Origin of the sequence: Sphingomonas astragali, assembly GCF_051400615.1 — a bacterium.
GTDB lineage: Bacteria > Pseudomonadota > Alphaproteobacteria > Sphingomonadales > Sphingomonadaceae > Sphingomonas.
The window spans coordinates 226981-334957 of record NZ_JBLFFH010000003.1 but is presented as its reverse complement, the minus strand read 5'-3'; the positions used below and the strand labels follow the sequence as shown (position 1 = coordinate 334957).

Genomic DNA, 107977 nt, shown 5'->3' with positions numbered 1-107977 from the left:
GAAGCCCCGCTGCTCGGTGAGCGAGATCACTCGGCAGAGCTTCTCGAACTGGCTATCGTCGGCGATGATCGCCTGGGTGTCGAGCTCGTCGATCGCGCGGCGGAACATGATCTCGACGAAGCGGTCGATATGGCCGCAGGTGCGGTCGACCATCAGCGGCATCCTGCCCTGAAGCTCGAACCAGCGCTTGAACATCACATAATGCTTGCGCTCGTCGGCGCGGTGCTTCTCGATCGCGGCGATCAGAGCGTGATCGTCAGGGGCGCGAGCGCGAACGGCTTCGAGCACGCGATCGATGCTCGTGTACCCGCGGTGCTCGTTGTAGATGTAGATCGAGCCCAGCAGGTCGAGGTAGCGGCGGCGGAACCAGCCGAACATGGACGGACGCTACGCCTCGGCGGACGCAGCGTCAACGCGACGCCGTATCGGTCGGAGCGAGCGACTCGATGATCCGGCAGTCGGCGATCGTGCCGCGGCGGCAGCGGCCGATCACCTCGGCAAGCTCGCTCCGCAACGCCGTCAGGTCGGCGATCTTCCGATCGACCTCGGCGAGATGCTGGCGGGCGATCGCGTCGACCGCCTCGCATGAGCGGTCGCGCTCGTCGGCCAGCCCCAGCAGATCGCGTACCTGGTCGAGCGGGAAACCGAGATCGCGCGCTCGCCGGACGAAGCTCAACCGCCCGAGGTGCTCCCGACCGTAAGAACGGTAGTTGCCCTCGGTACGCGCAGGCGCCGGCAGGAGGCCGATCCGCTCGTAATAGCGGATCGTCTCCACCTTGGTGCCCGTCGCCCTTGCCAGATCGCCGATCGACAGCCGTGCCATGCCCTTGACCCTGTAGTGACTACAGGGTGCACATAGGGTGCCGCATCGGATTCGACGAGGTGACGACATGGCCGGCTGCTGCCAGCACGATCGCTGCGCCGTCACGACGGCGCTCGACAGCCCCAGGTGGCGGCGGGCGCTGTGGATTGCGCTCGCGGTCAATGCTGCGATGTTCGTGGCGGAGATCGTCGCGGGCGTCGCGGCCGGTTCCGCCTCGCTGCAGGCGGACGCGATCGATTTCCTGGGCGATGCCGCCAACTATGCGATCAGCCTCGGCGTTGCCGGCATGGCGCTGACGTGGCGGGCGCGGGCGGCGCTGGTCAAGGGCTGGTCGCTCGGGTTGCTCGGCGCCGCGGTGCTGCTCTCGACCGCATGGCACGCCTATGCGGGGACCCTGCCGGAGGCCGAGACGATGGGCGTCGTCGGCATCCTGGCGCTCCTCGCCAATGCCGGCGTTGCGCTGTTGCTCTATCGCTTCCGCGCCGGTGATGCGAACATGCGATCGGTGTGGATCTGCTCGCGCAACGACGTGATCGGCAATCTGGCCGTGCTCGTGGCGGCCGCCGGAGTGTTCGGCACCGGAACCGCCTGGCCGGACCTGATCGTCGCTGCGATCATGGCGGCGCTCGGCGTCAGCGGGGGATGGCAAATCGTCCGGCAGGCCCATGCCGAACTGCGCCGACCGGGACTGAAGGCGATCGACGCGGCGGGCTGAGCCGCCCGCCTCACGCAGTCGCGAGCGCCACCTCGTGCTTCGCGGTGGTCTTCGCCGCGACCTCCTCCTCGGTCACGCCGGGCGCCAGCTCGATCAGGCGGAACGGCGACTGGTGGTCCGCCCGCTGGAATACGGCGAGGTCGGTGATGATCATGTCGACGACGTTCCTGCCGGTGAGCGGCAACGTGCATTCGGGGATGAACTTGGGATCGCCGTTCTTGGAGACATGCTCCATCACCACGATGATCTTCTTGACGCCCGCGACCAGATCCATCGCGCCGCCCATGCCCTTGATCATCTTGCCGGGGATCATCCAGTTGGCGATGTCGCCGTCCTCGCTCACCTCCATCGCGCCGAGCACGGTGAGGTCGATATGCCCGCCGCGGATCATCGCGAAGCTGTCCGCTGAGCTGAAATAGACCGATTGCGGCAGCTCGCTGATCGTCTGTTTGCCGGCATTGATCAGGTCGGGGTCGACCTCGTCCGGATAGGGGAACGGGCCGATGCCGAGCATCCCGTTCTCCGACTGGAGCGTCACCTCGACGCCCTCGGGAATATGGTTCGCGACCAGCGTCGGGATACCGATGCCGAGGTTGACATAGAAGCCGTCGCGAAGCTCCTTCGCGGCACGGGCGGCCATTTCGTCGCGGGTCCAGGGCATCACTTCACTCCTTCGGCCGGATCGCTCCAGCGCGTGTCGGTCGGGAAAACATCGTCGAAGCCGCCCTTGAGGCCGGTGCCATAGACCGGATTGGGCAGCAGGAACCAGCCGTTGCCCCACAGCTCCGCGACCGGCGACGCGGTGGTGAAGGTACGGCGGACGGCAGGAGCCAGGCGGGGATCGTTGAACAGGTCGCTGAAGTCGCCGAGCTGGTCGCCGACCATCGCGACGACGCAATAGCCGCTGGCGATCGCCCAGCGGCGGTCGTCCTTGCCGGAACCGCCGCCGTCGTCCCCCTTCAGCCACAGCGTCTCGCCGTGTTTGGCGGGGCCGAGCCCGGCGTGGTTCAGCGCCGCCTCGGTCGCGGCGGCGTTGGCGTTGCTGCGGTTGGAATTGAAGATCACGGCGATGCCGGCCTTGCGCGCCGCGTCGAGCGCCGTCTTGGCGCCTGGGACGGCGACCACCTTATCGGCGCCACTCGCTTCCCAACGCTGCCAGCGGGCATCGTCGTACCCTCCGCCGCGCCGAGCCGCGTCACCCTCATAGCCGAGGTTGAGCACCGCGGTCTCGTCGATGTCGAGCACCACCGCGAGCGGCTTCTGCCCGCACGGTTCGAACAGCGGAGCGTTGAGCGAGGAGCCGTCGCTCATCACCACCTGGCGCAGCGTCTCCTTGCGGCGATAGGCGATGTTGTTGGTCAGATACTCGGCCAGCGCGCGATAGGCCTGGATGCTGAGGCCCGCGCTCTCGCCCGAGCCGTAGAGATACTGCATCGTCTCGGGCACAGCGCCGCCCGTCGCCGGCGCAGCGGCCGGCCCCGCGGCGGGATTGCCGGAGGGGGGCGGCAGCGCGGTCATGCCCTTGAGGATGGTCAGGCGCCCTTCCGGCGTCTCGACCGTCTGCGCAGGGGCGGACTGTCGCGTCTCCTCGGCCCGCTGCGCGCGCTTGCGATCGAGCTGCGTCTTGACGATCGCCGAGCCGGCCAGCGCCGGAATCGCGGCCGCCGCCACGCAACCGCCGGCGAGCGGCGCCAGCATCAGGATCGCCGCCAGACGGATCACGCCGCCTCGCGCTCCCGGGTGGTCGCGAACTCGATCTTCTTGTCATAGGGGCTGCCGACGATCAGCCGCTTCACATAGATGCCGGGCAGGTGGATGCCATCGGGATCGAGGCTGCCGACCGGCACCACCTCCTCGACTTCGGCCACGCAGATCCGGCCGGCGGTCGCCATCGGCTGGTTGAAGTTGCGCGCGGTCTTGCGGAAGACGAGGTTGCCCGCCTCGTCCGCCTTGTAGCCCTTGATGATCGACAAGTCCGCGCGGATGCCGCGCTCCAGGATATATTCCTCGCCGTCGAACACCTTCACCTCCTTGCCCTCGGCGACCGCGGTGCCGACGCCGGTCCTGGTATAGAAGCCAGGAATGCCCGCTCCCCCTGCGCGGCAGCGCTCGGCGAGCGTGCCCTGGGGGCAGAACTCGACCTCGAGCTCCCCGGCGAGATACTGGCGCTCGAACTCCTTGTTCTCGCCGACGTAAGACGAGATCATCTTCCTGACCTGACGGCTGCGGAGAAGCTTACCGAGCCCCTCGTTGTCGATGCCGGCGTTGTTGGAGGCGATGGTAAGGTCCTTGACTCCCGACACCTGGATCGCATCGATCAGCCGCTCCGGAATGCCGCACAGGCCGAAGCCGCCTGCGCAGATCGTCATGCCGTCGAACAAAAGGCCATCGAGCGCGGCGACGGCATCGGGATAGAGCTTGTTCATGGGCCCGAGTCTCTCCTTCGACGCGGCGATAGGCGGGCGCCGCGGGGGCGGTCAAGCGGACCTGAATCGGCTTTCAACTTGGGCGAGCCATCCACCCCTCCCTTTTTCCGCCGACGCGACTACACCGGCCGCATGACGACGCAACATCTCGGGCAACGCACCGGCGGCCGCATCCTCGTCGACAACCTGGTGGCGCAGGGGTGCGATCGCATCTTCCATGTGCCGGGCGAAAGCTTCCTCGCGGTGCTGGACGCGCTGCACGACACGGATTCCGTCGATGTCGTGACCTGCCGGCAGGAAGGCGGCGTGACCTTCATGGCGGGCGCGGACGGCGCGATGACCGGACGGCCGGGCGTCGCCTTCGTGACGCGAGGTCCCGGCGCGACCAATGCCTCGATCGGCGTTCATGTCGCGATGCAGGACTCCGTGCCGATGATCCTGTTCGTCGGCGATATCGACCGCGGCACGCGCGACCGCGAAGCCTTCCAGGAGATCGACCTGCCGGCGATGTTCGCCCCGATCGCCAAATGGGCGAGCCGGATCGAGGATCCGCGCCGCATTCCCGAATATGTCGCCCGTGCCTATGCCACCGCGATCAACGGGCGGCCGGGCCCGGTGGTGCTGGCGATTCCCGAGGACATGTTGGTCGAGACGGCCGAAGCCGCCGATCGGCCGCGCGTGGAGAAGGTGGCGCAGGGCTGCGATCCCGACACGATCGACCGCCTCGCCGACCTGCTCGCCACCGCCGAGCGCCCGATCGCGATCGTCGGCGGCGCGGACTGGAGCAACGTCGCCGGGCAGGATTTCGCCGTCTGGGCCGACCGCACCGGCATCCCCGTCGCCGCCGCTTTCCGCCGGCAGGACGCGATCCCCAACGACTGCCCGGTCTATGCCGGCAACCTGGGCTACGGACCCAATCCGAAGCTGGTCGAGCGGATCAAGGCGGCCGACCTGCTGCTCGTCGTCGGCGCACGGCTCGGCGAGGCGACCACCGACGGCTATGCGCTGATCACCCCCGAGCATCCCGGCCAACGGCTTGTCCACGTCCATCCCGACCCGGACGAGCTCGGCCGCACCTATCGCACCGACCTCGCGATCTGCGCCGGCATGGCGGAGTTCGCCGAGGCGCTGGCCGCGCTCGACGGCCCGCCGCATCCGGCAGGCGCGGACGCCAATGCCGAGTGGCGGGACTGGTCGACGCCGCGCCCGCGCGAAGGCATCGCGCTCGACCTCGGCCAATGCGTCGCGGCGATGCGCGAGCGGCTGCCGGCCGACACGATCATCTGCAACGGCGCCGGCAATTTCTCGGGCTGGTGGCACCGCTATTGGCCCTACGCCGCCAAACCGTCGCAGCTCGCGCCGACCTCCGGCGCGATGGGCTATGGCGTGCCCGCCGCGGTGGCGGCAGCGCTGCGCTTTCCCGAACGGCAGGTCGTCGCGGTAGCCGGCGACGGCGACTTCCTGATGAACGGGCAGGAACTGGCGACCGCGGTCCAGCACGGGGCCAATCTGATCGTGATCCTCGTCGACAACGGCGCCTATGGTACGATCCGGATGCACCAGGAGCGCGAGTATCCGGCGCGGGTGAGCGGCACCGCCTTACGCAACCCCGACTTCGCCGCGCTGGCGCGCGCCTATGGCGGTTGGGCGGAGACGGTTGAACGGACCGAGGAGTTCGCTCCGGCGCTGAAGCGAGCCAAGGTGCGACGCGGCGTCCGCCTGCTCCACCTCAAGACCGATGTCGAGGTGGTCACCCCCGCGACGACGATCTCGGCGATCCGGGCGCGGTGGAGCCTGTCCGGATGAAATGGACTCGTGCTCCTGCGAAGGCAGGAGTGCTGGATCACCGGGAACCGCTCGCGGCCTGAGCTCCTGCCTTCGCAGGAGCACCGACACAGTTTCAATTCGAACGCGAGGGGGAACTCCAACGCGAAAAGGCCGCCCCGGTCTCCCGGAGCGGCCCCTCGTCGCCTGCGTGGGCGAATCTCGGTCAGATATCGTCGCCGAGCGCCCCCTTGAGCTTGCCGCCGAATTGCTGGCCCTTGCCCTTCATTTCCTGCGCGGCGCCTTCGGCGGCGAGTTCGTCATCACGGCGCGTCCGGGCCGGATCATCGGCGTTTCCGGCCATGGCCTGCTTCGCCTTGCCGACCGCCTCGTTGATGTTGCCTTTCACCTTGTCGATCAGTTCGCCCATCGGGCCTCTCCTCGGAAACTCTTGTCGCGACTAGGAAAACGAACCGCCGCACGTCATGTTCCGGGACCGCGGATCGCTCAGGGCGCGACCTTGCCCAGGAAGGCGAGCACGGCCTGCCAGATGTCGGCCGCGCCATCGGGATTCTTCGACTCGATCAGCATCGACGAACCGTGCACCGAGCGCCGCGGCACGATCCGCTCCGACGTGGCGTTCTTCGGCAGCGCGTTGAAGACGAGATCACCGTTCTGGACCTCGTCCTTGTCGGCGGTCGAGGTGACGAACACCGGCACCGTCACCTTGGCGGCCGCCTTTCGGATCAGCGTCTTGTCGTCGAAATATTCGCCTGGCGAGAAGGCGAGCAGCGCCTTGACCGTTCCCGGATGCGCCGCCGCCAGGCGGAAGATCAGCGAGGAGGAATAGCTGCTGCCCCACAGCACGATCGGCAGCTTCCGCTGCTCGGCCCAGGCGAACGCGGCCTCCAGATCCTTCTCGGCGGCGAGATAGCTCGCGCCCTCCGGCAGTTTCATCGCCGCGCCATCGCCCGCAACCGTCTCGTTGGGGCCGTAGAGCCCTCCGCCCGAGCGCTGATCGATCGCCAGCGCCGAATAGCCGGCCTCCACCAGCCGCGGCGCGATCGTCGCATATTCGTCCTTGCTGGAGCCGGCCTGGTGGAACAGCAGGATCAGCGCCTTGGGCGAGTCCGCCTCATAGTAGCGGCCGTGCCCGGTGACGCCGTCGGCCGCCTTGAGCGTCACCTTCTGCGGCTGGGCCTCGATAACGGCGGCGACGTTGGCCGATTGATTGGTCTCGCCCGCCTGCTGGCATCCGGCGAGCGCCACCAGCACCAGTCCGATCACCGTCCGCATATGCCCTCTCCCGTTCAGATCAGCCCCGCCAGCGGGCTCGACGGATCGGCGTAGCGCCGCTTCCCCATGCGTCCGGCGAGATAGGCGAGACGCCCGCTCTCCACCGCCAGCTTCATCGCCCGCGCCATCGCCACCGGTTCCTTGGCCTCGGCGATCGCGGTATTCATCAGCACGCCGTCGCAGCCCAATTCCATCGCCACCGCCGCGTCCGAAGCGGTGCCGACCCCGGCATCGACCAGCACCGGCACCTTGGCGCCCTCGACGATCAGCCGGATGGTGACACGGTTCTGGATGCCGAGCCCCGATCCGATCGGCGCGCCCAGCGGCATGATCGCGACCGCGCCGGCATCCTCCAGCCGCTTGGCTGCGATCGGATCGTCGACGCAATAGACCATCGGTTTGAAGCCTTCCTTGGCCAGGATCTCGGTCGCGCGGATCGTCTCGACCATGTCGGGATAGAGCGTGCGCGCCTCGCCCAATACCTCGAGCTTGACCAGCTCCCAGCCCCCGGCCTCGCGCGCCAGGCGCAGCGTGCGGATCGCCTCCTCCGCGGTGAAGCACCCGGCCGTGTTGGGAAGGTAGGTGATGCGCCCGGGATCGATGAAGTCGGTCAGCATCGGCGCCTTGGGGTCGCTGACGTTGACCCGGCGCACCGCGACGGTGACGATCTCGGCGCCCGAGGCTTCGACCGCGGCGGCGTTCTCGGCGAAGTCCTTGTACTTGCCCGTGCCGACGATCAGGCGCGAGCGGAAGGTCTTGCCGGCGACGGTCCACGAATCGTCGGCGATCGCCGGCGCGTGGTCGCCGCCGCCGACGAAGTGGACGATCTCGATCTCGTCGCCGTCCTCGACGCAAACCTGCGCCAGCGTCGAGCGCGGCACCACCTCCAGGTTGCGCTCGACCGCGACCTTCTCGGGCGCCAGCCCCAGCTCGCCGGCGAGCTCGGCGAGGCTCAGCCCTGCGGCGACGCGGCGGTGCTCGCCGTTGACGATGATCGAGACGGTGCCGTCGGTATGCGCCATTGCTACTCCGGTCAGGTTCGGGGCGAACGGTCGCCGAGCATCCATTTGATCGGCGGACCCGGCTCATATAGGAAGCGCCCAGCACGCGGGGCAATCCGAAAGGCTCATCACTTTGGCCGATACCGTCTACGTCCTCAATGGGCCGAACCTGAACCTGTTGGGGACGCGCGAGCCGGAGATCTACGGATCGGACACGCTCGACGACATCGCCGACAGGATCGAGGACCGAGCGCGCGAGCTCGGGCTAGAGGTGGAGGTACGCCAGTCGAATCATGAGGGGCACCTCATCGACTGGCTGCACGAGGCGCAGTCGACGGGGGCGAAGGCGGTGCTGCTCAACGCCGGCGGCTTCACCCACACCAGCATCGCGATCCACGACGCGATCAAGGCCGTGACGGTGCCGGTGATCGAAGTCCATCTTTCCAATCCGCACACCCGTGAGGATTTCCGCCATCTGAGCTATGTCGGGCGCGCGGCGCGAGGAACCATCGCCGGTTTCGGCGCGCTGTCGTACCTGCTCGCGCTTGAAGCTGCCGCGCGACTCTGACAGAGCGCGCGCTTTCATTTTTCGAGGGCCGAGTCCCCGAGGGAGCGAATGACCGAAACCGTAACGTCCAACGGCGAGATGCATGTCGACATCGCCCTGGTGCGCCAGCTCGCCCAGGTGCTCGACGAGACCCAGCTCACCGAGATCGAGGTGCAGGACGGCGAGCGCAAGGTGCGCGTCGCCCGCACCGTCACCGCCGCGGCGCCGGTCGCCTATGCGCCGGCGCCCGCTCCGCTCCCGGCGGCGATCGCGCCAGCTGCGGAGGGTGGCGCGGCCGCCCTGGCGGCGAGCCACGCCAACGCGGTCAAGTCGCCGATGGTCGGCACGGCCTACCTCTCGCCCAATCCCGACGCGAAGCCTTTCGTGAGCGTCGGCCAGCAGGTGAAGGCGGGCGACACGCTGCTGATCATCGAAGCGATGAAGGTGATGAACCCGATCGTGGCTCCGGCCACGGGCACGGTGAAGGCGATGCTGGTCGAGAACGGTCAGCCGGTCGAGTTCGACCAGCCGCTCGTCGTGGTCGAGTAACGCGGCGCCCATGCCCAGAATCAAGAAGCTGCTGATCGCCAATCGCGGCGAGATCGCGCTGCGCATCCATCGCGCCTGCCACGAGATGGGGATCAAGACGGTCGCCGTGCACTCGACCGCCGACGCCGACGCGATGCACGTCCGCCTCGCCGACGAGGCGATCTGCATCGGTCCGCCGCCTGCGGTCGAGAGCTATCTCAACATCCCCAACATCATCTCGGCGGCCGAGATCAGCGGGGCGGACGCGATCCACCCGGGCTACGGCTTCCTGAGCGAGAACGCGCGCTTCGCCGAGATCGTCGAGCTCCACAACATCATCTTCGTCGGCCCCAAACCCGAGCACATCCGCACGATGGGCGACAAGGTCGAGGCCAAGCGCACCGCCGGCGCGCTCGGCCTGCCGCTGGTGCCGGGCTCCGACGGCGCGATCGAGGACATCGCCGAGGCCAAGCGGCTCGCCAAGAAGATCGGCTATCCCGTGCTGATCAAGGCGGCCTCCGGCGGCGGCGGGCGCGGCATGAAGGTGGTCGAGGCCGAGGACCAGCTCGAGACGCTGATGCAGCAGGCAGGCAGCGAGGCCAAGGCCGCGTTCGGCGACGCGACGGTCTACATGGAGAAGTACCTCGGCAACCCGCGCCACATCGAGTTCCAGGTGTTCGGCGACGGCGAGGGCAACGCCATCCACCTCGGCGAGCGCGACTGCTCGCTCCAGCGCCGCCACCAGAAGGTGCTGGAGGAGGCCCCCTCCCCGATCATCACGCCCGAGGATCGCGCGCGGATGGGCGGCATCGTCGCCAAGGCGATGGCCGACATGGGCTATCGCGGCGCCGGCACGATCGAGTTCCTGTGGGAAGACGGGAAATTCTACTTCATCGAGATGAACACCCGTCTACAGGTCGAGCATCCGGTGACCGAGATGGTCACCGGCATCGACCTGGTCCGCGAGCAGATCCGCGTCGCCGAGGGCGAGGGCCTGTCGTGCCGCCAGGAGGACATCGAGTTCCGCGGCCACGCGATCGAATGCCGCATCAACGCCGAGGATCCGCGCAGCTTCGCGCCCTCACCGGGGACGGTCACCCAGTTCCATGCGCCGGGCGGGATGCACGTGCGCGTCGATAGCGGGCTCTACACCGGTTACCGCGTGCCGCCTTATTACGACTCGATGGTCGCCAAGCTGATCGTCTACGGCAGCACCCGCGAACGCTGCCTGATGCGGCTCCGGCGCGCGCTGGAGGAGTTCGTGATCGAGGGGATGAAGACCACCATCCCCCTGCACCAGCATCTGCTCGACGATCCCGAGTTCCAGCAGGGCGCCTATACGATCAAGTGGCTGGAAGAGTGGCTGGCCAGGCAGGGCGCATGAAGGCAACGATCTGGCACAGTCCGCGCTGCTCCCAGAGCCTCCCCAGATGAGGTGAAATCGTGCTCCTGCGAAAGCAGGAGCCCTGGGTCACCGGGGTGTCGCTCGGACTCTAGGATCGATCGGTATTCAAACCTGTCGCGCGAGCTTACAAAAGCCCCTCCCCTCCAGGGGAGGGGCTGATTGCTGAATGTCGATCCGTCTAGGCTTCCGCCGCCTCGGGCTCGGACATCGACTTCATTCGCCGCTCCATTTCCTCGGGCGACACGTCCTCGATGTGCGTGGCGACCGTCCAGCGGTGCCCGAACGGATCGACCAGCGTCCCCGAGCGGTCGCCGTAGAACTGATCCTGCACCGCGCGCTCTTCGGTCGCGCCTGCTGCGATCGCGCGCGCGAACACCTGGTCGACCTCGCGCAGGTAAAGCATGACCGATACCGGCGTGCCGCCGATCGCCTTGGGCCCGCGATAGCTCATCTCAGGCGACTCGTCGGCGAGCATGATGTGCGAGTCGCCGATCTTGATCTCGGCGTGGCCGATCTTGTCGCCCATCGCGTAGCGCATGACTTCCTCGCCGCCGAACACGCGGACGTAGAAGTCGATCGCCGCCGCCGCATCATCGACGATCAGATAGGGAATGACGCTGCGATAGCCTTCGGGAACGGGATTCATGTCACGACTCCTCTTCCTGCGAATCCCCGCACGCTTCGATTATCCGCCCGAATCGCGAAAGGTTCAACCGAAACAGGTCCGATTCGGCCCGCGCCGACACCGCCGCGCGATTCGAGGACGGAGAGCGGGTGACGCGGCCGGAGAGCCTCGCTAAAGGCTCGCGCATGACTGAGATCACACCCGAGATCGTTGCCGAGCACGGCCTCTCCCCCGAAGAATATGACCGCGTCCTCCACGCGATGGGCCGCGAGCCCAACCTGACCGAGCTCGGCATCTTCTCGGTGATGTGGTCGGAGCATTGCTCGTACAAGTCGAGCCGCATCCACCTCAGCAAGCTGCCGACCGAGGGCCCTCAGGTGATCTGCGGCCCCGGCGAGAATGCGGGCGTGGTCGACATCGGCGACGGCCAAGCGGCGATCTTCAAGATGGAGAGCCACAACCACCCCTCGTACATCGAGCCATATCAGGGCGCGGCGACGGGCGTGGGCGGCATCCTGCGCGACGTGTTCACCATGGGCGCGCGCCCGGTCGCCAACATGAACGCGCTGCGCTTCGGCCGGCCCGACCATCCCAAGATGCGCCACCTGATCGCTGGCGTGGTCCACGGCATCGGCGGCTACGGCAATTGCGTCGGCGTGCCGACCGTGGGCGGCGAGACCAACTTTCACGCCGCCTACGACGGCAACATCCTGGTCAATGCGATGACAGTCGGCGTCGCCCAGACCGACAAGATCTTCTACTCGGCCGCCTCGGGCGTCGGCAATCCGATCGTCTACGTCGGCTCCAAGACCGGCCGCGACGGCATCCACGGCGCCACCATGGCCTCGGCCGACTTCAGCGAGGATTCGGAGGAGAAGCGCCCGACCGTGCAGGTCGGCGATCCCTTCACCGAGAAATTGCTGATCGAGGCGTGCCTCGAGCTGATGGCATCCGACGCAATCGTCGCGATCCAGGACATGGGCGCCGCCGGCCTCACCTCCTCCTCGGTCGAGATGGCGTCGAAGGGCGGCGTCGGCATCGAGCTGGTCATGGACGACGTGCCGCAGCGCGAGACCGGCATGACGCCCTATGAGATGATGCTCTCCGAGAGCCAGGAGCGGATGCTGATGGTGCTGAAGCCCGGCCGCGAGGCCGAGGCCGAGGCGATCTTCCGCAAATGGGAGCTCGATTTCGCGGTGATCGGCCGCGTCACCGATACCGGACGCATGGTGCTGAAGTGGAAGGGGGAGACCGTCGCCGACATCCCGCTCGGCCCGCTCGCCGAAGAGGCGCCGAAATACGACCGGCCGTGGGTGCGCACCCCCGCCCCCGCCCCGCTCGCCGACGCGCCGGAGACGACCGACGTCGCCGGCGACCTGCTCAAGCTGATGGGCTCGCCCGACCTCGCCTCGCGCCGCTGGATCTGGGAGCAGTACGACCACATGGTCGGCGCCGACACCGTCCAGCGTCCCGGCGGCGACGCCGCGGTGGTGCGCGTCCACGGCACGCGCAAGGGGTTGGCGATCGCGACCGACTGCACCCCGCGCTACTGCTTCGCCGACCCGGTCGAGGGCGGCAAGCAGGCGATCGCCGAGACCTGGCGCAACCTCTCGGCGGTCGGCGCCAGGCCGCTCGCCGCGACCGACTGCATGAACTTCGGCAACCCGCAGCGGCCCGAGATCATGGGCCAGTTCGTCGGCTGCATCGAGGGCATGGCGGCCGCCTGCAGCGCGCTCGACTTCCCGATCGTGTCGGGCAACGTCAGCCTCTACAACGAGAGCAAGAAGGACGACGGCACCGGCACCGCTATCCTGCCGACGCCCGCGATCGGCGGCGTCGGCCTGCTCCCCGACTGGTCCAGGTCCGCGACGATCGCGTTCAAGGAGACCGGCGACGTCATCGTGCTGATCGGCGAGCGCAGGGGCCATCTCGGCCAGTCGCTGTGGCTGCGCGAGGTGCACGGCCGCGAGGAGGGTCCGCCGCCGCCGGTCGATCTGGAGGCGGAGCGCCGCAACGGCGCCTTCGTCCGCCGCTGGATCGCCAATGGGGCGCTCACCGCGGTGCACGACGTCTCCGACGGCGGCCTGGCGGTGGCGATCGCGGAGATGGCGCTGGCGAGCAGCATCGGCGCCCATATCCACGCACCGCACCCGCTGGGGCTCGCCGGCAGCTATTTCGCCGAGGACCAGGGCCTCTACGTCGCCACGGTCGACGACCTCAAGCTCAACGACTTCCTGCTTGCGTCGGTGCGTGCGGGCGTGCCGGTCGAGCCGCTCGGCAAGACCATCGCCCACCGCCTGATCTTCGAATGCGCCGAGGGCGACCATGTCGTCACCCTCGACGCGTTGCGCGCCGCGCATGAGGATTTCTTCCCGAGCCTGATGGGGGACACACTCGTGGCATGACCGCGGGCTATTCGGCCCCCGCTGGCGCAGAAGCTGGGTTATAAGCGCGGGTATGCGGGCGTGGGGGAAGAAGCATGGGAAACGTCATCGGTACAAGCGCGGCGAAGCGGATCGCCGCCGCAACCGCGCTCGCGGGAACGCTCGACATGGCGGCGGCGATCGGCCTGACGCTGTTCTACGGCGGCGAGGTCGCCAAGATGCTGCGCTATGTCGCCTCGGGTCCTTTCCCGGGTGCAAAGGACTGGGGCGCGGGCGGCGCGATGCTGGGCCTCGTCGTCCATTTCGCCCTGATGGCGATCATGGCGGCCGGGTTCGTCTTCGCCGCCGACCGCATCGCGGCGTTCAAGGCCAGGCCGCTGCTGTGGGGTGCCGTCTACGGCCTCGTCACCTGGGCGGTGATGAACCTCGTGGTGGTGCCGCTCCGCTTCGGAACGATGCCGAGCGTTACGGGAATTGCGACTCAGCTCTTCTGCCACGTCGTTTTGGTCGGCGTGCCGATCGCTTATCTTGCCCGCCGCTGATCGGCTTGTGCCTGCTTTTGCAAATCGCAAGCAATAGAGTTGCGAATCAGTCGCAGTATCGCTAGATCGGGAGCTCCACAGTGCGGGGTTCCGATGGTCGTCTGCGTCTGCAATGCAATTCGCGAGCGTGAGGTGAGGCAGGCGGCGCGGGAGGGTGCGGTGAGCGCCTGCCAGGCCTATCGGGCGCTCGGGTGCCAGGCTAAGTGCGGCCAGTGCGTGCCGTTCGCGCGAGCCATTATCGACCAGGAGCGCGCTGCTGCGTAGCATTCGCAGCTGCTGAAACCCGCAGAAATCCGCCATTTTTTGGATGTTCGGCACGTCCGAACAGGTGTAGAATCATGCCCGTTCACAAAACGAAGGACGCGGCATGAAGGGCGACCCCAAGGTCATCGAATTCCTCAACGAAGCGCTCAGGAACGAGCTGACCGCGATCAACCAATATTGGCTGCACTATCGCCTGCTCGACCATTGGGGCGTCAAGAAGCTCGCCGAATTCGAGCGCCACGAATCGATCGACGAGATGAAGCACGCCGACGAGCTGGCGGAGCGCATCCTGTTTCTCGACGGCCTACCCAACTTCCAGCTGCTCGGCCGGCTGCGCATCGGCGAAACGGTGGAGGAAGTGCTGCGCGGCGACCTCGAGCTCGAACTGGAGGCGGTGGCGCAGCTCAAGGGCGCGATCGAATATTGCGAGGGCGTGCGCGATTTCGTGAGCCGCGATCTGTTCTCGCGCATCCTCGGCAACGAGGAGGAGCATGTCGACACGCTCGAGACCCAGTTCGAGATGATCGAACGGATGGGACTGCAGAACTATATTCAGCTCAACGCCAAGAGCGAGGGCGATTAGGCTGCCGACGGCCGCCCCGGAAACCCGCGGAAATCCGTCGAAGGTCACGAAAGTCATAGGTAGATCGGGCCCAGCCGGACGAGGCTTCCGATGCCGGGCTCCCCTAAAATGTTGACCAAATTGACTCAGGTCACGTGTTTGCGAGGCGATACGCTGGGAACGCTGCGCGGACGCGGCGGCGACGCGCCAGGGACGCTACAGCGACGCGACATGGACGCGGCAGTCGCACGACATGGATGAGATCGACAGGATCAAAGAGCGGACCACCGGCGCTCGCGCGGCTCGGACCGGGCGAGCCAAGCAGGCGAAGTCCTACATTGCAAGCGCGGTTGCAGGAGCGCGCAGCCTCGCCGAAACAATGAACGTCGACGCCTAAAGTCTGTTGAGATTGAAGCAGTGTCGTGCTCCTGCGAAGGCAGGAGCTCTGGCCGCAAGCGACACGCCCGCAATCCAGGACTCCTGCCTTCGCAGGAGCACGATTCCATTTCATCCGGACAGAGCCGGAACCTCGATGGCTGTCTTAAGGAAACGTGGATGCCGGAACGAGTCCGGCATGACGATGCTCCTGCCCTATTCCCGCTCGAACCCGCCACCGGCCAGGATCGGCTTGCGGCCGAACGTCGGGCGGCGCTCGACCAGCGGGTTGGTCTCGCGTTCGAGCAGCCCGAGCGTCTGCTGGAAGACGGGGCGCAGGCGGACGACATGCTCCAGCGCCTGCTGGGGCGCGTCGCGGCGCTCGACGCAGCCGCGGGCGATCACCTCGATCGTCTCCGAGAGCGTCGCCAGCACCTCGGCGCCGAACTGGTGCGATTCGCCCTTGAGGGTATGGGCGGGAAGCACCATCGCCGCGGCGTTGCCGGCGCGCATCGCCTCCTCGATCTGCGCGACCGACTTGGCGCCGTCCTCGCGGAAATAGCCGAGGATCCGCACGAAATTGGCGCCGAGCTCGGCGCGCGCCGCGGCGAAAACGGTCCAGTCAATCAGCGCCTCGCCCGGGTCAGCGAACGTCATCCCTGTGCCTCCGAAGCTCCCTTCGGCCGAATGGAGCCACCGGGCATCTTAGCCGGACGCGGTAAACAGGGTATTGATTCAGCCGCTTGCCTCGACGCGGAAACGCATGTCGCCGTCGGCCGCCAAAGTCCGCCCGGCCGCGGCGGCGGCGGCGGCGAGCTCGCGCGGCGCGGCGGGATCGTCGGCGAGGATCACCACCGCCGCCGTCCCGTGCTCGCGCAGCGCCCTGGCGAGCCGGATCGCCGGCCACGGGCAGCGCATCCCGCGCGCGTCGAGCTCGATCACTCGCGGTCCCGGTCGAACGGGTTCTTCGGCGCGCGCATCGTCAGCCGCACCGGCACCGCCCCGAAATCGAACTCGCGGCGCAGGCCGTTGACCAGATAGCGCCGGTAGCTTTCGGGCAGGAGATCGACGCGGGTGCCGAACAGCACGAAGCTGGGGGGACGCGTCTTGACCTGCGTCACGTAGCGCGGCTTGATCCGCTTGCCGCCGGGCGCGGGCGGCGGGTAGGCCTCGATCGCACGCTCGAACCAGCGGTTGAGCTGGCCGGTCGAGACGCGCCGCGACCAGGCGTCGCGCGTCTCGAACGCGACCTTGAGCAGCGTGTCGATCCCCTTCCCCGTCGCGCCGGACACGGTGAGCAGCGGCACGCCCTTCACCTGCGCCAGCCCCTCGTCGAGCGCCGCCTTGACGCCGTTGAACAGCTTGGAGGCGTCCTCGGCGACGTCCCACTTGTTGAGCGCGATGACCAGCGCACGGCCTTCCTGCAGCACGCGGTCGGCGATCTTGAGGTCCTGGACCTCCAGTCCCTTGGTCGCGTCGAGCAACAGCACCACCACCTCGGCGAAGTCGACCGCGCGCAGCGCGTCCATCACCGACAGCTTCTCGAGCTTTTCCTGCACGCGCGCCTTCTTGCGCATCCCGGCGGTGTCGATCAGGCGGACCGCGCGCCCTTCCCAGGCCCAATCGACCGCGATCGAATCCCGCGTGATTCCGGCTTCGGGACCGGTGATCAGCCGGTCCTGCCCGAGCATCCGGTTGATGAGCGTCGACTTGCCGGCGTTGGGACGGCCGACGATCGCGAGCTTGAGCGGCGCGTCGGGGCTCTCCTCGTCCTCGGCGGTATCCTCCTCATCCTCGCGATCGACATAGGGGCGAAGCGCCTCGAACAGATCGGCCACCCCCTCGCCATGCTCGGCCGAGAATGGGATCGGATCGCCGAAGCCGAGCGCCATCGCCTCGATCACGCCGCTTTCGCCGGCGCGACCCTCGGCCTTGTTGGCGACGAGCACCACCGGGGTGTCCGAGCTGCGCAGCCAGCGGGCGATCTCTTCATCCAAGGGGACAATGCCGGCGCGCGCATCCACCATGAACAGCGCAACATCGGCGTCCGCGACGGCGGCCTCGGTCTGGAGGCGCATCCGGCCCGGCAGCGTCGCCGCCTCCTTATCCTCGAAGCCGGCGGTGTCGACCACGCGGAAGTCGAGCCCGAGCAGGCTCGCATCGCCCTCGCGGCGATCGCGGGTCACGCCCGGCTGGTCATCGACCAGCGCCAGGCGCTTGCCGACCAGCCGGTTGAACAGCGTCGACTTGCCGACGTTGGGTCGGCCAATGATGGCGACGGTGGGGAGTGGCATCGGGCCTCCCTACCCGTTCAGGCAGAGCTTGTCGAAGCGCTCGTCAGGGCGCGCACGAGTCTGGGGTGGATCGGCATCGGAACTGTCGCGCGGCCGGCGTTAAAGTGAAGGGAGTTGCGCTTCATTCGTTCACTTTGTTCCACTTATCCCCGCGGCCACGCCGCGGCAGCCGCCGGCGGACACAAGCAAGGCAAATCCTATTAGGAAAGCGATTTCTTCGCGTTGGAGCTTGCCGATGCAGCTCTAAGCCCCTCCCCTGAAGGGGAGGGGCTCGAACAGAGTTAGCGATACGCCGTCAGCCCGCCCTTGTCGTTCAGCGCATAGAGCGTCGAGTTCGCCACCGTCAGCGGCAGGCCGAAGCGACCCTTGGTCTCGATCGTGTAGCCGACGGTGCCATCGGCGGGCGAGGCCGAGGTGATCTGGCCTTCGGAGTTCACCAGCCACAGCTTGCCGCCGGCGAGCACCGGGCCGATCCAGGAGATCGGATCCTTCTGCTTCTTTTCCTTGCGGTATTTGCGCAGCTGGCTGATCCAGCGGATCTTGCCGCTGGCGCGCGCGAGGCAGATCAGGCGGGCATCGTCGGTGACGACGAAGATCCACTCGCCCGCCACCCACGGCGTCGAGATGCCGGCGAGGTTCTGCTCCCACAGGCGCTGCCCGGTTACCAGCTCCAGCGCGACCATGCGGCCGCCCTGGCCGACCGCATAGGCGCGGCCCTGGTCGATCACCGGCTCGGCGTCGATGTCCGACAGGCTCGACACCGAGGTCGAGATGCTGCTGCGCGACAGCGTATCGGCCCAGACGCTGCTGCCGTTCTCATAGCGATAGGCGTTGAGCTCGCCCGAGGAGAAGCCGGCGACGACGGTGCCCTGCGCCGCGGCGGGCGCGGCGACGCCGAACACGCCCTGCGATTCGAGGCTGCCCGCCTGGGTCCACACCACGCTGCCGTCGGCCTGGCTGAGCGCGAACAGCTGATTGTCCTGGCTCAGCACATAGATATTGCCGTTGGCGAGCGTCGGCGCGCCGCGCAGCGGGCCGCCGGGCTTGGCGCGCCACAGCACCGCGCCGTTGCCGGCATCGAGCGCCACCACGTCGCCGAGCCCGTTGGTGGCATAGACCTTGCCGCCCTCGGCGCTGGCGCCGCCGCCGAAGCGCGCGCGCGCGTTCTTCTTGGCTTCCTTCTTGTCCTTGCCCGCGTCCGCGGTCTCGACCGTCCACAGCTTCGCGCCGGAATTGGCATCGAAGGCATGGACCGCCCCATCGGTATCCATCACGAACAGCTTGCCACCGTCGATCGTCGGCGCAGCGGCGAGGCGGACGCGGGTGTCACCGCCCGGGATCTGCGCGCGCCAGATCTGGCGCGGCGCATCGGCGAGCGCGAGGTGGCCCATCGACTTGGCGGCATTCCCGCCCGGCTGATTCCAGCTCTCGTTGACGGCCGGCGGCGGCAGCACCACCTCGATCGCGGCGATGGTCTTGTCGGGCGAGATCGAATTCTCGCTCATCAGGATCGGCACGCGTTCGCCGAGCACCGGCGTCTTCTTCTTGCCGCCCTTGAAGATGCCGCAGCCGCCCAGGCCCGCAACCAGTGCGAGCGCGGCGCACGCGGTGACAAACTTCCTCATTGAGCCTTCTTTTCCTCAGGTTGCGCGACCGCGTCGATCCCCAGTACGCCGGCCATCTGAACCGCGCGTTGACGGACCGACGCCGGCACCGTCTCATCCTTGGCGATGTCGCCGAACATGCGGCCGGCCAGGTCCTTGCGGCCGGTGCGCAGATAGGCGACCGCGGTCATTTCCGCGGCGCTCGCGAAATAGGGGTTTCCCTTGATCGCGAGCGGACGCAGGCGGTCGATCACCACCTGCGGCTGGAGCGTGTCATATTCGGCCAGCGTCTGGCGGACGAGCGCGAGGTTGCGCAGCGGCTCGGCGGCCGCGTTGTCGTTCGCGACCTCGGCGAACCTGGCCGCCGCGCCCTTGAGATCGTTCTTCTCGAGCGCCAGGTCGGCGAGCGTGAACTTGGAGAGCGCGGCATAGCCCGGCGTCCCCTCCTTGGCGAGCTGCTCGAGCATCGGGCGCGCGGCTTCGGTCCGCCGGTTGCCGAGCTCGTCGAGCGCCTTGTTGAAGGTAATGCTCTGCTCGCCCGCCTTGGCCTGGCGATGCGACTGCCAATAGAGCCAGCCGCCGAACGCGGCGAGCGCCAGTACCGCCACGACGACGATGGCGATGCCCCAGCGGCGCCATAGCGCGATCGCCTGATCGCGGCGCAGCTGCTCGTCGACCTCGCGGAAGAATGCTTCGTTGGATTGCGGGCTCAGCGCCACGGGCAGGCTACTCCAGGGGATGATCGGCGGCGGACCTTAGCCGCGTGCTGGCCGAAGGGAAAGCGTTCAGGGTTTCGGCGCGTATACCTGTTCGGGACCGGGAAATTCGCGTGCGCGCACCTCGCTCGCATAGGTCTCGACCGCGGCGGAGATGCGGCCGGCGAAATCGTCGTAGCGCTTCACGAAGCGGGCGGTGCGCTCGAACATGCCGAGCATGTCGTCGATCACCAGCACCTGGCCGTCGCATTCGGCCGAGGCGCCGATGCCGATCACCGGGCAGCCGACCGCGGCGACGATCTCCTTCGCCAACGGCTCGACCACCCCCTCCGCCACCAGCGAGAAGGCGCCGGCCTCGGCGATCGCCCGGGCGTCGTCGAGGATCTTGGCATGTTCCGCATTGGACCGCCCGCGCGCGCCATAGCCGCCGAGCGCGTTCACCGCCTGCGGCGTCAGGCCGACATGCCCCATCACCGGAATGCCGCGCCGGGTGAGGAAGGCGACGGTCTCGGCCATCGTCTCGCCCCCCTCCAGCTTCACCCCAGCCGCTCCGGTCTCGGCGAGCACGCGCGAGGCGGTGGCGAAGGCCTGCTCGGGCGAGCCCTCGTAGCTGCCGAACGGCAGGTCGATAATCACCACCGCATGATAGCTGCCGCGCACCACCGCGGCGCCGTGCGCGCACATCATCTCCACCGTCACCGGCAACGTCGAGGGCAGACCGTAGATCACCTGCCCCAGGCTGTCGCCGACCAGCAGCATGTCGCAATGCGAATCGAGCAGTTGCGCCATCCGCGCGGTGTAGGCGGTGAGCATCACCAGCGGCTCCTTGCCCTTGCGCGCGGTGATCGCGGGCACGGTGAGCCGCTTCATCGGCGCGGGCGTGGGGTGCGCGCGGCTGGTCGAGGTGTCGAGGGTGAAGGTGGTCGACATGAGCCCCGCCCTACGGCCTGCCCTCCTCACTGGCAATGGTGGCCATCGGCATCGGCGGCAGGAGATCAGCGCTCCTTCGCGTAGACGTTCATCGCGATCGAGATACGGTCGCGGCTGCCCTCGTTGGGGCGGACGCCGTGGCGGACCCAGGCGGGGAACAGCACCAGGTCGCCCGCCTGCGTCGCCAGCCGCCGCTCGACCGGCTGGGGCGCGCCGTCGAGCCCGACCATCCGGAAACCCGGAAAGGTCATCAGCGTGGTCGGGAAGCGCGGGTCCTCGAAATAGATCTCGCCGCCGATGTCGACGCCCGGATCGCGGCCCATGTCGACGTAATAGGATGCCGCCCACAGCACGCCGGGATGCGCGTGGCTCATGTTGAGCGCGCCCGGCGGCGACACGTTCGCCCACATGCGCACCGACCATTCGACGGTGGCGGGATCGCGCTCCTCGAAATGCGACAGGCGCTTGGCGAGCCTGATCGTGGTGTCGGCGAGCTGCCGCGCCGCGGGTCCGCCCCATTGCAGCATGTCGGTGGCCGAGTGCCAGCCGCCGACGTTGGAACGCTGGATGCCCTTGTCGTCCGCGGCCTTGCGCGCGCGGATCGCCTCGGCGAGCGCGGCGGTGAGCGGCTCATGGTCCGTCACCCGCCCGTGCAGCACCGGCGTCTCGAACAGGCCGAGGAACTCGGCGCGGACCCTGAGCGGATCGGGGAGCGGATCGGGCGCGGCCATGATGCGCGCGCCCTATCCGGCGGCCGTCAGGAAATCCAGCCGCGCCGCCGCGCGAGGCCGGCGAACCAGATCTCGACCAGCGCGATGACGAGGATCAGGATCGGGAACGGCAGCACCGCCTCCGCACCCTTGTGCGCGATGAGGTCGGTGGCGAGGAAGGCATAGCCGAACTGGACCACGATCGCGATCGCCGAGACGATGAACAGCAGCCGCGCCGCCGCCGACCGCGCGAGCAGCGCCAGCGCGCCGAGCAGTCCCGTGCCGACCGCGACCGCATAGACATAATTGTACCAGGCCGGCAGCGAGGCATAGAGCGCGCGGTTGTATTCGGCGTTGGCGGGATCGCCCCAGGCGTCGGCGCCGATCCTGAATTGCTGATAGCAGGCCCAGCAGCCCATCGCTCCCCACAGCAGGAACAGTATCGCGACGATCCAGAACCAGGCCGGAGGCCGCTGCTTGAGATAGGTCGCCATCCGTCATCCCCTCGTTGTCCGGCCGGGAGGGTAACGGATCGGCGGCGGTTCCGCTAGGGAAAGACGGCCTCGTAACGGCCGGGGTCGAAGCCGACGAGCAGCGGCCCCGCCCCTTCGATCACCGGGCGCTTGATGAGCGAGGGATACTCGGCCATCAGCGCCAGCGCCTTGGCCTCGTCGATAGCCTCGCGGTCGGCGTCGGGCAGCTTGCGGAAGGTGGTGCCGGCGCGGTTGAGCAGCTTCTCCCAGCCGATCTCCTTCGCCCAGGCGGCGAGCTTCTCGGGCGGCGCGCCGTCGGTCTTGTAGTTGTGGAAGGCATAGGCCACGCCCGCGGCGTCGAGCCATTTGCGCGCCCTCTTGACGGTGTCGCAGTTGGGGATGCCGTACATCGTCACGGTCATGCGTCAGTCTCCAAGGAAGCGGCCGAGGGTCACCACCGGCTGCGGTTCGAGCCCCAGCGCCGCGTAGAAGGCGAGCGCCGCGTCGTTGCCCTCGCGCACCATGAGCTGGACCTTAGGTGCGCCGCGCTCGCGCAGCCAAGCCTCCGCCGCTGCCATCAGCGCCCGGCCGAGGCCGGCGCGGCGCGCGCCGGGCGCGACGGCGAGGTAATAGACCCAGCCGCGATGGCCGTCGAAGCCGGTCATCACGCTGCCGACGATGCGCCCGTCGCGCTCGGCGACCAGTACGGTCGAGGCGGGCTCCTCCACCGCAAGCGTGAAGTCGCGGTCGGGATCGTTCCACGGGCGCGTCAGCTCGCATTCGCGCCACAGCCCGACCGCCGCCGACCGGTCTTCCGCCGTCGCCGTGCGGATCATGCCGCGCCTGCCGCATGGCGCTCGAGCATCGCCGCCTCGCGCTCGAACACGTCGAAGCCCCAGGCGCGGGTGGCGGCGAACACCTCGACGTGGCGGAGCAGCATCGCGCACTGCCGGAAATGCGCCGCGGTCGCGCCGAGCGCCTGGAGGTAGAGGCCGCGGTAGCTGTTCTCCATCACCGCCGCCATCGCCTCGCTGCCGCGCAGGGGCAGGATGCGGCCCTCCCCGCCCTCGGCGCGCGCCAGCGTATAGAGGCGGCGGAGGGGAGCCGGCCGCGCGTCGGCGGTCCGCCCGATCGGCACATGGAACTTCGCCAGCCCCTCCACCGCCCGATCGAGCGCGGCGGGATCGTGGCCGAAGGCGTGCGCCGCATCCTCCCACAGCTTGAGCCGCGGCAGGCCCGGCCAGGCAAGCGGCACGCCGGCGTCGTCGAAGCCGACCACGCAGACGTCGTCGCACAGCACGGGGTAGCCGGCGCGCTGGAAGTGCGCGGCAAGCGTCGACTTGCCCGCGCCCGACTGGCCGGTGAACGCCACCGCGCCGCCGTCGACCAGGATCGCATTGGCGTGGAGCGGCAGCAGCCCGCGCTGGTAGACGAGGATGCCGAGCGCCGATCCCAGCAGGAACAGCCGCACGTTGCGCTCGGCCGCGCCCGGCAGCGGATCGACCACGATCTCCCGCCCCTCGCGGATCAGGTAGCGCGCATGGCCGGCGACGGTGAGCAGCGCCTCGCCGTTCGCAGCCTGGAGCCCGTGGACCGCCGGCGGTGCTGCGGGCAGCGCCCTGGGTACGCTGCCCAGCCGGACGTCGACGATCGGCCGTGTGTCCCGGAGATCATCGGCGGGCGTGAGCTCGCCAAGTGGGATCTCGGAGCGCAGGCGGAAGTCGAAGCAGGAGAAGAACACGCCTCAGGCCATCCCCTGCCGGATGCGCCACAGCGTGAACAGCCCGATTCCCATCCAGATCACGTTGAGCGTCGCCGAGGGGATCGCGCCGTTCCAGCCGCTGTTGAGCACGAAGGCCGCGGCGCCGGCGACGTTCATCCACTGATAGGACCGCGACTGGCCGGTGAGCCGTCCCGCCGACAGCAGCAGATAGGCGATGAGGATCAGCGCGGCGCCGGTCCAGCCGACGATCTCGATCGCGATGCGCTCGGGGGTCAATCCCATGTGATCCACTCGGGTGAGGTTGAGCCCTCCTATCGCCCAGCCGCACCGGCTCGGCAAGCGAGGCGCCGGGAGGAGGAACCAAAACGGGCCTTCGTCGATAAAGGGCGCAGCGGAGGGTATCGGCGTGACGAAGCGATGGTGGGAGGCCGGATGCGTCTATCAGGTCTATCCGCGCTCGTTCCAGGACAGCGACGGCGACGGCGTCGGCGATCTCAATGGCATCCGGCGGCGGCTCGACCATCTCGCCGACCTCGGCGTCGACGCGATCTGGCTGTCGCCGATGTTTCCATCGCCGATGGCCGACTTCGGCTACGACGTCGCCGATTACTGCGGGGTCGATCCGCTGTTCGGGACGATCGAGGACTTCGACGCGCTCCTCGCCGCGGCGCACGAACGCGGGCTCAGGCTGCTGCTCGACTTCGTGCCCAACCACAGCTCCGACCGGCACCCCTGGTTCGTCGAGAGCCGTTCATCGCGTACCTCGCCCAAGCGCGACTGGTACATCTGGCGCGATCCCGCGCCGGGCGGCGGACCGCCCAACAACTGGACGAGCGACTTCGGCGGCCCGGCCTGGGAACATGACGCGGCGACCGGCCAATATTACTACCACGCCTTCCTGAAGGAGCAGCCCGACCTCAACTGGCGCAACCCTGAGCTGCGCCGGGCGATGTTCGACGCCATGCGCTTCTGGCTCGACCGCGGCGTCGACGGCTTCCGCATCGACGTGCTGTGGCATATCGTCAAGGCGGAGGGCTTTCCCGACAATCCGCCGAACCCCGACTATCATCCGTCGATGGGCGAGAAGTTCATGGTCCTCCAGCTCAACTCGACCGATCAGCCCGAGGTCCACGACGTCATCGCCGAGATGCGCGCGCTCGCCGACAGCTATGGCGGCGGGGACGAGCGGGTGCTGATCGGCGAAATCTGCCTGCCGCTGTCGAAGCTCGTCACCTATTACGGCGCGCAGGCGAAGGGCGTGCACCTCCCCTTCAACTTCGAGCTGATCGAGGCGCCATGGAACGCGCGCGGCATCGCGAGCTTCATCGAAGCCTATGAGGCCGCGCTGCCGCGCGGCGCCTGGCCCAACTGGGTGCTGGGCAGCCACGACGCCCGACGGATCGCCGGCCGGCTGGGCGAGGCGCAGGCGCGGGTCGCGGCGATGCTGCTGCTCACGCTGCGCGGCACGCCCACCATCTACCAGGGCGACGAGATCGGGATCGGCGAGGTGGTGCTGCGCCCCGATCAGGTGCGCGACCCCAAGGAGCTGCGGGAGCCGGGGCTCGGGCTCGGCCGCGATCCGGCGCGGACGCCGATGGCATGGGACGGCTCGGCCAACGCCGGCTTCACCACCGGCACGCCCTGGCTGCCGCTCCATCGCGACTGGCCGACCCGCAACGTCGCGGCGGAGCGGGAGGACCCGGCGTCGATGCTCAACCTCTACCGCCGCCTGCTGCATCTCCGGCGCCGGCATCCGGCGCTGTCGATCGGCAGCTACACGCCCGTCGAAGCCGAGGGGGATGTGCTCGCCTATCTGCGACGCAGCGGCGACGAGGCATTCCTCGTGGTGCTGAACCTCGGCTCCGAATCCCACGCGATGCCGGAGATCGCCAAAGGGTTCGAGCCGATCCTCTCGACGCTCCACGGCGACCTTCCCACGGACCGCACGCGGCTGCGGCCGAACGAAGCCATTCTGTCGATCCGACGTTAGGAGACGCTGCTTGCGCGTTGCGATGCTGAGTTCGATTTCATGGCGCACCCCGCCCCGCGCCTACGGCCCCTGGGAGCTCGCCACCAGCCTGCTCACCGAGGCGCTGGTCGCGCGCGGGGTCGACGTCACGTTGTTCGCGACCGCCGACTCGCTCACCGCCGGCCGGCTCGAAGCGGTCGCGCCGCGCGGCTATTCGGAGGACCCGACGCTCGATGCCAAGGTGCAGGAGATCCTGCACATCGCCAACCTGTTCGAGCGTGCGGGCGAGTTCGACCTCATCCACAATCAGGCCGACTTCATGCCGCTCGCCTTCTCGCGGCTGGTCGCGACGCCGATGGTGACGACGATCCACGGCTTCTCGTCCGAGCGGATCGTGCCGGCCTATCGCCGCTATGACGACCGCGTCGCCTATGTCGCGATCAGCGAGGCCGACCGCCACCCGGACCTCAGCTATGCCGCGACCATCCACCACGGCATCCGGATCGAGGATTTCGCGTTCGATCCGGTGGGCGGCCCCGATCTCGTCTTCTTCGGCCGTATCCATCCCGACAAGGGTGCGGCCGAGGCGATCCGCGCCGCGCGCGCGTCAGGACATCGGCTGAGAATGGCGGGCATCGTCCAGGACCAGGGCTATCACGAGCGCGAAGTCGCCCCCTTCATCGACGGCGACCGGGTGAACCACCTCGGCGTCGTCGGCGGCGCCGATCGGGCGCGGACGCTGGGTCAGGCCAAGGCGCTGCTCCACCTCATCGGCTTCGAGGAACCGTTCGGATTGTCGGTGGTGGAAGCGCTCGCCTGCGGCACGCCGGTGATCGCCTATCCCCGTGGGTCGATGCCCGAGCTGATCGAGGACGGCGTGACCGGCTTCCTCGTCCGCGATCTGGATGAGGCCGTCGCCGCGATCGGGCGGATCGGCGAGATCGACCGCGCCGCCTGCCGCCGCGCGGCGGAGGCGCGCTTTTCGGTGAACCGCATGGCGGATGAGTATCTTGCCCTCTATCGCCGCATCCTCGGCAAGCCGGGCGGCACGGCTTGCGCCGCCTGAGGCGATCGCGTTTCAGGACGAAGGGGGCATGAGCGCTCGGGCATCGCGCCGACGGGTTGCGATCAGCCTCAGCCAGGGGGCCGAGTGGAAGATGCTCATCAGCACGTACATCGGCACCATGCCGCCCAGCGGCGATCCGTCATGCGCAGCCGAGCACAGGATATCCGCCGGCCCGCCGCCATGACGGGTGCCGAGCAGCGCCATCGCCGCGAAGGCGGGCGCTGCCGCGAGGCTCAGCCGGTCGGCGGCACCGAGCGAAGCCACGGCGCCGCGATCACCACCGTCCGCGTTGCGGACACGTTCGCCCGTTCGATCCTGGCTCATGCCTTCCCCCATGGGCTATGCGTCGCGGTTCCGGAACGCCGCCTCTCCGACATCCGACACCTCGACCCATTTCGGGTCGGGCGTTGCCTCGGCGGGGTAATTGTCGTGCCAATTCCACCACTTGTACGTAGGTGTCTGGGGATAGCCTTCGGGCGAGTCCTCCCAGACCTCCTGGCGCCCGAGCGCGGTGATGTCGAGATAGCTCCAGGTGCTCCCCATCGCCTCGTCGCCGCGGTTGTTGACGAAATAGGTGCGGAACACTTGGGCGCCGTCGCGGATGAACGCGTTGGTGCCGTGCCATTCGTCCACGCCGAAATCGGCGTCGAAGCTGTCGATGATGGTGTACCAGGGGATTTCCCAGCCCATCCGCGCCTTCAGACGCGCGATGTCGGCCTGCGGCGCTCGCGAGGCGAACACGAGGGTCGTATCGCGCGCGTTCAGATGGGCGAGGTGCGCGACCTGATCGGCCACCATCGAGCAGCCGCGGCACGCATGGTCGGGCCAGCCGAACACGCCGGGCTCAAAGAAGGCGCGGTAGACGATCAGCTGGCGCCGCCCCTCGAACAGGTCGAGCAGGCTCGCCTTGCCCTGCGGTCCTTCGAAACCATAGTCCCTCTCCACGGCCAGCCACGGCATCCGCCGGCGCTCGGCGGCCAGGGCATCGCGGGCGCGGGTCAGCGCCTTCTCCTTCACGAGCAGCTGCTGGCGCGCCGCCTCCCATTCCTCGGGCGACGCGACCGGTGGCCGGTTCTTCAGCCATCCGATTTCCTGATGCATGACCATCCTCCTGATCCTTCCGACATCCTCGATCACCGGTTCGCTTCTCAAGAGTCCTGCCCGCCGGTGATCGCGCCGATGCGCGAGACGACCTGCGTCCAGCCGCCGCTCATGGTCCGGTAGGCGGAGTCGTTCCTGGGCAGGACGAAGCCCGAATGGACGAGGCGCAGCCGCGTTCCGCCATCGACGCTCTCCAGCGTGAAGGTGACGACGGTATCGAGCCGCGAGCCATAGCCGACGTTGCCCTCGTGCCCGCCTTTCCAGGAATAGGCGAACCGCGTGTCGGGGATGACCTCGAGCACTTCGCACTGGATGGTGCCGTCCCACTCTCCGGCCGGCGTCGTACGATAGGTGAAGCGGTTGCCGACCACGGGCTCGAACCCGGACGGCTCCATACCGAGCCAGCGGCCCATCAGCGCACCGGAGGTCAGCGTCTTCCAGATCGTCTCGGGAGCGTGAGGGAAGATCTCGTCGACGACGATCTCCCCGGCCCCCGTCTGCGAGGCGGCGCTGGTCATGGGTCGATCTCCTTGAGAAGGGTGCGCAGGTCGGCGAACCGCTCGCGCCAGAAGACGTCGTAGTGGCCGAGCCAGTCGAACAGCGGGGCGAGACCCTCCGGCCTGGCGCGGTAGAAGACGTTGCGCCCCTGGGGGCGTTCGGTGACGAGGCCGGCCTGCTTCAGCGTCTTGAGATGCTGCGACACGGCGCCCTGCGTCACGCCGCTGACGCGCGTCAGCTCGGCGACGTTGAGCTCCGCGGATCGGGCGATCCGGTCGAAGACCGCACGCCGGGTCGGATCGGCCAGCGCGCGCATGACGATGTCGACGTTCGGAGCCTCGGTCATGCTAATCAATTAGCAATTGCTAATTGATTAGGCAAGGCTAATGTTTAGACGACCCCTCAGATGTCACGACATTATCGCGAGGAGCGGCCAGATCACCTTGGAGCGGGCGCGACGGCGCTCGTCATGTTCGACAAGCTGGTTCAGCCTGGCAGCTTTCGGGGGCTCGCACGGGAACGGCCGTCACCAACGTCCCGGGAAGCCGATATAATCATCCCTTTCGTCACGAGCGCGTAATATCTCTTCCGCACCGCCCATCGCAAGCCGGATGGGGGGAAAGCGATGGCTTTGGAAATGGCAATACTCCGCGGAAGGATCCTGGTGCGAGGCGGCATTCCACGGCACTCGTGCCGAATTCGCCGGGAATGCCGCCCGTCGGGCCCGGGGAGATAGGCGCGCCGAGGCCCGGAGCCGCCGAACCGCCGACACGCGACGCAAGCTCGCAAGAGACGCCGCATCCCGGGCTCCTCGGAGTCCGGGACACGCAGGCGTTCGCCACCAAACAAACAGCAAGCCGATGTCCGGACAATCTGAAAAGGGAACCAAACATGCACCGCAAGTTCAGCCGTTTTGAGCGCACGACGCATCTTCTCATCGGGGTGGCCGTCGCAGCCCTGACGGTGGCTCCGGCCACGGCGCAGACGACGCCGGCCGCAGACAGCGAAACGGGGGAGGATATCGTGGTTTCCGGTTATCGCCGCAGCCTCGAGGAAGCGATCGACATCAAGCGCGAGACGATCGGCTTTTCCGATTCCATCGTCGCTACCGACATCGCCGATTTTCCCGAGCAGAACCTCTCCGAAGCGCTGCAGCGCGTGCCGGGCGTGACGATCGAGCGCGACAAGGGCCTCGGCACCCGCGTCAACGTCCGCGGGCTGCCGACCGAGTTCACCTTCGTCTCGATCAACAAGCTGGCGACTGCGTCGGGCTCGGGCGGCCGTGACGTCGAGTTCGACATCTTCGCCTCCGAACTGATCCAGTCGGTTACCGTGCAGAAGTCGCCGACCGCGGCGGACGAGGAAGGCGGCATCGCCGGTTCGGTCTCGATCCGCACCGCGCGGCCGTTCGACAATCCCGGCCTGCGTCTCGTCGGCAGCGCGGAAGGCGCGTACAACTCGATTTCCGAGAAGGTCGATCCGAGCTTCTCGTTCCTCGCGAGCAATACGTTCGGCGATTTCGGCGTGCTGGTCTCGGTCGCCAAGCAGCAGCGCACCAATCGCACCGACTCCAACTCGGGCATCAATTTCCGCCCGATCTCGCGCTGGACCGACCGGAACAACGCCAACCGGACCCAAGCGATCGCAGTGCTGGCGCGCGACGCGGGCGTGACCTTCACCGACGCCGACAAGAACAGGATCGTCTTCCTCGACAAGGTCGGCGACCGGGTCTATCTCAACGACCAGGATCGGCTCGGCATCTCGGGCTCGATCCAATACAAGCCCAGCGATACGTTCAGCCTCGCCTTCGACGCATTCGTCGGCTCCTATGACACGGTCGAGGACGAATATGACGCGGCGGGCTATTCGGCGTCGAGCAACTCGACGCTCGATACCATCCACGAATATGACGATACGACGCTGTCCGACGCCGGCATCATCGTGCTGCGCGACGTTTCCTACACCAACACCCAGCATGAATTCCTGAGCAAGGAATATGTCAACGAGACCGACTATCGCCAGTTCGGCGGCGAGCTGAACTGGGAGACCGGCAACTGGCGGATCAATGCGCTGGGCGGCTATTCGGGCGCGAAGAAGACGCTCGACTATGCCAATCTCAAGCACGTCGCCTATGCGCCGTCGCGGACCCGCTATACCGAGACCGGCGGCGAGACGATCCCGAGCGCCGATCCGGACACGATCGACATGTACAATTCGCCCGAATCCTATCTGTTCGAGGCATATGAGACGACGCGCGAGCAGATCAAGGACGACAAGTACGCGGCGCAGCTTGATGTGAGCTACGCGTTCGACTCGTCCGTGCTGCAGCGCTTCAACTTCGGCGGTCGCTACACAAACAAGACCAACGAGCGCGAATATGGCGAGGAGAAGATCCAGGGCCCGACGCGCGGCAGCACCGCCTATGTCAACGTCCGCACGCTCGCGGACAGCCCGCTAGAGAATGTGACCGATATGGTCGGCGGGAAAGCGTACCAGGCGCGCGACCTCAGCTGGGCGCAGATCTCGAACGACTATGCCCGCGACTTCTTCCGGCCCGACGGCTTCGTCACCCCCTTCGACGACGGCCAATATTACAAGGTCAAGGAGGAGACGCTGGCCGGCTACGCCATGGTCGACTTCAAGTTCGACATCGCGGTGCCGGTCTTCGTGAACCTGGGCGGCCGCTATATCCGTACCACCGTCCGGTCGGAGGGCTTCCACCAGGTGCAGAATCCGGACGGTTCGACCGGCTACACCGATGCACCGGTGGCGAGCGAGGGCCGCTACGAAAAGTTCCTGCCGTCGTTCAACGCACATGCCGAGTTGACCGACAGCCTCTACCTGCGCGCCGCCGCCTCGCAGACGCTGATCCGTCCCGCGCTGACCGACCTCGCCTACAAGCGCACGGCGAGCTGGAACGACTTCCGCTTCACCGACGGCAACCCCAATCTCAAACCCACCTATGCCGATCAGTGGGAAGTCGGGGTCGAGAAGTATCTCGGCCGCGGCGGCATCCTCGCGGCTTCCTATTTCTGGAAGAAGATCAAGGGCGTGGTGCAGAACGAGTTGACCGGCGTGGTTCCCGACGTGACCAAGTACAATGCCAACGGCACGATCGACGGTGTCTACGACTTCGACGTCTATCAGCCCGTGAACGCAGAAGGTTCGTACGATGTGAGCGGCATCGAGCTCAACGCGGTGCTGCCGCTGGGCATGTTCGCCGACTGGGCGGACGGCTTCGGCATCAACGCCAACGTCACCTTCCTCGACAGTTCGCTGACCGGCGAGTCCGACCTCGACATCCCGACCTCACCGATCGGGCTGGCCGACAATACCTACAACGCCACCGTCTTCTACGACAAGGGCCCGATCTCGGTGCGCGTGTCGTACAACCGCAAGGGCGCCTATGTGGAGCGGATCGAGCGGAACATGTACCCTGTCTACCGTGACGCCTATGGCCAGTTCGACATCGCGGCGAGCTATCAGGTGACGCGCAACTTCCGCGTCGAGCTGCAGGGCATCAACATCGGCAACGCCAAGACCACGGGTTACACGATGGATCCGTCTTTCCCGACCACTTACGAATTCTCGGGGAACCGCATCAGCCTGGGCGTCCGCGCGCAGTTCTGATCCCTGCCGTGCCCTTCGCCGGGCGGCGGGGGCACGGCATCCACATTGTCACAATCGTCCTCTAGCTACCCGCTCACCGGGTCCGGCGTGCGCGCGCCGGACCAGCTCTTTTTTGGAGTTCGCAATGTTCTGGCTGCCCGCCCTGCTCGCCGCGGCACCTGCCGAGGAGTCGGTCCGCATCAACGACTTGATGATGATCGGCACGCACAACAGCTACAAGCAGGCGATGCCGCCCGAGCGGATGGCCAGGCTGCGCGAGCGCGATCCCAGGAGTGCGGACGCGCTCGACTATGCGCATCGTCCGCTCGTCGAGCAGCTCGACGCGGGCGCCCGGCAGCTCGAGTTCGACATCTGGTACGACCCCCGGGGCGGGCTCTATGCGGACGGGTCAAAGGATCCCGCGATGCTGCGCCCGGGTTTCAAGGTCCAGCACATGGCCGGGTTCGACGATCGCTCGAGCTGCGCGACGCTGGTGCAATGCCTGACGATCATCCGCGACTGGTCGAATGCGCACCCGGGCCATATGCCGATCCTGTTGATGTTCAATACCAAGGACGATGGCGAGTTCATCAAGGGCGAAGCCTTCACCGAGACCGCCTATGACGCGCTCGACGCCGAGGTCCGATCGGTACTCGCGCCGAGCAAGCTGGTCGTGCCCGACGATGTCCAGGGCGAATATCCCACGCTGCGCGACGCCGTGCTCGCCAACAATTGGCCGACGCTCGATGCCGCGCGCGGCAAGTTCCTGTTCGCGCTCGACGAGGTCGAAGCGAAGGTCGCGCTCTACCGCGGCAAGCGCAAGTCGCTCGAAGGACGTGTCTTCTTCGTCAACACCGACGAGAATTCACCCGCCGCCGCTTATCTGACGCTCAACGAGCCGATCGGCGATGCGGACAGGATCGCTCGCGCGGTGAAGGCCAATTTCCTCGTCCGTACCCGTGCCGATGCCAACACCCGCGAAGCCCGGGCAAACGATATTCGCCCGCGCGATGCCGCGTTCCGCAGCGGCGCGCACTATATCTCGACCGATTATCTCTGGCCCGACAAGCGTTTTGTCGGCGGCTATCGCGTGACGATGCCGGGCGGCGCCGTGGCGCTGTGCAACCCCGTCCGCCGGCCGCAGGGGTGCGGCGGCGCCATCACCGAACCGATCGCTCGCTGACCTTCCTCCGGAGTCCTTCCCGCGACATCACCCTCGCTGCCCTGCTAGCGGGGCAGATCCTGACCGCAGCCTTCACCGAAACGACGCCGCGCTCCCGCATCGTCGATAGCCCCATCAAACGAACCCGCGTCCTCTGATCCGGATCACCGGCACGAATGCGCCGTTTTCCGGAGCTGGCAGCGTCAAGCGCAATGCGTCAGCGTCGCGACGGAATTGCAACTCGGGGCCGCCGATCAGGTCGATGCGCTCAATCACCGCGTCCGGCAGCGCTTTCGAGCCGAGCGAGGCGATGGCGCTTTCGGCCTGGGGCCAATCGAGGAAGATCGCGTAAAGCGCGGCGCCCTTCTTCGTGAACCGCACGTCGTGAGCCGTGTACGGCTTCTGCTTCTCCTCGCCGAAGGCACCGGCGGGCGGCGGCTGGGTCGGCCCCTCGCCGAAACTGCTCCAAGGCCGCGTGCCGAAGATCGCCTCACCGTTGCGCGCGTTCCAGGCGGCGATCTGATCGACGATTGCCTCCTCTTTTTCGTCGATCGTTCCGTCGCCGCGCACCGGAATGCTCAGCAGCAGATTGCCGTTTTTCGAGACGATATCGCTCAACATCTGAACGACCAGCTTGGCGGGCTTGTAGGCGTCGTCCCTATATACTCCCCGCGAGTAGTGCCAGCTGCCGATGCAGGTGCATGTCTGCCACGGCTCCGCGCGAATCTCGTTGAGCACGCCGCGCTCGACATCCTCGACGATGGCGCGGCGCTGGAATCCCTCGAGCTTCTTGCCGAATACCACGACATCGAGTTCGCCGCCCTTCGCCAGCGCCTGGTTGTAGTAGTGCGCGACCGCATCGAGACCGGCCTGTTCGAGCGGCAGGCCGGTGTTGTCGAAGTAGATCAGGTCGGGCCGGTAATCGTCGACGATCTGGTTCTGACGCAGCAACCATCTCCGAACGAACTCGGGGTTGGACGGCGGCGAGGTCTCGATCCATTGGCCGTCGCGCTTGTCGTGCCATTCGGTCATCGCTTCGTTGGTGCCGATCCCGGGCGGCGCGACGAAAGAGGGTCCGGTGTAGAGCTCCTGGGGGTCAAGCCCCTCCCAGAACGTGCCCTTGCCGTGGCGCTTCCTCCGCCAATAGGCGTCGTAGCGGCGGCCGCGCATCGGCCCTTCCGGATCGTAGCCATAGGCCGTCTGGTACCAATGCCAGGCATGGGCGGCATGATTGGAGATGCCGAACTTCAATCCGGTCTGCCGAACGACCTTTTCCCATCCGCGCAAGATGTCCTTCCTGGGCCCGACCCTAACGCTGTTCCAGCCGTGGTGCCTGCTGTCGAAGAGATCGAGGTTGTCATGGTGGTTCGCCATCGCGAAGAAGTATCGCGCGCCGGCGTTGACATAGCGGCGGATGAGATATTCGGGATCCCAGTTCTCCGCCTTCCATTGGCCGATGATGTCGAGAAACCCGGTCCGGCTCGGATGGCCGTAACGCTTCAGGTGGTGCTCGTAAGCAGTCTCCCCTTTCATCCACGAAGGTCGGCCCGGCAGGTACATCAGGCGGGCGTACCAATCGCCATGCTCGGGTTGGCATTGGGGGCCCCAATGCGCCCAGATGCCGAATTTGGCGTCGCGGAACCATTCCGGCACGTGAAACACGGAGGCAAGCGACTGCCAGTCCGCCCGAACCGGCCCGCTCGAAGCCGCCTGACGGCCACCGGCCGCGCCGGAAAGAGCGGCTGCCGAGCCGGTCAAGAGAACATCGCGTCTCGTCAGCATAGCCCCTCTGACGAATGGTGCATGGAAATCCCCTCTCCTAGCGTGAAATCGACGATAGGTGCCGAGCCGGACTTTCTTCGTCAGCGCGGCATTGTGCGGGAACAGGTATCAGTTGCCCTTGAACTCGGCAATTCCGGGTGAATCGTGTAGCTGTATTTGCCGGTCCGTCAGGTCGCCGCGATAGGTCCACAGGCCCTTGAGCGAAGGCGCGATGGCATAGGAAACCTTCTCTTCGCCAACCACAAGAGGAGCGGGATCGGCGGTGAACTTGTCGCGGAAGAGAGGTTCACGTCCGGACGTCATGCAGTGCCGCGGTAGCAAAACCAGGCGGTTCAGAACGTCGCGCGCACGCCGAAATTGTACCGCGCGCCGGTGTCCTGAAGCATCAGGAAGCGGTCTTCGATGGCCGACCACTCGTGGACCCGCGAGTTGGTTACGTTGACGCCCTGGACGTAAAGCTGGAAGTTCGGCGTCACGTCATAGGCGAGGTTGAAATCGAGCTGACCATAGGCCGATCGGTTTCGCGGACGTGCCTGATCGGACCGGCAGGCACGAAGATAGTCCGAACGCCAGTTATAGGAAACGCGTGCCGCCAGGCCGAACTTCTCGTAGAACACGCTGCCATTCGCCGAATGGGGCGAAAGCCCGTTGTAACCGCAGTCATAGTCCGACAGCGTCGTGTCGCGATTGGCCTTGCTGTCGACATAGGTGTAGTTGCCGGCCACGCCGAAGCCCGACACGAAACCGCCCAGGAAATCGAGCGAATACTGGCCGCCCACCTCGATCCCGCGGATATAGCCCGTCTGGCCGTTGCGCGTGCGCGTATCCTGGAATACGCGCCCGAACCGCTCGACCGGCAGCGTCTGGAGCTCGAGGAAATCGCTGAGATCCTTGTAGAAGCCGCCGATGCTGACATAGCTCACCGATGACAGATACCATTCCAGCGACAGATCGTAGTTGGTCGACTTGAACGGTTGCAGCGTCGGATTGCCGCCGCTCGACAACGGGACCGACACGCGGCCGCCAAATGAATTGTCCACGCCCAGATCGGTAAGGGTCGGGCGGGTCACGGTCTGGGAAAAAGCCGCACGCGCGATCAATTTGTCGGTCAAGTTCACCTTGAGATTCGCCGACGGCAGCGCATTGACATAGCTGTTGCGGATCGAAATCGGCGTGGCATCGCCATACTGATACTGTAGGGTATCGTCGCCGGGCGTGTTGGTGATGTTCACCACCGGCAGATCAAATCCGCGCGAGATCGTTTGTGTGCGGACCACCCGAACGCCGGCATTCCCCGACCAGTTCGTTCCGCCGAACTGCATGGCGATGTAGCCGGCCACCACCTTTTCCTGGACATCGAGCCGGCTGCCCAGGTTCTCGCGTACGCCATAGGGGCCACCGGGCAACGCCAGCAGGCGTGCCGCTTCGGCGGCCTGCTCCTCCGCGGTTCGGCCTTGGCGGGGACGGGCCAGGTTCGCCGGATCGGAGAGGAAGGCGATCACCGCGCGCGGGTCATAGGTGAAGAATTGCGCGGGCACATTCTCGCTGCCGGACACGCCCGACAGGAAATTGTCGAGCATGAAGGGCTCGAGCAGCGAGGTGTCCATCGGGATCTCGTACCCGCAATAGGCGCAATTCCCGTCCTGGTTGTTCTGCGTACGCCGGAGCTTGCTGCGATCGGAATAGGAGAAGCCGATCCGGACCGCCTGCAATACGCTGCCGTGCACCTTGAATTCGGTGTCGAGGTGATATTCGGACCCCTCGTCTCGCACGCGATTATCGTCGACGGCCGTGAAATGCGCACGCATCAGCGACGGATCAGTGATGTTGCCCGAATTGGACGCGATCGGCAGGTCGTTGCCCTTGTTCAGATCGAAGCGCGGGCTGGTCTGCGCCAGCGAGCCGACCACGACGAACATGCCCGGCGCGCGCTGCTTCGCACGGGTGGTCGAGGCGTCGAACCGCATTTCGACGTCGTCCGCCGGCCGCCATCTAAGATTGCCGCCGATCTGATAGGTAGTGGTCAGCCGATCGCTCGGATTGACGATATTGTCGTTCTGCGAGAGCGACACCACGTCGGCCAAGCCGGGATTGGCGGCGAGGAATTGCTGCCCGGGACGATTGAAACCGGTCACCGTACCATGCTCGTCCGCCTCCATTCCGATATAGGGCGCGGAGTAGAAGTTCGCGAAGATGTTGCGGTCGCTGAACACGTCGAACTTCGAATAGATGCCGTCGACGGTCAGCAGCAGCCTGTCGCTCAACTGCGCCTGGAATGTGCCGGAGACGTTGATGCGCCGCCGGCGATCCAGCTGGCGGGCGAACTGGAGATTCTGCGGCGTATGCACATCGCCGGGCGTGGTGACGATCGCATCGGGCGTCAGCCCGGTCGAATCCGCCGTCCCGTCCACCACCCGCTGCGGTCCGAACAGCCAGCCTTCGGTGCGTACATAGTCGAGCTGGCTGTAGCGATCGGTGTAGGACCCCGCCAGCACGAGGCCGATCGTCTTTCCTTCGTTGGTGAAGGAGGCGACCGCAGACAGATCGGGACTCACCTTGTCGCGCAGCGTGTCATAGATGCCGCCGGCCGACGCGGCGACGTGAAAGCCGCTGCGTCCCTCCAGCGGACGGGCGGTGACGATGTTCACGGTGGCACCGATGCCGCCTTCCTGCAGCTCGGGCACGCTGGATTTGTAGACGTCGGTGCGCTGGATCATGTTCGACGACAGCACGTCGAACGAGAATTCGCGGCCCGGATTATCCGTCGCCATCACGCGACCGTTGACCAGCACCGTGTTGAATTCCGGTCCCAGCCCGCGGACCGTGATGAACTGGCCCTCGCCGCCCGACCGATCGATGGCGACGCCGGTGATGCGCTGGAGCGATTCGGCGATGTTGGCGTCGGGAAATTTGCCGACGTCCTCGGCGGAAATGGTGTCGACGATCTGCTGGGCCTCGCGCTTGACCCGTGCCGAGGAGGCGAGGCTGCCGCGGATGCCGGTCACCACGATGTCCTCGGCTTGCTGGACATCTTCTTCTGTAGCGCGCGCCGGCTCGGCGGGGGCGGGATCCTGCTCCTGAGCGCGCGCATTCGCAGTCGGGAGCAGCGCAATTGTTGATGCTGCGACGAAAAGTGCGATGCGCTGTCGGCTACAGGTATCTTGCATATGCATTCCCTCCTTTGACGAGCACCTGTTGCGGTACTTCGCCATGCGCATCGCGCCGCCTATTTGATTAATACTTCAAATAACAATTTTAATTCGTCAAGTGCAATTTCGCGCCTTCATAGCTCTTTCCCGAACGACGCCGCTTCTAGCGATCGCAGCTCCGCTTCCGACCGGATTGCGGCAAGCGTCGCCGGCGACCTGCGGGGCGTCAGTCGCGCGATATGGACAGCCCCGCGAGAAGCGGAGCGTAGGCGGCGAGCCTGTAGGATACGAACTCCGTGAAGAGCCGCACGCGCTTCGTCTTGCGTGTCTCCCCCTGTGTGAGAAGCCAGAGCGTTCCGTACATATGCAGGTCGGTGCCCGGCACCCTCACCAATAGGGGGTCGGCATCTCCGACGAAGCACGGCAGTGTCGTGATCCCGAGCCCCTGCCGTACCGCAACGATCTGCGCCTCGCCATCCGTGGTCCGGAACGGAACGCCCGTGGTGCGAACCTCACCCTCGCCCAGGCGATATCCTGCGCACGTTGGAGCGGCGTTTCGTCATCGTTGCGGCCGACATCCGCAACGAGCGACTACAGCGTCTGCATATCGGCAATTTTGCCATGCACGCGCCGAGCCTTCTTCGCTTTGACGGCGTTTTTCAATGAGGGCTTCTTTGTCACCGCACAATCCTAATTGTAGTCCGTCACTCCCACTCGATTGTTCGGGTCCATATTAACCATCTGAATTCGTATAGAAAAAATTTTTTCGCTCAAATACTACCGGCCCGGGACCCGTCAGAAAACTACACTGCTGATATTGTTGAGGAATTTCGACCGATCTCCGCGAGCCATCTATCGGCTACTATCGGCTCTTTGCGCGCTGTTCCAGCTCCAACGCCCGAACTCAGATCGCGGCAAAAAGTACCGTCAGCGTTGGCAGTTTCCGGCGCCTACGCGAACGGGCAAGGTCTGGCCTCCATCAGAAATCCTCCACCCATAGGAGGATAGACATGACCAAGAAGCCAAGCCGCGTACGCGTCCTGATGATGTCGTATCAGGATGACGACGATAGAGACCCGGTGGGGTATTCCGGCCCCGCCACCGTGCTGACCGGGCTGCCACGAACCATCCGACGGCATGAACTCCGACTGATCGTGCCGCTCGCCGACAGCACGATCTACGAAATGGAGAAGCGCGGCGACTTTCCTCGCCGCTTCAATCTCACGCCGCGATGCGTCGTGTGGGATCTGGAGGAGGTCGAAACCTGGCTGGAGCAGCGCCGCCAGACCTATCTCGAAGGCCGAGCGAAGATCGCGCCCGGACCTGATGTCCATCAGCGCAAGACCCGGCCGGTAAGGCCGACAGGCGGTTCATCGAGCTGATACAGGGACCACCGCATCTTCGGGGTGCGGTGGTCCCATCCGCCTCCGTTGAAAGGCGGGCTACGGCGTCGTTGATTATCAGAAAAAAGATAGATATTTTCTGACATATGGATCGACCGAGTTCCTCAACTCCCAACAGGATCTTGGCGCGTGCCTCGACCGGCGGGCGAGGAAGCGTGTTTACGCCCAGCGACTTCCTGGACCTCGCCGAGCGCGCCGCTGTCGATCAGGCTCTCTCTCGTCTCGCAAGGAACGGCAAGCTGCGCCGTCTGGCACGAGGCCTCTATGATCTGCCCAAGCTCCATCCCAGGCTCGGGCCGCTTTCCCCCGACCCGAACGATGTCGCAAGCGCTTTGGCGCGGGAGACAGGCTCGCAAGTGCAAATCGCCGGCGCCGGTGCGGCCCATCTGCTCGGGTTGACGACCCAGGTGCCGGCTCAGAGCAACTATCTGACCAACGGCCCGTCTCGGCGGGTTGTCCTAGGGAAGCGTGTAGTCGACCTGCGACATGCCTCGCCCAAGCATCTGATCCTGCCTGGAAGCGCGGCAGGCACCGTCGTGCAGGCCCTTCGCCATCTCGGTCCGACACGAGCCGGTGACGTCATTCGGATCGCTGCCCGATCATTGTCTGCCAGCGACAAGAAGAGGCTGGGCACGTCGATCCGCCAGGCGCCGGCCTGGATGCGGCCGATGTTGCTGACGATCGCGGCAGTTGAGCTCGATGTTCGGTAAAAGAGGCTTGCCTGAGCCGACGCCGTACTATCCTTCCTGGCTGTCGACATCGCCCTCCGGCGCGAAGGCGTCCATTCCCGAAACCTCAGCGGCAATCGTCGCGAGCTGCAACTGGGCGTCCATCTTCTCCAGCCGCTGCCGGGTCCATCCGATGAAAGCATGAATCGCGGACGCTTCTTCGGAGATTTGGTCAGCGGGAAGCGTCGCCAGAAACGTCCGTAGCCGATCTCGCTCCTCCGCCTGCGCGAGCTTGCGATCGAGATATTCCACCCGCTGCTGTTCGAGCTTGGCAAGCCGCGCCTGCTCGGCGCGCCGCTGCCGAGCGATCTCCTCGAGCCGCGCCCGTTCCCGTGCTTCTTCCCGCTCCACCTTCCTGCCGGCCGCGAATGCGGCGAACGAGACCAATATCTCATCGATCCGGCTGTCGATCTTGCGTGCGCGGGTGTCGGCGAACCGCCGCTGGGCGTTTTTATACCGTGACCAGCCGGCGATCTCGATCACCATCTCCCCGGTTGGCGTAAAATCATAATAGGGAATGGAGGGGCGCTTATCCCAGTTGTCCCAATCATTGCGATGGCGGGCATCCCAGCGCTCTCGCTGGCGGGTCTCCTCGTCCGTGGCGATATGAAGCGAACGGCGGATTGTCTGATAGACGTTAAAGCCGATTGCTTCATCGTCGACGACCATCTCGAGACCCTCGCGTCCAGCTTCGAACCGATGGCCACGGGCCAAAGCGTTGTGGACCAGTGCGTTCAAGAAGGCGCCAACACGATCAAGCGTGTCGGGGTGTGCGCGGATCCGAAAGACCTCCCCGCCAAGACCGGTGATCGCGCCGTTGCGATCCGGCTCGGCCTTCCCTGCTGCGGCAAGCGTCTTGGCGACGAGCGGATGCAGCTTCTCCGGTATGGCTACAGCTTCCACCGGCTGTCTGGCGACCGCGATCGCCGCCTCGATCGGCGCGGGCGTCGGCGGCTTGGCGCGTGCATCGATCACGATGCGATCGCTCACGCCTTTTGGCGCAGCGCCCAGCGGCTTACGCTTGACCGGGCGCCCGGCATGCAGCCGTCCCCAATAGGTGGCGTCCGGCAAGGGGATGGCGTGCTTCACGCATTGCTTGCGCAGCGCCACGTCGGAGATGCCGAGCTCAGGCGCCGCCTTGGATACGGCACGTTCCCAGATCATGTCGTAAAGCTGCTGCCGGGTGAGAACATGCCGCTCCTGCTGGAATTCTTAAGCTCAGCGCGCTATATGACTATCTACATGGTCAGGAACGTGACATGAATGCGATCAATCTGGCAGATGCCAAAGCCCATCTGAGCGAGTTGGTCGACCGGGTCGAAGCGGGCGATTCGATCGATATCACCCGTCGCGGCAAGCCGGTTGCGCGGCTCACCGCCGTGGCCAGGCCGCGCAAGCCGATCGACGCCGCGCTGCTCCAGTCGCTGACGTCAGCGATGACGCCCCAGTCCCAGAGTGCCGCCGATCTCGTGCGGTCGATGCGGGATGGCGATCGCTACTGATGCTGTATCTCGACACGTCGCTGATCGTCGCGGCGCTCTCCAACGAAGCGATGACGCCGCGCGTTCAGGCCTGGCTGGCCGAGCAGGATCCGGCGCAACTCCTGATCAGCGACTGGACCGTCACCGAGATGTCGTCAGCCTTGGCGATCAAGCTGCGGACCGGGCAGATCAGCCTGGAGCAGCGTGCTGCGGCCCTCGCCATGTTCAACAAGCTCGTTGCCGAGAGCTTCACGGTGCTGAGCGTGACGGGCGGACAGTTTCGGGCGGCGGCGAGGTTTGCCGACCAGCACACCTTGGGGCTTCGCGCCGGCGATGCGCTGCATCTCGCTGTCGCTTCGGAGCATGGCGTCACGGTGCACACGCTCGACCAGCGGCTCGCCGAGGCCGGGCCGGTGCTCGGCGTGCCGGCGCAGTTGCTGGCATGATCTTGGCCTTCTCCAGCTTGGCCGGCCCGCTCGGGAGCCGCCATGGCCGGTGACTGGTCCGACGAGCAGAACGACGCGGTCGTGGCGGACTATTTCGCGATGCTTGGCGATGACATCGCCGGGCGGCCCTACAGCAAGGCCGAACATAACCGCGCGCTGCAGGCGGTGATAGATCGGCCCCGCGGCTCGATCGAATATAAGCACCAGAACATCAGCGCCGTGCTCAAGGGGCTCGGGGAGGACTGGATCCCAGGCTACAAGCCGGCCTTCAATTTTCAGGCCTCGCTCGTCGATGCGGTGGTGCGCTGGCTCCAGCGTCATCCAGCTTGGCTCGCACCGAACGCGCGGATGGCGATGGGTCCGTCGCAGTCAGTGCTCCGGGAGGAAGCAATGCTGTGGATCGGACCGCCACCGACGCACAGCAATGCGCCGCCGCCCGACGAGCTCGAGCAGATGACCGTTATCGCTCGAAAGTACGATGTGGCGGAGCGTGATACCCGCAACCGGGCTCTGGGTCGCGCTGGCGAGGAGCGCGTCCTCGCCCATGAGCGTGCCACCCTGCTCGTCGCCGGCCGGACCGACCTCGCTGAGCGCATCCGCTGGGTGTCGCATGTCGATGGCGATGGTGCCGGCTATGACATCCTGAGCTTCGACGCCGACGGCCGCGATCGGCTGATCGAGGTGAAGACGACCAATGGCTGGGAGCGCACGCCGTTTCACATCACGCGCAATGAGCTGGCCGTCGCCGAGGAGCGGCGCAGCGATTGGCGGCTAGTGCGGTTGTGGAATTTCGCGCGGGAGCCAAAGGCGTTCGAGCTTCGGCCGCCGCTGGAGGCGCATGTGTCGCTGATGGCGACCAGCTATCAGGCGAACTTCTTATGATGGGCCGATAGCAGCCCTACAGCGTTGACGCTACGAACTGACAGCCTGACCAGTACAACCTTCACTGCGTGGCTCTACGACCAAGCGTAGGTCATGATCTTTTTCCAGCGCAACGATGCAACGCCATGCTTCACGGCATAGGACGCTCCCAACGTGCAGGCATGCAGATGGAATATCCGCGCGTTCCTGACGAGCGCCGTCATTCGCGGTTCGCCACCGGGACGCTCTTCAATCAGGAAAACATGCAATACATCATTGGCTTGATCCTGGCCGATCAGTTCTGTGACCGCGAGGACGTACCGGCTCGGAATCACCTTGGCTTTTTCCAGATCACGCGCACCGTCAATCACTTCACTTATCGCCTGTTGGTAGAGCGTGTTGGCATAGTCGCGCACTGGGTCGAAGCGACGCGAAACTGCGCGGCCGTTGAGGCTCGCGATCCAACCATCGAACGTGACCGCCATGGGGACTAACGGCCTGAGTAGCGTCCCTTGGGAGATCGCCCGCTTGCGCTCGGCTATCCAATCTTCGAAGCGCTCGCCTAGCGACACATCCCCCGGCATTTGTGCGCGAAATTTGCTCCATTCGTTGCGATCGAGTTCAGGAAAGATGAGCCCGACCGTCGGGCTTGTTTCAATTCCGGTGCTGTTCAATCGCGGTCGGCCGTTGACGTAGAAATCGTAGCTGTTGCCGAGCGGCGGCGCAGGTTTGACGAATGTCATGCCGCCGAACTCGAATTCGGTGTCCAGGATCGGGCCCTTGGTCATGTCAGCCGACAGGCCATTAATGATGGCATCGGTCATTGCGCGCTCCGCGTAGCCGTGAAATGCATCGCGAAGAGCGTCGTATTCGGGGAAGGTCCGATCAAGGGAGATCGGCACATAATCGATCGGCCACAACGCGAAGGTATCGAAGCCGTCACTATGGACGTAGGCGCCGGCAACGACGACGCCGTCGATATCGTCAGTGTCGTTCCGGGCACGTCGGCCAACCATTTGAACGATCTCGTCGTGGTCTAGCGCGGTGTTGGCGTTGTTGACGAGCATCATGATCGATCGCTTCGTTTCGGGGAACTCGGAGCGGGTTTGAACGAGCTGGCCTTTCGCGCTTTTGACCGCACCTTTGATCGGGCCTTCCATCGCTCGATCGTAGGCACGCTGTCCAATCAGATCGAGACGTTGGCGATCTAAGACGTGAACGGGCCGATCCGGCTCGAGCGTCGCGAATAGGCCAGCCAGCTTCGCCTGCCGCTCGACTTTGCTCAGACCTTCATCGTCGAGAATCTTCAGTTCGATCACGGCATCGCCGAGAATGTAATCGGCGTTTCGCGCGGCGCGTCGATCATGATCGGGATACGCGCGCCGGCCTCCTGCGAGCTCAAAGATGTCGTTGAAGACACCCTCGGTGAGAGGCCGAATGCGGGTGGTCGCGAAATCTAGCATGCGCCGTCATTCGAGGACGATGCTGCGTCTGGGGCTAGCGGTCGAACCGCAGGCATGAGATCGCGCCAGACCTGAGGCGGAACGGTAGCCGGTGGCAACGACAGGCTGTGAGCACGATGGGCCAATGTCCGAGCCGGACCGCGGACAGCGCATCATAGTGCGTGTTGGCGACAACCTCCTCGAGCACGAATTCAAGCGTATCCTGCGTGCCCGCCGTAACTGGAATGCCGGTCAGCGCGGCACCGTGATTGTCGCGGCCGAGATAGAGATTGTCCTCGCTATCCTCGTCCGGCAGCCAGGTTTGGAAAGTGCAATGTCCGAGCGACTTGGCCTTGAACTTGGCCAACTCATCAAACAGTTCCTGCTTGCTCCGCGCGGCCGCCCACAGGGCGAGCATCGGGTATAGAATACTGCCCTCGGTTGAACTCTGACGATATTCATCGCTGCGCTCGGACGGATGGTCAGCCAGATCCCAATAGGAATGGCTCGTGATCGGGTAGCGGCCATGCACGTTGAACGCGAAGATTGTGCGTTTCGCCAGCTCTTCGGCCCACTCGTCGATTGCGCCATGTGCGCCGGGGCGGCATGCGAGCAGCGTGAAGGCTAAGCCAATGTCGATCGCCTGCCAATCACCGATCGGCGACAGCAGCGCGCGGTTGTTGCTCACCATCTGCATCAGCTGCTGGCAGAGCTGATCGACCCGCTCGACCGTCGTTTTGGTGGCGTCGGCCATCGTCGGCGAAAGGCTCTGTAGATAGTCGTTGCTGAGAACGACCGGCCCGTTCGGCGGCGCAAGCTGCCATACCAGCCACAGCCCGCGTAGCGATAACCGCCCAACCAGCTCGAACAGCTTGAGATTCACGTCCAACGACGCATGCGAATCTACCGCCGAGGAAATCGCGTGCCGGACATCGGCGTTCGGCAGGATTTTCGCCTCGAACAGCTCGTCCCAGATCGTGAAATGCAACTCGACCAGCTCGTTGAGGACCAAGCCTGCAGCCTCGGCCGACTTACCTGAGCGTGGAACATCGCTTTTGAGGAGGTGCCAGACCTCCAGCAACGCACGTTCGCTGGCGCGATACGGCGCCTCGACATTGTCAGCTTCGCGTGCCCAGACGAACATGATCCACAGGCAGATGTTGATCAGCCGCGCCTGCGACAGCCGGGCGGCCAGAGTCGCACCAGGATTTTCAGCCAGAGCGCGCAGAAGCCACCCGAAATGATCGAGTGCGATATCGGGCTCCTCGACCATCGCCACGCTCTTGCGCAAATGGCTGCGCAAGGGCGCCGGCAGAAGTCCTTCACGCAAGATGCCGTCGAGGATCACGTCGGCGAGCCGGTCGCCATTCCATTCCTCATAGCTGATCTGCTCGGTGGTGTTCCGGTTCATATAGCCGGTCACTTCGGCGCGAACCTGCTCGTCGATCGCGCCGCCGAAGGTGAGGCAGATCGCGATCGGTAGCGCTGCATATTCGGGCGGAATCCGGCTTGCGATATAGTGGTCGAGGATCTCGTCGAGCGAAGGTCTCAGGCTTTGCGGCGAGGCCGTGTTCCATTCGGCGCGGTCGAGATCGCCCGACTTGACCGAGAAGAGATGAACGCGACGAACCCCGTCGCGTCCGATGCCGACCGCAGCGACATCGACGCCATATTGGCGTGTGCCGCGGGCGGGTCGCGAATAGACGGTAAAGCCGAGTTCGGTCAGCATATCGGGCAGCACGGCGTCGAGCTCGCCGCGCTCGCGCAAGGAGGCGAGGTATTCGCGGATGACGAGCTTCATGGCTTTGCCACCCGCATCGCGCGGAACACGCGCAGCGTATAGTCGAGATCGAACGGCTCGAGAATGTCGAGCCGCGGTGCCTCGAAGCTGTGGCTGATGCTGTGCAGCTTCATTTCGTTGCGCTGCTTCTTGCCGTCCAGCCCTTCGAAATAGCTGATCGAGCGGTTGCCGTAGAGGATCACCGAGCGGCTCACGATCGACATGAACACCGACTTCTTCTCGGCTTGTTTGTGCGCCTGGCGCATCGATTCATGCTGGCGGTGGTTTTCGATCAGCCGCTCGCGCTCCGACGGGCGCAGCTCCTTGATCCGGCCCGCCTTGCGCAACCCCTCAATATACGCCTCTAGCCGGGTGAGCAGCTCTGCGATGACGGGCTGTGCCGGGTCGCTCGCATCCTTGGCGCGTTCGCGCAGCCAGTCGGCCAGTTCCCCCGAATAGTTGATTAGCAGCGGGTCAAAGAGAATGTCCGCCATTACCTTGCGCGGGGCCTCGGCGGCGCCGCGAATGAGCCCGAGGACCAGCGAGGCGGCTGTGATCGCGTGGATGAACAGATAGCCGATCGCACGATGGGCGAGCAGGATCATGTCTGCGTCCGATAGTCCAAATGCGGTACCACCGACTTTGAGTACGAGTGGCGCATCGCCATGATGGTCGCCGACAAGCGACATGGTCGCCTGGCCAAGGTTCGGATCGAGCGAGAGCAGCCAGCCGATCGCCACACCCGCGAGTTCATCAGGGGCGAGCTGGAGCACCGCATTGGAAAAGCCGTCGAGCGCTTCGAGCGAGACAAGCTCGTCATGCGTGGCGATCAGCGGCGAGATTAGAGCGAGCGCTTCATTGAGCCGTCCGTGCCTCACCAGCTTGCCGCCGGCGGCATCGATATTCTCGATCGTGCCACGATTGCCGATCGCGACCTTTTGCATGATCGTCGTCAGGCCCGCCACGATGGCCGCCGAAAGCTCCTCGCCGTGGAACATGAGTTCGAGCGAAAGCTGGTGGATTGCCTGATCGCCGACCCGTGGCATGGCGGCATCGATCAGCGCAACAGCCGAAGCTTCCATGTCGGGATGCACACGCGCTATCTCGCATATCGCAGTCAGAATATGACCGAGATTATTGTCGTCGGCAGTGGCGATGGCGGCGGTGAGTGCATCGGCCGCGCGACTGCGCGCCTTCGCAGTGGCAAGCGTAATTGTACCAATCGCCTTGGCTGCGGCCGAGCATGCAGGTGCCGCCGGGCCGGCGAGATAGGCGATTGCTTCGGTGAGGGCATCGTCGGGAGCGTTTTTGGCGAGCGCCTGGAGACCAAGGAACACATAGGCCGCATCTTCGGGGTCTTGTTCGTCGATCGTGGCAAGTGTTGTCCGCGCCCGATCGCCTTGTTCGGCCCAGGTCCGGAACGCTCCATTAGGCATGCCGGAGGCCCCGTCATTACCAGCGCGTGCGACCAGCGCCTTCACCGCCGCGAGCATCACGGGCACTTCAGCCTGGAGCGCGGGGATGAGATCGCAATAGACATGCATGGCGGTGAAGAAGTCGTGCTGGTTGATCAAGGAGCTGGAAATCGTGCGTGCGGGTTCGAGTACATCGATCGTGCCGTCATTATGGAGCTGCACTAGCGTCGCGCGAAACGCTTTGCCGATTTCGTCTGTGCGATGCCGGCGCGTGCGCTCGACGAAAAGTTCGGGAAGCGTTCCCGCGCCCTGGCGCTCGATGATATCTTCCCTGTCGGCCATTATCCCCCGCGTCACGGCCTGAGAATGCCGCTCCCTCGAGATAGAAGATACGTCGCCAAATTTCATCGGTCGATAGGCGACGGAGTTGCTCCGCATTGCGGCATTTGGCTTGACTACTCAGAGGCTGCGACTTTGACGCTCCCCTTGGATGGTGGATGACTGGGTATTTCGGCTCCGCGAAACCCAGAGCAGTTTTTTTGAAAGGCATGTGTTCAGAATAGTAAATCGTAAGGCACAACAGTAGCATTGCTCTTGAATCAAGAGGGCCAACTAGAGGGGCGAGGGAATGAGTTCGGCAGAGGCCGAGGAAAGCGAGAGCCAGCCGACCACCCGGCCGCTCCACCTGCTCACGACAGACATCCTTCTAGCAGACCTGATTTCGGGTCGCACCATCGCAACCAGCGAAGGACACTCGCTCACGTTGGATACCGAACACGCCCGCTCGGTACTGAACTGGTATAGCCGCAACAGACCCAAGTGGGCTGGCAATGTGATGGTCGCGGACTGCGAAGCGCTGATTGATGCCATCGCAGCCGTACCGCCGCAGCTGCCCGCCCCAGGCACAGTGGGCGCTACCAACATCAAGCATCTCAAGCTGGTGCGATTAGTCGCGCACCGCTTTGCGGGCCTGCACGCCTACGGCACGGTGAGTAACGCGCCCGCCGACTTCATCTTTGAGCCGGATAAGCCGATCACCCTGTTCGAAGGTTGGAACGGCTCGGGTAAGACCTCACTCGCCAACGCGATCATCTGGTGCCTGACTGGCCAGTTGCTTCGGCCACAGCGGCTGCCCGAAGCCGGCGACAAGGAGTTCGATTGTGTCATCGAGCATGGTGAAGAAGAGCTGAGTGCCCATGCGATCAGTCCCGTCACGCCGCTGCCGCACGCACAAGATTGGACACCAGACGCCGCTGCCAAGGTGATCCCAGCCGACACCTGGGTTGAGCTTACCTTCGCCGATGCAGCGGGCACTATCCTTCCTCCGGTTCGCCGCACCCAGTCTCGCAAGCCGAACGGCAAGCTGACGGAGGTCGCTCCCGATCCCGCCTCCCTTGGTGTCGATCCAATTGCTTTTCGCCTCGGCACGACCATGCCCGGCATCCTGCCGTTCCTGCAGATCGGCAGCAGTTCCGAGCTGGGTCTCGCCATCGCGAAGCTGACTGGACTCGCCGACCTTGTTGAGCTTGCTCGGCATGCGGGACGCGCGTCGACACGGATCGGCGGCGCGATCCTGACTGAGCGGCAACAGGAACTCGAGCGCATTGAGGCCGACTTCGTCGTCCACCGGACCGACCTTACCGAGCGCATCGAAGAGTTCCCGGCGATGCGTCCGGCAGATGCGTTGCCGTCCACCGGCGACGAGGACGTCCCCGGTGCGCTGAACCGGCTCGTGAGTCACTTCGACAGGCTCAAGGCCGACGGTCTCGCCGACGCGCGCAGCGTCCTTGGCGAGTCCTTCAACCCCGAGGACGCCAGCCAACGCAAGGATCTGGAGGACTGCGTCGGTCCCGCCACCGAGCAACTCCGTCTCGTGCGCACGCTGCCTTCCATCGACCGGATCGGCAAGCTCAAGCTGGATGACGCGTCAGTAGCCTCCGTGCGCGAATTGCTCGCGGCGTTGCGGAGCGAAGCAGCGGAGTTGGCCGAACTAGCTGCGAACCCCACTTTGGCAAAGCGCACGCAGCTATATGCGCGTGTCGCGGCTTGGATGGCTGAGCACCGAGTTTCCCACGAGGACAATTGTCCAGTGTGCCGCCATGACCTCTCTGGCGTGGTGGATCCCGAGACTGGTACAGCCGTCGCCGTCCATCTTGCACAGCTGCGCGATGGCAGTGCGGCAGTTGCCAAGGCAATTGGGCAGTGGGCGAGCGACTGGTCAGGTACGCTCGCCCGCGACTTGCCTGAACAACTGCGCACTACGCTCACGCGTGACCTGCCGACGTGTCCGGCTGATCTGCTGCGCGCCGGGCTCGGCAACGAGCTCTTTGGGACGGAGCCGTTCAGCGGCACCCTCGCTGCACTCAGGCCACTTGCCGACAAATTGATTGACGAGGCGACTGCAGGACTACCGTCTTTCGTTGAGCCTGAGATCACCCGCTTCCGGAGAGGGTAGCCGAGAAGGCTGGCCCACTTGCAAAAACGATTGAAAAGGTCGAGCGCGCTCTGGCCTTCAGCGATTGGATGGTCACGAATCCCGGCGTGCTGCGCGCGGCGCTGGACGCCGTGCGTGGCACCGCCGGCGACGGCCCGGGCAAACATGATGCGGCGAGAACGTCTCTCAGCGCAAACCTTGAGCGCTTGAACGTAATCGTGAAAGGTGTCGCGCCGATCAGTGCGGCGGCGGTATTAGTCCAGCGAATGCGGACCAGCCTTGATGCGAGGGCGCAGCAGGTCAGACGCATTGCCGCCTGCCGCGATACCGCTCGAGCGCTTGACGCCATCGTGCCAGTGGGAGCGTTAGCTCAAGATCAGGTTGAAGGCCTGCGGAGCCAGCTCCACGATCGTGCGGAATATTGGCGTGATCAGATTTACCAGAATGCCAGCTCCTTCTCCCCACGCCCACAAGCCTCGGGCATGAACGCGCAAGGCGTGATCGACATCCGTGTAGGGCGCGGTACCGTTCAGGCGCCCGCACAACATGTCTCAAATGCCTCGGCACTGCGCGCAGCACTCACGGGCTTCTACTTGGCCTTTCGCGAGCACGTTCTTGCTACCAGCGGCGGATTGACGACGCTTGTTCTCGACGATCCCCAGGATCTGCTTGATTACGACAATCGCCAGCGCCTAGCCCGCGCGATTAGCCAGCTCGCTAATTGCGGCGCTCAGATCGTTGCCACCACACACGACCGCAGCTTTGCACGCACCGTCGTTCAGGAGGCGCGTGCCGCCGACCTCATCGCTCACCGCGCCGTGCACCCGGTCAACGTCTCCCGCGCTACGCTCGAAACCTCACTCGCTGTGGACGAGCTCGACCGCAAGCGCCAAGCCTTCGTCTCCAATATGGATGGCGCCCCCAAGCGCAGGACTACGCCAATGAGGCCCGGATATTTATCGAGGCGCGGTTAGGCGACCTCTTTGACGATCCGGCTTATCCTGCACATTCCGCACCCACGCGCGCGCCGACATTGGTACCCTTGTTTGATCGTCTGCGCGCTCTGGTGGGCAGTCGATCGAACGAATTGTTCAAAAGCCCAATCCTAGCCGCATTCTGCGCCGATCCCGCGATGGCCACCGGCGCCGAGGCGCGGCGCATCCTAAACCAGTCCCACCACGACAAGGCATCCATCAGCTACGCGGATGTCGAGCGCGTCGACGTCGACCTGAAACGCTTGCGCGTTGGCGTCGAGCGGGTGCACGGTGAGTTCCGGCGCTACCGCTGGCGCGAGCCCCTTACGCCCGAGGCGCCGAGCAATGTCGTGGTGCTCAATCCAGTTCAGGTTCTAACTTTCAACGTGCCGGTCAGCCAGGACATCGCCGCCTTTACGGGTCATCTGCCATCGGGCGGGAGCCAAGCCGGAGACGACGAGCAGTTGTCGAGCGTATGGTTCGACGACAAAGCGCTTTTTTACATCCGTTACGATACCATGGGTTTCGCCATTCCGTCCGGGTCAATTGCAATCGTAGAGGCCACGGCCAGCGCGGCGCGCGATCATAGTATTGTGGTGGCGAGGCGCGGGACCCAAACCTTCGCACGACGCTTGCTCCGGCCTCGTAACGGCGAAGGGTTCTCCCTCGCCGCCGAGGCGACCGATCCGCGCCGTAGCCGCCCGACGCTCGCTTTCGAGGATCACGGCATCGACACCCATCGCGTCGTCGGAGTTCTCTTCAGCCACCTGCCTCCGCCGGAAGGCCGCGAGGAGGCGAGCGAAATATCGAGCGATCCGATCCTTGCGCGGGTTGAGGTTGCCTATCGCGTCCGGGAGGAAAGCGCAGTGCCGCTGGCACTACCCGGACAGATCATCCTTGGCGGAGGGGTTCTCACGGCAGCTGACGTGGCGGCAATGGAGGGTCGGATCGTGGCACTGACCTTGAGCGACGGCAGCAGCATCCTTAAGCGTGTCGGCTCTCAGGTTTCGTCGGCGCTTCCCTATCTCCGCCAATTCGAGACGATTGGTGGGCTTGGGGATTCGACGGTCATTGCCATTGAAGCAATCGAGGGTGCGCCGGACGTGCCGGTCATGGCGTACGCGCGTCCGATCATCGGAGTAATCTACGACCACTGACCATGTCGGACGAGGACGAATGGCCGATCGCTACCGCGCCTTTAAGGATCTTGCCGCCAATGAGAGACACGGGATCGACTATTGCATCCGTGTCGAGGACCGTGGCACGCCTTCCGTGATCCTAGCGCCGCACGGCGGATGGATCGAGCCCGGCACGTCTGAAATCGCTGAGGCAATTGCGGGAACCGACCTTTCCTTCTACTCTTTTGAGGCGTTAAGAAACGGCTCGCACGGTAATTACCACATAACCTCGCACCGTTTCGACGAGCCAAAGGCCATTGAGCTTGTGGGCAAATCCTGGAATGCAATTGCAATCCATGGGCGGCAGAACGAGGGGAGCGAGGCGGTCTGGTTAGGGGGCCGCGCCATCGTCCTGTGTAGCGCGATAGGTACTTCGCTGCGTGACGCCGGCTTCGATGCCGAACCCAACAAAAGGCTTCCCGGCCTCGAACCGGCGAATATCTGCAATCGGACACTTTCTGGCGAGGGAGTGCAGCTAGAGCTTTCTCGATCACTGCGCCAGCGACTCGCGAGCGACGCACATTTGCTCCGAGCCTTTCGCGATGCCGTTAGAAGCGCGATCATAACTTCGCCGACTACCTGAACGGACAGCTACTCGGCAGCGACGTAATTGGCATTGAATGGCGGCAAAGCAGGCCCGCCTATGTGCACGCTATTCTACGCTAGAACCCCCTTACCCTTTGAAGACGCTTTACTTCGCCCGAGGGAGGCTCACAAATCGGAGGAGCAAATTTTGAGAGGGAAGCCGATGCCGCTCGACGGGATTCGGGAACTGACGAAATGGCGGCGGCACGGCGGCGAAGACCACCGCCGAAACTACGCTATTGCCGCCGTTTGTATCCGTCACTCCCACTCGATTGTCCCCGGCGGCTTCGACGTATAGTCGTAGGTCACCCGGTTGATGCCCTTCACCTCGTTCACGATCCGCGTCGCCACTCGCGACAGGAAATCGCCGGGAAACTGGAAGGCTTCGGCGGTCATGCCGTCGGTGGAGGTCACCGCACGCAGCGCCAGTACCGAATCATAGGTCCGCCCGTCGCCCATCACCCCGACGCTGCGCACCGGCAGCAGCACCGCGAACGCCTGCCAGATCGCGTCATAGAGGCCGGCGTTGCGGATCTCCTCGAGGTAGATCGCATCGGCCTTCCTGAGGATGTCGCAGCGCTCCTTGGTGACCTCGCCGGGGATGCGGATCGCGAGACCCGGACCCGGGAAAGGGTGGCGGCCGACGAACGCCTCGGGCAGGCCGAGCTCGCGGCCGAGTTCGCGGACCTCGTCCTTGAACAGCTCCCTGAGCGGCTCGACGAGCTTCATGTTCATCCGCTCGGGCAGGCCGCCGACATTGTGGTGGCTCTTGATCGTCACCGACGGGCCGCCGGTGAAGCTGACGCTCTCGATCACGTCCGGGTAGAGCGTGCCCTGCGCGAGGAAGTCGGCACCGCCGATCTTCTTCGCTTCGCCCTCGAACACGTCGATGAAGGTCTTGCCGATGAACTTGCGCTTGGCTTCGGGATCGGTGACGCCGGCCAGGCCCGACAGGAACAGCGTCTCGGCGTCCACATGGACCAGCGGGATGTTGTAGCTGTTGCGGAACAGACTCACCACCTGCTCGGCCTCGCCGGCGCGCATCAGGCCGTGGTCGACGAACACGCAGGTGAGCTGGTCGCCGATCGCCTCGTGGATCAGTACCGCCGCCACCGCCGAATCGACGCCGCCGGAGAGGCCGCAGATCACGCGGCCCTTTCCCACCTGCGCGCGGATCTCGGCGATCTTGGTCTGGCGGAACTCGGCCATCGTCCAGTCGCCGGGAAGGCCGCAGACGTGGCGGACGAAATTGGCGAGCAGCTTGCCGCCGTCCGGAGTGTGGACCACCTCCGGGTGGAACTGCATCGCGTAGATGCGGCGCGCGTCGTCGGCGATTACCGCGAAGGGGGCGCCGGAGCTCTGCGCGACCGGGCGGAAGCCGGGGGCGAGGCTCGTGACCTTATCGCCGTGGCTCATCCACACCTGATGGGTCTCGCCCTCGGTCCAGAGACCGTCGAACAGCGCGCAGCCGTCGACGATCTCAATGAAGGCGCGGCCGAATTCGCCGCTGTCGCCGAGCACCACCTCGCCGCCAAGCTGGTGCGTCAGCGCCTGCTGGCCGTAGCAGATGCCGAGGATCGGGAGGCCTGCGTCGAGGATCGGCTGCGGAATGCGCGGGGAGCCCTCGTCGAGCACCGAGGCGGGGCTGCCGGAGAGGATGACGCCCTTGGGCGCCATCCGCTCGAACGCGGCCTCGGCAGCGGTGAAGGGGGCGATCTCGCTGTAGACCCCCGCCTCGCGCACGCGGCGCGCGATGAGCTGGGTGACCTGGCTGCCGAAGTCGACGATCAGGATGGAATCAGGGCGGGCGTCCATGTGCGGCGGTTAAGGAGACGCGGCGCGGCTGTAAAGGCGGCATGAAAACCCTCTCCCGTTGGGAGAGGGAGGGGCCCGCTCAGGCGCAGCCTGAGTGGGAGGGTGAGGGTGACCAACGCTGGCCGCAGTCACCCTCAGCCTCCCGCGCCTTCGGCGCTCCTTCCCTCTCCCACTGGGAGAGGGACAGTGATCACTTCACCTCCAGCCCCGTCCACTTGGCCGCGAAGGCCCAGAGGTCGGCGGTCTCCTCGATGATCTTGTCGGTCGGCTTGCCCGAGCCGTGGCCGGCGCGTGTCTCGATACGGGCGAGGTGCGGCTTGGGGCCGATATCGGCGGCCTGGAGCGCGGCGACGTACTTGAAGGTGTGCCCCGGCACCACGCGGTCATCGGTGTCGGCGGTGGTCGCCAGGATCGCCGGATAGGTCACGCCCGTGCGGATGTTGTGATAGGGCGAGTATTCATAGAGCGTGCGGAAGTCGGCCTCCTTCGACGGATAGCCGTAGTCGTCGACCCAGTAGCGCCCGGCCGTCCAGCGATCGAAGCGCAGCATGTCCATCACGCCGACCGCGGGCAGCGCCGCCGCGAACAGGTCCGGCCGCTGGTTGACCACGGCGCCGACCAGCAGGCCGCCGTTGGAGCCGCCCTGGATGGCGAGCTTGTCCTTGGTGGTGACGCCCTGAGCGATCAGGAACTCGCCGGCGGCGATGAAGTCGTCGAACACGTTCTGCTTGCTGGCGAGACGGCCCGCATCGTGCCACGCCTTGCCGTACTCGCCGCCACCGCGCAGGTTCGCGACCGCGAACACCCCGCCCTGCTCGACCCACGCCATCTGCTTGGGCGAGTAGGCGGGCGTCAGCGAGATGTTGAAGCCGCCATAGCCGTAGAGGATGGTCGGCGCGCCGCCCTTCAGGTCCAGGCCCTTCCTGTGGAACACGAAGATCGGCACGCGGGTGCCGTCCTTCGAGGTATAGAAGTGCTGCGCGACCTCATAGTCGGCGGGATTGAACGCGACCTTGGGCGCGGCCCAGACGTCGGTCTTTCCGCTGGCGACGTCGTAGCGATAGATCGTCGACGGCGTGGTGAAGCTGGTGAAGGCGAAGAAGGTCTCCGGATCGTCGGGATCGCCGATGAAGCCGCTCGCCGCGCCGATGCCGGGCAGCGCGACCGTACCGTCGGGCTTGCCGTCGAGCGTGTAGCGGCGGACCTCCGTCTTCACGTCGGCGAGGTAGCTGAGCACCAGCTTGCCGCCGACCAGCGACGCGCCATCGAGCACCGCCTTGTCCTCCGGCACCACCTCATGCAGCGGCGGGACCGCCGAGCGGGCGTAGAGGTTGGTCGAGACGACCCGCAGCCGCGGCGCGTCCTTGTTGGTCGCCCAGAAGAAGTTGCCGCCCTGGTTGCCGATGTAGCTCCACTCGTTCTCCAGCCCCTTGAAGATGGTGCGGGGCGTGGGATTGGGCGCGGTCAGGTCGACGACCGCGATCTCGTAGCGGTTGTCGGTGCCCTCGGCGGTGGTGATGACCAGCCACTTGCCGTCGTCGGTCACCTGGGCGGTGTGGCCGTACTTCGGGTGATCGGGCGTCGCGTAGACCAGCCTGTCGGCCGACTGGGGCGTGCCGAGCTTGTGGAAATAAACCTGCTGGTTCTCGTTGAGCGCCTGGAACTTGGCGCCCTCGGCCGGCGCGGCGAAGCGCGAGTAGTAGAAGCCGGAGCCGTCCTTGGCCCAGGACAGGTTGGAGAACTTGACCCATTCGACGGTGTCGGCGGCGGGCTGGCCGGTGGCGACGTCGAGCACCTTGACCGTGCGCCAGTCGGTGCCGCCGTCCTGGATCGAGTAGAGGACGTAGCGGCCGTCCTCGCTCGGCACCCATTCGCCGAGCGCGGTGGCGCCGTCCTTGGACCAGCTGTTGGGATCGATCAGCACACGGCCTTCGCCGGCGAGATCGTCGCGGACGTAGAGGACCGACTGGTTCTGCAGGCCGGAGTTGTGGCTGTAGAAATAGCGGCCGCCCTTCTTCACCGGCGGGCCGAAGCGCTCATAATCGTACAGCGCCTTCAGCCGCCGGCGGAAGACGCCGCGGCCGGGAAGCGTCGCAAGATAGGCGTCGGTGACCTTGTTCTGCTCCGTCACCCACTGGCGCACCGCGGGGTCGGTGCGGACGTCGTTCTCGAGCCAGCGATAGGGATCGGCGACCTTCACGCCGAACAGCTCGTCGACCTGATCGACGCGGCGCGTCTCGGGATAGTGGATGGAGGGCATGGTGTCCTGGGCTGATGACGGAACGGAAAGGCAAAGGAGCGGCAGAGCTAGGAGCAGGGCGCGGCGCATCAAGGTCCCTCGAAAATGAAAGAAGGCCGCAGCCTATCGGCCGCGACCTCCTTCACAAGCCTGAAATTGCCAAAGGGCTTACGCCGCCTCGTCGAAGTCCTCGTCGCCCGTCACCGGGCCCGAATCCTGGCCCTTGGCCGAGACGTCGCGATCGACGAACTCGATGATCGCCATCGGCGAGGCGTCCGAGGCGCGGATGCCGGCCTTGATGATGCGGGTATAGCCGCCGTTGCGGTCGGCGTAGCGGGCCGCGAGGACGTCGAACAGCTTAGTGAGCTGCGCGTCGTCGAGCAGGCGGCTGTGCGCCAGGCGGCGGTTGGAGAGGCCGCCCTTCTTGGCGAGCGTCACCAGCTTCTCGACATAGGGGCGAAGCTCCTTCGCCTTGGCGAGCGTGGTGGTGATCTGCTCATGCTTGATGAGCGCGGCCGCCATGTTGCGGAACAGGGCGGCGCGGTGGGCCGAGGTGCGCTGCAGCTTACGGCCGCCGACACGATGACGCATGGTTCTCTTCCTTCGTTCGTTAACGGGCCGTCTTACGGAACCCGAGACCAGGTGACCGTAAGGCCGTCACCGTCGCCGTCTTCAAATCCTCCCCAAGCTTGCTCAGGGAGGAATGACTTAGCCCAGAATCTCCTGCTCGAGCTTCTTGGCCATTTCCTCGATGTTCTCGGGCGGCCAGCCCGGGATTTCCATGCCGAGGCGCAGGCCCATGCTGGAGAGCACTTCCTTGATCTCGTTGAGCGACTTGCGGCCGAAGTTCGGCGTGCGCAGCATCTCGGCCTCGGTCTTCTGGACCAGGTCGCCGATGTAGATGATGTTGTCGTTCTTGAGGCAGTTGGCCGAGCGCACCGACAGCTCGAGCTCGTCGACCTTCTTGAGCAGGAAGCGGTTGATCGTCGCGGTGTCGCCGGCCGGCTCGGCGCCAGCCGCCGGAGCGGCGACGCCGATCGGGGCCGCGCGGGCGACCGCCGAATCGTCGAAGTGGACGAACAGCGCGAGCTGGTCCTGGAGGATGCGGCCGGCATAGGCGATCGCGTCCTCCGGCGTCACCGTGCCGTCGGTCTCGACCGTCAGCGTGAGCTTGTCGTAATCGAGCTCCTGGCCGACGCGGGTGTTCTCGACCTTGTACGAGACCTGGCGCACCGGAGAGTAGAGCGCGTCGACCGGGATCAGGCCGATCGGCGCGTCGGCCGGACGGTTCGACGTGGCGGGGACATAGCCCTTGCCGGTGTCGGCGGTGAGCTCCATGTTGAGCGTCGCGCCGTCGTCCAAGTGGCAGATGACGAGATCGGGGTTCATCACCTCGATGTCGCCCGACACGGCGATGTCGCCGGCCTTGACCTCGCCCGGGCCGGTCGCGGAAAGCTGGAGGCGCTTCGGCCCCTCGCCCTGCATCCGGATCGCGATCTGCTTCACGTTGAGGACGATGTCGGTCACGTCCTCCCGCACGCCGGCGAGCGACGAGAATTCGTGCAGCACGTTCTCGATCTTGATCGAGGTGACGGCGGCACCCTGGAGCGACGAGAGCAGGACGCGGCGCAGCGCATTGCCGAGCGTCAGGCCGAAGCCACGCTCGAGCGGCTCGGCGACGAAGGTCGCCTTGCGCTTGCCGTCGCCGCCCGGCTTCTTCTCGAGACCGGTCGGCTTCTTGAGTTCCTGCCAATTCTTTGCGTTGACGGACACGGGCTTCCCCTATGGTTTTGGGCGGGAGCTGTGGCCACAAGCTCCAGCCAGTGAAGATGCCGGCGCAGCGCGATCAACCGCGCGCCGGCGACGGATAACTTAGACGCGGCGACGCTTGGAAGGGCGGACGCCGTTGTGCGGGATCGAGGTCACGTCACGGATCGAGGTGATCTGAAAGCCCACCGCCTGCAGCGCGCGCAGCGCCGATTCGCGGCCCGAGCCCGGACCCTTGACCTCGACCTCCAGCGTGCGGACGCCGTGCTCGGCAGCCTTGCGGCCCGCATCCTCGGCGGCGACCTGGGCGGCGTAGGGGGTCGACTTGCGCGAGCCCTTGAAGCCCATCATGCCGGCCGACGACCAGGAGATCGCGTTGCCCTGCGCGTCGGTGATGGTGATCATCGTGTTGTTGAAGCTGGCGTTCACATGGGCGACGCCGGCGGTGATGTTCTTGCGTTCGCGACGGCGAAGACGCTGCGGTGCTTGTGCCATTGGGTTAAATCCTGACCCTTGAATACTGAGACCGAGAGGCTGCCTGCCTCAGACCTGCCTCCGGCGGAGAAGGAGTGCGCGAAAGCGCCCCGCGCTTTCGCGCTTACTTCTTCTTGCCGGCGATCGGCTTCGCCTTGCCCTTGCGGGTGCGCGCGTTGGTGTGCGTGCGCTGGCCGCGGACCGGCAGGCCCTTGCGATGGCGCAGGCCGCGGTAGCAGGCCAGGTCCATCAGCCGCTTGATGTTCATCGCGGTCTCGCGGCGGAGGTCACCCTCCACGGTGTAGCCGGCATCGATCGTCTCGCGGATCTGGAGGACCTCCTGATCCGTCAGATCCTGGACGCGGCGCTCGGGCGCGATGTTCAGCTTCTCGGTGATCTCCTTGGCCTTGGTCGGACCAATGCCGTGGATATATTGAAGCGCGATCACCACGCGCTTGTTGGTCGGGATGTTGACGCCCGCAATACGTGCCATGAAAGTTGTTCTCCCAGCTCCACGGGGCCGGCATGGCTGGCTGGCCCCATCTCATCGCGTTGCATCCCGAAACGCGAAATTCCGGCGAGCGCACAAGAGCGCCGCCGGAGCAACCGGTGTTTCGGAATGACGCGCAAATACGCGTTGGGGCGCGTCGAGTCAAGCGGCCGGTGCCGCCCCGGCACGCCGGCCCAGCCATTTGCGGAACGCGACGCCGGCCCACACCAGCTCGACCAGCCCGAACGGCCAGGCGCCCTGAAGGAATCCGTAGGCCGAGCCCAGCAGGCAGGCGGCCGCGAACGCAAGCGTCCACCACGCCGAACGCGCCTCCAGCGCATAGCAGACGAGCATCGCGGTGACCGCGGCGAGGCCGAACAGGGTGAGCAGGTCCATGACGGGCGTGATGCATCAACAGGCGTTTCCATGCTACTCCGCTCGCGGAGAGCGGAGGAACGGGATGCCGCGACCAAAGCCTGTGATCGCAGCCGTCATGCTTGCCGTGATCGCGCCGGCCGAGGCGCAGGTGCAGCAACTCGTCGATCCCGACTTCCGCCCGAGGGTGGCGAAGCCGGTCTATGCCGCCGCCGGACCGGTGGTGGCGATCGACCAGGCGCATCGCAATACCCACAGGATCGACGGGCAATATGCACCATTCGCAGCGCTGCTCGCCGCCGACGGCTATCGCGTGCAAGCCAGCGCCGAGCCGTTCGACGCCGGGGCATTGCATGGCATCGACGTGCTGGTGATCGCCAATGCCCGGGCGCCGGATGATGCCCCCGCTTTCACCGGCACCGAAGAGGACGCGCTCCGGCGCTGGGTGGAGCGCGGCGGTTCGCTGCTGCTGATCGCGGATCACGCACCGTTGGGCACCGCCGCTCGGACGCTCGCCGCCAAATTCGGCGTCGATATGGGACTCGGCTACGTCGCAGTCGCCCCGCCGCAGGCGCCGAGGCTGTCGACACAACTCGTGTATGAAGGCAATAGGCTCGGGCGGCATCCGATCATTGCCGGCCGCAACGCCGGCGAGACGCTGCGCAAGGTCCGCACTTTCACCGGCCAATCGCTCGGCGTGCCGGCGGGAGCGACCGCGCTGCTGATCATCCCGCAAGGCGCTGTCGAAGTCGCGGACACCAATGCGCTGCAGGCGTTGAGCGAGGGCAAGACCGTCGCCACCAGGCCGGTCGGCGGACGGGCGCAGGCGATCGCGATGCCATTCGGCAAGGGGCGGGTCGTGATAACCGGCGAGGCGGGCATGTTCTCCGCCCAGCTCATCCGCGCGCCGGGCAAGCCGGACATGCGATTCGGCATGTCGGTGCCGGGTTACGACGACCAGCAGTTCGCGCTGAACGTCATGCACTGGCTGACGCGGGTGATCTAGCGTCTGATCATCTGGCTTGAAGTAGGCGTTCCCCTTCGCCGGGGAACAGATTCGAACCGGCCGAATCCGACTCTCGAGGATCCGTCCCCTCAATCGTCACCCTCGAGGCCGAGGCCTATCCGGTCGGCAGCACGATCGTGGCGATCAGGCCCGGCGCGTTGTCGCCGAGTTCCAGCCGGCCGCCGTGGAGGCGCGCCACCGCCTCGACCAGCGCGAGGCCGAGGCCGGCGCCGGGCTTGCTGCGCGCGGGGTCGAGGCGGCCGAAGCGGCGGCGGGCCTCGGCCTGCTGCTCGGCGGCGATACCGGGGCCGCGGTCCTCGACCTGGAAGCGGATCTCGCCCTCCCCCGCCGTCAGCCGCAGCACGATCCCGCCGCCGTCGCCGGCATGGCGCAGCGCGTTGTCGACGAGGTTGGCGAGCGCCTGCGACAGCAGCTCGCGATGGAGCGGCAGCGGCGGCGGCTCGGCATCGAGCGCGAGGCGGAGCGTCACCCCGTCCTCCTCCGCCAGCGGCTCGTAGAGCTCGGCGAGCGCGGTGAGCAGCTCGGCGGGGGCGGCCTCGGCGAAGCTGGTGCGGGTGGCGGCTTCCGAGCGGCTGATCTCCAGCAGCACCGCGAGCATCCGCGTGACGATCTCCGTCTCGGCGACGAGGCCGGCGAGCGCGGTGTCGCGCTGGGCCGGGTCCTCGGCGGCGAGCGCGGCCTCGGCACGGGCGCGCAGGCGGGCGATGGGAGAGCGCAGGTCGTGGGCGACGCTGTCGGTGACGATACGCAGCTCGCCCATCAGCCGTTCGATCTTGTCGAGCATCGCGTTGACGCGGCCGCCGAGGCGGTCGAAGGCGTCACCCTGCCCCGCCGCCACCGTCCCGTCCGCCACGGCGACGCGGCGGGCGAGATCGCCGGCGGCGACGGCGTCGGCGGTGGTGGCGACGGCGTCGATGCGGCGGGTGACGTAGCGGGTCAGCACGAGGCCGCCGGCGATGCCGAGCACGCACGACAACAGCATCGACAGGAAGAGCGCGCGCTCGATGGTGCGTTGAGCCGTCTCCCAATCGTCGAGCTGGCGGCCGCTCACCAGCCAGCCGGCGCCGATCCGGCGGGCGATGAAGCCCGCCTCGCGATCCGACCAGGGGCCGACAGCGGCGAGCCGATCGATGCGGAAGCCAGGTTCGGCCAGCGTGACGTCGAAGCGGTCGGGGCCGGCCCCGGCGAGCCTTTTGCCCTTGCGGTCGACGACCGCGGCGACGAGCGAGCCGTCGTCGGCGGCGCGCGCCTGCTCGATGGCGACGCGGAGCGCGGCCTCGCCGGCACGGTGCTCGACGGCGGCGAGCGATTCGGACTGCTCGACCGTGTCGCGCCTGAGCTCCTCGATCGCGTCGTCGTGGGTGGCGTGCCAGAGGAAGGCGACCGGCACGAGCCCCGACACCAGCGCCAGCAGGATCGCCGCAAGCGCCATCCGGGCGGTGGTGGAGAGTCTCATCGAGCCGTGACCCTACGCCGTTCGCCCTGAGCTTGTCGAAGGGCGATCGTGCCTCAAGCGGATCGTATGCGGCGTTCGCCCTTCGACAAGCTCAGGGCGAACGGGGGAAATCGGCACAAATGTTCAAACCGCCGCGAGCTTGTAGCCGGCGCCGCGGACCGTGTGCAGGAGCGGCGTCGGGAAGCCCTCGTCGATCTTGCGCCTGAGGCGGGCGATGTGGACGTCGACGACGTTCGAGCCGGGATCGAAGTGGTAGTTCCAGATCTTCTCGAGCATCATCGTGCGCGTCACCACCTGCCCCGCGTTGCGCGCGAGATACTCCAGCAGGCTGAACTCGCGCTGCCCGAGCGGGATCGGACGGCCGGCGCGGGTGACAGTGCGGGCGAGCAGGTCGATCTCGAGGTCGCCGACATTGAGCCGCGCCGCCGGGGAGCCGGCCCTGCGGGCGTCGGCGCGGCGCAGCAGCGCCTCGACGCGCGCGAGCAGCTCGGAAAAGGAGAAGGGCTTGGTGAGATAATCGTCGGCGCCGGCCTTGAGGCCGCCGACGCGGTCATCGACCGAGCCGAGCGCGGACAGCACTAGTGCGGGCGCGGCGATGCCGGCGGCGCGGGCGGCGCCGATCATCGCCAGGCCGTCGAAGCCCGGCAGCATCCGGTCGACCACCAGCACGTCGAACGTGCCTTCGCTGGCGAGGAACAGGCCGTCGCGCGCGTCGTTCGCGATCTCGACCGCATAACCGGCCTCGCCAAGTCCCTTGGCAAGATAGGCAGCGGTGGAGGCGTCGTCCTCGACGACCAGTATCTTGCGCGTCATCCGGCGCTGGATAGCACTCTCGCCCGTCGAGGCGGAAGCGGCCGGCGAGAGGGGAGTCTCTCCGCCGGCCGCGCCCCCTCGGGGAGCAGGGGCCTCCCCGAGGGAACCCATGATTACTGCGCCTTGGTCTGAGCCGGAGCGGCCGTGGTGGTCTTGGTCTTGGTCTTGGCCTTCTTCACGACGTGGTGGTGCTTGGCCGAGGCCGGCACGGCCTTCTTCGCCTCGGCAAGCGAAGGGGCGGCGATCAGCGCGAGGGCGGCAGTCGACAGCAACAGACGGGTCATGGCGATTTCTCCTTCAACTCTCCGGCTCGGCAGGGGCCGCCGGGTCGAGGGAAGGATTAGCCCCCGTCACCTCACGCCGAGGTGACGGGGAGATGAAAATCGCGTCATGTTGGTCGGGTCGCGACTATTGCTTGGCCTTGGCCGGCTCGGGAGCGGGCGACGTTTCGGCGGCGGTCTTGAGGCGGGTGAGCTGGGTGCCGAGCACCTTGTCGACCAGCGGCGCCAGCGTCTCGCCGCCCTGGCGCATGTAGCCGCCGACGACATAGGTCATGGTGACCTTGGTGGCATTGGCGCCCACGCTGTCGAGCTTGAAGGTGAGCGTCGCCGCCACCGCCTCCGCCTGGAGCGGCCCGAGCGCGCCGACCATGCGGATCATGCGGCCGGGAGCGACATAGACGAGATGGGCGTGCTCGATGCTGCCCTTGTCGGGCAGCCGCTCGCAGAAGCAGCCGGTCGCCTGCGTGTCCATGTAGAGATTGGCGCTGTCGCCCGAATAGGTGTGCTCCGGATCCCACCATTTCTGGGGCGCGCGCAGAGTGTCCCAGGCGGCGGCGATCGGGGCGTCGATGGTGAGCGTCTGCTCGACGGCGAAGCTGGCCGGAGCGGAGGCGGTGACCTCGGCCGCGGCAGGCGTGGCGGCGACCAGGGCGGCCAATGCGAATAGGTGCTTCATCGGTCCCTCCCGGCGAGAGGAGCAGATTAGCCTGCCCCGCATACAACGTCATCCCGGACTTGTTCCAGGGTCCGCCGCGCCACCAGCTTCACGGCTTGTTGAAGCGTGGTTGCCGGAACAGGTCCGGCATGACGGTGAGGAATCAGGCCTTGCCGTCCAGGATCGCCTCGATCGCCTCGGTCACGTGCGCGATGTCGGCCATGCCGTCGACGCGGCTGACGATCCCGCGCGCTTCGTAGATCGGCAGGATCGGCGCGGTCTTGGCGCGGTACTCCGCCATGCGGGTGCGGACCGTCTCGGCATTGTCGTCGGGGCGGCGCTTGAACTCGTGGTGGCCGCACACGTCGCAGGTGCCCGGCACCTTCGGCTGCTTGAACCGGTCGTGATAGCCCTCGCCGCAATTGGCGCAGGTGAAGCGGCCGGTGATGCGCTCGACCAGCGCGTCCTCGTCCACCGTCAGCTCGATGACATGGTCGAGCCTGCGGCCGCGCTCGGCGAGCAGCTGATCCAGCGCCTCGGCCTGGGCGGCGGTGCGGGGATAGCCGTCGAAGATCGCACCCTTGGCCGTGTCCGGCATGTCGAGCCGCTCGCCGATGATACCCGAGACGATCTCGTCGGAGACGAGCTCGCCCGCCTCCATCACCGCCTTGGCCTTGATGCCCGTCGGCGTACCGGCCTTGACCGCGGCGCGCAGCATGTCGCCGGTCGAGAGCTGCACCATGCCGCGATCGGCCTCGAGGCGGCTCGCCTGGGTCCCCTTGCCCGCCCCCGGCGGTCCCAGCAGAATGATGTTCATGACGGTCGCTCCCTAAACCGTTCGTGCCGAGCTTGTCGAAGCACCGTTCTTCTGGCGCCCCTCCGCATTGAAGAAGAAGGGCGGCCCTTCGACAAGCGCAGGGCGAACGGCGTTCGGGATTATCTTAGGCGGCCGCCCTTCAGCTTCGCCTTCTTGATGAGGTCGCCATACTGGTGCGCCAGCAGGTGCGACTGGATCTGTGTCACCGTGTCCATCGTCACGTTGACGACGATCAGCAGGCTGGTGCCGCCGAGATAGAAGGGAATCGACAGCGCCGACACCAGATATTCGGGCAGCAGGCAGATCACCGTCAGGTACGCCGCGCCGATCACGGTGATGCGGGTCAGCACGTAATCGAAATAGGCCTCGGTGTTCTTGCCCGGGCGGATGCCGGGGATGAAGCCGCCGTAGCGCTTGAGGTTATCCGCTGTCTCCTCCGGGTTGAAGACCACCGCGGTGTAGAAGAAGGAAAAGAAGATGATGCCGAGCCCGTAGAGCACCATGTAGATGGGGCTGCCGTGCTGGAGATACTGGTTCAGCGTGATCACGAAGTCGCCGAGGCGGCTCTCGCCCGCGACGCGCTGGCCGGCGAACTGGGTGATGGTCAGCGGCAGCAGCAGCAGCGACGAGGCGAAGATCGGCGGGATCACGCCGGCGGTGTTGAGCTTGAGCGGCAGGTGGCTGCGCTCGGCCTGGACGCCGCGCTGCGTCTGGCGCTTGGGATACTGGATCAGGATGCGGCGCTGGGCGCGCTCCATGAAGCAGATGAACAGCACCAGCAGCACCACCGCGACGACGATCGCAAGCAGGGTCATCGGATTCATCGTGCCGGTGCGGCCGCCCTCGAGCAGCTGGACGAGCGTGGTCGGCAGGTGCGCGACGATGCCGGCCATGATGATGAGGCTGATGCCGTTGCCGATGCCGCGGCTGGTGATCTGCTCGCCCAGCCACATCAGGAACATGGTGCCGCCGATCAGCGAGACCACCGCGGCGATGCGGAACAACATGCCCGGCGCGATCACCGCCTGCACGCCCTGGCTGGCGCCGAACGCCTCCAGGCCCACGGCGATGAAATAGCCCTGCACCGCGGTCAGCGCGACGGTGCCGTAGCGGGTATACTGGTTGAGCTTCTTGCGCCCGCTCTCGCCTTCCTTCTTGATCGCGGCGAGGGTCGGCGACAGCGAGGTCGCGAGCTGCACGACGATCGAGGCGGTGATGTAGGGCATCACCCCGAGCGCGATCAGGCTCATGCGGGTGAGCGCGCCGCCCGAGAAGGTGTTGAAGAAATCGAGCACGCCGCCCTGGGTCTGCTGGCTGAGCAGGCCGAGCGCGGTCGGATCGATGCCGGGCAGCGGCACGTAGCTCAGCATCCGGAAGACGATCAGCGCGCCGAGGGTGAACCACAGCCGCTTCTTGAGGTCGGTCGCCTGGCTGAACTTGGCCAGGTTGATGCTGGTGGCGAGGCTGTCGGCTGCGGATGCCATCGTGTCTGCGGTCCCGGAAACTGAAACGGCGGCGAACGCAAAACCCGCCCGCCGCCGCTCATATAGTCACGCTCAGGAGGTTGTCTAACCTCTCAAGCTTCATTGCCTCCCCGGCGGAGGCCGGGGTCCAGTCGCGAGCGGCCCGAAACTGGGCCCCGGCCTCCGCCGGGGAAGCGAGGATAAGTTACGCCTTCGCGGCCTTCTTCGCCGCCTTGTCGTCGGCGCGCGCCTTCTGCACGGTGCGGTGCTTGGCGGCGGCCTTCTCGGCGGCCGGCACGATCTCGGGGACCGTGAGCGAGCCGCCCGCCTTCTCGACCGCCTCGCGCGCCGACTTGGACGCGCCGGCGACGGTGATGGTCAGCTTGGCGGTGAGTTCGCCCTTGCCGAGCAGGCGGACGCCGTCCTTGCCGCCGCGGGTCAGGCCCGCCGCGTTCAGCACCGCCTGGTCGATCGGCTGCGACGCATCGAGCTTGCCGGCATCGATCGCCTTCTGCAGCGCGCCCAGGTTCACCTCGGCATAATCCTTGGCGAAGATGTTGTTGAAGCCGCGCTTCGGCAGGCGCATGTGGAGCGGCATCTGGCCGCCCTCGAAGCCGTTGATCGAGACGCCTTCGCGGCTCTTCTGGCCCTTCTGGCCGCGGCCGCCGGTCTTGCCCTTGCCCGAGCCGATGCCGCGTCCGACGCGGATCTTGCGGTGACGGGCGCCTTCGTTGTCGCGGATGTCGTTCAGTTTCATGTCGTGCACTCGCTTTCGCTTTTGTCGCGCTGAAATAACTAAAGCCCCTCCCCTTCAGGGGAGGGGCTTAGGAGGTCATCCCTCCACGCTCACCATATGCTGCACCTTGCGGATCATGCCGCGGACCTCGGGGGTGTCCTTGAGCTCGACCGTCTTGTGCATCTTGTTGAGGCCCAGGCCGATCAGGGTCGCGCGCTGGTCCTTGGTGCGGCGGATCGGCGAGCCGGTCTGGGTGATCTTCACCGTGCCGGCCGCGGCTTCCTTCTTCGCTGCCATCTGAGCTTACTCCGTGATCGCGGCCGCGTCCGCCTCGGCGGTCTGCGAACCGCCGCGGCCGAGCAGGTCGGCGATCTTCTTGCCGCGGCGCTGCGCGACGCTCTTGGGCGAGGTCTGCTCGCCGAGCGCCTCAAAGGTCGCGCGGATCATGTTGTACGGGTTCGAGGTGCCGACCGACTTGGTCACCACGTCGGCGACGCCGAGGCTCTCGAAGATCGCACGCATCGGACCGCCGGCGATGATGCCGGTGCCCGCCGGCGCCGAGCGCAGCGTCACCCGGCCCGCGCCGAAGTGGCCGTTGCCGTCGTGGTGCAGCGTGCGGCCTTCCTTCAGCGGCACGCGGACCATCGCCTTCTTGGCAGCCGCGGTCGCCTTCGAGATCGCCTCGGGCACCTCGCGCGCCTTGCCGTGGCCGAAGCCGACGCGGCCCTTGCCGTCGCCCACGACGACCAGCGCCGCGAAGCCGAAGCGCTTGCCGCCCTTCACCGTCTTGGACACGCGGTTGATGTGGACGAGCTTCTCGATCAGCTCCTCGCCGCCATCCTCGCCGCCGCCGCGACGATCGTCGCGCCGGCCACGGCCGCCGTCGCGACCGCCACGACCGCCACGATCGCCGCCGCCACGGCCACGGCCGCCACGGGGACCGCGGCCGCCCTCGGGAGCGGGGGCACCGGCGCCGGCACCGGCCTCCTGCGGAGCGCCCTCGATCTGGGTGTTCTCGTCAGCCATGCCTTAGAACTCCAATCCATTCTCGCGCGCGGCTTCCGCCAGCGCCTTGACGCGACCGTGATAGAGGAAGCCGCCGCGGTCGAACACGACCTGCGTCACGCCCGCCTGCTTGGCCGCCTCGGCGACCTTCGCGCCGACGGCCTTGGCCGCCTCGACGGTCGCGCCGGCCTTGTCGGCGCCCAGCGTCGACGCCGCCGCGATCGTCTTGCCCTCGGTATCGTCGATCACCTGGGCATAGATGTGCTTGCCCGAGCGGTGGATCGACAGCCGCGGACGGCCGCCGGCCCGCGCGCGGAGCGCGGTGCGGTTGCGGCGCCGCCGCTTCTCGAAGAGAGAGAGACCCTTGGTCATTACTTCTTCTTCCCTTCCTTGCGGAAGATATACTCGCCCGCGTACTTGATGCCCTTGCCCTTGTAGGGCTCAGGCTTGCGCCATTGGCGAATTTCCGCCGCGAACTGGCCGACCTTCTGCTTGTCGCTGCCCGAGATCTCGACCGTGGTCTGATCCGGGGTCTTGACCTCGACCCCCTCCGGAACGTCGAGATCGACGTCATGCGAATAGCCGAGCTGGAGCTTCAGCTTCCGGCCCTGCGCATTGGCGCGATAGCCGACGCCGGTGATCTCGAGGCGCTTCGTGAAGCCCTCGGTCACGCCGGTCACCAGGTTCTGCACCAGCGTGCGCTGCATACCCCAGAAGGCACGCGCCGCCTTGGTGTCGTTGGCCGGCTTCACGGTGATGCCGTCGTCGCCCACCGTGTAGCTGATCTCGTCACGCAGTGTCAGCGCGAGCGTGCCCTTCGGGCCCTTCACGTTGAGCTGACCGCCCTCGATCGTGGCGGTGACGCCCGCCGGTACGGTGACCGGCCGTTTGCCGATGCGGCTCATCAGAACACCTCCGCCAGCACTTCGCCGCCGACGTTCTGCTCGCGCGCTTCCGCGTCGGACAGCACGCCCTTCGGCGTCGAAACGATGGTGATGCCCAGGCCGTTGCGCACGCGCGGAAGCTCCTGCGAGCCCGAATAGACGCGGCGGCCCGGTTTCGAGACGCGAGCGACATGCTTGATCGCCGGCTGGCCCTCGAAATACTTCAGCTCGATGCGGATGCCGGCCGCGGGGCCCATCTGCTCGTCGCTGTAGCCACGGATATAGCCCTCGCGCTGGAGCACGTCGAGCACGCGCGCGCGCAGCTTCGACGCCGGCGTCAGGACGGAATCCTTGCGCGCGCGCTGGCCGTTGCGGATGCGGGTGAGCATGTCACCCAGGGGATCGGTCACTGCCATCTTTTTACCCTTACCAGCTCGACTTGGTGATGCCGGGGATCAGGCCCTTGTTGGCCAGATCGCGAAGCATGACGCGCGCGAGACGGAACTTGCGGTAATAGCCGCGCGGACGCCCGGTGAGCTCGCAGCGGTTGCGGATGCGCGTCGGGTTCCCGTTCCTCGGGATCTCCGCCATCTTGAGCCGCGCGATGAGGCGCTCGGTCTCGCCGAGGCTCTCGTCATTCGCCTGCGCCTTCAGCTTCGCATAGCGGCCGGCGTACTTCTTCACCAGCTTCTTGCGACGCTCGTTCTTGTTGATCGAACTCAGTTTCGCCATGGACTTAAGCTCTTCTCTTCTTTCTCAGTGCTCCTGCGAAGGCAGGAGCCTTGGCCAGTGCTCCTGCCTTCGCAGGAGCACTGATTCGGGGTTACGCCGCCTGCTTCTCCTCGCCACCGGTCATGCCGATGAACGGGAAGCCGAACAGGCGCAGCAGCTCGCGAGCCTCTTCATCGGTCTTCGCGGTGGTGGTGACGATGATGTCCATGCCGCGGACCTTGTCGATCCGGTCATAGTTGATCTCCGGGAACACGAGCTGCTCCTTGAGACCCATCGCATAGTTGCCGCGGCCGTCGAACGACTTGGGGTTGAGGCCACGGAAGTCGCGGACGCGGGGAAGCGCGATCGTGACGAGGCGGTCGAGGAACTCGTACATGCGCTCGCGGCGAAGGGTGACCTTCGCGCCGATCGGCATCCCTTCGCGCAGCTTGAACTGCGCGATCGACTTCTTCGCCTTGGTGACGACGGGCTTCTGGCCGGCGATCAGCTCCATCTCGGACGCCGCCTGCTCGACCTTCTTCTTGTCCTGCGTCGCCTCGCCCACGCCCATGTTGAGCACGATCTTCTCGATCCGGGGCACCTGCATCGGATTCTTGTAGCCGAACTTGTCCGTCATCGCCTTGACGATGCGGTCGTCGTACAGCTTCTTCATCCGCGGCGTGTAGTTGTCAGCCATTAATGACCTCCCCGGTCTTGACGGCCACGCGGACCTTCTTGCCGTCCTTCACCTCGAAGCGGACGCGCGTCGGCTTGCCGTCCTTGGTCACGTGCGCGACCTTGGAGACGTGCAGCGGCGCTTCCGAACGCTCGAGGCCGCCCTGCGGGTTGGCCTGCGAGGGCTTGCGGTGCCTGACGGCGATGTTGACGCCTGACACGACGACCTTGCCGTCCTTCGGCAGCGACTTGACGACCTCGCCGGTCCGGCCCTTGTCCTTGCCGGACAGGACGATGACCTGGTCGCCCTTCTTGATCTTGGCAGCAGCCATCACAGCACCTCGGGCGCGAGCGAAATGATCTTCATATAGCCCTTCGAGCGCAGCTCGCGGACCACCGGGCCGAAGATACGGGTGCCGATCGGCTCCTCGTTCTTGTTCACCAGGACGGCGGCGTTGCCGTCGAAGCGGATCACCGAGCCGTCGGCGCGGCGGATGTCCTTCGACGTGCGAACGATCACCGCGCGGTGGACGTCGCCCTTCTTGACGCGGCCCCTCGGCACCGCCTCCTTGACGCTGACGACGATGACGTCGCCCACGCCGGCGGTGCGGCGCTTGGAGCCGCCCAGCACCTTGATGCACTGCACCCGCTTCGCGCCGCTGTTGTCAGCGACGTCGAGATTGGACTGCATCTGGATCATCGATCCGGTTCCTTCTCAACTGCGCCCGATTCCGACCGGGACGCACCTTCGTTCCAATGCGGACTTAAGCGTCCGCCGCGATCATCTCGGGCGTCGTGTGGGTGTTGACCCGCTCGATCACCTTCCACGTCTTCTGCTTGGAGATCGGGGCGGTCTCTTCGATCCGCACCGTTTCACCCTGCTTGAACTCGTTCGCCTCGTCATGGGCGTGATACTTCTTCGAGCGGCGGATGATCTTGCCGTAGAGCGGGTGCTTCACCTTGCGCTCGACGTTCACCACCACCGTCTTGTCGGCCTTGTCCGACACGATCACCCCGGTCAGCACGCGCTTCGGCATGTCTCGGGACTCCTTACTTGGCAGCCGAGCGCGAACGCTCGGTCTGCAGCGTCTTGATACGGGCGATGTCGCGACGGACCTCGCGCACGCGGCTCGGCTTCTCGAGCTGGCTGGTCGCCGCCTGGAAGCGGAGGTTGAACGCCTCGCGCTTGAGGTTGCCCAGCTCCTCCGTGAGCTGATCGTCGGTCTTCGCCCGAAGATCGGTTGCCTTGGTCATCTCTATCAACCCTCCAGGTGCGACGTGTCGCCGAGACGCGCCACGACCTTGGTCTTGATCGGCAGCTTCATCGCCGCACGCTCGAACGCCTCCGCCGCGAGCGGGCCGGGCACGCCGTCCAGCTCGAACAGGATGCGGCCGGGCTTGACGCGCGCCGCCCAGAATTCCGGCGCGCCCTTGCCCGAGCCCATGCGGACCTCGGCCGGCTTCGACGACACCGCGACGTCCGGGAAGATGCGGATCCACAACCGCCCCTGACGCTTGATGTGACGCGTGATCGCGCGGCGGGCCGCCTCGATCTGACGCGCGGTGATCCGCTCCGGCTCCATCGCCTTCAGGCCATAGGAGCCGAAGTTCAACGCCGTGCCGCCCTTGGCATCGCCATGGATGCGGCCCTTGAACTGCTTGCGGAACTTGGTCTTCTTCGGTTGCAGCATGGCTTAGTTCCTGCGATCGCGGTCATCGCGCGCGGGGCGCACGCCGGAGGTCTGGGCCTCCACCATCAGACGGTCCTGGGCGAGCGGATCGTGACCCAGGATCTCGCCTTTGAAGACCCACACCTTGACGCCGCACACGCCATAGGCGGTGTGCGCTTCGGCATCGGCGTAATCGAGGTGCGCGCGCAGCGTGTGCAGCGGCACGCGGCCCTCGCGATAGCTCTCCGACCGCGCGATCTCGGCGCCGCCGAGACGGCCGCCGCACGCGACGCGGATGCCGTCGGCACCCAAGCGCATCGCCGACTGCACCGCGCGCTTCATCGCGCGGCGGAAGGCGATGCGGCGCTCGAGCTGATCGGCGATGCCCTGCGCGATCAGCTTGGCGTCGATCTCAGGCTTGCGGATCTCGACGATGTTCAGCGACACGTCCGAGCTGGTCATCGCGCCGAGCGTCTTGCGCAGCTTCTCGATGTCCGAGCCCTTCTTGCCGATGATCACGCCGGGGCGCGCGGCATAGATCGAGATACGGCACAGCTTGGCCGGACGCTCGATCACCACCTTCGAGATCGCGGCCTGCGGCAGCGTCTTGACGATGTACTGGCGGATCTTGAGATCCTCCAGCAGCAGGCGGCCATAGTCCGCACCCTCGGCGAACCAGCGGCTGTCCCAGGTGCGGTTGATCTGCAGGCGCAGGCCGATCGGATTGCTCTTGTGACCCATTATGCTTCTTCCTGCTCGCGCACGACGATGCGCAGACGGCTGAACGGCTTCAGGATGCGGGTGGACTTGCCACGGCCGCGGGTCGCGAAGCGCTTCATCGTGATCGACTTGCCGACCGATGCCTCGGCGACGACGAGCGCGTCGACGTCGAGGTTGTGGTTGTTCTCGGCATTGGCGATCGCGGAGGCGAGCACCTTGCGCGCGTCCTCGGCCATCGCCTTCTTCGAGAAGGCAAGGATGTTCATCGCATCGCCCGCCTTCTTGCCGCGGATCAGGCCCGCGACCAGGTTGAGCTTCTGCGCCGAACCGCGGATCTGCGTGCCGACCGAGAGCGCCTCGTTGTCGGCAACGCGGCGGGGAGCCTTATCCTTAGACATCAGCGCTTACCCTTCTTGTCGGCGGCGTGGCCGGGGAAGAAGCGGGTCGGCGCGAACTCGCCGAGCTTCATGCCGACCATGTCCTCGTTGACCGACACCGGCACGTGCTTGCGGCCGTTGTAGACGTTGAACGTCAGGCCGACGAACTGCGGCAGGATCGTCGAGCGGCGCGACCAGGTCTTGATCGGACCCGAACGGGTGCCCTGCTCCTGCGCGGCCTCGGCCTTCTTGAGAAGGCTGAGGTCCACGAACGGACCCTTCCAAACCGAGCGAGCCATTACTTCTTCCTCGCGTGACGCGAACGGATGATCATCTTGTCCGTCGCCTTGTTGTGACGGGTGCGCGCACCCTTGGTCGGCTTGCCCCACGGGGTGACCGGATGACGGCCGCCCGAGGTCCGGCCCTCACCACCGCCGTGCGGGTGGTCGACCGGGTTCTTGGCGACGCCGCGGGTCAGCGGACGCTTGCCGAGCCAGCGGTTGCGGCCGGCCTTGCCGAGGTTCTGGTTCTGGTTGTCGGGGTTAGACACCGCGCCGACCGTCGCCATGCAGTTCGCATGGATGTAGCGCTGCTCGCCCGAGTTGAGGCGGACGATCACCATGCCGCGGTCACGGCCGACGACCTGGACGTAGGTGCCCGCCGAGCGCGCGATCTGACCGCCCTTGCCCGGCTTCATCTCGACGTTGTGGACGATGGTGCCGACCGGCATCTGGCCGAGCTCCATGGCGTTGCCCGGCTTCACGTCGGTCTTGCGGCCGGCGATCACCTTGTCGCCGACGCCCAGGCGCTGCGGCGCGAGGATATAGGCCAGGCGGTCCTTGCCGTTCTCGTCGGCGCCGTAGTTGACCAGCGCGATGAACGCGGTGCGGTTCGGGTCGTACTCGATCCGCTCGACCGTGCCGACGACGTCCCACAGGCGGCGCTTGAAATCGACGATGCGATAGCGCTGCTTGTGGCCGCCGGCGATGCCGCGCGACGTCACATGGCCCTTGTTGTTGCGGCCGCCCGTCTTGGTCTTGCCTTCGGTCAGCGCCTTGACCGGACGCCCCTTGTAGAGGGCCGAACGGTCGACGAGGATCAGGCCGCGACGCGCGGGGCTCGTCGGATTGTAATGCTTGAGCGCCATGGTCAGTTGACCCCCTGCGTCACGTCGATCTGATCGCCTTCGGCGAGCGTCACGATCGCTTTCTTCATGTCCGAGCGGCGGTAGGGCGCGCCCTTCCACTTCTTGGTCTTGCCCTTCTGGACGATCGTGTTGACGCCGGTCACCTTGACGTTGAACAGCGCCTCGACCGCCGCCTTGATCTCGGGCTTGGTCGCGTCGTTCGCGACCTTGAACACCACCGCGTTCGCCTCCGAAACCAGAGTCGCCTTCTCGGTGATGTGCGGCGCGACGATCACGTCGTAGTGTCGGGTGTCGACCGCCGCCTTCTTCGATGCCTTAGCCATTGAAGCGCGCCTCCAGCTTCTCGACGGCAGCGCGGGTCAGGACCAGCGTGTCGTGCTTCAGGATGTCGTAGACGTTGGCGCCGATCGCCGGCAGCACGTTGACCTCGCGGAGGTTGCCCGCGGCGAGCGCGAAGCTGGTCTCGACGGCGTCGCCGTCGATCACCAGCGCGGTCTTGCCGAAGCCGAGCTTGGCGAGATCGCCCTTCAGCGTCTTGGCCTTGCCGTCCTTCACGGTCAGGCTGTCGAGGACGATCAGCGAGCCCGCCTTGGCGTGGCTCGACAGCGCCATCTTGAGGCCCAGCGCGCGGATCTTCTTGTTCAGCGACGGATTGAAGTCGCGGACGCGGGCGCCGTGCGCCTTGCCGCCGCCGATGAACACCGGCGCGCGGCGATCGCCGTGACGGGCGGTGCCGCCGCCCTTCTGGCGACCGAACTTCTTGCCGGTGCGGGCAACGTCGGAACGCTCGCGGGTGCCGCGCGCGGTGCCGCGGCGCTTCTCGAGCTGCCAGGTGACGACGCGGTGCAGGATGTCGGCACGCGGATCGAGGCCGAACACCTCGTCGGCGAGCTCGATGTCCGCGGCCTTCGCCCCAGCGCCCTTGGCACCGTCGAGGGATTGAACCTTGACCTTCACGTTCAGCCCTCCTGGCCTTCGGCGGCCTCGGGAGCCGCCGGCGCTTCCGCGGGCGTCTCGGCCGGAGCCTGGTTGTTGTTGGCGACGGCCTTCAAGCTCGCCGGATACGGCGCGTCCTTATGGGCCGGGACCTTGACCGCATCCTTGACGAGCAGCCAGCCGCCCTTCGAGCCGGGCACCGAGCCCTTGACGAAGATCAGGCCGCGCTCGACGTCGGTCGAGACGATCTCGAGGTTCTGCTGCGTGCGATTGCGCGCGCCCATGTGGCCGGCCATCTTCTTGTTCTTGAAGACGCGGCCCGGGTCCTGGCGGTTGCCGGTCGAACCATGCGAACGGTGCGAGACCGACACGCCGTGGGTCGCGCGCAGACCGCCGAAGCCCCAGCGCTTCATCGCGCCGGCGAAGCCCTTGCCCTGGGTGACGCCCTGGACGTCGACCATCTGGCCGGCGACGAAATGGTCAGCCGAAATCTCCGCGCCCACCTCGATCAGCGCGTCCTCGTCGACGCGGAACTCGACCAGCTTCGCCTTCGGCTCGACCTCGGCCTTGCCGAAGTGGCCGCGCTGCGGCTTGGCGACGTTCTTGGCCTTGGCGGTACCGGCGCCGAGCTGGACCGCGACGTAACCGTCCCGCTCCATCGTGCGCTGCGCCACCACCTGGACGCCCTCCAGCGCCAGGACGGTGACGGGCACGTGGCGGCCGTCGTCCTGGAACAGGCGGGTCATCCCCATCTTCTTCGCGATCACGCCAGTGCGCATGACCAGTTGCTCCCATAACAGAGGCACCCGGCGGATGATTCCGCGGGTGCGTGCCTCAGCCCAAATACGATGCGTGCCCCCGTCCGGGCCGAATGTTCCTTGATCCAAGGAACGCGACGGGAGACGCAGCCCGGAGCGAACTCCGGCGGTATCTCTATGTCGATGAGGGGTTCAGTCCCTCGGCCCTTCCTTGCATCGGCCCAGAGGCCAGTCGAGGAAGGAAGCGCAGCGATTCATGATCGCGACGCGAATCTCGTGTGAGGCGGCGCCTTTACGGTACCTTCGCCTCGCTGTCTACCCCTTGCCGAAAGCTGCCGTCATCCAGATAGCAACCCCGGCTTTCGCCGGGGCTCCGGCAAACTGGCTCACGCCAGTTTGATCTCGACGTCAACGCCGGCGGCGAGATCGAGCTTCATCAGCGCGTCGACCGTGTTGGCGGTCGGCTGCACGATGTCGAGCATACGCTTGTAGGTGCGCACCTCGAACTGCTCGCGCGACTTCTTGTCGATGTGGGGACCACGGTTGACCGTGAACTTCTCGATCTTCGTCGGAAGCGGGATGGGACCACGGATGAGCGCGCCGGTGCGGCGGGCGGTATCGGCGATCTCGCCGGTCGCCTGATCGAGCACGCGGTGATCGAACGCCTTCAGGCGAATGCGGATATTCTGCGTTTCCATGTCCCTACCGATATGAAAGAGCGGGCCCCGCTGCCGGGGCTCTTGCTGGTTCAAACTCAAACTGGAGGCGGGCCCTTACAGGTGCCCCCGTAAAAAGGCAACCGCCCGGCCCCAATTTTCAGGGGCCGGGCGGCGCTTTTATTCTCAGCTTACTTCGAGATGCCGCTGACGACACCCGCGCCGACGGTGCGACCACCTTCGCGGATGGTGAAACGCTGGCCGACGTCCATCGCGATCGGGGCGATCAGCTTGACGCCCAGCGCGACGTTGTCGCCCGGCATGACCATCTCGGTGCCGGCCGGCAGCTCGACGGTGCCGGTGACGTCCGTGGTGCGGAAGTAGAACTGCGGACGATAGTTGGCGAAGAACGGCGTGTGACGGCCGCCTTCCTCCTTCGACAGCACATACACCTCCGACTGGAAGTCGGTGTGCGGGGTGATCGAGCCCGGCTTGGCCAGAACCTGTCCGCGCTCGACTTCCTCACGGCCGACGCCGCGGAGCAGCGCGCCGACGTTGTCGCCGGCCTGGCCCTGGTCGAGCAGCTTGCGGAACATCTCGACGCCGGTGACGACCGTCTTCTTGGTGTCGGTGATGCCGACGATCTCGACTTCCTCGCCGACCTTGATGACGCCGGTCTCGACGCGGCCGGTCACCACGGTGCCGCGGCCCGAGATCGAGAACACGTCCTCGATCGGCATCATGAACGGCTTGTCGAGCGGACGCTCGGGCTGCGGGATATACTCGTCGACAGCCGCCATCAGCTCAAGCACGGCCTTCTTGCCGATCTCGTCGTTCGAGCCGTCGAGCGCCTTGACCGCCGAGCCCTTGATGATCGGAATGTCGTCGCCCGGGAACTCATACGAGCTCAGCAGCTCGCGAATCTCGAGCTCGACGAGCTCCAGGATCTCCTCGTCGTCGACCAGGTCGACCTTGTTCATGAACACGACCATCGCCGGCACGCCGACCTGACGGGCGAGCAGGATGTGCTCGCGGGTCTGCGGCATCGGGCCGTCGGTCGCCGACACGACCAGGATCGCGCCGTCCATCTGGGCGGCACCGGTGATCATGTTCTTGACGTAGTCGGCGTGACCCGGGCAGTCGACGTGCGCATAGTGGCGCTTGTCGGTCTCATACTCGACGTGCGCGGTCGAGATGGTGATGCCGCGCTCGCGCTCTTCCGGCGCCTTGTCGATGTTGGCGTAGTCGACGAACGTCGCGCCGCCCGTCTCGGCCAGGACCTTCGTGATCGCGGCGGTCAGCGACGTCTTGCCGTGATCGACGTGGCCGATGGTGCCGATGTTGAGGTGCGGCTTGGTCCGCTCAAACTTTGCCTTCGCCATTGTTTCCCTACCTTCTGATCAATTTTCCCGGACCGCTAAGGGGACTCGCGAGAACGCGGCCCCATAGCGGCATGTTTGCGGTTACGCCAGCTTCGCCTTGACCTCGTCCGCAACATTCTGCGGCACTTCGTCATAGTGCGAGAACTGCATCGAGTAGTTCGCGCGTCCCTGGGTGAACGAACGGAGCTGGTTCACATAGCCGAACATGTTCGCGAGCGGCACCATCGCGGTCACCGCCTGCGCGTTGCCGCGCGTGTCGGTGCCCTGGATCTGGCCACGGCGCGAGTTCATGTCGCCGATGACGTCGCCGAGGTAGTCCTCCGGCGTCACCACCTCGACCTTCATGATCGGCTCGAGCAGCTTGATGCCCGACTTGGCCGCGGCCTCGCGCATCGCGCCGCGGGCGCAGATCTCGAACGCCAGCGCCGACGAGTCGACGTCGTGGTAGGCACCGTCGGTCAGGTGCACCTCGAAGTCGATGATCGGGAAGCCGATCAGGTGACCGGTCTCCGCCGTCTCGCGGAAGCCCTTCTCCACCGACGGGATGTATTCGCGCGGGATGTTGCCGCCCTTGATCTCGTCGAAGAACTGGAAGCCCGAGCCGCGCTCGCCCGGGATCACCGTCGCCTTGACGCGGCCGAACTGGCCCGAGCCGCCCGACTGCTTCTTGTGGGTGTAATCAATCTCGACCTTCTTAGCGAGATACTCGCGATAGGCGACCTGCGGCGCGCCGACGTTGGCCTCGACCTTGAACTCGCGCTTCATACGGTCGACCAGGATCTCGAGGTGGAGCTCGCCCATCCCCTTGATGATGGTCTGGCCGCTCTCATGATCGGTCGACACGCGGAACGACGGGTCCTCGGCGGCCAGGCGGTTGAGGGCGATGCCCATCTTCTCCTGGTCGGCCTTGGTCTTGGGCTCCACCGACAGCTCGATCACCGGCTCGGGGAACTCCATCCGCTCGAGGATGATCGGGTTGGCCGAATCGCACAGCGTGTCGCCGGTCGTGGTCTCCTTGAGACCGGCGATCGCGACGATATCGCCGGCGAACGCCTCGTCGATGTCCTCACGCGAGTTGGCGTGCATGAGGAGCATACGGCCGATCTTTTCCTTCTTGTCCTTCACCGAGTTGAGGACCTGGCCCTTCTCGAGCTTGCCCGAGTAGATGCGCGCGAAGGTGAGCGAGCCCACGAAGGGATCGTTCATGATCTTGAACGCCAGCGCCGAGAACGGCGCCTTGTCGTCGGCCGGGCGCGAATCCTCGGTCGTGCCGTCGAGCTTGAGGCCCTGCACCGGCGGGATGTCGAGCGGCGACGGCAGGAAGTCGACCACCGCGTCGAGCAGCGGCTGCACGCCCTTGTTCTTGAACGCCGAGCCACACAGCACCGGCACGAACGAGAAATTGAGCGTGCCCTTGCGGATCAGCTTCTTGATGGTGGCGACGTCGGGCTCCGCGCCCTCGAAGAACGCCTCCATCGCGGCGTCGTCCTGCTCGACGACGGTCTCGATCAGCTCGGCGCGCGCCGCGGCGGCGGCGTCCTTCAGGTCATCGGGGATGTCCTGATATTCGAACTTCGCGCCCAGGCTCTCCTCGAGCCAGATGATCGCACGGTTCTCGACCAGGTCGACCAGACCCTTGAAGCCGCCCTCGATGCCGATCGGCAGGTAGAGCACGAGCGGACGCGCGCCGAGACGATCCTTGATCATCTCCACGCAACGCTCGAAGTTCGCGCCGGTGCGGTCAAGCTTGTTGACGAAGCACATCCGCGGCACGTGGTACTTCTCGGCCTGGCGCCACACCGTCTCCGACTGCGGCTCCACGCCCGCGACGCCGTCGAAGCAGGCGACCGCGCCGTCGAGCACGCGCAGCGAGCGCTCGACCTCGATGGTGAAGTCGACGTGGCCCGGCGTGTCGATGATGTTGATGCGGTGATCGTTCCAGAAGCAGGTCGTCGCGGCCGACGTGATCGTGATCCCGCGCTCCTGCTCCTGCTCCATCCAGTCCATCGTCGCGGTGCCCTCATGGACCTCGCCGATCTTGTAGGACTTGCCGGTGTAGTAGAGGATGCGCTCGGTCGTCGTCGTCTTGCCGGCATCGATGTGCGCCATGATGCCGATGTTGCGATAGCGTTCGAGCGGATGGCTGCGGGCCATGACCAAGGTTCCTTAGCGATGTGGGGAGCCGGACGATCCGGGCTCCCCATATGTAGGTAAGAAAATTACCAACGCCACCCACCAGCTGGGGCCGGCGGCTGAAATTACCAACGATAATGCGAGAAGGCGCGGTTCGCCTCGGCCATGCGGTGCGTGTCCTCGCGCTTCTTCACGGCGTTGCCGCGGTTGTTCGAGGCGTCGAGCAACTCGCCCGACAGGCGCGCCGCCATGGTGTGCTCGCTGCGGTTGCGCGCCGCCGAGATCAGCCAGCGGATCGCGAGCGCCTGCGCACGCTCCGGACGGACTTCGACCGGCACCTGATAGGTCGCACCGCCGACGCGGCGGCTGCGGACCTCGATGCCCGGCTTGATGTTGTTGAGCGCATCATGGAACACGCCCAGCGGATCCTTCTTGGCGCGCGACTCGACGGTCTCGAGCGCACCGTAGACGATGTTTTCCGCGACGGATTTCTTGCCGTCGAGCATCACGCTGTTCATGAACTTCGAAAGCACCACATCCCCGAACTTGGGATCGGGCAGGATTTCCCGCTTCTCGGGACGACGACGACGAGCCATCTCAGATTTCCTTCTTGATCTTCAGCGAACCCCGGAACCCGTCCGGCGCTTACTCTGGCTTGATTACTTCGGACGCTTGGCGCCGTACTTCGAGCGCGACTGCCTGCGGTCCTTGACGCCCTGGGTGTCGAGCACGCCGCGCAGCACATGGTAGCGCACGCCGGGAAGGTCGCGCACGCGGCCGCCGCGGATCAGCACCACCGAGTGCTCCTGCAGGTTGTGGCCCTCGCCCGGAATGTAGCTGATGACCTCGCGCTGGTTGGTCAGGCGGACCTTGGCCACCTTGCGCAGCGCCGAGTTCGGCTTCTTCGGGGTCGTCGTATAGACGCGGGTGCAGACTCCCCGCTTTTGGGGATTCTGCTCCATCGCAGGGACCTTCGACTTGGCCTTCTGCGGGTCGCGGCCCTTGCGGACCAGCTGGTTGATCGTCGGCATGAAGCCCTTCACCTTATCTTGCCGGAATGGTCCGGCGGTTACTTTGTCGGTGCCGCAAACGGCAAAGGCCAGGGGAAGCCAAAGCAGCCCCCCGGGCCATCGTCCGACAACGTTCATTGCTTGCCCCGCGGATGAACGAAAGCGTGGCCGAAAGCCGGCCTTCCCCTCGCGGAACGGAGCGGGCCTATAGCGATGGTGGGGTAAGCGGTCAATGGGCGTGCGGGAGCCCTTCCGTCCATTCCGCGTCGCACCGCTCGTTTCATCGATTCCCGACTGCCGCCGAACGGCGCCGCCTGCTAGAAGGAGACTCGGCATCGATTGCCGAACCGGGGGTGAACCACATGTTCAATTCGTCGAACCGCGGCCGCGAGTCCGCGCCGTCTCCTTCGCAGCCTGCAAACGGGAACGGGAACGGCAAGCGTGCCGGCGCCGCCACCGGCCTGTTCTCCGTGATCGGCCCGGACGTGACGGTCACCGGCAACATCGTCGCGGCGGCCGACCTCCACGTCGACGGGCGAGTCGAAGGCGACGTGGTCTGCGGCGCGCTGACCCAGGGCACCGACAGCGCGATCCACGGCGGCGTCACCGCCGAGACCGCCCGCATCGGCGGCAGCATCGAAGGGTCGGTGCGCGTCCGCCAGCTCCTCGTCGAGCGCACCGCGCGAATCGCCGGCGACATCGAATATGAGACGATCACGATCGAGAGCGGCGGCCAGATCGACGGCGCGCTGCGCCGCGTGACCTCGCTCACACTGACCCCCGCCGTGCCGGCGCTGCTGCCGCGCAGCAGCGAGCCGGAGATCGAAGAGGCGCAGCTCGTCGCCTGACGAGACCGATCAGAGCGCTCTGGCGGCGGCGAGATTGGCGCGGACGGGCGGAGCGGCATAGCTCGCGAAGCTCTTGAGCTCCGGATCGCCGCCGCTCGCCAGGTAGCGCTCCTCGAGCAAGTTCTCGAGCCTGGTCAGCGCGACGACCATCTGCGCCTTGAACGCCGTGTCGAATGCCGGGCCGTTCGCCTTCTGCAGCGTCTCGATATTGTCGTTCTGCTCGTCGTCGAGCGACGCGTCGATCAGCAGGTCCGGGTGGGTGGCGGCCGCGAGCTTGAGCTTCATCGTCGACTGGGTACGGTCGAGCGTCAGCTTCTTGCCGAACGCCTTGATCCTGGCGCTCGCTCCCTTCTGCTCGGCGAGCGAGCCTGCGCCCGCGATATAGGCGTTGAGCGCCGCCACGCCGTCGACGAACGCCTGGTCGGGCGACTTGGACGGCTTGGGCTTGGGCGCGCCGAGATTGGCGATCGGGCTGTCGTTGGCGACTTCGGTCGCGTTCTCGGTTCCGGGCGTGCAGCCGGCGACGAGGGCGAGCACGGCAACGGCCGCGAGCGGTGATTTCATCGGCATTCTCCTTGGGTCACGCAATCAGCTTGGCCGAGCGGCGCGCGGGCTGCTAGTCGCAATCGGCAACCGAAGGAGTTCCCGATGTCTCTCCCCGCCCTTCCCTGGGATGGCGGCTGCCGCTGCGGAGCGGTCCGCTTCCGCGTGAGCGCGGCGCCGCTGTTCACCGCGGTCTGCCACTGCACCGGCTGCCAGCGGATGACGGCGAGCGCCTATTCGACCACGCTGGCCGTGCCGCAGGACGGCTTCGCGGTGGTCGAGGGGGAGACGGTGATCGGCGGCCTCCACGGCGACCGGCTGCACCACCGGCATTGCGACCGCTGCAAGAGCTGGCTGTTCACCAGTTTCGAGCCGGCGACGGGCTTCGTCAACGTCCGCGCAACCATGCTCGACGACCCGAGCTGGTTCACGCCCTTCATCGAAAACTATGCCAGTGAGGCGCTGCCCTGGGCGCGGGTGGATGCGCCGCACAGCTTCGAGAAGTTCCCGCCGATGGAGCAGTACCAGCCGTTGCTGGCGGAGTTTGCGCGGAGGATCGTCTAGCTCCCACCGTCACCCCGGCCTTGTGCCGGGGCCGACCGGGCGGCCAGCCGGACGCTTGACCCTCTTGCTGTAGCGCCTGCGGCACCGTGGACCCCGGCACAAGGCCGGGGTAACGGTTGCGCTTCGCGGCTCAAATATGCAGCACGCGTCCATAGGCCGCGAGGACGCTCTCGTGCATCATCTCGCTGAGCGTCGGATGCGGGAACACCGTCTCGATCAGCTCGGCCTCGGTGAGCTCGCCGGTCTTGCCGATGGTGTAGCCCTGGATCAGCTCCGTCACCTCGGCGCCGATCATGTGCGCGCCGAGCAGCTCGCCGGTCTTGGCGTCGAACACCGTCTTCACGAAACCTTCTGCCTCGCCGAGCGCGATCGCCTTGCCGTTGCCGATGAACGGGAACTGGCCGACCTTGACCTCATAGCCCGCTTCCCTGGCCTTGGCCTCCGTGAGGCCGACCGACGCGATCTGCGGGCGGCAATAGGTGCAGCCGGGGATGTTCTTCGGGTCCATCGCGTGCGGGTGCTTGCCGGCGATCGCCTCGGCGGCGATCACGCCTTCGTGGCTGGCCTTGTGCGCGAGCCACGGCGGCGCGGTCACGTCGCCGATCGCGTAAAGGCCGTCGACGTTGGTCCTGCACGCGCCGTCGGTGACGATGTGGCCGCGCTCGGTCTTCACGCCAAGCGCCTCCAGGCCGATATTCTCGGTGTTGGGGACGATGCCGATCGCGACGATGACGTGGCTGAACTCGCCCTCCGTCACCTTGCCGTCCTTGCCCTTGATCGACGCCTTCACGCCCTTGTCCGTCACGTCGAGCTTCTCGACGCCGGCGCCGGTCACGATCGTCATGCCTTGCTTCTTGAGCTGCTTCTCGAGGAAGGCGGAGACGTCGGCGTCCTCCACCGGGACCAGGCGGTCGAGCATCTCGACCACGGTCACGTCGGCGCCCAGGTCCTTGTAGAAGCTCGCGAACTCGATGCCGATCGCGCCGGAGCCGATCACGAGGAGCTTGGTCGGCATCTCGGCCGGCGTCATCGCGTGGCGATAGGTCCAGATGCGCTTGCCGTCGGCCTTGGCGAACGGCAGATCGCGGGCGCGCGCGCCGGTGGCGACGATGATGTTCTTCGCCGTGAGCTCGGTGGTCTTGCCGTCCTTGGTGACGGAGAGCTTGCCCTTCCCCGTCAGCTTGCCCTCGCCCATATGCACGTCGATCTTGTTCTTCTTCATCAGGTGCGTGACGCCCTGATTGAGCTGCTTGGCGACCCCGCGCGAGCGCTTCACCACCGCATCGAGGTCGGCGCTGATCTTGTCGGCGACCAGGCCGTAGTCCTTGGCGTGCTGCATATAATGGAAGATCTCGGCCGAGCGCAGCAGCGCCTTGGTCGGGATGCAGCCCCAGTTGAGGCAGATGCCGCCCAGCAGCTCGCGCTCGACGATCGCCGTCTTGAGCCCGAACTGCGCCGCGCGGATCGCCGCGACATAGCCGCCGGGGCCGGAGCCGAGGACGATGAGATCGTAGGTATCAGCCACTGGGGAGGTCCTTATTCTACAGTCTGCTCCCTCCCCCCTTGCGGGGGAGGGTCGAGGAGAGGGGACAGCGGCGGAGCCGGCTCGACGCCGGTTTCGACGCTTTCGAGCGCGGCGAGGATCGCCTCCGACACGCTCTCCGATCTGGCGAGCACGTCGTTGTTCCACAAGCGCAGGACGCGGAACCTTGTGAGCGCAGCCATGCGTCGCGGGTGCGGTCGTAGTCGTTGTCGATGTGCTGCGAACCGTCCGCTTCGACGATCAACCTAGCTTCGAAGCAGACGAAATCGGCGATGTAGGGATGCAGGCGCTGCTGCCTGCGGAATTTCCAGCCGGCCAGCCGCTTGTTTCTCAGCAAACGCCAGAGCGCGGCTTCGGCTGCTGTCGGGTTGCGGCGCATCTCGCGCGCTCTGGCGAGCGCGCGCCCCCTCCCTCCCACCGCTGCGCGGCGGGCCCCTCCCTCCCCCGCAAGGGGGGAGGGTTGAAGAGTGTCGCCGGTCACAGCGGCGGCACCTCGCGGGGGCGGCGCTCTTCGTCGATCGCGACGAAGGTGAAGTGCGCCTGCGTCACCTTGTGATGGTTGCGCTCGTGGCGGTGGCGGCGCCAGGCCTCGACGTCGATCGTCATCGAGGTGCGGCCGGTCTTCACCAGCCGGGCATAGACCGACACCTCGTCGCCGACGAACACGGGGTTGATGAACTCCATGCCGTCGAGCGCGATCGTGACGGCGCGGCCGCCGCAGTGCCGGCTCGCGACCGAGCCCGCGGCAGAGTCCATCTGGCTCAGGAGCCAGCCGCCGAAGATGTCGCCATAAGGATTGGCGTCGGCCGGCATCGCGACCACGCGGATCGTCGGCTCGACGGCGGGCAGGGAGCCCGCATCAGTTATCGTCATTGCGTTCTCCGCGATCGATCGACCAGGCGCGCCGCAGTGGTCCGATGCCCATCAGCACCACCGCAACGCCCGCGCACCAGCCGACCAGATAGATGGTGTCCCCCCCGAGCGGATAGGCCCAGACGCCGACCGCGGTGATCAGCGCGGTCGCCATCAGCCCCGCGGCGATGTGGAGCAGCTCGATGAGGGTGCGGACCGGCACCTGGCGCGATCTCAGGCGACGAACGCCAGCGGAGCCTCGACCAGCTCCTTGAACACCTTCATCAGCTCGGCCCCGTCGGCGCCGTCGATCGCGCGATGATCGAAGCTGCCGGTCGCCGACATGACGGTGGCGACGCCGAGCGCGTCGTCGACGATGTACGGCCGCTTCTCGCCGGCGCCGATCGCCATGATCATGCCCTGCGGCGGATTGATCACCGCCTCGAACTGCTTGATGCCGTACATGCCCATGTTGGAGAGGCTGGCGGTGCCGCCCTGATATTCCTCGGGCTTGAGCTTGCCCTCCTTGGCGCGGCCGGCGAGCTCCTTCATCTGCGTCGAGATCGAGGCGAGGCCGGCGTTGGCGGCGTCGCGGATGATCGGGGTGATCAGGCCCGATGGCGTAGACACCGCGACCGAGACGTCGGCGCGCTGGTACGAAACCAGCTCGGTGCCGAGGAAGGTGACGTTGCATTTCGGCACCTGGACCAGCGCGACGCCGAGCGCCTTGATCAGCAGGTCGTTGACCGACAGCTTCACGCCGCGCGGCTCGAGCGCCTTGTTGAGCTCGCTGCGCAGCTTCAGCAGCGCGTCAAGGCGGATGTCGAGCGTCAGATAGATGTGCGGGATCGTCTGCTTGGCCTCGGTCAGGCGGCGCGCGATCGTCTTGCGGACGTTGGAGAGCTTCTCGACCTCATGCGGGATGGTCTCGTCGTACCAGACCGGCTTGTGCTCGGCGGGCGCGGTGGCCGGCGCAGCAGCCGCGGCCGGCGCTTCGGCGGGCTTGGCGGCGGGAGCGGCGCCGGGCTTCGCACCCTCGACATCGGCCTTGACGATGCGGCCGTTGGGGCCGGAGCCGGCAATGGCGGCGAGGTCGATCCCCTTCTCCGCGGCGACGCGGCGCGCGAGCGGGCTCACCTTCATGCGGTCGCCCGCCGCGGCGGGAGCGGGCGCCGGCTTCGATTCGGCCGACGCGGGAGCCGGCTTCGGCGCCTCCTCGGCCTTGGGTTCGGGCGCCTTGGCTTCCTCCTTGGCCGGCGCAGGGCTGGACGAAGCCGAAGCGGCGGCCGAAGCATCCTCGCCCTCCTCGGCCAGGATCGCGATCACCGCGCCGACCTTCACCGCGTCGGTGCCCTCGGGAACGACGATCTTGGCGATCGTACCCTCGTCGACCGCCTCAAACTCCATCGTCGCCTTGTCGGTCTCGATCTCGGCCATGATGTCGCCGGACTTGACCGTGTCGCCTTCCTTGACGAGCCACTTGGCAAGCGTGCCCTCCTCCATGGTCGGGGACAAAGCGGGCATCTTGAGTTCGATCGCCATGAGTGACTCTTCTTTCTCCTGGGGGCGGGGCCTCCTTTGCGCCCGACCCGCTCCGGGTCAAGACTTGCGCGAACAAGCCGCCCGCGCCACCTAGTATTCGTTTCAGCAAGCTGAAACGGTTGCGGCACCGGCCCGCTCCCCCACCCGGCCACCCAACGGCAGTATCATATGGATGGCCGGGTGGGGGAGCGGGCCGGCGCCGCCTCAGGCAACTGAACGCCTGATAGGGGGGAGGAAGGATCATGCGCACCTATCTGGTGGTGGTCGACGACAGCCCGGAAGCCGAGGCCGCGCTGCGGTTCGCGGCGCGGCGCGCGGTCAAGACCGGAGGCAACGTGCTGATCCTGGCGCTGATCCCGCCGGCCGAGTTCGTGCAATGGGGCGGCGTCCAGGCGACGATCGAGGAGGAAGCGCGGCTCCATGCCGAGGCACTGGTCGCGGGCGCGGCGGGGACATTGCTCGACGAATCGGGGGTGGTGCCCTCGATCGTGGTCAAGCAGGGCGACGGCCCCAAGATCGTGCGCGAGATGATCGCCGACACGCCCGACATCGCCGCGCTGGTGCTGGGTGCCGCCGCGAGCGGGGCGCCGGGGCCGCTCGTCACCCATTTCGCGGGTGCAGACGCCGGCAAGCTGCCGGTGCCGGTGATGATCATCCCCGGCTCGCTGAGCCGCGAAGCGATCGACCGGGTGAGCTGAGGCCATGCGGATCGTCCTCATCGCCGCCGCGCTCCTTCCCTTCCCCGCCGCCGCCGCGCGCGAGGCGCCGAGCCCGGAGCGGCTCAAAGTCTCCGTCGAGAAGCTTGTGAGCTTCGGCACGCGCCACACCCTCTCGTCCCCCAACGATCCCAAACGCGGGATCGGCGCCGCGCGGCGCTGGGCGGCAGGCGAGTTCGAGCGGATCGGCAAGGCGTGCGATGGCTGCCTGCGCGTGGAGAATGTCGAGAAGGTCTTCACCGGCCCACGCGCGCCGAACGGGGTCAACATCGTCGATGTGCTCGGCGTGCAGCCGGGCAGCGAGCCGAGGCGCGTCGTCATCGTCCAAGGCCATATCGACAGCCGCGTCAGCGACGTGATGGACGCCACCAGCGACGCACCCGGCGCCAACGACGATGCCTCGGGCGTCGCGCTGGTGCTGGAGGCGGCGCGCATCCTCTCCAAGCAGAAGTTCCGCGCGACCATCATCTACGCCGCGCTTTCCGGCGAGGAGCAGGGGCTGTTCGGCGGGCAATTGCTCGCTGAGACGGCCAAGGCGCGCGGGTGGAAGGTCGATGCGGTGCTCAACAACGACATCGTCGGCAACACCGTCGGCCAGAACGGCCAGCGAGTCGCCGACCGGGTGCGCGTCTTCTCCGAAGGCATCAGGACGTCGGAGGACCTGCCCGCCCAGCGCGCACGGCGCGGCAACGGCGGCGAGGACGACGGCCCCAGCCGCGCCCTCGCCAAGGCGATCGACGGAGTCGCGGCGACACTGCCGGGCGGCCTCGACGTGTTCCTCGTCCGCCGGCCCGATCGCTTCGGGCGTGGCGGCGATCATGAGCCGTTCCTGAGACTCGGCTATCCGGCGGTGCGCTTCTCGGTGGGGATCGAGAATTACACCCAGCAGCACCAGGACCTGCGCACCGAGAACGGCATTGCGTACGGCGATACCGTCGACAGGATGGACTTCCCCTATCTGGCCAAGGTGACGGCGATCAACGTCGCGACGATCGCGCGGCTGGCGGGAGCCCCTTCGGCACCGGAGGAGGTGGTGATCGGCGGCGCGCTGTCGAGCGATACCGATGTCCGGTGGAAGCCGGTCGCAGGGGCGACGCGCTACCGCGTCCATATCCGCCGCAACGATGCGCAGGACTGGCAGCGTACCGTCGAGGTCGCCGGCGGCGAGACGGGAACCAAGCTCAAGGATGTGATCGTCGACGACGTGTTCGTCGGCGTGTCGGCGGTGGCGGAGGACGGCGCCGAGAGCCTGGTGATGTTCGCCGGGCGCGCTGCCCCCTGAGCGCGCCCGGCGGTGGGGCTGGGCCGGAAAGGAGAAAACGGCCCGCCCTCTAACGGATCAACGTCGCACGTACTTGCACTTGCACGCGGCCCTGCGCACGACCTTGCGGTAGGTCCGCACCGGCGCGGCCTCGTAGACATATTCGGTGGTGGTCGTGGTGGTCGTCACCGCCGGGATCACCGTCACCGTGGTGACGCTGCCATAGGGGCCGGGCACCACCGTCGTATAGGGCTGCGTGCCGCCGGCATAGACGTGATGCCCGCCATGATAGGGCGCCGGCTGCACCACCTCCGCCGGCGGTGCGTACACCACCGGCGGAGGCGGATACGCCCACGCCCCCCCGGGATAGCCTGGCTCAGGATAAGGAGCGCCATAAGGCGGTGGCGGCGGGACGTCGCGGCGCCGGCGGTCGTCCTCGGCCTTGTCGATCAGGCCACCCGCGAGCGCGCCGACTCCGGCGCCGAGCAGCGTGCCGCCGAGCTTGTCGCCACGGCCTGCGATCACATTGCCGGCGACGCCGCCGACCACGCCGCCGATCACCGCACCGCCGACGCCATCGTCGCGACGCTCGGGAGGCGGCGGATAGGGTGCGCCGGGCTCGGCATAACCCTCGTCATAGGCATAGCCGTCGTCGGGATAGGCAGGGTCGCCGTCGTAACGATCCCAGTCGATCCCGCTGACGCTGTCCTGGACGCGGCCGTAGCCGTCGACGAGCACGGCATCGTCGTAATAGCGCACCCAGTTGTAGCCATGAGGCGGCGCGCCGAGGCCGTAGGTCGCGAAGTCGGTGACGTAGAAGGTCGGCGCGAACCAGTAGCGCGGCAGCACCCAGCCGCGCACCGGCCGGCGATAGGCGCCCCAGCCGCCGGGCGCATAGACGCCGGCATACCAGCGCCCGTTGACGCGGCCGCCCCAGCGGTGGTGCCCCGGCGTCGGGCGAGGACGGTTCCAGTTACCGCCATGCCAGCCCTGCGGCCGCGCGGGCATCGGCGTCGTCCGGGGCGGACCGCTCCACTGGCCGCGCGGCGCGCGCTGCGCCTCGGCGGGCGCGGCGGCGGCGATGGCGGCGATCGCGGCGGCCGTGATCCAATAGGCTCGCATCGACAAGCGTCTCCCCTGCTGGCGCCGGCCTCCCCACCCGGCAGCCACGGTTAATCCCTGGCCCGAGTGTAAGCCATCGCCCCCGCACGGGCGACGGCGATGGATGGTTAACGACTGTCCCGTTTAGGGTCAGATCATCCGAGGTGCGAGCAGGCGCACCAGCGCCTCGCAGCCGGCCGCGTCGCCGGCATCGAATCGAGCGGGCGACGGACTGTCCAGATCCAGGACACCCAGCAACTCGCCCTGATGGACGATCGGCACCACCAGCTCGGATCGGCTGGCGGCATCGCAGGCGATGTGGCCGGGAAAGGCGTGGACGTCCTCCACCAGCTGCGTCTCGCGCGTCGCGGCGGCGGTGCCGCACACGCCCTTGCCAAGGGGAATGCGGATGCAGGCAGGCTTGCCCTGAAACGGTCCCAGCACCAGCTCGCCGTCGACCGCGCGGTAGAAGCCGGCCCAGTTGAGGTCGGGCAGATACTGCCAGATCAGCGCGGCGGCATTGGCCATGTTGGCGATCGCATCCGGCTCGTCGGCGGTGAGCGCGTCGAGCGCGGCCTCGAGGTCGTGGTAGAGCTCGATCTTGCTGCCGGCGACGATGGCGAAGTCGTACATTGCCTATTCTTCCCGTCGCCCCGGCCTTGTGCCGGGGTCCACCGATCCACAGGCGTGAAGCATGAGATCGAGCGCAGCATGTGCGGCGCCGTGGATGCCGGCACAAGGCCGGCATGACGAATAATCTACCCCTCTCCCATTGGGAGAGGGAGAGGCCCACTCGGCGAGGCCGAGCGGGAGGGTGAAGGTGACCAACGCCAGCCGTAGTCACCCTCACCCTCCCGCAGCTTCGCTGCTCCGCCCCTCTCCCGCCGGGAGAGGGACAGTAGGGCTAATCCACCCGTACTTTTCCCCGTCCTGCCTTCACCGCGCTGCGGCCCTTCTTCTCGTCGACCCGGCGAGCCTTCGCGGCCTTGCTGGGCTTGGTCTTCACTCGTTTCGCCTGACGGACATGCGCCTGCGCGATCAACTCGGCGAGGCGGGCGCGGGCGTCCTCGCGGTTGGCGTCCTGGGTGCGGAAGCGGCGCGCGGTGATGACGAGTTCGCCGCCTGCGGTCATTCGCGTGCCGGCGAGCTGCTTCAGGCGCTGATAGGCATGGGGCGGCAGGCCGAGGCGGAACACGTCGACGCGCAGCTGCACCGCGGTCGCGACCTTGTTGACGTTCTGCCCGCCGGGGCCGGAGGCGGCGAGGAACTTCTCCTCCACGATCGCGGCGGCGATGCGGTCGTCAGGCACCATCGGCGAAGCCCTCGAACCGCGCCGGCAGCGACGCCTCGGCGTGGACGTCGGGCTTGCCCGGCCGCGGCAGGCGCAGCTCGGCGGCGTGAAGCAGCAGATATGGCCCGCCGCGGCCGTAGACGCGGTCGCCGACGATCGGCAACCCCAGCCCCTCGGCAGCATGGACGCGGAGCTGGTGGGTGCGGCCGGTCTCGGGCAGGAACTCGACCAGTGCGCGGCCGTCACGGACGGCGACGGTGCGCCAGCGGGTGATGGCTTTCTTGCCGTTCGGGCTGCCCGTCATCCGCCATCCCGCCTCAGGCGTGCTGATCTTGGCGAGCGGCAGGTCGATCACCCCCTCTCCGTCTTCCGGCACGTCTTCCAGCACCGCGAGATAGCGCTTCGTCACCTGCCCCGCCTCGAATGCCTGGCCGAAACGCTTCACCGCGCCCGGATTGCGGGCGAGCAGCAGGCAGCCGGAGGTGTCGCGGTCGAGCCGATGCACCGCGACCGGCAGGCGGCGGAAGCCGAAGGTCAGCTCGTCCGCCATCGATTCGACGCTGGGCGAGCGATCGCGCGGACGATCGACCGGCAGGCCCGCAGGCTTGTCGAGCACGATCGCCTCGCCGTCGAGGAAGAGGATGCGGTCCGCGAGCATCGGACCGCTATACATAGCCCCTCCCGCGAGCGGGAGGGGTTCGGGTTTTTGCCCTCTCCCCTTGATAGGGGAGAGGGCGAGTATGGCTGGATTACGCGGTCAGCTTGGCCGCGACCTCGGCGATGCGCCGGCCCTGGTAGCGGGCGCCGTCGAGGTCCTTGGCGCTCGGCTGGCGGCTGCCGTCACTGCCGGCAATGGTGGTGGCGCCATAGGGCGCGCCACCGACGATCTCGCTCAGGTCCATCTGCCCGGCATGGCCATAGTCGAGGCCGACGATGGTGAGGCCGAAGTGCAGCAGGTTGGTGATGATGCTGAACAGCGTCGTCTCCTGCCCGCCATGCTGGGTCGCGGTCGAGGTGAAGGCGCCGGCGACCTTGCCGTGCAGCGCGCCGGTCGCCCACAGGCCGCCGGCGGTGTCCCAGAATGCCGCCATCTGGCTCGCCATGCGGCCGAAGCGGGTCGGCGCGCCGACGATGATCGCGTCATAATTCTTGAGCACGTCGGGCCCCTCGATCACCGGGTGCGGGCTGTCGGTCTTGAAATGCGCCGCCTCGACCACCGCCTGCGGCGCCGTCTCCGGCACGCGCTTGATGTCGACCTCGGCGCCGGCGCCGCGCGCGCCCTCGGCGACCGCTTCGGCCATCTGCTCGATGTGGCCGTAGGAGGAATAATAGAGGACCAGGACCTTGGGCATGTGACGTGCTTCCTTGGAAGAAGGCCGTCGTGCCGGCACCGGCCGGCACGACGGCGTTGCGGATTATTCGGCGTCGACCAGGACGATCTCGGCGTCCTCGATCGCGGTGATGGTGACGGTCTGGCCGCCCGACAGCGCCGCGCCGTCGCGGGCCTCGAAGCGGATGCCGTCGATCTCGATCGCGCCCGTCGCGGGGACGAGATAGGCATGACGCCCCTCGCCGACGCTGTGGGTCACGCTCTCGCCGGCCTTGAGCGTCGCGCCGAGCACGCGGGCGTCGGCTCGGATCGGCAGCGCGCCCTCGTCCTCGGCGAAGCCCGAGGCGAGCGTCACGAACCGGCCGGAGCGATCGCCCTTGGGGAAAGGCTTGGCACCCCAGGAAGGCTGGCCGCCCGCCCGCTTCGGTTCGATCCAGATCTGGAACAGCGTCGTCGTCTCGCCTTCCAGATTGTACTCGGCATGGCGCACGCCTGTGCCCGCGCTCATCACCTGGACGTCGCCTGCGCCGGTGCGGCCCTGATTGCCCATCGAATCCTGATGGGTGATCGCGCCCTTCCGGACATAGGTGACGATCTCCATGTCCCGGTGCGGATGCGGCGGGAAGCCCGAGTTCGGAGCGATCTCGTCGTCGTTCCATACGCGGATCGCGCCCCAGCTCTCGCGCTTGGGGTCGTAATAATTGGCGAAGCTGAAGTGATGGCGGGCGTTGAGCCAACCGTGATCGGCATGGCCCAGGCTCTCGAACGGGCGCCGTTCGATCTTGGCCGCGGTGGTGGTGGTCATCGCTAATCTCCCTTGGTTGCCGGCAAGATAGGCGAGGCCCGGATCGCGTAAATGGAAACGTTGGAAACGGATTGTTTCTGCGCTAGCCTCTCCGGATGCGCCTTCCCGATTTCGAAGCCTGGGCGGTCTTCGCCTGCGTGGTCGAGCACCGCTCGTTCAGCGCCGCCGCGGAGGCGATCGGTGTCAGCAAGGCGACCGTCTCCAAGGCAGTGGCGCGGCTGGAGGCGTCGCTCGGCACGACATTGTTCCACCGCACCTCGCGCCGGCTGTCGCTGACCGAGAGCGGCAGGGCGCTCGCCGAACGTGCCCAGCGCATCCTCGCCGAGGCGCAGGCGGCCGAGGAGGCGGCGCACGACGCCGCCACCGCGCCAGCCGGGCTGATCCGGGTGGCGGCGCCGCTGGCGTTCGGCGTCCGCTACGTGGCCAAGGCAGTCGCCGACTTCCTCGCGGCCTATCCGGCGGTGGAGATCGATCTCCGCCTGTCCGACGCCAAGGTCGACATCGTCGCGGAGGGCTTCGACATCGCGCTCCGCATCGCCGACCTGCCCGACAGCTCGCTGCGCGCCCGCCGGCTGGCGCCGATCGCGGGGCGGACGGTAGTGGCGCCCTCCTATCTCGAGAAGCACGGCACGCCACGTCATCCGGCCGAGCTCGGCGAGCATCGCTGCCTGCGCTACGCCAATCTCGCCCAGCCGAACCTCTGGCACTTCCGCAAGGCCGACGGCGAGGAGGCGGCGGTGCGCCCGCACGGCCCCCTCCTCACCGACAGCGGCGACGCGATGCTGCCGACCCTGCGCGCCGGGCTCGGCATCGCGCGGCTGCCGGACTTCATCGTCGACGAGGACCTCGCGCGCGGGACGTTGGTCGAGATCCTGCCGGACTGGGCGACGATGGGCATCGCGCTCCACCTGCTGACGCCGCCGAGCGCGCTCCGCCCGGCCCGCGTCGAGGCGCTGATCGAGCATTTCGCGACGGTGTTCAGGACGCTCTGCGCTGCACCGCTCAGCACCGCGCGACTCGCAGGTTAACTCCGGTTAGGCAGAAATTAACCTTTTGCCTTCAGACACGCTTAGGTTAATGCTTCGCCTCAATGCGCAGCGGCCGAGGGGGGCCGTTGTCGTCCGGGCAAGGGGACCAACGGATGCGCGTGCTGCTGATCGAAGATGAGCCGACGACCGCGAAAGCGATCGAGCTCATGCTCAACACCGAAGGCTTCAACGTCTACACGACCGACCTGGGCGAGGAAGGCCTCGATCTCGGCAAGCTCTACGACTACGACATCATCCTGCTCGACCTCAACCTGCCGGACATGCACGGCTATGACGTGCTCAAGAAGCTGCGCGTCGCCCGGGTGCAGACGCCGGTGCTGATCCTGTCGGGCGTCAGCGAGATGGACAGCAAGGTGCGCTCGTTCGGTTTCGGCGCCGACGACTATGTCACCAAGCCGTTCCACCGCGAGGAGCTGATCGCGCGCATCCACGCCGTGGTACGCCGCTCGAAGGGTCATTCGCAGTCGGTGATCCGCACCGGCAAGCTGGCGGTGAACCTGGACGCCAAGACCGTCGAGGTCGACGGCGCCCGCGTGCACCTGACCGGCAAGGAATATGCGATGCTGGAGCTGCTCTCGCTCCGCAAGGGCACCACGCTCACCAAGGAGATGTTCCTCAACCATCTCTACGGCGGGATGGACGAGCCCGAGCTCAAGATCATCGACGTGTTCATCTGCAAGCTGCGCAAGAAGCTCAGCATGGCGACCGACGGCGAGAACTATATCGAAACCGTCTGGGGCCGCGGCTATGTGCTGCGCGATCCGGAGGATCAGGTGGTGCAGATGCCGGAAACGCAGGTCGCCTGACCGAATTCCGCCACGGAAGCTTCAAGGGCCGCCGCTTCTTCACCGAAGCGGTGGCCCTTTCCCGTTCGCGTCCCAGCAAGGCTCCCGAAATCGTGCGGGTCCGTGGCTCGCGCTATTGCGAGCGCTCGGTCTCCGCCGCCCACTTCGCGAGCGTCTCGAGCGGAAGCGAAACGTCGAAGGCGACGCCGGCATACTCCTCGTCACGCCAGCGGACGGTGCCGGTGAGCGGCGGCAGTCCGACGACGCGGAACACCAGCTTCTGGCCCTGCTCGGTAGCGGGAAGCGCGCGGAACTTGAGGCCGCCTTGCGAGATGTCGCACACCTGCACCGGATAGACCCGCACGCCGCTGCGCATCATCGCCGGCAGGCCGACGCCGAGGCGCGGCGCGCGCGGCTCGAACTGGCCGGCGACGTCGTCCTCCCCGGCGAGGAAGCGCACGATCTCCAGCTTCTCGTCGAACTCGACGCCGGCGACCTCCCCGCGCGTCCAGCGGACGATGCCGCTGAGCTTGCGGCCCGACTTGAACTCGATGACTACTTCCTCGCCGACGCGCGCCGGCGAGTAGAAATGGGCCATGACGCCGCCCGAGGAGATGTTGCGGATGACGCACAGCTCGTCGCCATGGATGCGCACCACCTTCGCCACGCGCAGCACGGTGACGTGCCGACGATCGCCGCGGCGCTCCAGCGCCGGCGCGCCTTGGCCGTCGGCGGGACCGCCGCCGGGCGCGCTGTTCCTCAGGTTCTCGAACACGGCCGATCCATGTGGCGACCGCGCCCCCGGGTCCACCATTGGCACCGGTTCGGACACAGCTGCCGCGCCAGAATTGTCAGCGCCAAAGGTTAACGAAAAGTAAATTTTCGCCGATCGCCTCCGGATGCGGAGTCATTTGCGTTCCCACACTTTCTCGCCGCCGACCCAGGTCTCGAGCACCTTGATCGCGCGGAGCTCGGCGGGGCTGGCGAGCGTCGGATCGCGGTCGACGATGATGAAGTCGGCGCGCATCTTCGGCGCGAGCGTGCCGAAGCGATCCCCGGCGAAGCCGGCATAGGCGGCGTCCGAGGTGAACGCCTTCCACGCGGCCTCGCGGCTCAGCTTCTCCTCCGGACGCCAGCCGCCCGCCGGCTCGCCCCTGGCATCCTCCCGCGTGATCGCGACGGCCCAGCCGACGAAGGGATTGGGGCTTTCGACCGGATAGTCCGACCCGAAGGCGAGCCGGGCGCCGGTCCTCAGCATCGATGCCCAGGCGTAGGATCCGCCGAGCCGCTGCGGGCCCAGCCGCGCCTCGGCCATCCGCCAGTCGCTCGCCTCGTGCACCGGCTGCATCGAGGCGATGGTGCCGTGTTTGCCGAACTTGGGGAGGTCGAGCGGATCGACGATCTGGGCGTGCTCGATGCGCCAGCGGCGGTCGCCCTTGTAGGTTTCGGACAGCTCCTCGATCGCGTCGAGGACCTGCTGGTTGGCGCGGTCGCCGATCGCGTGGACCGCGATCTGGAAGCCGTCCATCGCACCGCGGCTCATCATGTTGAGGAGCTGGTCGTCCTTGAGGAAGTTGAGGCCACTATTGCCCGGCGCGTCGGCATAGGGTGCCTTGAGCCACGCCCCGCGCGAGCCGAGCGCGCCGTCGGCAAGCAGCTTGATCCCGCCCATGCGGAGCCTGTCGCCATAGAGCCACAGCGTCGGGCCGGTGCCGCCGACCTTGAGCGCCGTCTCAACCCCCATGCCGTAGGACATGATGCGGATGCGCAGGTATCCGGCGTCGCCCATGCGGCGATAGACCAGCCAGTCGTCGAGACTGGTGCCCATGTCGGCGGTGGCGGTGACGCCGACGCTCAGCAGCGCCTCCTGCGCCTTCAGGAACGCCATGTTGCGGTCGAGCGGGGTCGGCGGCGGCAGCCTGGCCTCGATCAGCGCCTTGGCGGCGTCGACGAACACGCCCGAGGGCTGGCCGTTCGGCAGCCGCTCGATCCGGCCGCCGGGCGGATCGGGGGTCTTGGCGGTGATGCCCGCCTCGCGCATCGCCGCGCTGTTCGCCCAGCCGGCATGGCCGTCGGCGCGCTCGAGATAGACGGGCTTTTCGGGAACGGCAGCGTCGAGATCGGCTGCGGTGGGGAAGCGGCCGAGCCCCCACACCTCCTGGTTCCAGCCGCCGCCGACGATCCAGGCGCGGGTTGAGTTGGCGGCGGCATAGGCGCGGATGCGCTGCTGCGCGTCGGCGAGCGAGGTCGCGCTGAACAGGTCGAGCTCCATCGCGCGCTTGCCGAGGTCCATCACATGGCCGTGCGCGTCGATCATGCCGGGGATGGCGACGCGGCCCTTCATGTCAGCGCGCCAGTCGAGCTTCTCCGGCCGCTTGTCGAACTTCTGGAGGAGGCGCACGACCTTGCCGTCCGGCGACATCAGGATGCCGGTAAAGCGGACCTGGTGCCCGTCCTTGTCGAGCGCGACGCCGTCGACATTGTCGACCAGCGCATCGGCCTGGGCCGGCGCAGCGCCGAGGAGAAAGAGAGCGGCGAAGAAGGACGCGCTCCATTTGCGCGATCCCTTGGAATGGACGAAGCGGCTGGAGACCTGCATGGCTCCGCCATATGGCGAAGCCGGCGATTTGGCGAGAGAGCGATGCGAGCAAATCATTCGACGATCCTGATCCTGGCCGGATTGGCGCTGACGGCGTGCGGCGGGAACCAATCTTCCGGCGGCAACGGCGCCGATGTGGCGGACGGCGCGAACGTCGTCGCGGCGACCGGCTCGAACCTGACGGCGGCGGCTCCCGCACCGGCGCCCTCGCCCGCCCCGGCCGCGAACGAGACGAAGCTCGGGACCAAGGACTACGGCTTCACCTACAGCTACCCCGCCGCGGCGGCGGCAATCGCACCGCTCCGCGCGTGGCTCGACAAGGATCGCGAGGACCTGCGCGCGGCCCTGATGAAGGACACTGCCGACGCCCGCCGCGAGGCGCTGAAGGGAGATTTCGAGTATCGTCCCTATGATTCGAGCACCGTCTGGAAGGTCGTGACCGAAACGCCGCGGCTGCTGAGCCTCTCCGCCGAAATCTACGAATATACCGGCGGCGCGCACGGCAATCCGGGCTTCCGTTCGCTGGTGTGGGACAAGACGGTGGGGCGGCGGCTCGACCCGACTGAGTTGTTCTCCTCGAAGGCCGCGATCCAGACGGCGATCGGTGCCGCCTTCTGCAAGCGGATCGACGTCGAGCGCGCGGCCCGGCGCGGCGAGCCGGTGGTCCGCTCGAACGACGATCCGTTCAGCGAGTGCCCCAAGGTCGAGGAGGCGACGCTGATCCTGGGGTCGTCGAATCGCCAGGCGATCGACCGGGTCGGGCTGCTGGTCGGCCCCTATGTCGCGGGCCCCTATGCGGAGGGATCATACGACGTGACGCTGCCGGTCACGCCGGCGCTGCTGCGCGCGGTGAAGCCGGAGTATCGCGGCGCCTTTGCGGTGCGGTAATGAGTAAAACAATGCTCCTGCGAAGGCACGAACTCAGGCCGCGAGCGATGCGCGGGCGGTCTCCGCTCCTGCCTTCGCAGGAGCATTGTTTTGAAGGAAAAGGCTACCGCGGAATCCGCCGCACCAGCGCGCTGGTGTCCTGGCGGCCGCCGCCCATCCGCTGCACCTCGGCGTAGAATTGGTCGACCAGCGCCGCGACCGGCAGCAGCGCGCCGTTTCCCCGCGCCTCCTGCAGCGCCAGTCCCAGGTCCTTGCGCATCCAGTCGATCGCGAAGCCGAAGTCGAACTTGTCCTCGCCCATCGTCTTCCAGCGGTTGACCATCTGCCAGCTCTGCGCCGCGCCGCCGGAGACCGCCTCGAACACCTTGTCGAGGTCGAGCCCGGCCGCCTGGGCGAAGCGGAGCGCCTCGCTGAGCCCCGCCAGCACGCCGGCGATCGCGATCTGGTTGACCATCTTGGTGGTCTGCCCCGCGCCAGCGCCGCCGACGTGGACGATGCGCGAGGCATAGGCGTCGAGGATCGGCCGCGCCGCCGCCATCGCCTCGTCCAAGCCGCCGCACATGATCGAAAGCGTGCCGTTCTCCGCCCCTGCCTGCCCGCCGGAAACGGGCGCGTCGACGACGAGCAGCCCCCGCGCAGCCCCTTCCTCGGCGAGGCGCCGCGCGATGATCGCCGAGACAGTGGTGTGATCGACGAACAGCGCGCCCGGCGCCATCGCCGCGAAGGCGCCGTCGCGGCCGAGCGTCACCTCCTCGAGGTCTGCGTCGCGCCCGACGCAGCTCAGCACCACCTGCTTGCCCCTGGCCGCCTCCGTCGGAGTCGCGGCAAGCGCGCCGCCATGCTCGGCGACCCAGGCTTCCGCCCTGGCGCGCGTGCGGTTGTAGACGGTGACGCTGTGCCCTGCGGCGGCGAGGTGGCGGGCCATCGGCGCGCCCATCACGCCTAGCCCGAGATATGCGATATCGGCCATGGCCGCCGCATAAGCGGCATTCCCCCGCGGCGCCAGATGGTCTAGGCGGCTGCGATGGCTACTCGTCCCGTCCGCACCGCCGAACCGCTTCCCGTCACCATCGAGGATGTCCGGACGGCTGCGATGCGGATCGGGGGCGCGGTGGTGCGCACGCCGACGCTGCACAGCAAGACGCTGAGCGACCTCACCGGCGCGACCGTCTATTTGAAGTTCGAGAACCTCCAGTTCACCGCCGCCTACAAGGAGCGCGGCGCGCTCAACACATTGCTCCAGCTCGATGCCGAGGCGCGGGCGAAGGGCGTGATCGCCGCTTCGGCCGGCAACCATGCCCAGGGTCTCGCCTATCATGGCGCCCGCCTCGGCGTGCCGGTGACGATCGTCATGCCCAAGCCGACGCCGACGGTGAAGGTGATGCAGACGCAGAGCCACGGCGCGACGGTGATCCTGGAGGGCGAGAGCTTCGACGACGCCTATGCCCACGCCCGCAAGCTCGAGGCGGAGCGCGGCTATACCTTCGTCCATCCCTTCGACGATCCGCGCATCATCGCGGGGCAAGGCACCGTCGCACTCGAGATGCTCGAGGATGCGCCCGAAATCGACACGCTGATCGTGCCGATCGGGGGCGGCGGGCTGATCTCGGGCATGGCGGTGGCAGCGCGCGCGGCGCCGCGCGAGGTCCAGATGATCGGCGTCGAGGCCGAGCTCTATCCCTCGATGTACAACCGCCTCCATGGCACCAACATGGCGTGCGGCGGCGACACGCTGGCCGAGGGCATCGCGGTCAAGGAACCAGGCACGATCACCTCGCAGTTCGTCGAGGCACTGGTCGATGACGTGCTGCTGGTCAATGAGCGGCGGCTGGAGGAGGCGGTGAGCCTGCTGCTCCAGATCGAGAAGACCGTGGTCGAGGGTGCCGGCGCCGCGGGGCTCGCCGCGCTGCTCGCGTTCGGGGGCCGCTTCCGCGGGCGCACCGTCGGCATCGTGCTGTGCGGCGGCAACATCGACACGCGCCTGCTCGCCAACGTGCTGCTGCGCGACCTCGCCCGTTCGGGGCGGCTCGCGCGGCTGCGCATCCGGCTGCAGGACCGGCCGGGCGCGCTCTACCACGTCGCGCGCATCTTCGATCAGGAAGGCGTCAACATCATCGAGGTCTATCACCAGCGCGTCTTCACCTCGCTGCCGGCCAAGGGGCTGATCACCGACATCGAGTGCGAGACGCGCGATCGCGCGCACCTCGACCGGCTGATCGCGTCGCTGCGCCAGGCGCATTACGAGGTGAGCCTGGTCGAGCTTGCCTGAGTCCAGCCGTCATCCCGGCGAAAGCCGGATCTCCATCGGTTAGGCGAACGGTTCGCGGCACGAGATCCGGGCTTTCGCGGGGATGCGGTCAGGAACATGAGTCGAGCCGAATCATATCCGCGACGAAACGAATCCCGGGACTCTTTCGGGCGCATCGCGATTCCGGCATATTGTGGCGGGCGCGCCGGTTCGCGTTTCGCGCGCCCACCTCCCTCCGACGCCCTGTTAACCCTCTTTCGTGGTAAAGCGCCTTTTCATCACGATTCCGGCGTATCATAGTAGCTGCCGAACGACGCATCGGGCGTCGGTTCCGGGGTTGGACCGGTGAGTGCACCTTTTCGTTTTCCACGCTTCTTCGTCACCGCGCCCTCGCCCTGTCCCTATCTGCCGGGGCGGCAGGAGCGGAAGGTCTTCACCGAGCTCAACGGGCAGCACGCGAGCGAGCTCAACGACGCGCTCGGCCGGATCGGCTTCCGCCGCAGCCAGTCGGTCGCCTATCGGCCGAGCTGCGCCGGCTGCACGGCCTGCGTCTCGGTGCGCGTCGTGACCGACGGGTTCAAGCCCACCGCAACCCAGCGGCGCGTGCTCCGCAAGCACGCGGACCTGGAGGTCCACGCCTGTCGTCCCTGGGCGACCGACGAGCAGTTCCAGCTGCTGCGCCGCTATCTCGCGACGCGCCACCCGGGCGGGGGCATGGCGCAGATGGACGAAGGCGACTATGCCGACATGGTCGAGCAGAGCCCGGTCAACAGCTACGTCGTCGAATATCGCGAACCCGCGGCCGACGGAAAACGCGGCCGGCTGATCGGCGCCTGCATCACCGACCGGCAGGCGGACGGGCTGTCGATGATCTACAGCTTCTTCCAGGCCGACGATCCGGCGCGGCCGAGCCTCGGCAACTACATCATCATGGATCATATCCTGCGCGCACGCGCGGCAGGGCTGTCGTACGTCTATCTCGGCTATTGGGTGAAGGGCTCGGAGCGGATGGCGTACAAGACGCGCTACCGTCCGATCGAGGTGCTGGGGCCGAACGGCTGGGCCGCCTTCGATCCCGACGCCGATCCGGTGCCGCCGCACGCGCCGCGGGTGCGCGAGCTGGTCTGAATGGCGGCTATCGAGAAAGAGGAATTGTTCACGCGGAGGCGCGGAGATACGCCGCCTGCCGGACCTCCAGCCGCGCCAGCGGCCTTCAAGCGCAATGCTGACGAAGAGGAGAGGTCTCGCTGACGCGAGACGAACCGCCGGCGAGACACCTTCGCGCCTCCGCGCCTCCGCGTGAACAAAATCCTTCGCCGCCGATTCAGTCGGCGTACTTCACCGAACAGCCGTACGGCCGCGTCTCCGCTACCGACACGGGCTTGCCCGCCTTCAGCTCGCCGAGCGCCGCCAGCACGTGGTTGCGCGCGCCTGCGATGTCGGCCGTATCAGAGGTCGGCTTGTCGTCGATGCCGCCCTCGTAGACGAGCTTGCCCGAGCCATCGATGATGTACATGTGCGGCGTCGTCTTGGCGCCATAGCCCTTGCCGACCACGCCCTTGGGATCGAGCAGATAGTCGGTCGGCGCCGCCTTCGTCTTCTTGACGAAGGCTTGCGCCTCCGGGCCGGTCATATAGCCCTGCTTGCCCGGCGCGCCCGAGTTGATCGTCAGCCACACCGTGCCGTCGGCCCGCGCCGCAGCCTGGGTCTTCTGCATGTTGCCGCTGTCGTAGTGCTTCTGCACGAAGGGGCAGCCGGGGTTGTTCCATTCGAGCACCACGGTCTTGCCGCGGAACTGCGACAATTCGACGTTGCGGCCGTGCATGTCGGTCAGGCGGAAGTTGCCGGCCTGGGCGCCGACGGTCTGCTCGGCGCTAGCGGGCACTGCCAGCGTCAGGGCCGCGGCCAGGGTTGCGAAAGCCAGTCTCATCACCTGTCTCTCCCTATCAGCCCCCCGCCCGCTCGATCAGCATCGCCTGGGTCAGCACCTGCGGCAGGACCTCCGGCTGCGAGCTGCCGCCAGCATACCATAAATAGAGCGGAACGCCCGCCCGATTATGCGCCTCGATGAAGCGGCCGAGCGTCGGATCGCCATCGGTCCAGTCGCCGACCAACACCGCGACCTTGCCCCTGTCGAGCGCCTTCCGGACGACGGCTGTCTCGATCACCGCCTTCTCGTTGACCTTGCAGGTGAGGCACCAGTCGGCGGTGAAATAGGCGAACACCGGTCGCCCCTCCGCCTGGAGCCGGGCGAGGCGGGTCTCGGAGAAGGGCTCGGCGCCGGCCACCTGCGCGGCGGCCTCGGCCGGCGCGCGCGTGACCACCGCGATTCCGGCGAGCGCCGCCACCGCGGCGGCCGTTCCCGGCAACCAGGCGAGCGTGCGGCCCTTCGCCTGCCTCAGCCCCGTCCACCACAGCCCCGCCGCCAGTAGCGCGGCGGCGGCGAGGCCGATCGTCATCCCATCGACGCCCGCCTGGCGCCCCAGCACCCAGGCGAGCGCGAGCGCGGTCAGGAACATCGGCACCGACAGGATGCGGCGCAGCGTCTCCATCCACGGCCCCGGCCTGGGCAGCCGGCGGCGGAGCGCCGGGAGGAAGCCGATCGCGAGGAACGGCAGCGCGAGCCCCAGCCCGAGCCCCGCGAACACGGCGAGCGCGCCCCACCATGGCAGCACCAGCGCCGCGCCCAGGGCCGCGCCCATGAACGGCCCGGTGCAGGGCGTCGCGACGAAGGCGGCGAGCGCGCCAGTGGCGAAGGCGCCGCCCTTGCCGCTCGCTGCGAGCCGGTTGACCGCGCCCGGCGCGCTGAGCTCGAACAGGCCGGCGAGGTTGAAGGCGATCGCCGTCACCAGCAGCAGCAGGACGAGGATCACGCGTGGGTCCTGAAGCTGGAACGCCCAGCCGGCGCTCGCCCCGCCCGCCCTGAGCGCGAGCAGGATCGCGCCGAGCGCGACGCACACCAGCACGACCCCGGCGGTGTAGGCGAGCGCCTCGCCCCGCGCGCCCTCGCCGCCCGAGCGGGCGAGGCTCAGCGCCTTGAGGCTGAGGATCGGGAACACGCACGGCATGATGTTGAGGATCAGCCCGCCGAGCACCGCCCCGGCGAACGCCGCCAGCGCCGTGTCCCAGGCCATCGCCTGCTTCGGGGCCGCGACGGCGCCCGGCATCGCGCGGATCGCGAACCCCCGCCCCTCGCCGGTCGCGAGAATGCCCTCGACCGCGGCAGGCTTGCCGGCCTTGGCCCTGGTCTCGACCACCAGCAGGTCGCCCCCGCGCGACATTTTTTGCGGGGCGGCATAGTCGATCGCGCCGTCGGTCAGCGGGAAGAAATAGACGTCCTTCGCCGCCGCCCCGGCCGGGAAGGGCACGCCGAGGCGGAAGGTGCCGCCCTCGACCGCGAAGCTCGCCTGGCTGCCGAGCGGCTTGGGAAGCGCGCGGCGCCAGCCGTCGAACTCGGCGCGCCGCTCGGGCGGGACCGCGCCGTCACCGACGGTCAGCGTAGTCGCCAGCGTCGCGCTTTCGGGGACGCAAATCTCCTCGGTGCAGACCAGATAGTCGAGCTTGACGCCGACGGGCAGCCGCGTGCCCGCCGCCAATCCCGCGGGGAGCTTCAGCGTCGCGAGCTGGGTGAACGGCCCCTCATAGACATAGTTCATCAGGCCGGCGATCAGCAGCCGGTGCGGCACCGGATATTGGATCGGCCCGGCCGTCACGCCCGCAGGCAAGGTCCAATGCGCCTGCGTCTCGACGCCGGCATCGCCCGGGTTCTGCCAATAGCCGTGCCAGCCCGCTTCCGGCCGCGAGACGAACGCCAGCGTCACCTCGCCGCCCGCCGCCGGACGCTCGGTCTCCGCCACCAGGTCGATCGCGATGTGCCGCTGGCCCGGCGCCTGCGCGGCCGCCGGGGCGGCGAGCCATGTCATCAGCGTCATCAATACGAAAGAAACCAGCCGCATCAGCATCCGCGTCCTTGCCGCCCCGCGCCCGCTCGCTCATAGCGCGCCACGCGCCTTTTGCACCTCCGGAGACCGCATTTGAAGCTCGCTTGCCTCGCCGCCCTGGCCGCGCTCCTCGCCACGCCGCTCGCCGCGCAGGAGGCGCCGCCGCCCGCCCCCAAGCTGATCGTGTTCATCTCGGTCGACCAGTTCTCGGCCGACCTGTTCGCCGAGTACCGCAATCACTGGACCGGCGGCTTCGCGCGGCTGCTGCAGGGCGCGGTGTTCCCCTCGGGCTACCAGAGCCACGCCGCGACCGAGACCTGTCCCGGCCATTCGACCCTGCTGACCGGCGACCATCCGTCGCGCACCGGCATCATCGCCAACGATTGGATCGACCTCAGGACGCCGCGCGCCGACAAGACGGTCTATTGCGCCGAGGACGAAAGCGTGCCGGGCAGCAACTCGAACGGCTACACCGTCTCCGACAAGCATCTGAAGGTGCCGACGCTGGGCGAGCGGATGAAGGCGCTCGATCCGGCGAGCCGCGTCGTCTCGGTCGCGGGCAAGGACCGCGCTGCGGTGATGATGGGCGGCCACAAGGTCGACGAGCTGTGGTGGTGGAACGGCAAGGCCTATGTGAGCTACGCCGGTCGCACCGAGCCCGACGCGGTCAAGCGCGCCAACGCCGCGGTCGCCCGGCAGATCGCGACCGAGCAGCCCGCGATGGAAGTTCCCGACTTCTGCAAGCCCCACGACCGCGCGGTCACGATCGGCGCGGGCAAGTCGGTCGGCACCGGGCGCTTCGCTCGCGCGGCGGGCAATGCCTCGGCCTTCCGCGTCTCGCCCGAGTTCGACGGCGCCACCCTGGCGCTGGCGGCGGCGCTGATCCAGGACATGAAGCTCGGCCGCGGCAGCGCGCCCGACATCATCACGATCGGCGCCTCGGCGACCGATTACGTCGGCCACGCCTATGGCACGGAGGGGCTGGAGATGTGTCTCCAGCTCGCTTCGCTCGATCGCGACCTCGGCGATTTCTTCGCCATGCTCGACGCGACCGGCGTGGACTATGCCGTCGGGCTGTCGGCCGACCATGGCGGCCACGACCTGCCCGAACGCAATCGCGAGGACGCCGCGCCGATGGAGCAGCGGCTCGATGCGGCGTTCAGCATCAAGGCGGTCGATCAGACGGTCGCGACGCGGCTCGGCCTGTCGGGGCAACTCCTGTGGGGCGGACCGATGGGCGACGTGTGGATCGATCCCAAGCTCCCCAAGGCGCAGCATGACCGCGTGCTCGCCGAGGCGGCGAAGGAGATCGCCGCGAATCCGCAGGTGCAGGCGGTATTCACCGCGGCCGAGATCGCCGCCACGCCGCGCCCGCACAGCCCGCCCGAGACCTGGACGCTGCTCGAGCGCGCGCGCGAATCCTATGTCCCGGAGCGCTCGGGCGATCTGGTGATCGCGCTCAAGCCGCGGGTGACGCCGATCCCCGATCCGACCAAGGGCTATGTCGCCACCCACGGCAGCTTCTGGGATTACGACCGGCGCGTGCCGATGCTGTTCTGGCGCAAGGGCATGACCGGCTTCGAGCAGCCGCTATCGGTCGAGACGGTCGACATCGCCCCGACGCTGGGGGCGCTGGTCGGGGTCAGGTTCGTGCCCGGCGACATCGACGGGCGCTGTCTGGACTTGGTGGCGGGCCCGGCGACGAGCTGCCCGAATTGATCAGTCCTCTCGCTTCTCGAGCATCCTGATAATGCCGGAGAAGTCCCGCCCCGCCTCGCCCATGTCGACGAAGCGCTGGTAGAGCTCGGCAGCCATCGCGCCCATCGGCGTGTCGGCATCCGCGCTCGCGGCGGCGTCCATGGCGAGGCGCAGATCCTTGAGCATCAGCCCGGCCGCGAAGCCGCCCTGATAGTCGTGGTCGGCCGGCGTCTCGGGCCCGACGCCCGGCACCGGGGCGTAGGTGGTCATCGACCAGCTCTGGCCCGAGCTCACCGAGGCGATGTCGAAGAACTTCTGCGGATCGAGCCCCAGCTTCTGCGCCAGGACGAACGCCTCACAGGTCGCGATCATCGTCGCGCCGAGGATCATGTTGTTGCAGATCTTCGCCGCCTGCCCGGCACCGTTGCCGCCGGCATGGATCACCGCCCGCCCCATGTTGGCGAGGAACCCCTCCGCCCGCGCGAACGCCGCCGCCGAGCCGCCGACCATGAAAGTGAGCGTCCCCGCGTTCGCCGCCGCGATCCCGCCCGAGACCGGCGCGTCGACCGCCGTCAGCCCCTTCGCCGCGGCAGCCTCGGCAAGGCGGCGGGCGGTGGCGACCTCGATCGTCGAGCAGTCGATCAGCAGCGCGGTCTTGACGGCATTGCCGAACACGCTTTCCTCATAAACCTGCTCGACGTGGCGGCCGGCCGGCAGCATGGTGATCACCGCCTCGGCGTCCTCCACCGTCGCCGCCGCGCTCTCCGCAGGCAGGCAGCCGGCGCCCTTCGCACGCACCAGCGCCTCCTCCGACAGATCGAAGGCGCGGACGTCGTGCCCCGCCTTGGCGAGGTTCGCGGCCATCCCGCCGCCCATGTTGCCGAGCCCGATGAATGCGATGCGTGCCATGTGCTGATCCTAAGTCCATCCGAACGGCCGAGACTATCTTCCCGTCCACTTGCCCGGCCGCTTCTCGACGAAGGCGGCCATGCCCTCCTTTTGATCCGCGGTGCCGAAGAGACCGTGAAACAAACGGCGTTCGAAGTTGACACCTTGCGCGAGCATGGTCTCGAACGCGATGTCGACCATCTCCTTGTTGGCGAGCACCGCGAGCGGCGCCATGCCGGCGAT

The 107977-nt window shown here is 66.9% G+C and carries 124 protein-coding genes and 1 pseudogene (2 of these 125 running past the window's edge); 34 read left to right on the top strand and 91 right to left on the bottom strand.

Translation table 11 applies throughout. From position 1 onward, the window contains the following. Positions 1 to 378, bottom strand: the 5' portion of a protein-coding gene (locus tag ACMGER_RS16210) for a ferritin-like domain-containing protein (protein ID WP_436813196.1). The gene continues 306 nt to the left of window position 1, outside the view; 378 of the gene's 684 nt are visible here — the first part of the coding sequence; the start codon lies at positions 376 to 378; its stop codon lies beyond the left edge, outside the window. Positions 379 to 409: 31 nt separating this feature from the next. Next, entirely contained in the window at positions 410 to 823 is a 414-nt protein-coding gene (locus ACMGER_RS16205; RefSeq protein ID WP_436813195.1) for a MerR family transcriptional regulator, read from the bottom strand. A 67-nt stretch (positions 824 to 890) separates the two neighbouring features. Here ACMGER_RS16205 and ACMGER_RS16200 point away from each other — a divergent pair, with 67 nt between their 5' ends. Then, positions 891 to 1538, top strand: coding sequence for a cation efflux transmembrane domain-containing protein (locus tag ACMGER_RS16200; RefSeq protein WP_436813194.1), 648 nt, complete (start codon positions 891 to 893; stop codon positions 1536 to 1538). A gap of 10 nt (positions 1539 to 1548) precedes the next feature. Here the strand turns inward: ACMGER_RS16200 and ACMGER_RS16195 are convergent, their stop codons facing one another. Genes ACMGER_RS16195 through ACMGER_RS16185 form a run of 3 tightly spaced genes read right to left on the bottom strand, consistent with a single transcriptional unit; the run spans position 1549 to position 3964 of the window. Continuing rightward, entirely contained in the window at positions 1549 to 2199 is a 651-nt protein-coding gene (locus ACMGER_RS16195; RefSeq protein WP_436813193.1) for a CoA transferase subunit B, read from the bottom strand. Beyond that, positions 2199 to 3260 carry an HAD family acid phosphatase gene (locus ACMGER_RS16190; RefSeq protein ID WP_436813192.1) on the bottom strand — a complete coding sequence of 354 codons (1062 nt, stop codon included), beginning with the start codon at positions 3258 to 3260 and terminating at the stop codon, positions 2199 to 2201. The genes ACMGER_RS16195 and ACMGER_RS16190 overlap by 1 nt, the downstream gene beginning before the upstream one ends. Then, positions 3257 to 3964, bottom strand: a complete 708-nt coding sequence (locus ACMGER_RS16185) for a CoA transferase subunit A (protein WP_436813191.1) — start codon at positions 3962 to 3964, stop codon at positions 3257 to 3259. Before ACMGER_RS16185 ends, ACMGER_RS16190 begins: the two co-directional genes overlap by 4 nt. A gap of 132 nt (positions 3965 to 4096) precedes the next feature. Here ACMGER_RS16185 and ACMGER_RS16180 point away from each other — a divergent pair, with 132 nt between their 5' ends. Next, entirely contained in the window at positions 4097 to 5770 is a 1674-nt protein-coding gene (locus ACMGER_RS16180) for a thiamine pyrophosphate-binding protein (protein ID WP_436813190.1), read from the top strand. Positions 5771 to 5954: 184 nt separating this feature from the next. On the opposite strand, the gene ACMGER_RS16175 is transcribed toward ACMGER_RS16180, so the two are convergent. The 3 genes from ACMGER_RS16175 to thiS all read right to left on the bottom strand — a co-directional run bounded on the left by ACMGER_RS16175 (position 5955) and on the right by thiS (position 8046). Then, positions 5955 to 6158: a CsbD family protein gene (locus ACMGER_RS16175; RefSeq protein ID WP_436813189.1), complete on the bottom strand. Its 204-nt coding sequence runs from the start codon at positions 6156 to 6158 to the stop codon at positions 5955 to 5957. Between the two features lie 77 nt (positions 6159 to 6235). Continuing rightward, positions 6236 to 7024, bottom strand: a complete 789-nt coding sequence (locus ACMGER_RS16170; protein WP_436813188.1) for an alpha/beta hydrolase — start codon at positions 7022 to 7024, stop codon at positions 6236 to 6238. A 14-nt stretch (positions 7025 to 7038) separates the two neighbouring features. Next, the gene (thiS, locus tag ACMGER_RS16165) at positions 7039 to 8046 is read right to left on the bottom strand and encodes a sulfur carrier protein ThiS (RefSeq protein ID WP_436813187.1); all 1008 of its coding nucleotides are present in this window, start codon (positions 8044 to 8046) and stop codon (positions 7039 to 7041) included. 112 nt (positions 8047 to 8158) lie between these two features. On the opposite strand from thiS, the gene aroQ reads away from it, so the two are divergent. The 3 genes from aroQ to accC are packed head-to-tail and all read left to right on the top strand — an operon-like array spanning position 8159 to position 10484. Then, positions 8159 to 8593, top strand: coding sequence for a type II 3-dehydroquinate dehydratase (gene aroQ, locus ACMGER_RS16160; protein WP_436813186.1), 435 nt, complete (start codon positions 8159 to 8161; stop codon positions 8591 to 8593). Positions 8594 to 8641: 48 nt separating this feature from the next. Next, positions 8642 to 9121, top strand: coding sequence for an acetyl-CoA carboxylase biotin carboxyl carrier protein (gene accB / locus ACMGER_RS16155; RefSeq protein ID WP_436813185.1), 480 nt, complete (start codon positions 8642 to 8644; stop codon positions 9119 to 9121). A 10-nt stretch (positions 9122 to 9131) separates the two neighbouring features. Continuing rightward, positions 9132 to 10484 (top strand): acetyl-CoA carboxylase biotin carboxylase subunit, encoded by a 1353-nt coding sequence (accC, locus tag ACMGER_RS16150; protein ID WP_436813184.1) that lies wholly within the window; start codon positions 9132 to 9134, stop codon positions 10482 to 10484. Between the two features lie 199 nt (positions 10485 to 10683). Here accC and ACMGER_RS16145 read toward each other — a convergent pair whose 3' ends face one another. Beyond that, positions 10684 to 11151, bottom strand: a complete 468-nt coding sequence (locus ACMGER_RS16145; protein ID WP_436813183.1) for a VOC family protein — start codon at positions 11149 to 11151, stop codon at positions 10684 to 10686. Between the two features lie 164 nt (positions 11152 to 11315). Here ACMGER_RS16145 and purL point away from each other — a divergent pair, with 164 nt between their 5' ends. The 5 genes from purL (at position 11316) to ACMGER_RS16120 (ending at position 15279) form a co-directional block, all read left to right on the top strand. Continuing rightward, entirely contained in the window at positions 11316 to 13535 is a 2220-nt protein-coding gene (gene purL, locus ACMGER_RS16140) for a phosphoribosylformylglycinamidine synthase subunit PurL (protein ID WP_436813182.1), read from the top strand. Between the two features lie 74 nt (positions 13536 to 13609). After that, positions 13610 to 14056 carry a hypothetical protein gene (locus ACMGER_RS16135; protein ID WP_436813181.1) on the top strand — a complete coding sequence of 149 codons (447 nt, stop codon included), beginning with the start codon at positions 13610 to 13612 and terminating at the stop codon, positions 14054 to 14056. A gap of 93 nt (positions 14057 to 14149) precedes the next feature. After that, positions 14150 to 14320 (top strand): (2Fe-2S)-binding protein, encoded by a 171-nt coding sequence (locus ACMGER_RS16130; RefSeq protein ID WP_233785682.1) that lies wholly within the window; start codon positions 14150 to 14152, stop codon positions 14318 to 14320. A 103-nt stretch (positions 14321 to 14423) separates the two neighbouring features. Continuing rightward, a complete protein-coding gene (bfr, locus tag ACMGER_RS16125; RefSeq protein WP_436813180.1) occupies positions 14424 to 14903 on the top strand; it encodes a bacterioferritin in 480 nt (159 codons plus the stop codon). A gap of 232 nt (positions 14904 to 15135) precedes the next feature. Next, complete coding sequence (locus ACMGER_RS16120) at positions 15136 to 15279, top strand: hypothetical protein (RefSeq protein ID WP_436813179.1); 144 nt, start codon at positions 15136 to 15138, stop codon at positions 15277 to 15279. Between the two features lie 194 nt (positions 15280 to 15473). Here ACMGER_RS16120 and ACMGER_RS16115 read toward each other — a convergent pair whose 3' ends face one another. The 12 genes from ACMGER_RS16115 to ACMGER_RS16060 all read right to left on the bottom strand — a co-directional run bounded on the left by ACMGER_RS16115 (position 15474) and on the right by ACMGER_RS16060 (position 23989). After that, a complete protein-coding gene (locus ACMGER_RS16115; protein ID WP_436813178.1) occupies positions 15474 to 15914 on the bottom strand; it encodes an Hpt domain-containing protein in 441 nt (146 codons plus the stop codon). 78 nt (positions 15915 to 15992) lie between these two features. Then, a complete protein-coding gene (locus ACMGER_RS16110) occupies positions 15993 to 16199 on the bottom strand; it encodes a sulfurtransferase TusA family protein (protein ID WP_436813177.1) in 207 nt (68 codons plus the stop codon). Next, on the bottom strand, positions 16196 to 17551 hold the full coding sequence (der, locus tag ACMGER_RS16105) for a ribosome biogenesis GTPase Der (RefSeq protein ID WP_436813176.1): 1356 nt from the start codon (positions 17549 to 17551) through the stop codon (positions 16196 to 16198). Before der ends, ACMGER_RS16110 begins: the two co-directional genes overlap by 4 nt. Before the next feature lie 281 nt (positions 17552 to 17832). Continuing rightward, entirely contained in the window at positions 17833 to 19176 is a 1344-nt protein-coding gene (locus tag ACMGER_RS16100) for a PQQ-like beta-propeller repeat protein (RefSeq protein ID WP_436813175.1), read from the bottom strand. Next, positions 19173 to 19874, bottom strand: a complete 702-nt coding sequence (locus ACMGER_RS16095) for a tetratricopeptide repeat protein (protein ID WP_436813174.1) — start codon at positions 19872 to 19874, stop codon at positions 19173 to 19175. Before ACMGER_RS16095 ends, ACMGER_RS16100 begins: the two co-directional genes overlap by 4 nt. A 66-nt stretch (positions 19875 to 19940) precedes the next feature. Continuing rightward, on the bottom strand, positions 19941 to 20801 hold the full coding sequence (gene panB, locus ACMGER_RS16090; protein ID WP_436813173.1) for a 3-methyl-2-oxobutanoate hydroxymethyltransferase: 861 nt from the start codon (positions 20799 to 20801) through the stop codon (positions 19941 to 19943). 65 nt (positions 20802 to 20866) lie between these two features. Further along, a complete protein-coding gene (locus ACMGER_RS16085; protein WP_436813172.1) occupies positions 20867 to 21532 on the bottom strand; it encodes a TIGR02466 family protein in 666 nt (221 codons plus the stop codon). A gap of 26 nt (positions 21533 to 21558) precedes the next feature. Next, positions 21559 to 22005: a hypothetical protein gene (locus ACMGER_RS16080; RefSeq protein ID WP_436813171.1), complete on the bottom strand. Its 447-nt coding sequence runs from the start codon at positions 22003 to 22005 to the stop codon at positions 21559 to 21561. A gap of 53 nt (positions 22006 to 22058) precedes the next feature. Further along, the gene (locus ACMGER_RS16075; protein ID WP_436813170.1) at positions 22059 to 22406 is read right to left on the bottom strand and encodes an ArsC family reductase; all 348 of its coding nucleotides are present in this window, start codon (positions 22404 to 22406) and stop codon (positions 22059 to 22061) included. Positions 22407 to 22409: 3 nt separating this feature from the next. After that, the gene (locus ACMGER_RS16070; protein WP_436813169.1) at positions 22410 to 22820 is read right to left on the bottom strand and encodes a GNAT family acetyltransferase; all 411 of its coding nucleotides are present in this window, start codon (positions 22818 to 22820) and stop codon (positions 22410 to 22412) included. Further along, the gene (locus ACMGER_RS16065) at positions 22817 to 23725 is read right to left on the bottom strand and encodes a hypothetical protein (protein WP_436813168.1); all 909 of its coding nucleotides are present in this window, start codon (positions 23723 to 23725) and stop codon (positions 22817 to 22819) included. The genes ACMGER_RS16070 and ACMGER_RS16065 overlap by 4 nt, the downstream gene beginning before the upstream one ends. A 3-nt stretch (positions 23726 to 23728) precedes the next feature. Next, entirely contained in the window at positions 23729 to 23989 is a 261-nt protein-coding gene (locus ACMGER_RS16060) for a CBU_0592 family membrane protein (protein ID WP_436813167.1), read from the bottom strand. Between the two features lie 124 nt (positions 23990 to 24113). Between ACMGER_RS16060 and ACMGER_RS16055 the strand changes: the two genes are divergently transcribed. Both ACMGER_RS16055 and ACMGER_RS16050 read left to right on the top strand, forming a co-directional pair. Next, complete coding sequence (locus ACMGER_RS16055; RefSeq protein ID WP_436813166.1) at positions 24114 to 25697, top strand: alpha-amylase family glycosyl hydrolase; 1584 nt, start codon at positions 24114 to 24116, stop codon at positions 25695 to 25697. 10 nt (positions 25698 to 25707) lie between these two features. Further along, entirely contained in the window at positions 25708 to 26742 is a 1035-nt protein-coding gene (locus tag ACMGER_RS16050; protein WP_436813165.1) for a glycosyltransferase family 4 protein, read from the top strand. A gap of 12 nt (positions 26743 to 26754) precedes the next feature. Here the strand turns inward: ACMGER_RS16050 and ACMGER_RS16045 are convergent, their stop codons facing one another. The 4 genes from ACMGER_RS16045 to ACMGER_RS16030 are packed head-to-tail and all read right to left on the bottom strand — an operon-like array spanning position 26755 to position 28687. Continuing rightward, positions 26755 to 27066 (bottom strand): hypothetical protein, encoded by a 312-nt coding sequence (locus tag ACMGER_RS16045; RefSeq protein ID WP_436813164.1) that lies wholly within the window; start codon positions 27064 to 27066, stop codon positions 26755 to 26757. Positions 27067 to 27081: 15 nt separating this feature from the next. Next, positions 27082 to 27843, bottom strand: a complete 762-nt coding sequence (locus ACMGER_RS16040; protein WP_436813163.1) for a DUF899 domain-containing protein — start codon at positions 27841 to 27843, stop codon at positions 27082 to 27084. Positions 27844 to 27890: 47 nt separating this feature from the next. Next, positions 27891 to 28361, bottom strand: coding sequence for an SRPBCC family protein (locus ACMGER_RS16035; protein ID WP_436813162.1), 471 nt, complete (start codon positions 28359 to 28361; stop codon positions 27891 to 27893). Then, on the bottom strand, positions 28358 to 28687 hold the full coding sequence (locus tag ACMGER_RS16030) for an ArsR/SmtB family transcription factor (RefSeq protein ID WP_436813161.1): 330 nt from the start codon (positions 28685 to 28687) through the stop codon (positions 28358 to 28360). The genes ACMGER_RS16035 and ACMGER_RS16030 overlap by 4 nt, the downstream gene beginning before the upstream one ends. Before the next feature lie 545 nt (positions 28688 to 29232). Between ACMGER_RS16030 and ACMGER_RS16025 the strand changes: the two genes are divergently transcribed. Both ACMGER_RS16025 and ACMGER_RS16020 read left to right on the top strand, forming a co-directional pair. Continuing rightward, on the top strand, positions 29233 to 31971 hold the full coding sequence (locus tag ACMGER_RS16025) for a TonB-dependent receptor (protein WP_436813160.1): 2739 nt from the start codon (positions 29233 to 29235) through the stop codon (positions 31969 to 31971). Positions 31972 to 32095: 124 nt separating this feature from the next. Beyond that, positions 32096 to 33133: a phosphatidylinositol-specific phospholipase C1-like protein gene (locus tag ACMGER_RS16020; RefSeq protein ID WP_436813159.1), complete on the top strand. Its 1038-nt coding sequence runs from the start codon at positions 32096 to 32098 to the stop codon at positions 33131 to 33133. 114 nt (positions 33134 to 33247) lie between these two features. On the opposite strand, the gene ACMGER_RS16015 is transcribed toward ACMGER_RS16020, so the two are convergent. The 4 genes from ACMGER_RS16015 to ACMGER_RS16000 form a co-directional block, all read right to left on the bottom strand. Next, complete coding sequence (locus ACMGER_RS16015; protein WP_436813158.1) at positions 33248 to 34894, bottom strand: alpha-L-fucosidase; 1647 nt, start codon at positions 34892 to 34894, stop codon at positions 33248 to 33250. Between the two features lie 108 nt (positions 34895 to 35002). Continuing rightward, on the bottom strand, positions 35003 to 35197 hold the full coding sequence (locus ACMGER_RS16010; RefSeq protein ID WP_436813157.1) for a hypothetical protein: 195 nt from the start codon (positions 35195 to 35197) through the stop codon (positions 35003 to 35005). 29 nt (positions 35198 to 35226) lie between these two features. Continuing rightward, on the bottom strand, positions 35227 to 37899 hold the full coding sequence (locus ACMGER_RS16005) for a TonB-dependent receptor (protein ID WP_436813156.1): 2673 nt from the start codon (positions 37897 to 37899) through the stop codon (positions 35227 to 35229). A gap of 370 nt (positions 37900 to 38269) precedes the next feature. Beyond that, on the bottom strand, positions 38270 to 38569 hold the full coding sequence (locus ACMGER_RS16000) for a LysR substrate-binding domain-containing protein (RefSeq protein WP_436813556.1): 300 nt from the start codon (positions 38567 to 38569) through the stop codon (positions 38270 to 38272). A 484-nt stretch (positions 38570 to 39053) separates the two neighbouring features. Here ACMGER_RS16000 and ACMGER_RS15995 point away from each other — a divergent pair, with 484 nt between their 5' ends. Then, on the top strand, positions 39054 to 39425 hold the full coding sequence (locus ACMGER_RS15995) for a helix-turn-helix transcriptional regulator (RefSeq protein WP_436813155.1): 372 nt from the start codon (positions 39054 to 39056) through the stop codon (positions 39423 to 39425). A gap of 107 nt (positions 39426 to 39532) precedes the next feature. Beyond that, positions 39533 to 40156 carry a DUF6088 family protein gene (locus ACMGER_RS15990; protein ID WP_436813154.1) on the top strand — a complete coding sequence of 208 codons (624 nt, stop codon included), beginning with the start codon at positions 39533 to 39535 and terminating at the stop codon, positions 40154 to 40156. Between the two features lie 27 nt (positions 40157 to 40183). Here the strand turns inward: ACMGER_RS15990 and ACMGER_RS15985 are convergent, their stop codons facing one another. After that, positions 40184 to 41338 carry a hypothetical protein gene (locus ACMGER_RS15985; protein WP_436813153.1) on the bottom strand — a complete coding sequence of 385 codons (1155 nt, stop codon included), beginning with the start codon at positions 41336 to 41338 and terminating at the stop codon, positions 40184 to 40186. Positions 41339 to 41433: 95 nt separating this feature from the next. On the opposite strand from ACMGER_RS15985, the gene ACMGER_RS15980 reads away from it, so the two are divergent. The 3 genes from ACMGER_RS15980 to ACMGER_RS15970 are packed head-to-tail and all read left to right on the top strand — an operon-like array spanning position 41434 to position 42983. Beyond that, the gene (locus ACMGER_RS15980; protein ID WP_436813152.1) at positions 41434 to 41676 is read left to right on the top strand and encodes a type II toxin-antitoxin system Phd/YefM family antitoxin; all 243 of its coding nucleotides are present in this window, start codon (positions 41434 to 41436) and stop codon (positions 41674 to 41676) included. Next, the gene (locus ACMGER_RS15975) at positions 41676 to 42101 is read left to right on the top strand and encodes a type II toxin-antitoxin system VapC family toxin (protein ID WP_436813151.1); all 426 of its coding nucleotides are present in this window, start codon (positions 41676 to 41678) and stop codon (positions 42099 to 42101) included. The genes ACMGER_RS15980 and ACMGER_RS15975 overlap by 1 nt, the downstream gene beginning before the upstream one ends. Positions 42102 to 42143: 42 nt before the next feature. Further along, complete coding sequence (locus tag ACMGER_RS15970; RefSeq protein WP_436813150.1) at positions 42144 to 42983, top strand: protein NO VEIN domain-containing protein; 840 nt, start codon at positions 42144 to 42146, stop codon at positions 42981 to 42983. Between the two features lie 74 nt (positions 42984 to 43057). On the opposite strand, the gene ACMGER_RS15965 is transcribed toward ACMGER_RS15970, so the two are convergent. Genes ACMGER_RS15965 through ACMGER_RS15955 form a run of 3 tightly spaced genes read right to left on the bottom strand, consistent with a single transcriptional unit; the run spans position 43058 to position 47941 of the window. Further along, positions 43058 to 44425, bottom strand: coding sequence for a hypothetical protein (locus ACMGER_RS15965; RefSeq protein ID WP_436813149.1), 1368 nt, complete (start codon positions 44423 to 44425; stop codon positions 43058 to 43060). A gap of 34 nt (positions 44426 to 44459) precedes the next feature. Further along, positions 44460 to 46205 carry a hypothetical protein gene (locus ACMGER_RS15960; RefSeq protein WP_436813148.1) on the bottom strand — a complete coding sequence of 582 codons (1746 nt, stop codon included), beginning with the start codon at positions 46203 to 46205 and terminating at the stop codon, positions 44460 to 44462. Beyond that, a complete protein-coding gene (locus ACMGER_RS15955) occupies positions 46202 to 47941 on the bottom strand; it encodes a hypothetical protein (protein ID WP_436813147.1) in 1740 nt (579 codons plus the stop codon). The genes ACMGER_RS15960 and ACMGER_RS15955 overlap by 4 nt, the downstream gene beginning before the upstream one ends. 286 nt (positions 47942 to 48227) lie before the next feature. Between ACMGER_RS15955 and ACMGER_RS15950 the strand changes: the two genes are divergently transcribed. The 4 genes from ACMGER_RS15950 to ACMGER_RS15935 all read left to right on the top strand — a co-directional run bounded on the left by ACMGER_RS15950 (position 48228) and on the right by ACMGER_RS15935 (position 52768). Next, positions 48228 to 50054, top strand: a complete 1827-nt coding sequence (locus ACMGER_RS15950) for an ATP-binding protein (protein WP_436813146.1) — start codon at positions 48228 to 48230, stop codon at positions 50052 to 50054. 68 nt (positions 50055 to 50122) lie between these two features. Then, complete coding sequence (locus tag ACMGER_RS15945; protein WP_436813145.1) at positions 50123 to 51007, top strand: ATP-binding cassette domain-containing protein; 885 nt, start codon at positions 50123 to 50125, stop codon at positions 51005 to 51007. 158 nt (positions 51008 to 51165) lie between these two features. After that, entirely contained in the window at positions 51166 to 52164 is a 999-nt protein-coding gene (locus ACMGER_RS15940) for a S24 family peptidase (protein WP_436813144.1), read from the top strand. A 19-nt stretch (positions 52165 to 52183) separates the two neighbouring features. Next, positions 52184 to 52768 (top strand): poly-gamma-glutamate hydrolase family protein, encoded by a 585-nt coding sequence (locus ACMGER_RS15935; RefSeq protein WP_436813143.1) that lies wholly within the window; start codon positions 52184 to 52186, stop codon positions 52766 to 52768. A 260-nt stretch (positions 52769 to 53028) separates the two neighbouring features. Here ACMGER_RS15935 and guaA read toward each other — a convergent pair whose 3' ends face one another. The 7 genes from guaA to ACMGER_RS15900 form a co-directional block, all read right to left on the bottom strand. Continuing rightward, positions 53029 to 54585, bottom strand: a complete 1557-nt coding sequence (gene guaA / locus ACMGER_RS15930; RefSeq protein WP_436813142.1) for a glutamine-hydrolyzing GMP synthase — start codon at positions 54583 to 54585, stop codon at positions 53029 to 53031. A 190-nt stretch (positions 54586 to 54775) separates the two neighbouring features. Further along, a complete protein-coding gene (locus ACMGER_RS15925) occupies positions 54776 to 56914 on the bottom strand; it encodes a prolyl oligopeptidase family serine peptidase (RefSeq protein ID WP_436813141.1) in 2139 nt (712 codons plus the stop codon). A gap of 78 nt (positions 56915 to 56992) precedes the next feature. Beyond that, complete coding sequence (gene rplQ, locus ACMGER_RS15920; protein ID WP_436813140.1) at positions 56993 to 57415, bottom strand: 50S ribosomal protein L17; 423 nt, start codon at positions 57413 to 57415, stop codon at positions 56993 to 56995. A 117-nt stretch (positions 57416 to 57532) separates the two neighbouring features. Then, on the bottom strand, positions 57533 to 58597 hold the full coding sequence (locus ACMGER_RS15915) for a DNA-directed RNA polymerase subunit alpha (protein WP_436813139.1): 1065 nt from the start codon (positions 58595 to 58597) through the stop codon (positions 57533 to 57535). Positions 58598 to 58696: 99 nt separating this feature from the next. Then, positions 58697 to 59086 (bottom strand): 30S ribosomal protein S11, encoded by a 390-nt coding sequence (rpsK, locus tag ACMGER_RS15910; protein ID WP_066579261.1) that lies wholly within the window; start codon positions 59084 to 59086, stop codon positions 58697 to 58699. A 103-nt stretch (positions 59087 to 59189) separates the two neighbouring features. Continuing rightward, a complete protein-coding gene (gene rpsM / locus ACMGER_RS15905; protein WP_436813138.1) occupies positions 59190 to 59558 on the bottom strand; it encodes a 30S ribosomal protein S13 in 369 nt (122 codons plus the stop codon). A 159-nt stretch (positions 59559 to 59717) separates the two neighbouring features. Beyond that, on the bottom strand, positions 59718 to 59951 hold the full coding sequence (locus ACMGER_RS15900; RefSeq protein WP_436813137.1) for a hypothetical protein: 234 nt from the start codon (positions 59949 to 59951) through the stop codon (positions 59718 to 59720). Between the two features lie 97 nt (positions 59952 to 60048). On the opposite strand from ACMGER_RS15900, the gene ACMGER_RS15895 reads away from it, so the two are divergent. Then, positions 60049 to 60936: a hypothetical protein gene (locus ACMGER_RS15895; RefSeq protein ID WP_436813136.1), complete on the top strand. Its 888-nt coding sequence runs from the start codon at positions 60049 to 60051 to the stop codon at positions 60934 to 60936. 115 nt (positions 60937 to 61051) lie between these two features. Here ACMGER_RS15895 and ACMGER_RS15890 read toward each other — a convergent pair whose 3' ends face one another. From ACMGER_RS15890 to rpsL, 31 genes are all read right to left on the bottom strand, one after another. Then, positions 61052 to 62413 (bottom strand): sensor histidine kinase, encoded by a 1362-nt coding sequence (locus ACMGER_RS15890; protein WP_436813135.1) that lies wholly within the window; start codon positions 62411 to 62413, stop codon positions 61052 to 61054. A 123-nt stretch (positions 62414 to 62536) separates the two neighbouring features. Beyond that, positions 62537 to 63226, bottom strand: a complete 690-nt coding sequence (locus ACMGER_RS15885) for a winged helix-turn-helix domain-containing protein (protein ID WP_436813134.1) — start codon at positions 63224 to 63226, stop codon at positions 62537 to 62539. Between the two features lie 113 nt (positions 63227 to 63339). After that, entirely contained in the window at positions 63340 to 63510 is a 171-nt protein-coding gene (locus ACMGER_RS15880) for a hypothetical protein (protein ID WP_436813133.1), read from the bottom strand. A gap of 124 nt (positions 63511 to 63634) precedes the next feature. Then, positions 63635 to 64183: an SRPBCC family protein gene (locus ACMGER_RS15875; protein WP_436813132.1), complete on the bottom strand. Its 549-nt coding sequence runs from the start codon at positions 64181 to 64183 to the stop codon at positions 63635 to 63637. Positions 64184 to 64325: 142 nt separating this feature from the next. Then, positions 64326 to 64979, bottom strand: coding sequence for an adenylate kinase (locus ACMGER_RS15870; protein WP_436813131.1), 654 nt, complete (start codon positions 64977 to 64979; stop codon positions 64326 to 64328). Positions 64980 to 65098: 119 nt separating this feature from the next. Continuing rightward, positions 65099 to 66463, bottom strand: coding sequence for a preprotein translocase subunit SecY (gene secY, locus ACMGER_RS15865; RefSeq protein ID WP_436813130.1), 1365 nt, complete (start codon positions 66461 to 66463; stop codon positions 65099 to 65101). 184 nt (positions 66464 to 66647) lie between these two features. Continuing rightward, positions 66648 to 67199, bottom strand: coding sequence for a 50S ribosomal protein L15 (rplO, locus tag ACMGER_RS15860; protein ID WP_436813129.1), 552 nt, complete (start codon positions 67197 to 67199; stop codon positions 66648 to 66650). A gap of 75 nt (positions 67200 to 67274) precedes the next feature. Continuing rightward, the gene (gene rpmD / locus ACMGER_RS15855) at positions 67275 to 67475 is read right to left on the bottom strand and encodes a 50S ribosomal protein L30 (RefSeq protein ID WP_436813128.1); all 201 of its coding nucleotides are present in this window, start codon (positions 67473 to 67475) and stop codon (positions 67275 to 67277) included. Between the two features lie 6 nt (positions 67476 to 67481). Beyond that, complete coding sequence (gene rpsE / locus ACMGER_RS15850) at positions 67482 to 68204, bottom strand: 30S ribosomal protein S5 (protein WP_436813127.1); 723 nt, start codon at positions 68202 to 68204, stop codon at positions 67482 to 67484. A gap of 3 nt (positions 68205 to 68207) precedes the next feature. Continuing rightward, complete coding sequence (gene rplR, locus ACMGER_RS15845) at positions 68208 to 68555, bottom strand: 50S ribosomal protein L18 (protein WP_436813126.1); 348 nt, start codon at positions 68553 to 68555, stop codon at positions 68208 to 68210. After that, positions 68555 to 69088 (bottom strand): 50S ribosomal protein L6, encoded by a 534-nt coding sequence (gene rplF, locus ACMGER_RS15840; RefSeq protein WP_436813125.1) that lies wholly within the window; start codon positions 69086 to 69088, stop codon positions 68555 to 68557. Before rplF ends, rplR begins: the two co-directional genes overlap by 1 nt. Next, a complete protein-coding gene (rpsH, locus tag ACMGER_RS15835; protein ID WP_233783909.1) occupies positions 69088 to 69483 on the bottom strand; it encodes a 30S ribosomal protein S8 in 396 nt (131 codons plus the stop codon). Before rpsH ends, rplF begins: the two co-directional genes overlap by 1 nt. A 10-nt stretch (positions 69484 to 69493) precedes the next feature. After that, a complete protein-coding gene (gene rpsN / locus ACMGER_RS15830) occupies positions 69494 to 69799 on the bottom strand; it encodes a 30S ribosomal protein S14 (RefSeq protein WP_233783910.1) in 306 nt (101 codons plus the stop codon). Positions 69800 to 69890: 91 nt separating this feature from the next. Next, a complete protein-coding gene (gene rplE, locus ACMGER_RS15825; protein ID WP_436813124.1) occupies positions 69891 to 70475 on the bottom strand; it encodes a 50S ribosomal protein L5 in 585 nt (194 codons plus the stop codon). Beyond that, entirely contained in the window at positions 70468 to 70785 is a 318-nt protein-coding gene (gene rplX / locus ACMGER_RS15820; protein ID WP_436813123.1) for a 50S ribosomal protein L24, read from the bottom strand. Before rplX ends, rplE begins: the two co-directional genes overlap by 8 nt. Then, entirely contained in the window at positions 70785 to 71153 is a 369-nt protein-coding gene (gene rplN / locus ACMGER_RS15815; RefSeq protein ID WP_233783913.1) for a 50S ribosomal protein L14, read from the bottom strand. Before rplN ends, rplX begins: the two co-directional genes overlap by 1 nt. Before the next feature lie 64 nt (positions 71154 to 71217). Continuing rightward, positions 71218 to 71490 (bottom strand): 30S ribosomal protein S17, encoded by a 273-nt coding sequence (rpsQ, locus tag ACMGER_RS15810; RefSeq protein ID WP_436813122.1) that lies wholly within the window; start codon positions 71488 to 71490, stop codon positions 71218 to 71220. A 13-nt stretch (positions 71491 to 71503) separates the two neighbouring features. Continuing rightward, complete coding sequence (rpmC, locus tag ACMGER_RS15805) at positions 71504 to 71707, bottom strand: 50S ribosomal protein L29 (protein WP_436813121.1); 204 nt, start codon at positions 71705 to 71707, stop codon at positions 71504 to 71506. A 5-nt stretch (positions 71708 to 71712) separates the two neighbouring features. Next, positions 71713 to 72144 (bottom strand): 50S ribosomal protein L16, encoded by a 432-nt coding sequence (gene rplP, locus ACMGER_RS15800; protein ID WP_233783916.1) that lies wholly within the window; start codon positions 72142 to 72144, stop codon positions 71713 to 71715. 3 nt (positions 72145 to 72147) lie between these two features. Continuing rightward, positions 72148 to 72864, bottom strand: coding sequence for a 30S ribosomal protein S3 (gene rpsC, locus ACMGER_RS15795; RefSeq protein WP_436813120.1), 717 nt, complete (start codon positions 72862 to 72864; stop codon positions 72148 to 72150). Then, positions 72864 to 73241 carry a 50S ribosomal protein L22 gene (gene rplV / locus ACMGER_RS15790; protein ID WP_233783918.1) on the bottom strand — a complete coding sequence of 126 codons (378 nt, stop codon included), beginning with the start codon at positions 73239 to 73241 and terminating at the stop codon, positions 72864 to 72866. Before rplV ends, rpsC begins: the two co-directional genes overlap by 1 nt. Beyond that, positions 73241 to 73519 (bottom strand): 30S ribosomal protein S19, encoded by a 279-nt coding sequence (rpsS, locus tag ACMGER_RS15785; protein ID WP_436813119.1) that lies wholly within the window; start codon positions 73517 to 73519, stop codon positions 73241 to 73243. The genes rplV and rpsS overlap by 1 nt, the downstream gene beginning before the upstream one ends. Next, the gene (rplB, locus tag ACMGER_RS15780; protein WP_436813118.1) at positions 73519 to 74367 is read right to left on the bottom strand and encodes a 50S ribosomal protein L2; all 849 of its coding nucleotides are present in this window, start codon (positions 74365 to 74367) and stop codon (positions 73519 to 73521) included. Before rplB ends, rpsS begins: the two co-directional genes overlap by 1 nt. A 2-nt stretch (positions 74368 to 74369) precedes the next feature. Beyond that, complete coding sequence (locus ACMGER_RS15775; RefSeq protein WP_436813117.1) at positions 74370 to 74690, bottom strand: 50S ribosomal protein L23; 321 nt, start codon at positions 74688 to 74690, stop codon at positions 74370 to 74372. After that, positions 74683 to 75324, bottom strand: coding sequence for a 50S ribosomal protein L4 (gene rplD / locus ACMGER_RS15770; protein ID WP_436813116.1), 642 nt, complete (start codon positions 75322 to 75324; stop codon positions 74683 to 74685). The genes ACMGER_RS15775 and rplD overlap by 8 nt, the downstream gene beginning before the upstream one ends. 2 nt (positions 75325 to 75326) lie before the next feature. Next, a complete protein-coding gene (gene rplC, locus ACMGER_RS15765; RefSeq protein WP_436813115.1) occupies positions 75327 to 76082 on the bottom strand; it encodes a 50S ribosomal protein L3 in 756 nt (251 codons plus the stop codon). Between the two features lie 365 nt (positions 76083 to 76447). Beyond that, entirely contained in the window at positions 76448 to 76759 is a 312-nt protein-coding gene (gene rpsJ, locus ACMGER_RS15760) for a 30S ribosomal protein S10 (RefSeq protein WP_233783924.1), read from the bottom strand. 149 nt (positions 76760 to 76908) lie between these two features. Next, the gene (tuf, locus tag ACMGER_RS15755; protein ID WP_436813114.1) at positions 76909 to 78099 is read right to left on the bottom strand and encodes an elongation factor Tu; all 1191 of its coding nucleotides are present in this window, start codon (positions 78097 to 78099) and stop codon (positions 76909 to 76911) included. Between the two features lie 81 nt (positions 78100 to 78180). Next, positions 78181 to 80253: an elongation factor G gene (fusA, locus tag ACMGER_RS15750; RefSeq protein WP_436813113.1), complete on the bottom strand. Its 2073-nt coding sequence runs from the start codon at positions 80251 to 80253 to the stop codon at positions 78181 to 78183. Between the two features lie 104 nt (positions 80254 to 80357). Continuing rightward, positions 80358 to 80828 carry a 30S ribosomal protein S7 gene (gene rpsG / locus ACMGER_RS15745; RefSeq protein ID WP_436813112.1) on the bottom strand — a complete coding sequence of 157 codons (471 nt, stop codon included), beginning with the start codon at positions 80826 to 80828 and terminating at the stop codon, positions 80358 to 80360. Between the two features lie 63 nt (positions 80829 to 80891). Further along, entirely contained in the window at positions 80892 to 81263 is a 372-nt protein-coding gene (rpsL, locus tag ACMGER_RS15740) for a 30S ribosomal protein S12 (RefSeq protein WP_019516007.1), read from the bottom strand. 341 nt (positions 81264 to 81604) lie between these two features. Between rpsL and ACMGER_RS15735 the strand changes: the two genes are divergently transcribed. Beyond that, a complete protein-coding gene (locus tag ACMGER_RS15735; protein WP_436813111.1) occupies positions 81605 to 82090 on the top strand; it encodes a bactofilin family protein in 486 nt (161 codons plus the stop codon). A gap of 9 nt (positions 82091 to 82099) precedes the next feature. Here ACMGER_RS15735 and ACMGER_RS15730 read toward each other — a convergent pair whose 3' ends face one another. After that, entirely contained in the window at positions 82100 to 82654 is a 555-nt protein-coding gene (locus tag ACMGER_RS15730) for a DUF4142 domain-containing protein (RefSeq protein WP_436813110.1), read from the bottom strand. Between the two features lie 84 nt (positions 82655 to 82738). On the opposite strand from ACMGER_RS15730, the gene ACMGER_RS15725 reads away from it, so the two are divergent. Beyond that, positions 82739 to 83197, top strand: coding sequence for a GFA family protein (locus tag ACMGER_RS15725; RefSeq protein ID WP_436813109.1), 459 nt, complete (start codon positions 82739 to 82741; stop codon positions 83195 to 83197). Between the two features lie 130 nt (positions 83198 to 83327). Here the strand turns inward: ACMGER_RS15725 and lpdA are convergent, their stop codons facing one another. From lpdA to ACMGER_RS15695, 6 genes and pseudogenes are all read right to left on the bottom strand, one after another. Then, positions 83328 to 84722: a dihydrolipoyl dehydrogenase gene (lpdA, locus tag ACMGER_RS15720; RefSeq protein WP_436813108.1), complete on the bottom strand. Its 1395-nt coding sequence runs from the start codon at positions 84720 to 84722 to the stop codon at positions 83328 to 83330. An 11-nt stretch (positions 84723 to 84733) separates the two neighbouring features. Beyond that, positions 84734 to 84922, bottom strand: coding sequence for a PDDEXK family nuclease (locus tag ACMGER_RS15715; RefSeq protein WP_436813571.1), 189 nt, complete (start codon positions 84920 to 84922; stop codon positions 84734 to 84736). Between the two features lie 41 nt (positions 84923 to 84963). Beyond that, positions 84964 to 85119 (bottom strand): annotated as a pseudogene (locus ACMGER_RS15710) (endonuclease domain-containing protein); the annotation flags it as partial. Between the two features lie 98 nt (positions 85120 to 85217). After that, entirely contained in the window at positions 85218 to 85613 is a 396-nt protein-coding gene (locus tag ACMGER_RS15705; protein ID WP_436813107.1) for an acyl-CoA thioesterase, read from the bottom strand. Further along, complete coding sequence (locus tag ACMGER_RS15700) at positions 85600 to 85815, bottom strand: hypothetical protein (RefSeq protein WP_436813106.1); 216 nt, start codon at positions 85813 to 85815, stop codon at positions 85600 to 85602. The genes ACMGER_RS15705 and ACMGER_RS15700 overlap by 14 nt, the downstream gene beginning before the upstream one ends. A gap of 11 nt (positions 85816 to 85826) precedes the next feature. Beyond that, positions 85827 to 87134 (bottom strand): pyruvate dehydrogenase complex dihydrolipoamide acetyltransferase, encoded by a 1308-nt coding sequence (locus tag ACMGER_RS15695; protein ID WP_436813105.1) that lies wholly within the window; start codon positions 87132 to 87134, stop codon positions 85827 to 85829. Between the two features lie 242 nt (positions 87135 to 87376). On the opposite strand from ACMGER_RS15695, the gene ACMGER_RS15690 reads away from it, so the two are divergent. Continuing rightward, positions 87377 to 87832 (top strand): universal stress protein, encoded by a 456-nt coding sequence (locus ACMGER_RS15690; RefSeq protein WP_436813104.1) that lies wholly within the window; start codon positions 87377 to 87379, stop codon positions 87830 to 87832. A 4-nt stretch (positions 87833 to 87836) separates the two neighbouring features. Continuing rightward, a complete protein-coding gene (locus ACMGER_RS15685; protein ID WP_436813103.1) occupies positions 87837 to 89132 on the top strand; it encodes a M20/M25/M40 family metallo-hydrolase in 1296 nt (431 codons plus the stop codon). Positions 89133 to 89189: 57 nt separating this feature from the next. On the opposite strand, the gene ACMGER_RS15680 is transcribed toward ACMGER_RS15685, so the two are convergent. The 6 genes from ACMGER_RS15680 to ACMGER_RS15655 form a co-directional block, all read right to left on the bottom strand. Beyond that, positions 89190 to 90233 (bottom strand): RcnB family protein, encoded by a 1044-nt coding sequence (locus ACMGER_RS15680; protein ID WP_436813102.1) that lies wholly within the window; start codon positions 90231 to 90233, stop codon positions 89190 to 89192. A 129-nt stretch (positions 90234 to 90362) separates the two neighbouring features. Then, the gene (locus tag ACMGER_RS15675; protein WP_436813101.1) at positions 90363 to 90845 is read right to left on the bottom strand and encodes a GAF domain-containing protein; all 483 of its coding nucleotides are present in this window, start codon (positions 90843 to 90845) and stop codon (positions 90363 to 90365) included. Positions 90846 to 91116: 271 nt separating this feature from the next. Further along, on the bottom strand, positions 91117 to 91524 hold the full coding sequence (gene arfB, locus ACMGER_RS15670) for an alternative ribosome rescue aminoacyl-tRNA hydrolase ArfB (RefSeq protein ID WP_436813100.1): 408 nt from the start codon (positions 91522 to 91524) through the stop codon (positions 91117 to 91119). After that, entirely contained in the window at positions 91514 to 92161 is a 648-nt protein-coding gene (locus ACMGER_RS15665; RefSeq protein ID WP_436813555.1) for an RluA family pseudouridine synthase, read from the bottom strand. The genes arfB and ACMGER_RS15665 overlap by 11 nt, the downstream gene beginning before the upstream one ends. 91 nt (positions 92162 to 92252) lie before the next feature. Further along, positions 92253 to 92855: an NAD(P)H:quinone oxidoreductase gene (wrbA, locus tag ACMGER_RS15660; protein ID WP_436813099.1), complete on the bottom strand. Its 603-nt coding sequence runs from the start codon at positions 92853 to 92855 to the stop codon at positions 92253 to 92255. 63 nt (positions 92856 to 92918) lie between these two features. Next, complete coding sequence (locus ACMGER_RS15655; RefSeq protein ID WP_436813098.1) at positions 92919 to 93638, bottom strand: pirin family protein; 720 nt, start codon at positions 93636 to 93638, stop codon at positions 92919 to 92921. Positions 93639 to 93733: 95 nt separating this feature from the next. Here ACMGER_RS15655 and ACMGER_RS15650 point away from each other — a divergent pair, with 95 nt between their 5' ends. Together ACMGER_RS15650 and ctrA are read left to right on the top strand one after the other, a co-directional pair. Then, positions 93734 to 94666, top strand: a complete 933-nt coding sequence (locus ACMGER_RS15650) for a LysR family transcriptional regulator (protein WP_436813097.1) — start codon at positions 93734 to 93736, stop codon at positions 94664 to 94666. 113 nt (positions 94667 to 94779) lie between these two features. After that, complete coding sequence (gene ctrA, locus ACMGER_RS15645; RefSeq protein ID WP_436813096.1) at positions 94780 to 95493, top strand: response regulator transcription factor CtrA; 714 nt, start codon at positions 94780 to 94782, stop codon at positions 95491 to 95493. Positions 95494 to 95605: 112 nt separating this feature from the next. On the opposite strand, the gene ACMGER_RS15640 is transcribed toward ctrA, so the two are convergent. Together ACMGER_RS15640 and ACMGER_RS15635 are read right to left on the bottom strand one after the other, a co-directional pair. Then, positions 95606 to 96247 (bottom strand): PilZ domain-containing protein, encoded by a 642-nt coding sequence (locus tag ACMGER_RS15640; RefSeq protein WP_436813095.1) that lies wholly within the window; start codon positions 96245 to 96247, stop codon positions 95606 to 95608. Positions 96248 to 96379: 132 nt separating this feature from the next. Continuing rightward, positions 96380 to 98071 carry an amidohydrolase gene (locus ACMGER_RS15635; protein ID WP_436813094.1) on the bottom strand — a complete coding sequence of 564 codons (1692 nt, stop codon included), beginning with the start codon at positions 98069 to 98071 and terminating at the stop codon, positions 96380 to 96382. 42 nt (positions 98072 to 98113) lie between these two features. On the opposite strand from ACMGER_RS15635, the gene ACMGER_RS15630 reads away from it, so the two are divergent. Then, a complete protein-coding gene (locus tag ACMGER_RS15630; RefSeq protein WP_436813093.1) occupies positions 98114 to 98959 on the top strand; it encodes a DUF4163 domain-containing protein in 846 nt (281 codons plus the stop codon). Between the two features lie 103 nt (positions 98960 to 99062). Here ACMGER_RS15630 and ACMGER_RS15625 read toward each other — a convergent pair whose 3' ends face one another. Beyond that, positions 99063 to 99929 (bottom strand): NAD(P)-dependent oxidoreductase, encoded by an 867-nt coding sequence (locus ACMGER_RS15625; protein WP_436813092.1) that lies wholly within the window; start codon positions 99927 to 99929, stop codon positions 99063 to 99065. Positions 99930 to 99983: 54 nt separating this feature from the next. Here ACMGER_RS15625 and ACMGER_RS15620 point away from each other — a divergent pair, with 54 nt between their 5' ends. Next, a complete protein-coding gene (locus tag ACMGER_RS15620) occupies positions 99984 to 101228 on the top strand; it encodes a threonine ammonia-lyase (RefSeq protein WP_436813091.1) in 1245 nt (414 codons plus the stop codon). Between the two features lie 324 nt (positions 101229 to 101552). Beyond that, a complete protein-coding gene (locus tag ACMGER_RS15615; RefSeq protein WP_436813090.1) occupies positions 101553 to 102335 on the top strand; it encodes an arginyltransferase in 783 nt (260 codons plus the stop codon). Between the two features lie 196 nt (positions 102336 to 102531). Here the strand turns inward: ACMGER_RS15615 and ACMGER_RS15610 are convergent, their stop codons facing one another. Continuing rightward, the gene (locus ACMGER_RS15610; RefSeq protein ID WP_436813089.1) at positions 102532 to 103137 is read right to left on the bottom strand and encodes a thioredoxin family protein; all 606 of its coding nucleotides are present in this window, start codon (positions 103135 to 103137) and stop codon (positions 102532 to 102534) included. Positions 103138 to 103153: 16 nt separating this feature from the next. Continuing rightward, positions 103154 to 105163, bottom strand: a complete 2010-nt coding sequence (locus tag ACMGER_RS15605; protein WP_436813088.1) for a protein-disulfide reductase DsbD family protein — start codon at positions 105161 to 105163, stop codon at positions 103154 to 103156. 78 nt (positions 105164 to 105241) lie between these two features. On the opposite strand from ACMGER_RS15605, the gene ACMGER_RS15600 reads away from it, so the two are divergent. Beyond that, positions 105242 to 106867: an alkaline phosphatase family protein gene (locus ACMGER_RS15600; protein ID WP_436813087.1), complete on the top strand. Its 1626-nt coding sequence runs from the start codon at positions 105242 to 105244 to the stop codon at positions 106865 to 106867. Here ACMGER_RS15600 and mmsB read toward each other — a convergent pair whose 3' ends face one another. Continuing rightward, the gene (gene mmsB, locus ACMGER_RS15595; RefSeq protein ID WP_436813086.1) at positions 106868 to 107755 is read right to left on the bottom strand and encodes a 3-hydroxyisobutyrate dehydrogenase; all 888 of its coding nucleotides are present in this window, start codon (positions 107753 to 107755) and stop codon (positions 106868 to 106870) included. It lies immediately after the preceding gene. A 33-nt stretch (positions 107756 to 107788) separates the two neighbouring features. Beyond that, positions 107789 to 107977 carry the 3' end of an enoyl-CoA hydratase gene (locus ACMGER_RS15590; protein WP_436813085.1) on the bottom strand. The gene runs 585 nt beyond the window's last position, so the window shows 189 of its 774 coding nt (coding positions 586–774); the start codon falls outside the window, past its right edge — the gene reads right to left on this strand; its stop codon occupies positions 107789 to 107791.

Excerpts from the sequence above, each read along its gene's own strand:
- ACMGER_RS16205 (WP_436813195.1), bottom strand. The coding sequence starts at position 823 with ATGGCACGGCTGTCGATCGGCGATCTGGCAAGGGCGACGGGCACCAAG.
- ACMGER_RS16200 (WP_436813194.1), top strand. The coding sequence starts at position 891 with ATGGCCGGCTGCTGCCAGCACGATCGCTGCGCCGTCACGACGGCGCTC.
- ACMGER_RS16195 (WP_436813193.1), bottom strand. The coding sequence starts at position 2,199 with ATGCCCTGGACCCGCGACGAAATGGCCGCCCGTGCCGCGAAGGAGCTT.
- ACMGER_RS16185 (WP_436813191.1), bottom strand. The coding sequence starts at position 3,964 with ATGAACAAGCTCTATCCCGATGCCGTCGCCGCGCTCGATGGCCTTTTG.
- ACMGER_RS16180 (WP_436813190.1), top strand. The coding sequence starts at position 4,097 with ATGACGACGCAACATCTCGGGCAACGCACCGGCGGCCGCATCCTCGTC.
- ACMGER_RS16175 (WP_436813189.1), bottom strand. The coding sequence starts at position 6,158 with ATGGGCGAACTGATCGACAAGGTGAAAGGCAACATCAACGAGGCGGTC.
- ACMGER_RS16170 (WP_436813188.1), bottom strand. The coding sequence starts at position 7,024 with ATGCGGACGGTGATCGGACTGGTGCTGGTGGCGCTCGCCGGATGCCAG.
- thiS (WP_436813187.1), bottom strand. The coding sequence starts at position 8,046 with ATGGCGCATACCGACGGCACCGTCTCGATCATCGTCAACGGCGAGCAC.
- accB (WP_436813185.1), top strand. The coding sequence starts at position 8,642 with ATGACCGAAACCGTAACGTCCAACGGCGAGATGCATGTCGACATCGCC.
- accC (WP_436813184.1), top strand. The coding sequence starts at position 9,132 with ATGCCCAGAATCAAGAAGCTGCTGATCGCCAATCGCGGCGAGATCGCG.
- ACMGER_RS16145 (WP_436813183.1), bottom strand. The coding sequence starts at position 11,151 with ATGAATCCCGTTCCCGAAGGCTATCGCAGCGTCATTCCCTATCTGATC.
- purL (WP_436813182.1), top strand. The coding sequence starts at position 11,316 with ATGACTGAGATCACACCCGAGATCGTTGCCGAGCACGGCCTCTCCCCC.
- ACMGER_RS16135 (WP_436813181.1), top strand. The coding sequence starts at position 13,610 with ATGGGAAACGTCATCGGTACAAGCGCGGCGAAGCGGATCGCCGCCGCA.
- ACMGER_RS16130 (WP_233785682.1), top strand. The coding sequence starts at position 14,150 with ATGGTCGTCTGCGTCTGCAATGCAATTCGCGAGCGTGAGGTGAGGCAG.
- bfr (WP_436813180.1), top strand. The coding sequence starts at position 14,424 with ATGAAGGGCGACCCCAAGGTCATCGAATTCCTCAACGAAGCGCTCAGG.
- ACMGER_RS16120 (WP_436813179.1), top strand. The coding sequence starts at position 15,136 with ATGGATGAGATCGACAGGATCAAAGAGCGGACCACCGGCGCTCGCGCG.
- ACMGER_RS16115 (WP_436813178.1), bottom strand. The coding sequence starts at position 15,914 with ATGACGTTCGCTGACCCGGGCGAGGCGCTGATTGACTGGACCGTTTTC.
- der (WP_436813176.1), bottom strand. The coding sequence starts at position 17,551 with ATGCCACTCCCCACCGTCGCCATCATTGGCCGACCCAACGTCGGCAAG.
- ACMGER_RS16100 (WP_436813175.1), bottom strand. The coding sequence starts at position 19,176 with ATGAGGAAGTTTGTCACCGCGTGCGCCGCGCTCGCACTGGTTGCGGGC.
- panB (WP_436813173.1), bottom strand. The coding sequence starts at position 20,801 with ATGTCGACCACCTTCACCCTCGACACCTCGACCAGCCGCGCGCACCCC.
- ACMGER_RS16085 (WP_436813172.1), bottom strand. The coding sequence starts at position 21,532 with ATGGCCGCGCCCGATCCGCTCCCCGATCCGCTCAGGGTCCGCGCCGAG.
- ACMGER_RS16080 (WP_436813171.1), bottom strand. The coding sequence starts at position 22,005 with ATGGCGACCTATCTCAAGCAGCGGCCTCCGGCCTGGTTCTGGATCGTC.
- ACMGER_RS16075 (WP_436813170.1), bottom strand. The coding sequence starts at position 22,406 with ATGACCGTGACGATGTACGGCATCCCCAACTGCGACACCGTCAAGAGG.
- ACMGER_RS16070 (WP_436813169.1), bottom strand. The coding sequence starts at position 22,820 with ATGATCCGCACGGCGACGGCGGAAGACCGGTCGGCGGCGGTCGGGCTG.
- ACMGER_RS16060 (WP_436813167.1), bottom strand. The coding sequence starts at position 23,989 with ATGGGATTGACCCCCGAGCGCATCGCGATCGAGATCGTCGGCTGGACC.
- ACMGER_RS16045 (WP_436813164.1), bottom strand. The coding sequence starts at position 27,066 with ATGAGCCAGGATCGAACGGGCGAACGTGTCCGCAACGCGGACGGTGGT.
- ACMGER_RS16040 (WP_436813163.1), bottom strand. The coding sequence starts at position 27,843 with ATGCATCAGGAAATCGGATGGCTGAAGAACCGGCCACCGGTCGCGTCG.
- ACMGER_RS16035 (WP_436813162.1), bottom strand. The coding sequence starts at position 28,361 with ATGACCAGCGCCGCCTCGCAGACGGGGGCCGGGGAGATCGTCGTCGAC.
- ACMGER_RS16030 (WP_436813161.1), bottom strand. The coding sequence starts at position 28,687 with ATGACCGAGGCTCCGAACGTCGACATCGTCATGCGCGCGCTGGCCGAT.
- ACMGER_RS16025 (WP_436813160.1), top strand. The coding sequence starts at position 29,233 with ATGCACCGCAAGTTCAGCCGTTTTGAGCGCACGACGCATCTTCTCATC.
- ACMGER_RS16020 (WP_436813159.1), top strand. The coding sequence starts at position 32,096 with ATGTTCTGGCTGCCCGCCCTGCTCGCCGCGGCACCTGCCGAGGAGTCG.
- ACMGER_RS16015 (WP_436813158.1), bottom strand. The coding sequence starts at position 34,894 with ATGCTGACGAGACGCGATGTTCTCTTGACCGGCTCGGCAGCCGCTCTT.
- ACMGER_RS16010 (WP_436813157.1), bottom strand. The coding sequence starts at position 35,197 with ATGACGTCCGGACGTGAACCTCTCTTCCGCGACAAGTTCACCGCCGAT.
- ACMGER_RS15995 (WP_436813155.1), top strand. The coding sequence starts at position 39,054 with ATGACCAAGAAGCCAAGCCGCGTACGCGTCCTGATGATGTCGTATCAG.
- ACMGER_RS15990 (WP_436813154.1), top strand. The coding sequence starts at position 39,533 with ATGGATCGACCGAGTTCCTCAACTCCCAACAGGATCTTGGCGCGTGCC.
- ACMGER_RS15985 (WP_436813153.1), bottom strand. The coding sequence starts at position 41,338 with ATGATCTGGGAACGTGCCGTATCCAAGGCGGCGCCTGAGCTCGGCATC.
- ACMGER_RS15980 (WP_436813152.1), top strand. The coding sequence starts at position 41,434 with ATGAATGCGATCAATCTGGCAGATGCCAAAGCCCATCTGAGCGAGTTG.
- ACMGER_RS15975 (WP_436813151.1), top strand. The coding sequence starts at position 41,676 with ATGCTGTATCTCGACACGTCGCTGATCGTCGCGGCGCTCTCCAACGAA.
- ACMGER_RS15970 (WP_436813150.1), top strand. The coding sequence starts at position 42,144 with ATGGCCGGTGACTGGTCCGACGAGCAGAACGACGCGGTCGTGGCGGAC.
- ACMGER_RS15965 (WP_436813149.1), bottom strand. The coding sequence starts at position 44,425 with ATGCTAGATTTCGCGACCACCCGCATTCGGCCTCTCACCGAGGGTGTC.
- ACMGER_RS15960 (WP_436813148.1), bottom strand. The coding sequence starts at position 46,205 with ATGAAGCTCGTCATCCGCGAATACCTCGCCTCCTTGCGCGAGCGCGGC.
- ACMGER_RS15955 (WP_436813147.1), bottom strand. The coding sequence starts at position 47,941 with ATGGCCGACAGGGAAGATATCATCGAGCGCCAGGGCGCGGGAACGCTT.
- ACMGER_RS15950 (WP_436813146.1), top strand. The coding sequence starts at position 48,228 with ATGAGTTCGGCAGAGGCCGAGGAAAGCGAGAGCCAGCCGACCACCCGG.
- ACMGER_RS15945 (WP_436813145.1), top strand. The coding sequence starts at position 50,123 with ATGGTCACGAATCCCGGCGTGCTGCGCGCGGCGCTGGACGCCGTGCGT.
- ACMGER_RS15940 (WP_436813144.1), top strand. The coding sequence starts at position 51,166 with ATGGCCACCGGCGCCGAGGCGCGGCGCATCCTAAACCAGTCCCACCAC.
- ACMGER_RS15935 (WP_436813143.1), top strand. The coding sequence starts at position 52,184 with ATGGCCGATCGCTACCGCGCCTTTAAGGATCTTGCCGCCAATGAGAGA.
- guaA (WP_436813142.1), bottom strand. The coding sequence starts at position 54,585 with ATGGACGCCCGCCCTGATTCCATCCTGATCGTCGACTTCGGCAGCCAG.
- ACMGER_RS15925 (WP_436813141.1), bottom strand. The coding sequence starts at position 56,914 with ATGCGCCGCGCCCTGCTCCTAGCTCTGCCGCTCCTTTGCCTTTCCGTT.
- rplQ (WP_436813140.1), bottom strand. The coding sequence starts at position 57,415 with ATGCGTCATCGTGTCGGCGGCCGTAAGCTGCAGCGCACCTCGGCCCAC.
- rpsK (WP_066579261.1), bottom strand. The coding sequence starts at position 59,086 with ATGGCACAAGCACCGCAGCGTCTTCGCCGTCGCGAACGCAAGAACATC.
- rpsM (WP_436813138.1), bottom strand. The coding sequence starts at position 59,558 with ATGGCACGTATTGCGGGCGTCAACATCCCGACCAACAAGCGCGTGGTG.
- ACMGER_RS15900 (WP_436813137.1), bottom strand. The coding sequence starts at position 59,951 with ATGGACCTGCTCACCCTGTTCGGCCTCGCCGCGGTCACCGCGATGCTC.
- ACMGER_RS15895 (WP_436813136.1), top strand. The coding sequence starts at position 60,049 with ATGCTTGCCGTGATCGCGCCGGCCGAGGCGCAGGTGCAGCAACTCGTC.
- ACMGER_RS15890 (WP_436813135.1), bottom strand. The coding sequence starts at position 62,413 with ATGAGACTCTCCACCACCGCCCGGATGGCGCTTGCGGCGATCCTGCTG.
- ACMGER_RS15885 (WP_436813134.1), bottom strand. The coding sequence starts at position 63,226 with ATGACGCGCAAGATACTGGTCGTCGAGGACGACGCCTCCACCGCTGCC.
- ACMGER_RS15880 (WP_436813133.1), bottom strand. The coding sequence starts at position 63,510 with ATGACCCGTCTGTTGCTGTCGACTGCCGCCCTCGCGCTGATCGCCGCC.
- ACMGER_RS15875 (WP_436813132.1), bottom strand. The coding sequence starts at position 64,183 with ATGAAGCACCTATTCGCATTGGCCGCCCTGGTCGCCGCCACGCCTGCC.
- ACMGER_RS15870 (WP_436813131.1), bottom strand. The coding sequence starts at position 64,979 with ATGAACATCATTCTGCTGGGACCGCCGGGGGCGGGCAAGGGGACCCAG.
- secY (WP_436813130.1), bottom strand. The coding sequence starts at position 66,463 with ATGGCATCCGCAGCCGACAGCCTCGCCACCAGCATCAACCTGGCCAAG.
- rplO (WP_436813129.1), bottom strand. The coding sequence starts at position 67,199 with ATGAAACTGAACGACATCCGCGACAACGAAGGCGCCCGTCACCGCAAG.
- rpmD (WP_436813128.1), bottom strand. The coding sequence starts at position 67,475 with ATGGCAGCGAAGAAGGAAGCCGCGGCCGGCACGGTGAAGATCACCCAG.
- rpsE (WP_436813127.1), bottom strand. The coding sequence starts at position 68,204 with ATGGCTGACGAGAACACCCAGATCGAGGGCGCTCCGCAGGAGGCCGGT.
- rplR (WP_436813126.1), bottom strand. The coding sequence starts at position 68,555 with ATGACCAAGGGTCTCTCTCTCTTCGAGAAGCGGCGGCGCCGCAACCGC.
- rplF (WP_436813125.1), bottom strand. The coding sequence starts at position 69,088 with ATGAGCCGCATCGGCAAACGGCCGGTCACCGTACCGGCGGGCGTCACC.
- rpsH (WP_233783909.1), bottom strand. The coding sequence starts at position 69,483 with ATGGCAGTGACCGATCCCCTGGGTGACATGCTCACCCGCATCCGCAAC.
- rpsN (WP_233783910.1), bottom strand. The coding sequence starts at position 69,799 with ATGGCGAAACTGAGTTCGATCAACAAGAACGAGCGTCGCAAGAAGCTG.
- rplE (WP_436813124.1), bottom strand. The coding sequence starts at position 70,475 with ATGGCTGACAACTACACGCCGCGGATGAAGAAGCTGTACGACGACCGC.
- rplX (WP_436813123.1), bottom strand. The coding sequence starts at position 70,785 with ATGGCTGCTGCCAAGATCAAGAAGGGCGACCAGGTCATCGTCCTGTCC.
- rplN (WP_233783913.1), bottom strand. The coding sequence starts at position 71,153 with ATGATCCAGATGCAGTCCAATCTCGACGTCGCTGACAACAGCGGCGCG.
- rpsQ (WP_436813122.1), bottom strand. The coding sequence starts at position 71,490 with ATGCCGAAGCGCGTGCTGACCGGGGTGATCGTGTCGGACAAGGCCGAC.
- rpmC (WP_436813121.1), bottom strand. The coding sequence starts at position 71,707 with ATGACCAAGGCAACCGATCTTCGGGCGAAGACCGACGATCAGCTCACG.
- rplP (WP_233783916.1), bottom strand. The coding sequence starts at position 72,144 with ATGCTGCAACCGAAGAAGACCAAGTTCCGCAAGCAGTTCAAGGGCCGC.
- rpsC (WP_436813120.1), bottom strand. The coding sequence starts at position 72,864 with ATGGGTCACAAGAGCAATCCGATCGGCCTGCGCCTGCAGATCAACCGC.
- rplV (WP_233783918.1), bottom strand. The coding sequence starts at position 73,241 with ATGTCTAAGGATAAGGCTCCCCGCCGCGTTGCCGACAACGAGGCGCTC.
- rpsS (WP_436813119.1), bottom strand. The coding sequence starts at position 73,519 with ATGGCTCGCTCGGTTTGGAAGGGTCCGTTCGTGGACCTCAGCCTTCTC.
- rplB (WP_436813118.1), bottom strand. The coding sequence starts at position 74,367 with ATGGCGCTCAAGCATTACAATCCGACGAGCCCCGCGCGTCGCGGCCTG.
- ACMGER_RS15775 (WP_436813117.1), bottom strand. The coding sequence starts at position 74,690 with ATGGCTAAGGCATCGAAGAAGGCGGCGGTCGACACCCGACACTACGAC.
- rplC (WP_436813115.1), bottom strand. The coding sequence starts at position 76,082 with ATGCGCACTGGCGTGATCGCGAAGAAGATGGGGATGACCCGCCTGTTC.
- rpsJ (WP_233783924.1), bottom strand. The coding sequence starts at position 76,759 with ATGGAAACGCAGAATATCCGCATTCGCCTGAAGGCGTTCGATCACCGC.
- tuf (WP_436813114.1), bottom strand. The coding sequence starts at position 78,099 with ATGGCGAAGGCAAAGTTTGAGCGGACCAAGCCGCACCTCAACATCGGC.
- fusA (WP_436813113.1), bottom strand. The coding sequence starts at position 80,253 with ATGGCCCGCAGCCATCCGCTCGAACGCTATCGCAACATCGGCATCATG.
- rpsG (WP_436813112.1), bottom strand. The coding sequence starts at position 80,828 with ATGGCTCGTCGTCGTCGTCCCGAGAAGCGGGAAATCCTGCCCGATCCC.
- rpsL (WP_019516007.1), bottom strand. The coding sequence starts at position 81,263 with ATGCCGACGATCAACCAGCTGGTCCGCAAGGGCCGCGACCCGCAGAAG.
- ACMGER_RS15735 (WP_436813111.1), top strand. The coding sequence starts at position 81,605 with ATGTTCAATTCGTCGAACCGCGGCCGCGAGTCCGCGCCGTCTCCTTCG.
- ACMGER_RS15730 (WP_436813110.1), bottom strand. The coding sequence starts at position 82,654 with ATGAAATCACCGCTCGCGGCCGTTGCCGTGCTCGCCCTCGTCGCCGGC.
- ACMGER_RS15725 (WP_436813109.1), top strand. The coding sequence starts at position 82,739 with ATGTCTCTCCCCGCCCTTCCCTGGGATGGCGGCTGCCGCTGCGGAGCG.
- ACMGER_RS15715 (WP_436813571.1), bottom strand. The coding sequence starts at position 84,922 with ATGGCTGCGCTCACAAGGTTCCGCGTCCTGCGCTTGTGGAACAACGAC.
- ACMGER_RS15705 (WP_436813107.1), bottom strand. The coding sequence starts at position 85,613 with ATGACGATAACTGATGCGGGCTCCCTGCCCGCCGTCGAGCCGACGATC.
- ACMGER_RS15695 (WP_436813105.1), bottom strand. The coding sequence starts at position 87,134 with ATGGCGATCGAACTCAAGATGCCCGCTTTGTCCCCGACCATGGAGGAG.
- ACMGER_RS15690 (WP_436813104.1), top strand. The coding sequence starts at position 87,377 with ATGCGCACCTATCTGGTGGTGGTCGACGACAGCCCGGAAGCCGAGGCC.
- ACMGER_RS15685 (WP_436813103.1), top strand. The coding sequence starts at position 87,837 with ATGCGGATCGTCCTCATCGCCGCCGCGCTCCTTCCCTTCCCCGCCGCC.
- ACMGER_RS15680 (WP_436813102.1), bottom strand. The coding sequence starts at position 90,233 with ATGCGAGCCTATTGGATCACGGCCGCCGCGATCGCCGCCATCGCCGCC.
- ACMGER_RS15675 (WP_436813101.1), bottom strand. The coding sequence starts at position 90,845 with ATGTACGACTTCGCCATCGTCGCCGGCAGCAAGATCGAGCTCTACCAC.
- arfB (WP_436813100.1), bottom strand. The coding sequence starts at position 91,524 with ATGGTGCCTGACGACCGCATCGCCGCCGCGATCGTGGAGGAGAAGTTC.
- ACMGER_RS15665 (WP_436813555.1), bottom strand. The coding sequence starts at position 92,161 with ATGCTCGCGGACCGCATCCTCTTCCTCGACGGCGAGGCGATCGTGCTC.
- wrbA (WP_436813099.1), bottom strand. The coding sequence starts at position 92,855 with ATGCCCAAGGTCCTGGTCCTCTATTATTCCTCCTACGGCCACATCGAG.
- ACMGER_RS15655 (WP_436813098.1), bottom strand. The coding sequence starts at position 93,638 with ATGACCACCACCACCGCGGCCAAGATCGAACGGCGCCCGTTCGAGAGC.
- ACMGER_RS15650 (WP_436813097.1), top strand. The coding sequence starts at position 93,734 with ATGCGCCTTCCCGATTTCGAAGCCTGGGCGGTCTTCGCCTGCGTGGTC.
- ctrA (WP_436813096.1), top strand. The coding sequence starts at position 94,780 with ATGCGCGTGCTGCTGATCGAAGATGAGCCGACGACCGCGAAAGCGATC.
- ACMGER_RS15635 (WP_436813094.1), bottom strand. The coding sequence starts at position 98,071 with ATGCAGGTCTCCAGCCGCTTCGTCCATTCCAAGGGATCGCGCAAATGG.
- ACMGER_RS15630 (WP_436813093.1), top strand. The coding sequence starts at position 98,114 with ATGCGAGCAAATCATTCGACGATCCTGATCCTGGCCGGATTGGCGCTG.
- ACMGER_RS15625 (WP_436813092.1), bottom strand. The coding sequence starts at position 99,929 with ATGGCCGATATCGCATATCTCGGGCTAGGCGTGATGGGCGCGCCGATG.
- ACMGER_RS15620 (WP_436813091.1), top strand. The coding sequence starts at position 99,984 with ATGGCTACTCGTCCCGTCCGCACCGCCGAACCGCTTCCCGTCACCATC.
- ACMGER_RS15610 (WP_436813089.1), bottom strand. The coding sequence starts at position 103,137 with ATGAGACTGGCTTTCGCAACCCTGGCCGCGGCCCTGACGCTGGCAGTG.
- ACMGER_RS15605 (WP_436813088.1), bottom strand. The coding sequence starts at position 105,163 with ATGCGGCTGGTTTCTTTCGTATTGATGACGCTGATGACATGGCTCGCC.
- mmsB (WP_436813086.1), bottom strand. The coding sequence starts at position 107,755 with ATGGCACGCATCGCATTCATCGGGCTCGGCAACATGGGCGGCGGGATG.